This window comes from Chitinophaga sp. Ak27 (assembly GCF_012726295.1).
Lineage (GTDB): Bacteria > Bacteroidota > Bacteroidia > Chitinophagales > Chitinophagaceae > Chitinophaga.
Genome location: NZ_JABAOB010000013.1, coordinates 1 through 115,343, shown reverse-complemented (window position 1 = coordinate 115,343; position 115,343 = coordinate 1). Strand labels below are relative to the sequence as shown.

Annotated in this window: 84 protein-coding genes (1 of these 84 running past the window's edge); 51 read left to right on the top strand and 33 right to left on the bottom strand. The window is 45.5% G+C overall.

What is annotated here, in order from left to right:
- The 10 genes from HGH90_RS30490 to HGH90_RS30445 all read left to right on the top strand — a co-directional run.
- Positions 1–1,828, top strand: the 3' portion of a protein-coding gene (locus tag HGH90_RS30490; RefSeq protein WP_169192696.1) for a sensor histidine kinase. It extends 494 nt beyond the left edge of the window; only the last 1,828 of its 2,322 coding nucleotides appear in the window; its start codon lies off the left edge, out of view; the stop codon is at positions 1,826–1,828.
- 5 nt (positions 1,829–1,833) lie between these two features.
- Positions 1,834–2,931 (top strand): hypothetical protein, encoded by a 1,098-nt coding sequence (locus HGH90_RS30485; RefSeq protein ID WP_169192695.1) that lies wholly within the window; start codon positions 1,834–1,836, stop codon positions 2,929–2,931.
- On the top strand, positions 2,928–3,674 hold the full coding sequence (locus tag HGH90_RS30480) for a hypothetical protein (RefSeq protein WP_169192694.1): 747 nt from the start codon (positions 2,928–2,930) through the stop codon (positions 3,672–3,674). The genes HGH90_RS30485 and HGH90_RS30480 overlap by 4 nt, the downstream gene beginning before the upstream one ends.
- On the top strand, positions 3,656–5,524 hold the full coding sequence (locus HGH90_RS30475) for a class I SAM-dependent DNA methyltransferase (RefSeq protein WP_169192693.1): 1,869 nt from the start codon (positions 3,656–3,658) through the stop codon (positions 5,522–5,524). Before HGH90_RS30480 ends, HGH90_RS30475 begins: the two co-directional genes overlap by 19 nt.
- A 172-nt stretch (positions 5,525–5,696) precedes the next feature.
- On the top strand, positions 5,697–7,364 hold the full coding sequence (locus tag HGH90_RS30470) for a DUF262 domain-containing protein (RefSeq protein ID WP_169192692.1): 1,668 nt from the start codon (positions 5,697–5,699) through the stop codon (positions 7,362–7,364).
- A gap of 523 nt (positions 7,365–7,887) precedes the next feature.
- A complete protein-coding gene (locus HGH90_RS32325) occupies positions 7,888–8,016 on the top strand; it encodes a helix-turn-helix domain-containing protein (RefSeq protein WP_169192691.1) in 129 nt (42 codons plus the stop codon).
- Between the two features lie 491 nt (positions 8,017–8,507).
- Positions 8,508–8,846, top strand: a complete 339-nt coding sequence (locus HGH90_RS30460) for a nucleotide pyrophosphohydrolase (protein ID WP_211172713.1) — start codon at positions 8,508–8,510, stop codon at positions 8,844–8,846.
- Between the two features lie 36 nt (positions 8,847–8,882).
- The gene (locus HGH90_RS30455) at positions 8,883–10,766 is read left to right on the top strand and encodes a DUF2075 domain-containing protein (RefSeq protein WP_169192690.1); all 1,884 of its coding nucleotides are present in this window, start codon (positions 8,883–8,885) and stop codon (positions 10,764–10,766) included.
- A 472-nt stretch (positions 10,767–11,238) separates the two neighbouring features.
- Positions 11,239–11,880, top strand: a complete 642-nt coding sequence (locus HGH90_RS30450; protein ID WP_169192689.1) for a helix-turn-helix domain-containing protein — start codon at positions 11,239–11,241, stop codon at positions 11,878–11,880.
- A gap of 61 nt (positions 11,881–11,941) precedes the next feature.
- A complete protein-coding gene (locus tag HGH90_RS30445) occupies positions 11,942–12,793 on the top strand; it encodes a VOC family protein (RefSeq protein WP_169192688.1) in 852 nt (283 codons plus the stop codon).
- Positions 12,794–12,884: 91 nt separating this feature from the next.
- Here HGH90_RS30445 and HGH90_RS30440 read toward each other — a convergent pair whose 3' ends face one another.
- Positions 12,885–13,748, bottom strand: a complete 864-nt coding sequence (locus HGH90_RS30440) for an isocitrate lyase/phosphoenolpyruvate mutase family protein (protein ID WP_169192687.1) — start codon at positions 13,746–13,748, stop codon at positions 12,885–12,887.
- 1,158 nt (positions 13,749–14,906) lie between these two features.
- Between HGH90_RS30440 and HGH90_RS30435 the strand changes: the two genes are divergently transcribed.
- The 4 genes from HGH90_RS30435 to HGH90_RS30420 all read left to right on the top strand — a co-directional run bounded on the left by HGH90_RS30435 (position 14,907) and on the right by HGH90_RS30420 (position 21,425).
- Positions 14,907–18,242: a SusC/RagA family TonB-linked outer membrane protein gene (locus HGH90_RS30435; protein ID WP_168766153.1), complete on the top strand. Its 3,336-nt coding sequence runs from the start codon at positions 14,907–14,909 to the stop codon at positions 18,240–18,242.
- Positions 18,243–18,253: 11 nt separating this feature from the next.
- Positions 18,254–20,233 carry a SusD/RagB family nutrient-binding outer membrane lipoprotein gene (locus HGH90_RS30430; protein WP_168766152.1) on the top strand — a complete coding sequence of 660 codons (1,980 nt, stop codon included), beginning with the start codon at positions 18,254–18,256 and terminating at the stop codon, positions 20,231–20,233.
- A 135-nt stretch (positions 20,234–20,368) separates the two neighbouring features.
- Positions 20,369–20,938 carry a Crp/Fnr family transcriptional regulator gene (locus HGH90_RS30425; protein WP_168766151.1) on the top strand — a complete coding sequence of 190 codons (570 nt, stop codon included), beginning with the start codon at positions 20,369–20,371 and terminating at the stop codon, positions 20,936–20,938.
- 73 nt (positions 20,939–21,011) lie between these two features.
- Positions 21,012–21,425: an LIC_13387 family protein gene (locus HGH90_RS30420; protein ID WP_168766150.1), complete on the top strand. Its 414-nt coding sequence runs from the start codon at positions 21,012–21,014 to the stop codon at positions 21,423–21,425.
- A 63-nt stretch (positions 21,426–21,488) separates the two neighbouring features.
- Here the strand turns inward: HGH90_RS30420 and HGH90_RS30415 are convergent, their stop codons facing one another.
- Positions 21,489–24,080 (bottom strand): bifunctional YncE family protein/alkaline phosphatase family protein, encoded by a 2,592-nt coding sequence (locus tag HGH90_RS30415; RefSeq protein ID WP_169192686.1) that lies wholly within the window; start codon positions 24,078–24,080, stop codon positions 21,489–21,491.
- A 368-nt stretch (positions 24,081–24,448) separates the two neighbouring features.
- Between HGH90_RS30415 and kynU the strand changes: the two genes are divergently transcribed.
- Complete coding sequence (gene kynU, locus HGH90_RS30410; RefSeq protein WP_169192685.1) at positions 24,449–25,747, top strand: kynureninase; 1,299 nt, start codon at positions 24,449–24,451, stop codon at positions 25,745–25,747.
- Between the two features lie 7 nt (positions 25,748–25,754).
- Positions 25,755–26,714, top strand: coding sequence for a tryptophan 2,3-dioxygenase family protein (locus HGH90_RS30405; RefSeq protein ID WP_168766148.1), 960 nt, complete (start codon positions 25,755–25,757; stop codon positions 26,712–26,714).
- 38 nt (positions 26,715–26,752) lie between these two features.
- On the opposite strand, the gene HGH90_RS30400 is transcribed toward HGH90_RS30405, so the two are convergent.
- The 7 genes from HGH90_RS30400 to HGH90_RS30370 form a co-directional block, all read right to left on the bottom strand.
- Entirely contained in the window at positions 26,753–28,180 is a 1,428-nt protein-coding gene (locus tag HGH90_RS30400; protein ID WP_168766147.1) for an MFS transporter, read from the bottom strand.
- Positions 28,181–28,272: 92 nt separating this feature from the next.
- A complete protein-coding gene (locus HGH90_RS30395) occupies positions 28,273–29,310 on the bottom strand; it encodes a bifunctional transcriptional activator/DNA repair enzyme AdaA (protein WP_168766146.1) in 1,038 nt (345 codons plus the stop codon).
- Positions 29,311–29,388: 78 nt separating this feature from the next.
- Entirely contained in the window at positions 29,389–30,357 is a 969-nt protein-coding gene (locus HGH90_RS30390) for a helix-turn-helix domain-containing protein (protein WP_168766145.1), read from the bottom strand.
- Positions 30,315–31,259, bottom strand: coding sequence for an SDR family NAD(P)-dependent oxidoreductase (locus HGH90_RS30385; RefSeq protein WP_211172712.1), 945 nt, complete (start codon positions 31,257–31,259; stop codon positions 30,315–30,317). The genes HGH90_RS30390 and HGH90_RS30385 overlap by 43 nt, the downstream gene beginning before the upstream one ends.
- Positions 31,260–31,456: 197 nt before the next feature.
- Entirely contained in the window at positions 31,457–32,983 is a 1,527-nt protein-coding gene (locus HGH90_RS30380; RefSeq protein WP_168766144.1) for a RagB/SusD family nutrient uptake outer membrane protein, read from the bottom strand.
- Between the two features lie 14 nt (positions 32,984–32,997).
- Positions 32,998–36,225 (bottom strand): SusC/RagA family TonB-linked outer membrane protein, encoded by a 3,228-nt coding sequence (locus HGH90_RS30375; RefSeq protein WP_168766143.1) that lies wholly within the window; start codon positions 36,223–36,225, stop codon positions 32,998–33,000.
- A 1,097-nt stretch (positions 36,226–37,322) separates the two neighbouring features.
- On the bottom strand, positions 37,323–38,354 hold the full coding sequence (locus HGH90_RS30370) for an aldo/keto reductase (RefSeq protein ID WP_168766142.1): 1,032 nt from the start codon (positions 38,352–38,354) through the stop codon (positions 37,323–37,325).
- A 239-nt stretch (positions 38,355–38,593) separates the two neighbouring features.
- Between HGH90_RS30370 and HGH90_RS31700 the strand changes: the two genes are divergently transcribed.
- Positions 38,594–39,448, top strand: coding sequence for a tetratricopeptide repeat protein (locus HGH90_RS31700; RefSeq protein ID WP_211172711.1), 855 nt, complete (start codon positions 38,594–38,596; stop codon positions 39,446–39,448).
- 33 nt (positions 39,449–39,481) lie between these two features.
- Positions 39,482–40,216, top strand: a complete 735-nt coding sequence (locus tag HGH90_RS30360) for a hypothetical protein (RefSeq protein WP_169192684.1) — start codon at positions 39,482–39,484, stop codon at positions 40,214–40,216.
- 3 nt (positions 40,217–40,219) lie between these two features.
- Here the strand turns inward: HGH90_RS30360 and HGH90_RS30355 are convergent, their stop codons facing one another.
- The 4 genes from HGH90_RS30355 to HGH90_RS30340 form a co-directional block, all read right to left on the bottom strand.
- Entirely contained in the window at positions 40,220–40,858 is a 639-nt protein-coding gene (locus HGH90_RS30355; RefSeq protein ID WP_168766140.1) for a hypothetical protein, read from the bottom strand.
- Between the two features lie 158 nt (positions 40,859–41,016).
- Positions 41,017–41,481, bottom strand: coding sequence for a VOC family protein (locus HGH90_RS30350; RefSeq protein ID WP_168766139.1), 465 nt, complete (start codon positions 41,479–41,481; stop codon positions 41,017–41,019).
- Between the two features lie 37 nt (positions 41,482–41,518).
- Complete coding sequence (locus HGH90_RS30345) at positions 41,519–42,628, bottom strand: hypothetical protein (protein ID WP_169192683.1); 1,110 nt, start codon at positions 42,626–42,628, stop codon at positions 41,519–41,521.
- Positions 42,629–42,814: 186 nt separating this feature from the next.
- On the bottom strand, positions 42,815–43,342 hold the full coding sequence (locus HGH90_RS30340) for a hypothetical protein (RefSeq protein ID WP_169192682.1): 528 nt from the start codon (positions 43,340–43,342) through the stop codon (positions 42,815–42,817).
- A gap of 109 nt (positions 43,343–43,451) precedes the next feature.
- Between HGH90_RS30340 and HGH90_RS30335 the strand changes: the two genes are divergently transcribed.
- Complete coding sequence (locus HGH90_RS30335; RefSeq protein WP_169192681.1) at positions 43,452–45,086, top strand: TPM domain-containing protein; 1,635 nt, start codon at positions 43,452–43,454, stop codon at positions 45,084–45,086.
- A gap of 67 nt (positions 45,087–45,153) precedes the next feature.
- Here the strand turns inward: HGH90_RS30335 and HGH90_RS30330 are convergent, their stop codons facing one another.
- Positions 45,154–46,011: a DUF6515 family protein gene (locus HGH90_RS30330; RefSeq protein WP_168766135.1), complete on the bottom strand. Its 858-nt coding sequence runs from the start codon at positions 46,009–46,011 to the stop codon at positions 45,154–45,156.
- Positions 46,012–46,144: 133 nt separating this feature from the next.
- Complete coding sequence (locus HGH90_RS30325; RefSeq protein ID WP_169192680.1) at positions 46,145–47,098, bottom strand: ADP-ribosylglycohydrolase family protein; 954 nt, start codon at positions 47,096–47,098, stop codon at positions 46,145–46,147.
- Positions 47,099–48,836: 1,738 nt separating this feature from the next.
- Between HGH90_RS30325 and HGH90_RS30320 the strand changes: the two genes are divergently transcribed.
- Complete coding sequence (locus tag HGH90_RS30320; protein ID WP_169192679.1) at positions 48,837–49,733, top strand: aldo/keto reductase; 897 nt, start codon at positions 48,837–48,839, stop codon at positions 49,731–49,733.
- A gap of 140 nt (positions 49,734–49,873) precedes the next feature.
- Positions 49,874–50,581, top strand: a complete 708-nt coding sequence (locus HGH90_RS30315; RefSeq protein ID WP_169192678.1) for a DJ-1/PfpI family protein — start codon at positions 49,874–49,876, stop codon at positions 50,579–50,581.
- Here the strand turns inward: HGH90_RS30315 and HGH90_RS30310 are convergent.
- On the bottom strand, positions 50,529–51,557 hold the full coding sequence (locus HGH90_RS30310; RefSeq protein ID WP_169192677.1) for a fatty acid desaturase family protein: 1,029 nt from the start codon (positions 51,555–51,557) through the stop codon (positions 50,529–50,531). The genes HGH90_RS30315 and HGH90_RS30310 overlap by 53 nt on opposite strands.
- A 40-nt stretch (positions 51,558–51,597) precedes the next feature.
- Positions 51,598–52,488 carry a lysophospholipid acyltransferase family protein gene (locus HGH90_RS30305; protein WP_247679983.1) on the bottom strand — a complete coding sequence of 297 codons (891 nt, stop codon included), beginning with the start codon at positions 52,486–52,488 and terminating at the stop codon, positions 51,598–51,600.
- A 153-nt stretch (positions 52,489–52,641) separates the two neighbouring features.
- Between HGH90_RS30305 and HGH90_RS30300 the strand changes: the two genes are divergently transcribed.
- The 4 genes from HGH90_RS30300 to HGH90_RS30285 all read left to right on the top strand — a co-directional run bounded on the left by HGH90_RS30300 (position 52,642) and on the right by HGH90_RS30285 (position 59,028).
- Positions 52,642–53,475: an N-acetylmuramoyl-L-alanine amidase gene (locus HGH90_RS30300; RefSeq protein ID WP_168766129.1), complete on the top strand. Its 834-nt coding sequence runs from the start codon at positions 52,642–52,644 to the stop codon at positions 53,473–53,475.
- A gap of 182 nt (positions 53,476–53,657) precedes the next feature.
- Positions 53,658–54,047, top strand: coding sequence for a hypothetical protein (locus HGH90_RS30295; RefSeq protein ID WP_168766128.1), 390 nt, complete (start codon positions 53,658–53,660; stop codon positions 54,045–54,047).
- 348 nt (positions 54,048–54,395) lie between these two features.
- Complete coding sequence (locus tag HGH90_RS30290; protein WP_169192676.1) at positions 54,396–57,578, top strand: SusC/RagA family TonB-linked outer membrane protein; 3,183 nt, start codon at positions 54,396–54,398, stop codon at positions 57,576–57,578.
- A gap of 13 nt (positions 57,579–57,591) precedes the next feature.
- Positions 57,592–59,028, top strand: coding sequence for a SusD/RagB family nutrient-binding outer membrane lipoprotein (locus HGH90_RS30285; RefSeq protein WP_169192675.1), 1,437 nt, complete (start codon positions 57,592–57,594; stop codon positions 59,026–59,028).
- Positions 59,029–59,124: 96 nt separating this feature from the next.
- Here the strand turns inward: HGH90_RS30285 and HGH90_RS30280 are convergent, their stop codons facing one another.
- On the bottom strand, positions 59,125–60,366 hold the full coding sequence (locus HGH90_RS30280; protein WP_169192674.1) for a glycoside hydrolase family 105 protein: 1,242 nt from the start codon (positions 60,364–60,366) through the stop codon (positions 59,125–59,127).
- Positions 60,367–60,530: 164 nt separating this feature from the next.
- Between HGH90_RS30280 and HGH90_RS30275 the strand changes: the two genes are divergently transcribed.
- Positions 60,531–61,148, top strand: coding sequence for a hypothetical protein (locus HGH90_RS30275; RefSeq protein ID WP_169192673.1), 618 nt, complete (start codon positions 60,531–60,533; stop codon positions 61,146–61,148).
- Between the two features lie 100 nt (positions 61,149–61,248).
- Here the strand turns inward: HGH90_RS30275 and HGH90_RS30270 are convergent, their stop codons facing one another.
- Positions 61,249–62,034: an SDR family oxidoreductase gene (locus tag HGH90_RS30270; RefSeq protein WP_168766122.1), complete on the bottom strand. Its 786-nt coding sequence runs from the start codon at positions 62,032–62,034 to the stop codon at positions 61,249–61,251.
- A 166-nt stretch (positions 62,035–62,200) separates the two neighbouring features.
- Entirely contained in the window at positions 62,201–63,322 is a 1,122-nt protein-coding gene (locus HGH90_RS30265; protein ID WP_168766120.1) for an acyltransferase family protein, read from the bottom strand.
- Positions 63,323–63,645: 323 nt separating this feature from the next.
- On the opposite strand from HGH90_RS30265, the gene HGH90_RS30260 reads away from it, so the two are divergent.
- Genes HGH90_RS30260 through HGH90_RS30250 form a run of 3 tightly spaced genes read left to right on the top strand, consistent with a single transcriptional unit; the run spans position 63,646 to position 64,678 of the window.
- Positions 63,646–63,921 carry an RNA recognition motif domain-containing protein gene (locus HGH90_RS30260; RefSeq protein ID WP_168766118.1) on the top strand — a complete coding sequence of 92 codons (276 nt, stop codon included), beginning with the start codon at positions 63,646–63,648 and terminating at the stop codon, positions 63,919–63,921.
- Positions 63,922–63,951: 30 nt separating this feature from the next.
- Positions 63,952–64,185, top strand: a complete 234-nt coding sequence (locus HGH90_RS30255) for an RNA recognition motif domain-containing protein (RefSeq protein ID WP_168766116.1) — start codon at positions 63,952–63,954, stop codon at positions 64,183–64,185.
- Between the two features lie 37 nt (positions 64,186–64,222).
- Positions 64,223–64,678 (top strand): cold shock domain-containing protein, encoded by a 456-nt coding sequence (locus HGH90_RS30250; RefSeq protein ID WP_168766115.1) that lies wholly within the window; start codon positions 64,223–64,225, stop codon positions 64,676–64,678.
- Positions 64,679–64,712: 34 nt separating this feature from the next.
- Here HGH90_RS30250 and HGH90_RS30245 read toward each other — a convergent pair whose 3' ends face one another.
- Positions 64,713–65,543, bottom strand: a complete 831-nt coding sequence (locus tag HGH90_RS30245) for a YitT family protein (protein ID WP_169192672.1) — start codon at positions 65,541–65,543, stop codon at positions 64,713–64,715.
- A 947-nt stretch (positions 65,544–66,490) separates the two neighbouring features.
- Here HGH90_RS30245 and HGH90_RS30240 point away from each other — a divergent pair.
- The 6 genes from HGH90_RS30240 to HGH90_RS30215 all read left to right on the top strand — a co-directional run bounded on the left by HGH90_RS30240 (position 66,491) and on the right by HGH90_RS30215 (position 74,872).
- Positions 66,491–67,333, top strand: coding sequence for an energy transducer TonB (locus HGH90_RS30240; protein WP_169192671.1), 843 nt, complete (start codon positions 66,491–66,493; stop codon positions 67,331–67,333).
- Positions 67,334–67,595: 262 nt separating this feature from the next.
- Entirely contained in the window at positions 67,596–70,175 is a 2,580-nt protein-coding gene (locus HGH90_RS30235; RefSeq protein ID WP_169192670.1) for a phosphoenolpyruvate carboxylase, read from the top strand.
- A gap of 154 nt (positions 70,176–70,329) precedes the next feature.
- The gene (gene gndA, locus HGH90_RS30230; RefSeq protein WP_168766107.1) at positions 70,330–71,748 is read left to right on the top strand and encodes an NADP-dependent phosphogluconate dehydrogenase; all 1,419 of its coding nucleotides are present in this window, start codon (positions 70,330–70,332) and stop codon (positions 71,746–71,748) included.
- 25 nt (positions 71,749–71,773) lie between these two features.
- Complete coding sequence (zwf, locus tag HGH90_RS30225; protein ID WP_168766106.1) at positions 71,774–73,279, top strand: glucose-6-phosphate dehydrogenase; 1,506 nt, start codon at positions 71,774–71,776, stop codon at positions 73,277–73,279.
- A 43-nt stretch (positions 73,280–73,322) separates the two neighbouring features.
- Positions 73,323–74,048: a 6-phosphogluconolactonase gene (gene pgl, locus HGH90_RS30220; RefSeq protein WP_169192669.1), complete on the top strand. Its 726-nt coding sequence runs from the start codon at positions 73,323–73,325 to the stop codon at positions 74,046–74,048.
- A gap of 62 nt (positions 74,049–74,110) precedes the next feature.
- The gene (locus tag HGH90_RS30215) at positions 74,111–74,872 is read left to right on the top strand and encodes an amidohydrolase family protein (RefSeq protein ID WP_169192668.1); all 762 of its coding nucleotides are present in this window, start codon (positions 74,111–74,113) and stop codon (positions 74,870–74,872) included.
- A gap of 114 nt (positions 74,873–74,986) precedes the next feature.
- On the opposite strand, the gene HGH90_RS30210 is transcribed toward HGH90_RS30215, so the two are convergent.
- Positions 74,987–76,570, bottom strand: coding sequence for an FMN-binding glutamate synthase family protein (locus tag HGH90_RS30210; protein ID WP_168766100.1), 1,584 nt, complete (start codon positions 76,568–76,570; stop codon positions 74,987–74,989).
- Positions 76,571–76,808: 238 nt separating this feature from the next.
- Between HGH90_RS30210 and HGH90_RS30205 the strand changes: the two genes are divergently transcribed.
- The 5 genes from HGH90_RS30205 (at position 76,809) to HGH90_RS30185 (ending at position 85,010) form a co-directional block, all read left to right on the top strand.
- Positions 76,809–79,424 (top strand): family 20 glycosylhydrolase, encoded by a 2,616-nt coding sequence (locus HGH90_RS30205; protein WP_248277100.1) that lies wholly within the window; start codon positions 76,809–76,811, stop codon positions 79,422–79,424.
- 210 nt (positions 79,425–79,634) lie between these two features.
- Positions 79,635–81,818 carry a DUF5916 domain-containing protein gene (locus tag HGH90_RS30200; RefSeq protein ID WP_169192667.1) on the top strand — a complete coding sequence of 728 codons (2,184 nt, stop codon included), beginning with the start codon at positions 79,635–79,637 and terminating at the stop codon, positions 81,816–81,818.
- Between the two features lie 197 nt (positions 81,819–82,015).
- Positions 82,016–83,383, top strand: a complete 1,368-nt coding sequence (locus tag HGH90_RS30195) for a TlpA family protein disulfide reductase (RefSeq protein WP_169192666.1) — start codon at positions 82,016–82,018, stop codon at positions 83,381–83,383.
- A gap of 221 nt (positions 83,384–83,604) precedes the next feature.
- A complete protein-coding gene (locus HGH90_RS30190) occupies positions 83,605–83,880 on the top strand; it encodes an HTH domain-containing protein (RefSeq protein ID WP_169192665.1) in 276 nt (91 codons plus the stop codon).
- A 437-nt stretch (positions 83,881–84,317) separates the two neighbouring features.
- A complete protein-coding gene (locus HGH90_RS30185; protein WP_169192664.1) occupies positions 84,318–85,010 on the top strand; it encodes a LytR/AlgR family response regulator transcription factor in 693 nt (230 codons plus the stop codon).
- A gap of 10 nt (positions 85,011–85,020) precedes the next feature.
- Here HGH90_RS30185 and HGH90_RS30180 read toward each other — a convergent pair whose 3' ends face one another.
- The 4 genes from HGH90_RS30180 to HGH90_RS30165 all read right to left on the bottom strand — a co-directional run bounded on the left by HGH90_RS30180 (position 85,021) and on the right by HGH90_RS30165 (position 89,683).
- Positions 85,021–85,731, bottom strand: coding sequence for an AcvB/VirJ family lysyl-phosphatidylglycerol hydrolase (locus tag HGH90_RS30180; RefSeq protein ID WP_169192663.1), 711 nt, complete (start codon positions 85,729–85,731; stop codon positions 85,021–85,023).
- Positions 85,732–85,789: 58 nt separating this feature from the next.
- Positions 85,790–88,369 (bottom strand): phosphatidylglycerol lysyltransferase domain-containing protein, encoded by a 2,580-nt coding sequence (locus tag HGH90_RS30175; protein WP_169192662.1) that lies wholly within the window; start codon positions 88,367–88,369, stop codon positions 85,790–85,792.
- 260 nt (positions 88,370–88,629) lie between these two features.
- Positions 88,630–89,070: a universal stress protein gene (locus HGH90_RS30170; RefSeq protein ID WP_169192661.1), complete on the bottom strand. Its 441-nt coding sequence runs from the start codon at positions 89,068–89,070 to the stop codon at positions 88,630–88,632.
- A 40-nt stretch (positions 89,071–89,110) separates the two neighbouring features.
- Positions 89,111–89,683: a TetR/AcrR family transcriptional regulator gene (locus tag HGH90_RS30165; protein ID WP_168766086.1), complete on the bottom strand. Its 573-nt coding sequence runs from the start codon at positions 89,681–89,683 to the stop codon at positions 89,111–89,113.
- 766 nt (positions 89,684–90,449) lie between these two features.
- On the opposite strand from HGH90_RS30165, the gene HGH90_RS30160 reads away from it, so the two are divergent.
- The 5 genes from HGH90_RS30160 to HGH90_RS30140 all read left to right on the top strand — a co-directional run bounded on the left by HGH90_RS30160 (position 90,450) and on the right by HGH90_RS30140 (position 98,362).
- Complete coding sequence (locus tag HGH90_RS30160; protein WP_169192660.1) at positions 90,450–92,243, top strand: alpha-L-fucosidase; 1,794 nt, start codon at positions 90,450–90,452, stop codon at positions 92,241–92,243.
- Between the two features lie 21 nt (positions 92,244–92,264).
- Positions 92,265–94,424, top strand: a complete 2,160-nt coding sequence (locus HGH90_RS30155; RefSeq protein WP_211172710.1) for an alpha-galactosidase — start codon at positions 92,265–92,267, stop codon at positions 94,422–94,424.
- A gap of 36 nt (positions 94,425–94,460) precedes the next feature.
- Positions 94,461–95,804, top strand: coding sequence for an alpha-L-fucosidase (locus HGH90_RS30150; RefSeq protein WP_168766082.1), 1,344 nt, complete (start codon positions 94,461–94,463; stop codon positions 95,802–95,804).
- Between the two features lie 152 nt (positions 95,805–95,956).
- The gene (locus HGH90_RS30145; RefSeq protein WP_169192659.1) at positions 95,957–97,417 is read left to right on the top strand and encodes a sulfatase; all 1,461 of its coding nucleotides are present in this window, start codon (positions 95,957–95,959) and stop codon (positions 97,415–97,417) included.
- 342 nt (positions 97,418–97,759) lie between these two features.
- Entirely contained in the window at positions 97,760–98,362 is a 603-nt protein-coding gene (locus HGH90_RS30140; RefSeq protein ID WP_168766078.1) for a response regulator transcription factor, read from the top strand.
- An 11-nt stretch (positions 98,363–98,373) separates the two neighbouring features.
- Here the strand turns inward: HGH90_RS30140 and HGH90_RS30135 are convergent, their stop codons facing one another.
- Positions 98,374–99,036: a siderophore-interacting protein gene (locus HGH90_RS30135; RefSeq protein WP_169192658.1), complete on the bottom strand. Its 663-nt coding sequence runs from the start codon at positions 99,034–99,036 to the stop codon at positions 98,374–98,376.
- Between the two features lie 105 nt (positions 99,037–99,141).
- Complete coding sequence (locus tag HGH90_RS30130; RefSeq protein WP_168766075.1) at positions 99,142–100,023, bottom strand: AraC family transcriptional regulator; 882 nt, start codon at positions 100,021–100,023, stop codon at positions 99,142–99,144.
- A 239-nt stretch (positions 100,024–100,262) separates the two neighbouring features.
- Here HGH90_RS30130 and HGH90_RS30125 point away from each other — a divergent pair, with 239 nt between their 5' ends.
- The 3 genes from HGH90_RS30125 (at position 100,263) to HGH90_RS30115 (ending at position 104,313) form a co-directional block, all read left to right on the top strand.
- Positions 100,263–102,806: a glycosyl hydrolase family 95 catalytic domain-containing protein gene (locus tag HGH90_RS30125; RefSeq protein ID WP_169192657.1), complete on the top strand. Its 2,544-nt coding sequence runs from the start codon at positions 100,263–100,265 to the stop codon at positions 102,804–102,806.
- A gap of 11 nt (positions 102,807–102,817) precedes the next feature.
- The gene (locus tag HGH90_RS30120) at positions 102,818–103,975 is read left to right on the top strand and encodes an alginate lyase family protein (RefSeq protein WP_168766071.1); all 1,158 of its coding nucleotides are present in this window, start codon (positions 102,818–102,820) and stop codon (positions 103,973–103,975) included.
- Between the two features lie 101 nt (positions 103,976–104,076).
- The gene (locus tag HGH90_RS30115; protein ID WP_168742774.1) at positions 104,077–104,313 is read left to right on the top strand and encodes a hypothetical protein; all 237 of its coding nucleotides are present in this window, start codon (positions 104,077–104,079) and stop codon (positions 104,311–104,313) included.
- Here the strand turns inward: HGH90_RS30115 and HGH90_RS30110 are convergent, their stop codons facing one another.
- A complete protein-coding gene (locus tag HGH90_RS30110) occupies positions 104,314–105,609 on the bottom strand; it encodes a hypothetical protein (protein ID WP_169192656.1) in 1,296 nt (431 codons plus the stop codon).
- 170 nt (positions 105,610–105,779) lie between these two features.
- On the opposite strand from HGH90_RS30110, the gene HGH90_RS30105 reads away from it, so the two are divergent.
- Entirely contained in the window at positions 105,780–106,721 is a 942-nt protein-coding gene (locus tag HGH90_RS30105; RefSeq protein ID WP_168766068.1) for a FecR family protein, read from the top strand.
- A gap of 7 nt (positions 106,722–106,728) precedes the next feature.
- Here HGH90_RS30105 and HGH90_RS30100 read toward each other — a convergent pair whose 3' ends face one another.
- From HGH90_RS30100 to HGH90_RS30085, 4 genes are all read right to left on the bottom strand, one after another.
- On the bottom strand, positions 106,729–107,199 hold the full coding sequence (locus tag HGH90_RS30100) for a MarR family winged helix-turn-helix transcriptional regulator (RefSeq protein ID WP_168766066.1): 471 nt from the start codon (positions 107,197–107,199) through the stop codon (positions 106,729–106,731).
- Positions 107,200–107,508: 309 nt separating this feature from the next.
- Positions 107,509–108,684: a mannonate dehydratase gene (uxuA, locus tag HGH90_RS30095; protein WP_168766064.1), complete on the bottom strand. Its 1,176-nt coding sequence runs from the start codon at positions 108,682–108,684 to the stop codon at positions 107,509–107,511.
- Between the two features lie 85 nt (positions 108,685–108,769).
- Positions 108,770–110,104: a glycerate kinase gene (locus HGH90_RS30090; protein ID WP_169192655.1), complete on the bottom strand. Its 1,335-nt coding sequence runs from the start codon at positions 110,102–110,104 to the stop codon at positions 108,770–108,772.
- A 96-nt stretch (positions 110,105–110,200) separates the two neighbouring features.
- On the bottom strand, positions 110,201–110,635 hold the full coding sequence (locus tag HGH90_RS30085) for a hypothetical protein (protein ID WP_168766061.1): 435 nt from the start codon (positions 110,633–110,635) through the stop codon (positions 110,201–110,203).
- A gap of 196 nt (positions 110,636–110,831) precedes the next feature.
- On the opposite strand from HGH90_RS30085, the gene HGH90_RS30080 reads away from it, so the two are divergent.
- Entirely contained in the window at positions 110,832–113,879 is a 3,048-nt protein-coding gene (locus HGH90_RS30080; RefSeq protein WP_169192654.1) for an amidohydrolase family protein, read from the top strand.
- Positions 113,880–113,917: 38 nt separating this feature from the next.
- Entirely contained in the window at positions 113,918–115,201 is a 1,284-nt protein-coding gene (locus tag HGH90_RS30075; RefSeq protein WP_169192653.1) for an amidohydrolase family protein, read from the top strand.
- Positions 115,202–115,343 lie beyond the last annotated feature (142 nt).

Below are 115,343 nucleotides of genomic sequence, written 5' to 3'. Positions count from 1 at the left end.
GTTAAAATTATCAATTAATTGGAATCAATTTGAAACCGATTCAGATTTATTTTCAATTTCAAATTCTATTACTCTAGTTGATAAAATAAAGGATGAAGGTACAGATTTGATAATTGAGGGGTTGCGCGATTTATGGTCCGATTCGATGATAAAAAGGGTTTATCGGTATACTTCTGAGTTATTGCAACCGTTTCCATTAAGCAAGAGAACAAAAGATGGGAAAAGCAACTCTGTTGATCCTGGATTTAAAAGTGTCTATTTCAGGAGGGAAAAGAGTGGACTAATTAAAATTGCTGATGAACAACAGGCATTCCTTTCCCATGCATTGGCAGAAATTGAAGGTCATGTTAATCACCAGGGAGAAGGAAAATGGTATTTGAAAAGTGAAAAATTGAGTTTCCAGAGAAAAGGGTTCCCAATTGGGAAGGAGAAGGAAAATTCTAAATCTCAATACAAATTTATTAAAGATGTGCGTTTCAAGGCATATTACTTTATATATGATAATTCATTAATTCCCCCGCAGATCATGACCTTTATTAAAAGCGTCGCAAATGATAGGGGAGGAATAAGACTTTATCGGAACGGCTTTAGGGTTTTACCGTATGGAGAAAACGGAAATGATTGGATTAAATTAGACGAATCAACTAGAAGACGCACGTACATCGTTCCTCATCAAAATATAAGCTTTTTTGGTTTTGTTGAAGTTGATGGTGAAACAGCTAACTTATTTGATGAAACATCAAGTAGAGAAGGTGTTGATGAAAACGAAGCATTCCAGGAATTGGTTGATTTTGTATATAGATCAATTACTAGTGCCGTCTTAAAAGTCGCGGAACTTCGCCATAGAAAGGGAATTGCTTCACAAAAGGATTGGAAAAAAAGTGATGATTTGACTCCCAGTGAAAAAGTAGACAGGGCGCTTGTAAGAATAAAGGAGATTTTCAATGAAAAACCAATATCAACTAATACTAAAGATAACAAAGATGGTATAGTGGTTGAAAATGAGAATAAATTTAATTCAGCGTTCGAGGAGTTAATTGAAAATCGGGAAATTGAAAAACAGGAAAAGGATATATTAATTGAAGAAATTAATATGCTTCGTATTTTGGCCGGTTTAGGATTAGTAATTGGAGAATTTGTACATGAGGTAAAGAGATTCTTACCAGGATTTAATACGGATATTTCCTATCTGAAAAGAGTAGTTAAAGAATTTTCAGAAGCTCTATATAGAGTAGAAAGGCTGGAAACCAATATCAAATCATTTACTGCTTATTCATCCTATTTTGATAAAGCAATTTCAAGGAATGTATTTCGTGAATTGGAGCCAATAGAAATTCGAGATGCGGTAAATGACTTTAGAAGTGTCGTTAGTAATGATTTAAACAGGGCTGGTATTGTTTTGGAAAAGCCGTTGTATGAAGGCTATGACCTTTATACTGTTGCCATGCATCCATCGGAATGGGCCTCTATACTTTTTAACTTTTACACCAATTCTAAAAAGGCCATTAGACGAAATGGGAAGCCTGGTAAATTATTTATAAAAGCTGGCAGATATCAGGGTAAGATTTTTCTGGAGTTTTCGGATAACGGCGACGGTATCCCTAAAGGAAATGAAGAAAGAATTTTTAATGCATTTTATACGACTGCTTCTGCATCAGGGCATAATTCTACTGAAATAGAATTTATGACTGGAACTGGATTAGGGCTAAAAATTGTAAAAGATATTGTTGAAAGTTATGGAGGAGATATTTTCGTAACTGAACCAGAGGCCGGATTTAATACCTGCCTGAGGGTAGAAATTCCTGAAAATAAAGAATTGATAAAATGAGCGCAATGAAATATTTATATATAGACGATGAAAATGACACATCAGTTGAATCCGTTAGAGATGGATTTAATGATCAAGAACTAATTAACGTTATTGTGCAGCAGCCTAAAGACTTTAAAACTCAAAAAAATGAGTTGACTAAGATTTTACCTGAGTTTGACGGTCTCATCTTAGATTTGAGATTGGATCAAAATATGACATTAGATGTTTCATATAATGCACCTTCTATTGCACAAGAATTAAGAACAGTAATGTCAGATCCAACAAGTGGTGTAAAAGCTTGTCCAATTATTCTGTGCTCTACAGATGAAAGAATGAGGGCTACATATGACGCGGATGTAACTAGTCATAATCTTTTTGACTATAAGTTTTTAAAAGGAAGTGATCCTAATTGGCCTAAGTTTTCACAGAAGCTCCATTCTCTTGCCACAGGTTATAAATGGTTAAATGAGGGAGGTCGAACGATTCAAGAAATTTTTGGTCGCGATGAATTTAAAGCTGTAGATCCCAGAATCTTTGAAAGATTTGCTATCGGTAAAACTACAGTTTATGAGTATGCTCATTTTATTGAAAAAGAGATGTTTAATCATCCAGGAGCTTTGATTAAGGAACGGGTACTTGCTTCAAGATTAGGTGTTAATATAGAAGATTCGGGAGATGCTTGGGTCAATCTTCGTGATGGAGTGTTTTCTGAAACACTTTATAAAGGTCTTTTTTCAACTGGTTGGACGAGATGGTGGGCGGACAAGGTCGTAGATTTATTCAAGCAAATTTCCAATGGTAAAAGATTGGCTGCTCTAACAGGTCCAGAGCGACTAGCGATTATCGAGAATATGACAGGAATACAGGGTTTGGTACCCGCTCTGCCTATTGCAGATTGTCAGAGCCTGAATTTTTGGACTATATGTGAAGGTAATAAAATGCCTTTAGATCCTTTAGAAGGGTTTAGAGTATATGAGTCTAAAGAGGTTAAGCCTTGGCAAGAACCCAAATATATTTCCCTTAATTCAATCTTATCAAGAGAATATGAATCTAAGGGCTTAAGACCGCATCCATCTGAGAATGAGAGAATTCAGTTAATAAAGGAAAGTTTGACTAAATGATGAAAATAGAACAATTTCGACAGGCAAGGGCTGATGACCTAAGGAATGCTGCAAGAGTTCTGGAAAAAGAATTGGGTGTAAATACATCACCTATATATATAGCTGCTGAAGCCTTGAAAAATGAAACACCTAAACTTAAAGATGGTACAACTAACGGCAATTTTTGGGGCTATGAAATATCTGATTTAATAATTCCGGTTGATACTGTTAAACATGTACGTCCCAAAGGTGTAGATGGAGGAAAGGTAGAGTTGTCTTTAAATATGAAGCTGATTGCAGATTATACAGTATGGGATAACTTAAACGATCCAATGTTGGAGTTGAATTTTAATGTATCAGTTAGAGGGCTTAGTAGTTCTGGATCACATTATTTCTGTCTGCATATTGATCGACATGACCTGTCTTTGCATGCTGATGAGCCGCATCCCGTATATCATCTCCAGTATACCACTAATCCTAAGAGAGATGAAGGTTTTGATTATGGTCATACGTTATTCTTAGATACACCAAGAATCATTCATCATCCCGTAGATTTTATATTAGGTATTGGATTTTTGACTACGAATTTTTTCCCCTTAGCTTTTGATCAGATTATGGACGATGGCTATTTTTTGAGTCTTTATAAACGTTATCAAGAGAAAATTATGCAACCTTATTTTCAGACTCTTGCAAGTCATTGGAACTATAGTGCTCAAAATGTTATTTGGAAAACCTCTACCAGCTTATGTCCAAGCCTACTTTAAAGAATACCGTTTTACGTTTTTTTAAAAAAAATGATTTAAGAGACACTCAGACTGTTGATAAATTGCTGGTATCCTCTTTTCTTCAAGCGAATGGGTTGAAGCTTAAAAATAATAAGCTGATTTTAGATTATACAATTTCCAAAAAAGATAAACATAATTTTGATATCTTAACTAAGCTAAATGAACTGATTGCTAGTGAGCATAAAGTATTTGTGCTTGAGGATTTAATATCAATTTTCGAATCAGTTATCTCTCCTCTTGATAAAATTGTCACCGGTGCCGTTTATACGCCGAAATCAATTCGCGAGTTTATAATTACTAATACATTCAAAACAACAATCATAAAGATTCAGAGTGCAAAGGTCGCTGATATAGCATGTGGTTGTGGAAGCTTTCTTTTGGATGCAGCAAAAGCAATCAGAAAAAAAAGTAAAAAAACATACTCTAATATTTACAAAGACAATATTTTTGGGCTTGATATCCAAGAGTATTCAATCCAAAGAACCAAAATATTATTGTCACTACTTGCACTTATTGATGGAGAGGATGTCATAAAATTTCAATTTAATTTATTTCAAGGGGATGCCCTCAACTTTAAGTGGATTGATGTTATTGATCAGTTTACTGGATTTGATATTATAATTGGAAATCCGCCTTATGTTTGCTCAAAGAATATCCCCGAAATTACAAAACAATATTTGTTTGATTGGGATGTTTGCAAAACCGGAAGGCCTGATCTATATATTCCTTTTTTTCAGATAGGAATCGAAAATTTATGTAAGAAAGGTGTTTTAGGATATATTACTATGAATACCTTCTTTAAAAGTGTTAATGGTCGTGCGTTAAGAGAATATTTTCAGACCAATAAATTTAAATTTCAAATTATTGATTTTGGAAGTCAACAGGTCTTTAATAGCAAGTCTACTTATACATGCATTTGTCTAATTGGAAATTTCAGTTCTCCCTATTTGGAGTATACAATGAATGATCCTAATGCTTTAAATGAAATTGGACAATTTAGTCAATTAAGGTACGATGATTTCGATTATAAGGTAGGCTGGAATCTTCAGGATACTGAGGTCATCAGGAAAATTGAAAATATTGGTAGACCTTTTGGCGAGCTTTATAATACTAAGACAGGCATAGCGACATTAAAGAATGATGTCTATATATTTACTCCTGTCAAAGAATCGAAAGAGTTTTACTATTTTGAGAATGGGAGGACTTTTGAGATTGAAAAGGGAATTTGCTTAGATATTATCAATTCAAATAAGTTAACTCAAGTAGATGATATTAGTCTTGTATTGGAGAAAATAATTTTTCCATATTATTTTAATGGAGGCCATGCAAAGCTTTATACTGAGAGGGAGTTAAAGAACAGGTTCCCCAAAGCATATAAATATCTGAAATCTCAAAAGGACTTTTTGGCAACCCGTGATAGAGGCTTGGGAGACTATGAAAATTGGTTTGCTTATGGGAGAAATCAATCATTGGAAAAAATGAAGAATAAACTTTTATTTCCGCATATCGCATCGCGTACTCCAAATTTTGTAAAAAGTACAGATGAAAATTTGTTGTTTTATAATGGGTTGGCTGTTTTAGCTGAAAATGAAATTGAACTTCTTTTTCTTCAAAAATTGTTGGGATCTGATTTGTTTTGGTACTATATTAATCGCACCAGTAAACCATATGGATCAGGATATTTTTCACTAAGTCGCAACTATATAAAATCTTTTGGGATAGCTCCTTTTACCGAAAATGAAAAGATTAGCCTTATCAATGAGACTGATCCTAAAAAATGGAATAAGTTAATAAATGAAGCTTATGGAGTTTTATTTCCAGCTTTATGAAAACTAATATCTTTGTTTTAGCTAGTAATGACAGAGAAAAGGTGTAGCGCTTTAGGTTGGTATGTTATTAAAGTAATATTTGTAATAACTTAAGGAACGAACAGCTTTACGTCTCGTTTTGAACTGTATAATTTTATTATTGGTATTAAATAGCAATTTACAATAATCCTTCATGACTGATTTTGCAATTAAAACATATTCGTTAAGGACTCTTAAAAGGAAATTTGATAGTAAAGTATTCGCTATTCCTGAAATTCAGAGAAGCTATGTCTGGAATAAAGATTCAATCTGTAAACTAATGGATAGTATTTTCCGAAATTATCCTATTGGTATTGCTCTTGTTTGGGATGTACCGCCTTCAAAAGCCATGAGTATAAGGCCTAATAGCAAAACTATTGTACCTCCTTTTAACAAAAAAAGAGCTAGCGCTGAGTTAATAATTGATGGTCAACAGCGATTATCAACACTATATGGGATATTGAAAGGGTTATCCAGTAAAGAAGAAGCTGGATCTAAAATTAATTTCTCGGAAATTTTTTTTGACTGTAGAAGGGAAAGTGAAAAGAGGTTTGTATTTAATAGATCGTATGATGAGAACACGAAAGGATTTGTCAGATTGACAGATTTAATTAATAATCGTCCTTCGGAGTTGAATAAACAGCTAACATTAAAAAAATGGGAGCTAGAGCAAGTACAGCTTTGTTATGAGGCATTTCATAGTTATAAATTTTATGTTTTAAGTTTTAAAGGATTCGATTTTGAAGATGTAAGAGAAATTTTTATTCGAGTTAATTCTGCTGGAATGACAATTACCAGAGCAGATAATTTATTTGCTTTGGCTACAAATGTTAATCTTAGAGATCATCTCTTGGAGACAAGAAGAGGACTCCAATATGGCTTTAATAATATTTCAATTGATTCCATGCAAAATGCTATAGCATTGATTTATGGAGCAGAGAGAATTGGAGGCTCAGGGTTCAAATCATTTCTTAAAAGTATTGAGGATACCAACGCAGCCGAGAAGAATTTTTTAAGAAAATGGAAGAGTATTGAGTATGGATATACCCAAGCGGTTGATTTCTTAGTTTCCCAGTTTCACATAAAGACTTTAAAGGATCTACCATCGCAAAATATCTTTTCTATGTTGGCTTTCTTCTTTGCGGAAAACGGGAAGCGTGCGAATCCTCTTCAGATTAAACAGATTAAAAAGTGGTTTTGGTACACCTGCTGTGCGGAGAGATATTCAGGAAGAGGGTTCAATAAGAATATTCCAATTGATATCAAATTTTTCAAGTTATTATGCAATGAAGCTTCAGTTAATTATGAAGTTACAGCAAAAGTTAATGTTTATGACTTTTTAAGAGCGGACTATAGGATAAACAGTGGCCCAACGGCGGCATATTATCTTATGCTTTTTAACAAGAAGCCGCTTTATCTGCATAATGGACATGAAATTTTGTTACACAATGTGTCCTCAGTATCAAATAGAAAAGATCGGCATCATATTTTTCCTAGTGCGTTATTGACACGTAATTCTGTAAACGAGAAATGGGCAAATAGTATTACTAATATATGTTTTTTGGAGTCAGACGAAAATCAATCTATTGGGAGTAGCCACCCGAAGAACTATCTTTTGAAATATAAAGGGCAAAGACATTTTTCAAAAGTGATGAACTCTCACCTTTTGAATGTGAGTAAAAATAGCCCGCTTTGGATGAATGATGTAAAAATTGGTTTTGTTAACTTTATAAATCTTAGAGGGAAAGCAATAATTACAGAAATCGAAAAATTAGCAGGAGTGGAGATCTTCGAAAAATTTGAATATATAAAACGTATCTAGATGTTAACTTTTAGTGTCCAATTTAGCTGAGTGAATTCATACGATAAATTCTTAATTCGTTTGTACCTTTTTGTACCTCCTCCTCTCAAACCCAACACCACAGCCAATTTCATCTGCCTGTATCGGGAAATAGGGGCTTTCTTATACTAAATTATTCCCTTACACGCACAAAACTACAGGAATGGTACACCAATGTAGGATTGAGAGACAAAGCCAAGTTCCATAACTGGCGGCGCAAACACCCTACAGACCTTATTGAGAAAGGAGAAGATATATATGTTGTCAGCGAAATGCTGATCATAAACATGTGAAAACCCACCCAAATTTATGCCTAAGTATCTGATGTAATCAGGGTTAAAGCCGCCAACAAGGTTATTTATGATCACTTGAACTGAGGAATATAGCTTTAATTGAACAACGATTATTGTGTATGGAATCTGATATCCGGAAGATCAAATCGTTAAGGATTGAATTGGTGTAAACTGTTCCGAAAAAGCCACGGCCAGCCGGTGGCGGTGAAATCATGTCTGTAAAGGAACTGGCGGATTTTCTCCGGCTGGATGCGAACACTATTTATAACAAGTGTGCGAAGGGGGAGATGCCGCATTTTAGAATGGGAAAGTTGTTGAAGTTTGAAAGTCGGAGATATTAGATTGGGTGAAGGGGCTAGAGAAGGGGTGGGATTGTTCGGTGGATGAATATGTTACTAGGTATATGCAGCAGAAGGTTTTTAAGAGTTAGTTTGAACTGTTCGGAATTTCCGAATGGTTAACTATTTCCAAAATGGAAACAATTCGGGAAGTGATGATACAAGCTACTCAAGTTAAGAAATTCGGAATTTCCGAATATAAAGTCCTTGTTTACGTTTTGGTTAGTGTTTACGATTCGTAAACAATGTAAAAATGTAAACATGGAAGCTGGAATAATCGCTCGAAACGGCTATTGTAGCTTTGGAAAAGCAGACTAACATCAGGATGAAATGGGAGGCAAATGCCCTATGTACTTTCCTCTTCTTCCCATCTACTAGAATATTACATTCTATCTTAAACCAGTAATACTTATATTCGTCTTTGACATTTTTGATAAGAAGCCTGACATGATACATTTACAATCCTCAAATAATTTAATCAAATTACTTTCAATATGTCCGATTTCGATATTATAATGCAAGAGCTGATTAGATTCCGAGATGAACGCAACTGGGAACAATTCCATGGCTCAAAGGATCTCGCACTAGCCATTTCAATTGAAGCAGCAGAGCTGAATGAACTATTTTTGTGGAAAAACGGGGTTGACGCTGAACAAGTTAATGTGGAGCGATTGAAAGAAGAATTGGCTGACGTCTTTTCTTTTTGCTTCCTGTTGGCCAATAAGCATAACCTGGATGTAAAAGAGATGGTGCTTGATAAAATTAAGAAGAATGCAGAAAAGTATCCGATAAGCAAAGCCAAAGGCTCTTCAAAAAAATACAACGACTTTTAAGCTATTTTTATTTCTCACCCTATCTTCCATCCTAAGATGATCGTATACCAGGAAAGCAAGCAGGGTTTTGACAATGATCTATTGACAAACGACATTGAAAATATAATTGCCCGGCAAATAAAACTAAAAACAGGAAAATCTGTAGCGCCTAATGAATTGCAGTCGTATAAAAATTCCCTGGTCTACATGGGAATGGTCCTTAACGATTACACTATACCAGGTGATTGCGGGATATCTATAGAATATCATCTTCCTCAGACTTCTAAGAGGGCAGATTTTATCATTACCGGTTCAGATGAAGATAAAGAAAATGTAATTATTGTTGAGCTGAAACAATGGTCAGCCGCGCACTTAACCGAAAAAGACGGTATTGTTGAAACTCAGTTCAGAGGTAACAGAATACCTACCAGCCATCCTTCTTACCAAGCCTGGTCATATGCGGCTTTGCTTCAATCCTTTAACGGTACTATTGAGGAGGAATCCATTGTCGTTCAGCCTTGTGCTTATCTGCATAATTATGAAGAGGATGATGTAATAACCAATGAATTTTATAAATACTATATTGAGAAAGCACCTGTATTCTTAAAAAAGGATGCTATCAAATTGCGGGAATTCATAAAGAAATTTATGAAGTACGGTGATAAAACAAATATTATAGCCAAAATAGATAATGGAAAGATAAGACCGAGCAAAAGCCTTGCTGACAGCCTCAAGTCATTGATTAAAGGGAATAAGGAATTCATTATGATCGATGACCAAAAAGTAACCTATGAAACGGCACTTTATCTCGCCAGGCATTCTAATAGCAAAAATAAGAACGTATTGATTGTTGAAGGGGGACCCGGTACTGGAAAGTCTGTAGTAGCTATTAATCTATTGGTTGAATTAAACCAAAGGGGCTTGATGACACAATATGTTACAAAAACCCAGGCGCCACGTAGTGTTTATTTTGACAAACTCCGGGATGTTAAAAGAATGACTGAACTTAGAAATTTATTTGTTGGCTCAGGAACTTTCATGAACGCGCCTGAAAACGCAATCTCCACATTGGTTGTAGATGAAGCTCATCGCCTCACAGAAAAAACAGGTTTTCTCCGCCAAGGTGATAACCAGATAAAGGAAATTATCAAAACGGCTACCTGTTCCATATTTTTTATTGATGAAGATCAACGGGTACATTTCGACGATTATGCAGATATTCAATTGATAGAAGCATTTGCCACTGCTGCCGGTGCAAAAGTACACCGGCTTAGCTTGTCTTCACAGTTTCGTTGTAACGGCTCTGATGGTTACCTTGCGTGGCTGGATGATGTTTTGCAAATCCGGGAGACTGCTAACAAATATCTTGGTTCTATTGGATTCGCATATGATTTTAAAGTGGTGGATAGTCCGAACGAGCTATTTAATATAATTGCTGAGAAAAATAGAATTAGCAACAAAGCACGATTAGTTGCAGGATATTGTTGGGATTGGAATAGTCAGCGAAAATCGAGCGAATACGATATTATTATTCCTGAGCATAACTTTAAGATGAAATGGAATTTTAAAGCATATGAATCTGCATGGATTATAGATCCGAGATCAATCGATCAGATTGGCTGTATTCATACATGTCAGGGGCTGGAAGTTGAATACATAGGGGTGATTATAGGAAAAGACCTGATAGCCCGGGAAGGACAGATATTAGTAGATCCTTCAAAAAGGTCCAAAGATGATAAATCTATCACTGGCTATAAGAAGATGCTGAAAGAACAGCCTGAGAGAGCAAAAAAATTAATCAGGGCGATTATTAAGAATACTTACAGAACCTTGATGACAAGAGGATTGAAAGGTTGTTATGTTTATTGTGAAGATAAGGAACTGGAAAGTTATCTGAAAGAGAGATTAAATCTCGCTGTCATTGAAAGAGATATAAAATGAAAATTGAGGCGTTGAGATGTTTTAATTTGTCCCCGATGGTATATGCGGAACAGCATAGTAAATATTTTAAAAATAATTTTGGCTCTTGAAACTCCAGACCTAAATAGAGGCCAGCGTGCATAACTTTTGCAGAGAATATACTTCTAAAATTGTTAGAATGTCCGACAGGAGGATTAGGTTTCTGTCCCGTTAACAAATAAATATAGGAAGTGGATAAAGGTACTATTATTAAAAAGTTGAAAAATATATAATTCGTCATCTATTGGCCTATTTTTAGTTGTCAGGGTATAGATACCAGAGCGAATAAAATGGACATAACGTGTCCGGATTATTAACGGTTATGATTGATTTCTATATGCAACAATGGTATAATAAAATAGACCCGATATTAAAAGATGTTGTTCAAACAGTCTTAATTCTTGAAAGTGCCGATCCCCCTGGGCCGGAGGATTTACCAATATTTACCAACGGCATGTCTGCTTTATTATGTACATCACAGAATAAAGAAAATCGCCTGTCACTGTTTGGAAAGACCGTTCCAACAGAAAGATGGGCAGAATGGGGACGCGCATCGCTGATTGCATTTTTTTTTAAGCCATTTGCCTTAGGGCCTGTTTTCAAGCTATCTGCTCAGCAACTAAAAAATGGAGCTATCGAGCTGAATCGTTGGAATCCGCAAAAGGCAATGGCATTAACTGTTCAACTAGCCTATGCTTCATCAACAGCCGAAAAAGTGGAGGTACTGCATCAGTTTGTTCTTTCCCAGGTTACAGCTAGTCAGCGGGAATGTATGATCATCCGGTATGCTACCGACAAAATACTGGAGAACCCTGAAGCTGATGTGTTGGCACAGATGCTGCAGGAACTTAATCTCACAGAAAGAACCTTTCAACGGATCTTTAAAAAATATGTAGGGATAACGGCCAATGAATACCGGCGGATCTGCCAGTTCCAGTTGGCTTTTTACCAGTTAAAATCTGGCCAGTTTGATAAATTGACCGACGTGGCATATGCTAACGGTTATTTTGATCAGAGCCATTACATCCGTTCTTTTAAGGAATTTACTGCAACTACGCCCAATGACTACCTGCAATTTGGACTAAAGAAAAAATAATGTCGGTTTTATACAATGCCACATTGGGCGGCTGGTTCACCTTTACATAAAATTTAAATGTATGAAAGAACTAATCACGCCTTGCTTATGGTTCGATAACCAGGCAAAAGAAGCTGCCGCTTTGTATTGCAAAATAATTCCCGGCGCGAAAATAGCAATGCAGTCGCCTATTGTCACCGAAATAGAAATAGGTGGACAACATATCACGTTATTAGATGGCGGTCCTATGTACAGACCCAATCCATCCATCTCATTGTATTATATCTGTGAAACAGAAGAAGAATTAAAGAGTATCTGGGAGGAATTATCCAGCGGAGGCTTTATACTGATGCCTTTGGATAAGTATCCGTGGAGCGAAAAATACGGTTGGGTGAGCGACCGGTTTGGTATTTCATGGCAGATTAGTCTGGGGTCAATAGCAGCAGTTGGACAAAAGATCACGCCTTTTTTGATGTTCGTCGGAGATCAGTATGGCCGCGTAAAAGAGGCCATCCAGCACTATACGTCGATATTCCCGGATTCAGCAACAGATGGAATACTCCATTACTCACAAAATGAACAGCCCGACATTGAGGGAAAAGTAAAGCATGCTGTGATAACCCTTGGCGGGCAGAAGTTCATGTTAATGGAGAGTGCGCATGCTCACAAATTTGCATTTAACGAGGGCGTTTCCTTAACGATCCATTGCAACACGCAACAAGAGATAGATCACTATTGGGAAAAATTAACCGAGAGCGGGGCTGAAAGCAGGTGTGGCTGGTTAAAAGATAAATTTGGAGTTTCCTGGCAGGTAGTACCTACTATTCTCGGAAAATTGATGACCGATCCCAATAAGGCCGGTAAGGCTGCCCAGGCATTTATGCAAATGCGAAAATTTGACATTGAACAAATTGTGCAGGCAACGCTTGAGTAAATTTTGGTAAATGCCAGAACAACTAAGGTCCGGCGGCGTTGCTTTAAAGGCATCGCCGCCTGGTTGACTGTCCCTAATTAGGGAATACTTCTCATCTACCTATCGCCATCTTATAAGCCAATGTCGTTTCCGAAACAGGCATCATCGCATCCAATAAAATATCGCTGGTTCCGTAGGTAACTATTTCATCCGCCACTTTTTTAATCAAAGCCAACGTAGCTTTCATTAAGCTGGAACCCAGGCTTAACCTGGCAACACCCATATCCTGTAATTGGCGGATGGAAGGTGGTATGCCTTCTCCAATAGTGGGGTTTAGAAGAATATTAAGGGGAGCATTAATTTCTTTTACCAATGTAGCAATGGTTGCTTTGTCTGATACGGGTTGAACGAATATACAGTCTGCACCCGCTTCCCGGTATTTGTTACCGCGCCTTATAGATTCCGATAACTTTTCTTTCGGCGAACCGGATGAGGTGTAGAAGGAGTCTGTTCTTGCGTTAATCACTAAGTGAAAGCCCAGTGAATTTGATAGCGCGCGGATAGCTGCTATTCTTTCACAGAATGCTATCTCGTCAATTAACACCGGACTTAAATCGATGCTGTCTTCAATGTTTATTCCTGCAATTCCGGTGGCAATTATCTTTTTAACCGAATCAGTTATTTCATCTAAGTTATTTCCATATCCGGCTTCAATATCCACTGTTACGGGAGCTTGTACCCCTTTAACAATGCCAGTTATAATGTTAATCATCTCTGATAACTGCATTACCTGGCAATCGGGATACCCTAAAGCGGCCGCCATTCCCATACTTGTTGTTGCGATTGCTTTATAACCACAGGCCTCTATTAACCTGGAACTGCCAATATCCCATGAATTCAGCAGCACTAAAATTTCTTCGTCATGATGAAATTTCAACAATTTTTCAGCTTTTTCTTTTTGGATAGGTGGAACCATGATCCTGGAATGATTAATGAGAAACTAACTTTTTCTAAAATAGGGGAGAGCATTTCAAATGTATTAAGTTAACGTATTCCAACAGATAGAAAAAATATTGTTGTTGCAGGTACAAGGACGAAAGTGAAGCTCTTGCTCGCGACAGATGTTATTGGAAAACAGCTTTAGGGTATTGCCAGGCAAAAAATTGTGGCGGCAGCTATGGTCGTTGCACCTTGGAGCCGGTACGCCCTATCCTGCTGACCTCACGGGATGAAGTAGCAGCAGGCAGTAAGCATGCCGTTCCTGCAGAACACCGGCAAGCTATCGAAGCAATGTAAAATCCCATTTCCGCTGAATAAATCATTACGGGTAAAAACGAGGTTTAGTGAGCCGCATTTGGCCAGTCGCCATATCCTATAAAATCATGAGAAATGGCTGGTTAACAAGCGTTTTTGATTTTATTTTATTAAATAATGATTTTATTTTAACATTTCTTTAAAAAAGTTTTCAAAAAGTTGGGCGACTAAAAAAACTTTGACTAGGTTTGAGAAGAGGAAAAAAGCATTAGGACCGGAAGACATGCGAGTCATTTCGTCATTTTGGGATAGCTAAAACGTTTTTAAAAAACTGATAGCCTATTTCGTCCAAGGGATATCAACCTACAACAATTTATTTCCTAAACTATAAATTCAATCAGGATCACAACAATTGAAAAGATTAGATTGTTTTTAAGCAGTCAACCAGAATTTTACTAAATCGGGCGTTTTTATCATTCACTTGTCATTCGTAAGCATATGTACGTCAAAATGTTTCTATCGCAAAGTAGCGTTGTTGAGCAATGAGTGATGCCTTGCAGGCAGAATACCTTTATTCCATTTTGGTAAATCAAGCCATCTGAATATTGGCTTGTATGTTATGAATAACGCAATAGCTACTGCTTTGCAGAAAAAAATCAATCAAAAGCATGAGTACTAAACACATAAAACAGTACTCCTATAGATCCGGCCATTATTACCAGCAGCAGGGACTGAATTGCGTAGGCGAGAGGGTAACGACGTTACAGGCTATAGTGCTGAAACCATGAACAAGCTGAGCATCATCGGTGATTTCAGCCAAGTATACTTTTCCACTTATAATCTATACCAAATAAGTTCTATTCAATTTAAAAACAAAAAAATGATGCAGTCAACCAAAAGATGTCTCTTGCTTTTTATGCTCTTTTGCATAGGAAGCATGTTTGCCTATGGGCAAGAAAAAATGACGGTTACAGGTATCGTCAAGGATGCGACGGGAGCGGCTCTGGAAGGAGCTACCGTAGGCGAAAAAGGTACAACCAACGGCGTTTTGACCGGCAAACAAGGAACATTTACCATTAAAGTAAAGCCAGATGCGAAGCTGATCTTTTCTTACATTGGATTTGTGACGCAGGAACTGCCAGCTACCGCTTCTATGCAAATAACATTGGCGTCTAGTATACGAACTACTGATGAGGTGGTAGTGACTGCGCTGGGTATCAAAAAGCAAGCTAAAGCATTAGGTTATGCGGTGTCGAAAATTGATGCCGACCGGATTATGGTCAGCGGTACACCCTCCAATCCTTTACAGGCGCTCTATGGCGCTGCACCTGGCGTGCAGGTGGGAGCTACTGCAGCTGGTCCTACTGCGGGGATGAAAATCAATATCCGTAATGCGGTGTCTTTCGACCAAAATTCCACCACACGTCCGCTGATCGTTGTAGATGGTGTTCCCATTCACGACCAGAATACGCAAATGGGTTACGGCGCTACCGATCGTGATAACGGAACAGGTATCAACGATATCAACCCAGATGACATTGCCTCTATGGAAATTTTGAAGGGAGCTAAAGCATCCGTGTTGTACGGTAGCGAAGGCGCCAACGGTGTGCTGTTGATTACTACCAAAAGCGGCGCTAAAGGCAAAGGACTGGGAGTGGCGGCATCTTTTACCACTTCATGGGATCGCGCAGCTTTCCTGCCTAAATTACAGAATGAATATGGAACAGGTTCCAGCCCCAGCAACTCCAGGAATGATGCACAGGGATATTATTTGGTGGATGGAAAAAGAACATTGGCCACTACATTGGGAGATGGTACTGGTGCACAGGCATTTGGACCAAAATTCGATCCAAGCGTAAAAGTGATGTGGTGGGATGGCGTAGAAAGGCCATGGGTGGCACAAACCAAAAATATCTATAATGATCTTTACCAAACCGGGCATCAAAACTCCACCAACGTGGCTTTAAGTGGCGGTAATGATCAGGGACAGATCCGTTTTTCATACACTAATACCAATATGACCCCCATCAGGCCAGGGTCAAGGTTTGACAAAAATACGTTTAGCCTTAACACCTCTTATAAGGTAAACAATAACGTCACCCTTAAATATACCGGCAACTTTTTTATTTCCAGAAACCTCAACGCTGCCAACCTGAGCACCATGAACGGAGAAGGTCAGCAGGCTGAGATCGGAGCATTTAGTAGCGATATTAATGTAGGTTTGTTAAAGTCGCATTTGCTGACACCCGATGGTTATAATTACTTTGCCAACCCAAGCCTGAGAAACTTAATCTCCAATGGCCGTAAGGGTGTAGTAGGTTTCCTCTGGGATCAGCTCGAGAATCAGTCTATTTTCACAAGATTGCATAATATCCAGTCTTTATCTGCTGATATAAAACTCACCAATATATTTAGTGCCACATTAATGGGTGGTCTGGATTACACTACAGAGCGGAATGAGTATAAAGGTAAATTATTGGATCCCCAGTTATTAGGGCCTAATAGTGGTTTCATGTACAGCGATGTAACGAATACCTACAAGACTACCTACGGACAGGGTATGTTGAACTTCGATACCAAAATAAATTCTGATTTTAATTTATCTGGTTTTGTGGGTGGTGTAATCAGGAAGAATTACACAGAAGGAAAAGGTGCATCAGTAAATGGTTATGGACAACTTGTTATTCCGAACTATTTCTCATTTAATAACTTACCATTAGGCGTACAGCCTCAGTACCAGTTTACAAACGGGCAGGATTTGTTATACAGTTTAATCGGGTCAGCACAGTTGGCGTGGAAAAACCAGGTGTATATCGAAGCGCAGGGAAGGGAAGACTGGTCATCTATTTTGCCTCCGGGATATAATCATTATTTCTATCCTGGTGTAAGTGCTGCGTGGATATTAAGTGAAACCTTTAAATTACCAGCGGCATTTGAATATGCTAAAGTAAGAGGATCATTTGCTACAGTAGGTCGTCCGGGCCCACGCTACTTCAGTAACGTGAACTATACTACCTCCCAAACTGGCGGTGGCTATGTATTAACTCCTCCGTCTGATCTTCCTCCAATGGATGCCAACGGTAAGCCAAACTTAAAACCTGAGCGTAAACGTGAATTTGAATTAGGTTTTGAAACTTACCTGCTCCAGAACAAAAGAATTGGTGTAGACTTCTCTTATTACAGATCTCATATCTACGACCAGATCATGGCGGTAGCTGCACCTCCGGGAATGGGCGTTAAAAATATTCGTATGAACGCTGGTGACGTAATGAGTACTGGATGGGAGCTGGCTATTAAAACAAAACCAGTTTTATCGAAGAATTTTGAGTGGGATGTAAACCTGACATTTGCACGTGGCAAAACTACTGTTGAAAAACTGGATGGTAAACTGCAGTCTCTTACCCTGTGGAATTCCTTCGGTGCAGTGAATACGGTAGCTAACGTGGGTCAGGAGTATGGCCAGATTTACCTGACTAAGTCAACCTACACTTATAACAATCCTAATAATGCAAATGACCCAAGCAATGGAAAAAAAGTAGTGAATGCTGCCGGATCAGCCTATGACTATACCAGCACTGCGAAGCTGATTGGTAAAACAATTCCTGATGTAACAGGAGGCTTTTTCACTTCTTTTGCCTACAAAAATATACGCCTTATTGCCAACCTGGACTACCAGTTTGGAGCTACTTTCCTGTCTGGTTCAGAAACCTATATGATGGCTGCAGGTGCGTTGAAAGAAACATTGAAGTATAGAGATGAGGCACATGGTGGCGTGGCTTATTACTTAGATGCCAGTTCCAAGAAAGTGGCAGGTACAAACCCTAACGGCGGTCCAACCTTCCACGACGGTGTGATATTGGATGGCGTGGGTACTGATGGTAAACCAAACACAAAAGTGGTGTCTGCTGATAACTACTACTACGATTCTTATTTTTCCAATGGCTTCTTCCCTGAAGACAGGATCTTTAAAAGTGACTACGTAGCCCTGCGTAATGTGGCTATCGACTACACTTTGAACTCAAACATTGCCCGCAAGGTACGTATGAGCAACTTGGTGGTATCCGTTTTTGCAAACAATGTGGCTTATCTCTACAAAGCTGCTCCGAATGCAATACCTGAATCAACTAACGGAACAGGCTGGGGTGTAGGTTCATATGGAACAACTGCATTGCCTGCTCAGCGTTCAATAGGTATTTCTATCAAAACTAAATTCTAAAAACAACTAAGATGAAATACAACAAATTAAAATCATTTTTCGTACTTACGTTGTTACTGTCTTCTGTAGCATGTAAGAAGAAGCTGGAGGACTTATACCAGAATCCTGATGGATATTCGAAAGACATGGCTGATAAGTCAGGGGTAAGCGTTATATCCGGATTTTTCACCTCTCAGCTAACCCAGGGATTCTTCCTGAGTGGTGATTATGGTTCTGTTTACCACCAGGTAAGAAGTGGAGGGAGGGTTACTGCAAGTGCCATCCAGATTTATAACACCACTACTGAAGGGGGCGCTTACACGCTCCATGATGTGGAGCATGACTGGGGCACCGGCGGTTTTAACGAGTCTATTTTTAACTTTGTTAATACGCAATGGATTACGCCTATACTCTGGGCGCAACGTGAATACAATAACACACCCCAGGCTAAACGGACCAATTTAGATAGCCTGTACATCACCTTAATGCATGTTTTAAAAGGTTATGCTTACCAGAGAGCAACCGACATGTACGATAAGGTTCCATATATAGAAACAGGATCAGCGGGCGGACTTGATGGTGTTAAAGCGAAATACCTGGGCCAAGCTGATATCTATCCGAAAATAATCAGCGATTTCAAAGCTGCCGACGACGCATTGGCAACGATGACACTGACACCTACCCAGCAGGCGGCATTCAACCAACAGGATATCCTTTTTGGAGGAAATATTCTGAAATGGCGTAAGTATGTTAATTCATTAAGATTGCGTTGTGCAATGAACGTAAGCGAGGTTACCCCTACGCTTACCCGGCAGGTGCTGACCGAGTTGCAGGGCAAGCCTTTAATGAGCGACTATAACGACGTGGCCGGTGTGGCGGACATCGCTGTTATTGCACTGAACCGTATTTGTAATGAATTAGGTATTACACGTTCGTTCAGAGAAAGGGGGCTTGATTTCCGTGCCGGGAAGAAATTCCTACAGGACGTGATGTATTGTCAGCCAACCGTAGGTAGTAAAGTGATAAACGGACAAACGTTATCCTATTTTAGCGGTGATAATTCCGCAACTGGGTTAGTGAATGGTACTGTTGACCCACGTGTTGCTTATATCTTCGCTCCGGACTGGAGTGGCAGATACCTGGGAGCTGATACAAAATGGGATGGTAATACGGATCCAAATAGTTATTTAAATAAAGTTTTGCGTGGCTTTTATATCAACGATCCTATTTTGACCGATATTTCCAAAACAACATTCAACTACGGCGTAAATAAGTCCATCCAATTGGATGCAGCATCAAAGGCAGATCTGAGTAAACGGGAGGCATTCCTGTTAAGTGCACTTCGCAGCGCCGTTGCCAATGGCGATGACAATGATGGAAACGTAGGTACAGCAAGCAACCTGGTGTCCGAGTACAATATTCGCCCGGAATTCAACTTTGCACTAAAATATCCAACCATCCATGCGGTTGAAACCGAGCTTTCACTCGCTGAAGCGGCAGTAAGAGGTTTTGGTCAGCTGAATGGTGCTGCCCGCGATCACTACAAGAATGCGATTATCTTGTCCTGCAAATATTGGTATGATCTGAATAACTCAAATCAATATTCCAAGACAACTTTACCCGCCATGCCAACAACCATGGATGATGCAAGAATCAATGCAAAGCCCGCCATGGAATATAATGCAAGCGTTTATGCAGAGAATGCAGCGCAGAAATTTGATGCCATGTCAAGCACGCAGAAGGTTCAGGCAATTTTCAACCAGCTTCAGCTGCATTACAATATGCTGAACTTTGAAGTGCCCTATACCGCTGCCCGCAGGTTAATTAAATACCTGGGTACCAATCCGGTTGCTATGTATGACGTATACAAATGGAAAGAAAGAATGACTTATCCAAGTAGCGTTCAGGCTGCGGATCCGGAAGGTTGGTCAATTATTAGTCCTTCTAATAATCCAGATCTTCCAGTATGGTTTACCGGCCGTACTACCAAATGGAAGAATGTATTAGAATAGAGCATGGCAATAGTTTAGTAGAAAAGTGAAGACAACAATAAGGCCGCCTTTGGGCGGCTTTATTGTTTTAGCATACCTCCGGAATTAGTTCGTCCAAATTTTAGCGCTTACCTTCACTGTATAATATGGCGTATTATGCAACTCATGCATCAATTCCTGAAAAAACAGGTAGGTATCTCTGACGAAGACTGGATGCTATTTTCTTCCCGTTTTGAGCAGAAAATTTACCCCGCGAAAACCTTCTACCTGAAAGCCGGAGAAACAGAAAACTACCTGACATTTGTTGACCGGGGATTGTTACGCTTTTATATAGAAGACAAAGAAGGCAATGATACTACTATCGGTTTTTCATTTGAAGGCTGGTTTATGACGGTCTTCAGCTCTTTTTATACCCGTAAACCGTCTCTCTACTATGGTGAAATACTGGCTGAAACAACCCTCTGGCGCATTCATTACGACGATTTGCAGGAGATGTACAGCCGGTTAAAGATCGTGGAAAGAATAGGGCGGCTGGCTACTGAACAGCTGCTTTTACTGAAATCAGACAGGGAGCTTTCCTTTCTCTTAAAGTCTGCCGAAGAACGTTACCTCGACCTCTTTCATAAAGCCCCTCACTTATTGCAGCAGGTGCCCCTGAAATACCTGGCTTCCTATATCGGTGTTACCCCTCAGGCACTGAGCCGGATCCGCAAACGCATTTCTTAACCCAGGTTCATTTTTCGGGAGTAGGTTGTCCGTTAATTTTGCAGGAACATACTGACAGAAAATAAGATAATCTATGATAGCTCAATATCTTTGGGAGACAGGTTCGGCCATTATCGGACTGATGGGCCTTTCTCACCTTCGTGCTACGCTGTGGACCAATAAATTGTTTCCCCGCAATGAAAAACTCATAGAAGAAATGAGAGATGCTTCGCTACTAATTTCAGAAAAACTGATGATGTGGAAGTCATGGATAGGATTCAATGCCACACATAGTAGCGGTACAGCTTTTATCGGAATCATGAACTTTTACCTGGCGCTGAACTGCTTTACTTTTTTGAGATCCAGTCAATTTTTACTTTTATTAACAATACTTACGGTAGGGTTTTATGTGTGGGTGGCATGGAAGTACTGGCTCAGGATTGTATTGGTAATGCTTAGTGTGGCATGGGGGGCTTTTATAGTTGCTTATATACTGATGTTTATATAGCAGGTAATGATCCCGCCCTGCAATAGTAAAACCATTTCAGGACGGGATATATTTATCTCAGCATCAATCGTCATCGTCATCCTGCTTAGCATCTACTTTCAGGCCGAGGGCTTTTAAACCTTTTTGATGCGCACCGAAGTATTGTTTCGGAAACGGTTTGTCGCCGTGTATAGTTGACCATACGTATTCACTAAACAGCAGGGCGTCTCTGTCAATTAGATCTGGTTTGGAGAAATCCATTTTCTGCGTCATAGGCGCCAACCTGGCGGTAGTTTTGCTTTTAATCTTGTCCTTGCCGGGATTCATCTCATTGATCGCAATGGTTGGTGTCAGGCTGTTGTACGTGGTATAGTCGGGTACGTCCTGGAAACAGGCGGTCATTAATGGAGCGGCTGCTACCAACTGGTTCATGGGCTGTACGCCAAATATCTGGCAAATAGTGTGCAATACAGACGATTGATTGTAAAAATTACTGATGATAGCATCACGCTTTACAAAAGGGCTCGCAATCAAACAGAATGAACGGTGCCCATCCACATGGTCTGTACCACTTTGAGGATCATCTTCGTTGATGAAGATGGCCATATCCTTCCAGAAAGAACTTTTGGAAAGCGCTTCCACCACCCGGCCGGTGGCCCAGTCGTTATCTGTTACGTAAGCGCGGGGAGTAGGTGTTTCCTCGCTATACCCGCTGGTATGGTCGTTAGGTAGATAGATGATCAGGAATTCAGGGAGACTGCCTGCGGTTTCGTATTCCTTCAGCGCATTGATAAATGCATCGGCCCTGACCTGGTCTGTAATATTCATGTTCCATCCGGGATAACGCAGGTCGCTGTACTTTTCCAGGCTTTTCATGGCATAGGAACATTTGTACTGAGCCGAATCGTTTTTATTTTTCCAGGCACTATATACATCGGTCCAGGTTTTCCCCTTGGTTATTTCAGCGAGGTCTGTTTCGCCAAAGTTCCTGAATGAAATGCCTTTGCGCAGCAGATGATTCCAGATAAACCCGCAGCCAGCATAGGACAGGGGATCTGTTCCAAAATCATAAGCGCAGTGCCCATTGGAGAAATCTTTTTCATGGTAAGGGGTGGTTATTCCCTGTATGGCCCACTGGTGGCCATCGCTGGAGTTAACACCATTGCAATAATAGTTATCCAGCAAGGCAAATTGCTTCGCCAGTGCGTGGGTATTAGGAGTTGTTTCGTTGCCAAATTCAACGAGCTTAGGATCGCAGTTACCCTTGCCAATGTCGCCCAGCACCTGGTCAAATTTTTTATTTTCTTTAATGATATATACGACGTGCCTGATAGAAGATGGTTCACCCGGATTGTCGGGAATGGGTTTAGGCCTTGCATTTGAATTGGCTGCAGCCTGTGCCCTCAGTAAATCTATAAAGTGAAATCCTTTCTTTGCCTCCGCAGTAAAAGCTTCTACTTCGGCTTTATCACCGGGAAGTTCAACTTTCTGTACTTGTCCCTTCAGCGCAGTCACATTGCCAATAAATAAATTATTCCCCGCAGTGCAGATAGTACCAGGAAAGCCGCCGGCAGCAATAAACCCATAAGGAGCTTGCTGCATGTGATGCGGATCAATGAGCGCGATGGAGTTGTTGCCAGCGTTGGATGCCAGTAACGTTTTCCCGTCGGCACTGAATGCCAGCGCCGTTGTCAGGCTACCATAGGGAAGAGAAGGATCAGGCTTGGTGCTAATAGTATGTACGATTTTTAAGGTCTTTACATCTATCACGCTAATGCCATCGCCGCTATCATCTGTTACATACAGGGACTTGCCATCAGGTGATAATACCATCGACTCAGGATGAATGCGGGTGGCGATATCGGTAATCTTTTTCCTTGATTCAATATCAATAACGGTAACAGCGCCGCGCAGCGCTACAGACCGATCGTCTACTGCCACATCTGTTCCGGCCGATTTTTCTGTCTTGTCGCCTTTTTTTGCATGTGGTCCTCCGAAATTACTGACGAAGGCCAACTTTTTATCTTTACTGATAACAATAGCATAAGGACAAACACCCACAGGGATCCTGCTCAATAATTTGCCTTTGGAAAGATCCACTACGGCAACCTCGTTAGTGATGGCCAGCGCCACAAACGCAATGTTATTGGGACATAACCCAACGCCTAAAGGGTTGGTATTTTTATTATTAACGGATAGATCGATGGTGTTTGTCAGGGTAAATGTTCCCGAAGGGCTCACATTTCCTACATATAGATTCTTTTGCAGGCCGGTAAAATAAATAGTAGAGTCGTTTTCACCCACTGCCAGGCCGTTCATAGAGCCCGATTCCTTATTGGGATAGTCGTAATATTTAAGTATGCTATATTCCCTGGCATCAATAAAAGCCAGGCGCCTGTTGGTTTTTGCAATGAGCACATTTTTGTGGTGAGCACACTCCAGGTTTAATACCCGGGTACCCTCTGCTAAATTGAGTCCTTGCCCCGCCGGCGTTAGTATTTGCCCGTTGGGTAGTAGTCTGTCGCCTGCCAAAGACTGATGCCAGGAAGTATCTACCGGCTTCCTGATATCCCTATGTTTCTCCGGAGGATCTGATACCTGCGCCTGTAAACTTTGCGCAGCCAATAAAAGGTAAACAGCAGCCGTTTTTAGCAAAAAATGTGGTCCTGTATTCATATTTCGATAGTTATAAACGCAGTGTAAGATATACTAAACACAGATTAATATATACTAAAAGTACGCTGGGCGGTTTAATCTTTAGATAAACATATCGTTAATTAATGTTGCCTGTTTTATAGCGTCGACTGTTACCCGGTGCCGACATTTTTTTGGCAATTTCCCCAAATTATCCTTGCTTTGTTTACCGTTCAGACCAATGGGAAATATTTTCAAAAATATTATTAACAGGCCGTCCTAGTTGGAGCTCCTCCCATTAGCAGATACTCCTTTCTGCTACTTACCACTCATTTTATTTTTCAATATACCGCAGCCATGATACACCAACATGGAGGTAATCACTGACCATTTAAAATATTTTTTACGTGATGCTTTTTGAAAATCAGCGGGCTTTTGCACAAAGCCTGGATCAGCAAGACCCGTTACATACGTTCAGAAGTGAATTCCTGTTTCCGCAGCAAAATGGCACTCCCTTCATTTATTTATGCGGAAATTCGCTGGGATTACAGCCTAAAACGGCGCGAAGCTATGTAGATCAACAGCTCAGCAACTGGGAAAACATGGCCGTAGAAGGATGGTTTGAAGGAGATACTCCCTGGATGTATTATCATAAAGAGCTGAAACGTTTGATGGGCCATATTGTAGGCGCCAGCGCCGCAGAGGTATGCCCTATGAATACGTTAACGGTTAACCTGCACCTGCTGATGGTAAGTTTTTACCGGCCTACAGCCGGACGATTTAAAATCATCATGGAAGCCGGCGCTTTCCCCTCTGATCAATATGCCATAGAAAGCCAGGTAAGATTTCATGGTTACGATCCGAAGGAAGCGATTATAGAAGTGGCGCCTAGGGCTGGGGAAAACACGTTGAATACCGCGGACATCCTGGCTGCTATCGCCGGTAACGGCGAACAGATCGCACTGGTACTCTTTGGCGGTATCAATTATTTTACCGGCCAATGGTTCGATATGCCCGCCATTACCCGGGCGGGACACGCTGTAGGCGCAGTAGTAGGCTTTGACCTGGCGCATGCTGCGGGCAATGTGCCTTTGAAACTGCACGATTGGGATATTGACTTTGCCTGTTGGTGTTCTTACAAATATCAGAATGCAGGTCCCGGCGGTATCAGCGGGATATTTGTACACGAAAAGCATTTCTCCGATATGTCCCTGCATCGCTTTGCCGGATGGTGGGGCTATAACGAGCAGCAACGGTTTAAGATGGAGAAAGGATTTATCCCGGAAGCTGGCGCCGATGGCTGGCAGGTGAGTTGTACCCAGGTGATTCCAATGGCCCTGTATCATGCCTCCCTGCAAATTTTTGAGAAAGCTGGTTTCATTGAGCCGCTGAGAAAAAAGAGTGAACAACTTACCGCCTACCTGTGCTATATCATCGACGAAGTAAATAAGCAGCTGGGATTTGAACAGTATAAGATCATAACGCCCGCCACCACTGAAGACAGAGGGGCCCAGGTATCTATCGTAGCCAAGCACAACGCCAAAGAGATATTTAATGCTTTAATGGCTCATCATGTTTTGGGCGACTGGCGCGAGCCCAATGTAATCAGGCTCAGTCCCGTACCACTGTACAATAGCTTCGAAGACGTATTCCTGGCAGGAGAGCGCTTAATGGCTATCAGCAAAACAATCATCACCCACCGAAACTAAGCACACGATGGAAATAACACCGGAAATTAAAGATAGATTGCTGAGATTACAGGAGAAGTATGCCGCCATGGGGCAGGATCTCAACGCTTATCTCGACGGGCTGCTCTACGCCGATTACCTTACCTATTGGGATTATATTCACCTCGATACTTTGTTGAGTCTGCAACATCCAAAGACATCCTACCCTGATGAGGAAATCTTTATCATGTATCACCAGATCACAGAGCTGTATTTTAAACTCACCTTACATGAGTGCAAACAAATAGCCGGCAATGCTTCACTGACAGCCGATGTTTTCGCAACAAAGCTGAAGCGGATCAACGCTTACTTCACTGCCCTGGTATCCTCTTTTGATATCATGGTAGATGGTATGGACAAAGAACAGTTCCTGAAGTTCAGGATGTCCCTGCTCCCCGCCAGCGGCTTCCAGTCCGGGCAATACCGTATGATAGAAATTTATGCTACGGATTTCACACAGTTGGTAAGCCTGGCCAAACGGGAAGAGCTGAAATACGCCACCATCAAGGAGAAGTTTGAACATATTTACTGGAAGTCCGGCGCTTCTGAACTATCTACCGGCAAGCAAACCCTCACGCTACAACAGTTTATTGCCAAATATGCGGCACAGTTCCTGCAATTGGCGGAAGACAATGTGCATACCAACTTCTCTGCGTTATACCAGTCGCTGCGCCAACGAGGTGAAAATATGGAAGCCGTAGAAGAAGAGCTCCGGAAACTGGATTTATTTGTCAATGTCGAATGGCCGCTGTCGCACTATAAATCCGCCGTTCGTTACCTGGAGCGCGATCCGGTAGATATTGCCGCTACCGGTGGCACCAATTGGCAGAAATATCTTCCTCCCAGATTCCAGAAAAGGATATTTTTCCCTTATCTGTGGACAGAAGAGCAGGTAGATCAATGGGGTAAATCCTGGGTGATGAATGTGTTGAAGGCATACAGGGTATAGCCTGTTTCGGGTTGGAGTGTAGCTGCTCCAGCCCGATATTACTCCATTGCTATCAGCTCGGGTCTGTCGCTGCTTACTGGTACCGGCAACAGGAAGAGTACAATCGCTACCATGATCAAACAGGCTATATCTGCGGCCATCCCGCTTTTAAAAGCAGTGAGGTAATCAGGATGGGGATGAGTATCAATCACATGATAAAATACGCCCCCAATAATACAGATGCCAAGTGCAGAAGCAGTTTGCTGGAATGTGGAGAATACGCCGGAGGCGGTGCCTGCAAATTTTGCCGGGATGCTTCTTAGTACAATTGTCAGGAGAGATGGTAATACCATGCCATTGCCAAGTCCATATAACCCGATAAGTGCAATAGGCCACCAACGCTGCATTTGAGGCTGATAGATCTTTACCTGTAATAAAAAAGAGAAAAATATAATCACGATTCCTGCCAGCAAAACACGCTTGCCATACCGGGGAATCAATCTCCCTGCCAACATTGAAGTAATCATAAATAAAACAGCATGAAGAAGGAAGTATGTTCCGCATGCCAGTGCGCTGAGGTGAAGGCCATCCTGTAAATAAACGGCTATCATCAACAGATAAGCGGTGTGCATCATGAAATGGAACAACACTGCCAATAAACCGAGATTAAATTCCTTCAAGGTGAAAAGAGAAACGTCGAGCAACGGCATCTTGAGCTGCTTTTTCTTCTTTTTTTGATCTATACTCAGATAAGTGAATATGAATAATGATAACAGGATCAACCATATGCTCCATGCTGGCCAACCAAGCTCGCGGCCTTTAGTCAACGGATAAATTAAACAAATAAGGCCCGTTGTTAGTATTCCGGCTCCAGCATAATCAAAACTGCCCGTGGTTACCCTGTCAGTTTCGGGGAGGAACCGCGCAATGGCCCAGGTAGCAGCAATCCCTACTGGCAGATTAATAAAAAAGATGAGCCGCCAACCCGCTACGATCAGGTGAGTATCCACCAGCCACCCACCCAGGACCTGACCAATAATAGCAGCGATACTGAGCGTAGCTCCATACCAGCCAATTGCTTTAGCTCTTTCTTTGGGATCTGTAAATAATACTTGTATATAGGCAATAGATTGTGGTACCATCAGGGCGGAACTTATACCTTGAAAAAAGCGCATAATATTCAGCTGCATGGCGGTTTGTGATAATCCACAGCAACAGGAGCTGAGTGTAAATAGCATCATCCCCCATAAGAACACCTTCTTTTTTCCCAGGTAATCGCCAGCTCGTCCCCCGATAATTAGCAGAGAGGCGCTTCCCAGCAGGTAGCCGGCTATTACCAGCTGCATTTCTCCGTTGGTGGCATGCACCCCTTGCTGGATGCCAGGTATGGCCATATTGATAATAAAGATGTCAATAACGTACAGTAAAGGCGCTGTCAGCACAATGGCCAGCGCAATCCATTTGTTAGATGTCGGGTTATTTCTCATAATCTTAAGCAGGCGTATTCGGCTTTATCCGCTGTGGGATAAAAGTGTTACGGGGAATAATAGTTGAATAAATAAGGGAGAGATGATAAAGGCTACCTATTTGCTTTTTCCAGGTCCAGCAGCCACTGCTTTCTGTGTAAGCCTCCCCCATAGCCTGTAAGCTGGCCGTTTTCGCCAATAACACGATGGCAGGGAACAAGGATAGAGATGCGGTTCATACCGTTGGCATTGGCTACGGCGCGAATGGCTTCCGGCTTGTCGATAAACAGCGATTGTTGTTTATAAGAGGCTGTCGTTCCATAAGGAATGGTTTGAAGGGCCTGCCATACCAGTTGCTGGAATGCCGTTCCAGGTGTGAAAAGCGGTAGGGAAAATTGTTGCCTGTTTCCCTGGAAATACTCCTGCAGCTCCGTTTTTAATGAATCGAAGTAGCGATGGCTGGCTTGTATGATATCGGCATTTAATCTCCTGGCCAGGTCTTTCAGTTCTGTTTCCAGCATTTTTCGGTCGCTGAATTCCAGCAGGCAAACGCCTTCTTCTGTTGCACAGGCAATCATGGTGCCCAGCGGCGTTTCCAGGCGGTGGAGATTAATCAGCCGCTTATCCCTCCGATGAGATGGCGACATGCCAAAAATGGATTTGAAAGAATCATTGAATCCGCTCAATGATTCATAACCGGCTTCAAATGCTACAGCGGTAATGGTGTCCCCTTCCTGCAGCTTTTTGAAAGCTGCGTTGATACGGCTCATCCGTTGAAAAGCATGAAAGGTAAGGCCATGATTTTTCAGGAACCAGCGCCGGATAGTATGCGGTTCCAATCCTCTTGCCACCAGGTCTTCATCTTTCAGTTTCGTAGATGGATCCTTTTCCAGCGCCTGCAATAGTTGTTTTATATCGTCGGGTGTTTCGCCAATCAACTCCAGTGGCCGGCATACCTTGCAAGGCCTGTATCCCTTGCTGATAGCTTCATTTGCGGTCTTGAAAAACTCTACATTTTCTGCTTTGGGCTTCCTGGCAGTACAGGTGGGCCTGCAAAAGATACCGGTAGTTTTTACGCCGGTGATAAACGTACCCTCAAAAGAAGCGTCCTTGGCGATGATAGCATTATACATCGTTTGATGTGTAAGCATAATCTTTTTTCTACAAAAGTAAAGCACCAGGGCGGGGCCGGACAACCGGAAAATTGACAACTATTTTTTTGAGGGATGCTATTGAGCAGATTTCTCCCGGAAATGATGAGGCGTTTCCCCTGTCATTCTGCGGAAAAAAGCATTAAAGTTGGAGGCATGACCAAATCCCAGGCAATACCCGATCTGTGCCACATCCCAGCGGGTGTTTTGCAGCATTGCCCTGGCTTCTTTGGCCATATGGCGTGCAATCAGTTCGGTGGTGGTGTGGCCGGTAATTGCCTTTACAGACTTGTTCAGGTAATTAACATGGAGAGAGAGCTGTGCTGCAAACTCACCGGCTGTTTTGAGCCGTACTTCTTGATGGGCGTCGCTTAATGGGAATTGACGTGCCAGCAGCTCCAGGAATAGCTCCGTGATCCGTGCCGCAGAAGTCGTCCTCGTATATTCCGAATCAGGAGGCATGATCTTATGTGCTTCATGTATCAGCAGCTGCAGGTGGCTGCGCCATACATCGTGTTTATGCGCATAGTTACCTGCTGCCTCCTGCAGCATCAGGTCAAAGATATGAACGATCCTTTCCCTGGCAGGGGCGTCGGGAAACAGGATATGATCGCCCTGTACCTTAAAGAAGGAAGCGGCCGCGGGAATTTCCCGTTTTAACCGGTTATGCAGGAATGCTTCGGTAAACAGGCAGTAATAGTAACGCTGCTTTTCGGTAATACGTTGCCAGGCATATGGTATCAACGGGTTGCTAAAAATCAGTGTACCGCTTTTTACCTGGATGTTCCTGTCTGCATAGGTAATAATGGCTTCGCCTTCCAGCAGGAGCGCTATTTTATAATAGTCCCTCCGCATTACTGACGAAGGGCGGGGCGGGTGATCGCCTTCTACCAGCTGCACCTGGAATATTTCAGTGGGGCTGTGGAGAACGCCATGCCTTGTGAAAAACTGCGTTATATGCTCGCGGGAATTCATTGTGCTAAGGTATGAAAATAAAAAGGGCATCAGGGCCATGATATACCGGTTGCCGCTTCGCTGAACAGCCATAATTCCCTCGCTTTGCCAGGATCAAGCGCAAAGCCACGAACGCCGCGTCCCGGAGGAGCATCGTTGGGGACAACAGGGGCAATGTTGCAGTTTTCGCAGTAAACGCCGCCTATACCGTCCAGTTGATCGCTCAGCGCACACCAAACCGTGGTAGCAGCCCCTTGTTCCTGACTTTTGAAGTGAGCTATTTGCTGATCCCAGGCCTGCCGCTCATCATCCGTCATATAGCGGAAGATATCCGTCTGTACCGCACCTGGGTGTACGGCAAATGCCCTGATGCTGTGCGGTGCACCCACCCTGTCCAATTCCGTAGTAAAGAGTACATTGGCGGTTTTCGACAGACCATATGCTTTGGCACTGTCGTAGGAATGATGCTCAAATTGAAGGTCGTCGAGTTCGAGTTCACTACGCCGGTGCCCGACAGAAGAGAGTATTACCACCCTCGCGCCGCCGGCATTTTTTAGCGCCGGCCATAACCGGCCGGTGAGCTGAAAATGGCCAAGATGGTTAACACCAAACTGCAGCTCATAGCCCCGTTGATCTTTCAGCAGCTGCGGCGGACGAAAAATCCCCGCATTGTTGATAAGCAAGTGCAGATGAGGGTGAACGGCGAGAAACTGTTCTGCAAATGTATCAACCGACAGCGGGTCAGCCAGGTCTAACCTCATAAAGGATACATTTGGAAGCGCCGAAAGCCGGTCACCGGCTTTGTCGCCATCCCGCCCGGTAGCAACTACCTGGGCACCGGTATTAGCCAGGGCCTTTACGGTTTCATAACCGATCCCGGAATTCCCCCCGGTAACCAAAACGGTTTTTCCTTTGAGGTCATGTCCGGTAGCTATTTCAGCGGCAGTGCTGTTCGCATTAAAGCGGGAGTAAATGGGTTGTTGGATGCTGGTCATAATAAAAGAAGATTTGATCGCACAAAATTAAGCCAGCTGATTTTTCGAAAGTTATGCGAATCAAATCAATCATTATGCGGATCAGGAGTGTTGAGGTGCATACATTTCCTGGAGGGTATTAATCTCTTCTCCAATCTAAAAAAAAGCAGCCAGGCTCGAGCCTGGCTGCTAATCGCAACTACAGATAGAAAGTCGACCTATTCTAACGCACCATTGTAATCTGTTTCTTTCAGTGGTACCTTCCAGGTCCATTTATTATTGCTTTGAGGTGTGATGGTAACTGCCAGCGCAGTAAGGAAATTACCGCCGGCGGCATAGTTATGCCGTACAATAGTATCACCCCAACGCTTCATATCAAACCAGTCGAATCCTTCTCCCCACAGCTCAATGGCGCGGTAGGTTTTAATTTCGGCCAGCAGATCGGCGCCCGTTTTTGTACAGGTATAGTTGGCATCCCGGCCGGAACCCTGGGTAAGATCGGTAAGCACCTGCTGAATTTCAGCGGCAGGCTTGTTTTGGAAGTATTTAGCCTCTGCTTCGATCAGGTACATTTCGGAGGAACGGAAGTGGTTTAAATTGCCCACCCCCGGCTGATCATTGGCTTTGATTTTGAACTGCATGTAGGCGAACACGTTCGATGTGGGATAGATATCCGGGTACAGCTTAAAGGCTCTGGCCTTCAATGCTGCACCAGCCGCACCCGTAGCGGTAGTGTAAGAATCTGTTTTTGGATCCAGGAACAAGTCTTTGCGAATATCGGTATCCGGAATTTTATTGTACAACTCCCGGCTGATGCATTTAGGCGTAGATCTTACGGCTGATGAGCTGGCGTTGTAAGCAATGTAGGCCTGGTAGGAGTAAAAATACAGTGTTTCATCGGAGGCGCCATAACTGCTCCATATCCATTCCTTGTTGGGATTGGAGAACCCTGCTTTATAGTCTGCCGCCGACATCAGCGGATACCCTGTTCTGGCTTTAACGGCATAGCTTTCAGCGGTGGCGTAGTCCTGACGGTTGAGGGCTGCACGGGCGTATATCGCGTAAGCTACATTGACGTTTACTTCAAAGTTCTGTGCCCGGGATTTGCCGGAAGAAGTATACAGCGCGATGGCGTTGTCCAGGTCTTTGTAAATAAACGCGTAGCTTTCTGATAAAGTAGATCTTTTAAGATCGCCATCAGACATATCAGCTCTGAGCACCAGTCCCGGAGCGTTGCCATTGTCGGAGTCGGCCCACCTGTTGCCGTATAGTTGCGCCAGCATCATATAGCAGTAGGCCCGGTAAGTTAATGCCTGTGCCTTGATGAAGCTTTTGTCTGTATCTGTTCCGGACGCGGCGTCAATGAAGGTAATGATGGCATTGGCATTAGCTATGATCTTGTAGTAATAATACCAGGGATAATAGTCATAAATACTGCTCACATTCTCATTCAGCGTTCCATTGATAAGGGTGGCCCATCCTGAAAGGTTTACAAAGAAGTGATTCCCGGGATAGTTACCATAGTACATTTTAATAGTGCCTTCCCCGTTAAATCCCTGGGAAGACAGGTACTGTATGGTCATCATCTTAGCTAATCCATTTACCGCCAATTTTGCATTGGTGGTAGACTCAAAGGTAACGGCCGGATTTGTAGAACTGGTGGGTGTTGTGTTGAGATAGTCTTTTTTGCAGGAGCCGGCGCATAATGCCAATGCCAGCAAGCCTGCCTGATATATTTTATTCATTCTTTTCAATTTAATTATAAGCCAATGTTGATACCAAAGGATAACACACGTGGTGTTACAAAAGCGTTGAGGCTTCTGCCATTGAAAGATTGCTGGGGGTTCATACCCTGCAGTTTGGTGAAGGTGGCCAGGTTCTCAATGCTGGCTGTTAACCGGGCTGATTTGATATCTATTTTCCGCAGTAATGATCCCGGCATCTGGTAAGCCAATGCTATGTTTTTGATAACCAGGTAAGAGCCATCCTGCAGGAACCGGGTAGACATGGTGTTGCTAAAGTTGCTCTTGGAGAAATCCATTACCGGCACTCCTTTGGGATTAATCCGGTCTGCGGAGGTAGCAGTCATGCCTTCCGGTGCTCCATCCCATGATTTCAGCACATCTTTGTGCATTTGACCTACGCTGCCCGACATGGTCATCAGGCTCAGGTAAGAGTCGTCGTATACTTTGCCGCCCAGTGAATAAGTGAAGATACCGGACAGGGTAAAATCCTTGTAGGTAATACCTGTGGAGAAGCTGCCAAATACTTTCGGAATCGCGCTTCCCGACCAGTCGCGCTTAGCGTAGGTGGTATAGGTAGTATAGTTGGTACCATTAATATTTACCAGGTACTTGTAGTGAGCGCCATTGGTATCTTTAGGATCGAAATTTGCGTCATCGGCCAGGTATAGCGCGCTGCCGGTCATTTGATCTACCCCGGCATACTGGTAAGTCCAGAAATCATAGATGCTGTGACCTTCCATGTATTTGTAGTTGCCGCTTACGATACCTTTTTCCCTATTCTGTTCCGGCAGGGTAACGATTTTGTTGGTCAGCCAGGTGGCATTTACACCTACATTCCATTTAAAGTCTCTCTTCCTCAGCACGTCTACATCCAGCGATAGTTCAATCCCCTTATTGGAAACGGTGCCCAGGTTTTTGCTGATGATAGCCTCAGCATTGCTGCTGGAAGTAGCGCCGGCAGACAATGGCAGGTTGAAGTCAAATAAGAGGTTCTGGGAACGTTTATCGAAGTATTCAACGGTTAAATTGGCACGGTTAAATAAACGGGTTTCCAGCGCTGCAGAGATAGAGGAGGAGGTTTCCCATCTCAGGTCTCTGGCCTCGTTTTGTGTTTTATATAATGCAATACGATTGCTGTTCTGATCGAGTGTATAGAGTGTCATGTAGGCGTAGGTACTGGCACTCAGGTCGTTTCCGATCTGGCCATAGGAGGCGCGTAGCTTGGCATAATCTGCATACCTGGAAAGGGGCGCGAAAAATGCTTCCCTGGATATCAGCCAGCTGCCGCCCAGCGACCAGAAATTCCCCCAGCGGTTATCTTTGTAGAATTTGGAAGAACCATCTCTTCTGAAGGAACCATCCAGGAAGTATTTTTCATCATAGCTATAACGTGCACGGGCAAAATAGCCTTCTGACCGGTAGTCTACCTGGTAGTCGGTTAAATTGGTGATCTTAGTGAAGTTCACCAGCTCTGTGGCATTGGCAAATGCTTCCGTTGTTTTATAGCCGTACAGGTAATTGTAATTGTCGTAGTAATTTTCGTGTCCTGCCAGGGCTTCTATGCTATGAAGCCCGTAGGACTTGCTCCAGTTAAGGATTTCCTGGCCGGTATAGTTTTTATAGCGATAGTTGGTACGGGAGGCGCGGCCTTCGTTGCCGGCGCCGTCACCGATAACAGCATTGTTATATACATGTTCGTCGCTGTTGCGAACGTTCAGGTCGCCCTTTACGCTGAACGTAAAGTCTTTCAGGAATTTGAAGTCGAGGAATACTTGTCCGTTTACCGTATTCCGGTATATCATGTCGCGGTTTAATTCATTTTCCCAGATGGTGTGCCTGCCAACATATTGGTTGCGGGAGGTGCTGCCATCGTCATATTGTTGTTGCCCGTTACGATCCAGTTTGAAATCACCGGTGATGGCATCATGCAGATGTACCGGGTAGATTGGGGCAATGCTCCTGGCATACATAAATGGATTCACGAACGAAGCTGCACTGGAAGAGGTTGCAGAAACGTTGCTGGTGATCTGGTGGGTGCCGGAAAGGTTAAAACCGTATTTGAACCAGTCTCTCGCCTGTATGTCGGCATTAATCCTTCCAGTAAACCTTTTATAGCTGGTATTGGTGATATACCCGTTTTCATCCAGGTAGCCAACAGAATAATAGAGACTATTCTTTTTATTGTTGGCGCTGCCATTCAGGGCATAGTCCTGGCGATAGCCGGTTTTTTCAATGTTCCGGAACCAGTTCAGGTCGCCGGCATATCCGGGTAAAATTCTGGCGTCGGCTACCATTTTACCATTGGCATCAAATAGCTGGTTAGCTGGTTTGTCGTAAATGTTGAGGTACAGGTAGTCGGAAATAAGGCTGCTGGTCGCTTTGGCGCCGGCAGCTTCTTTGGTGGGATAGGTAGTAGGATTGGTGGATAACAGGTTGTTACGGTATCCTTTCCACATCGTTTCCATAAATTCATTGGCGCTCAGTACTTCATATTCTTTGATACCACGGGTATACACGCCCTGGTTCATGATGAAGTTAACGCTGGTATTACCTTTGGCGGCTCTTTTGGTGGTCATGATGATGACTCCGTTGGATGCTTTGTTACCATACAATGCACCGGCGGCGGCGTCTTTCAAGACAGATACGGATTCAATATCTGCAGGATTGATATCGGTAACATTGCCCGCAAAGGGTACGCCGTCGATAACATACAGCGGCGAGTTATCTCCATTCACAGACGTAAAGCCACGGATACGTACGCTGGGCGTGGCGCCCGGAGTGCCCGTGGTATTGTTTACCTGGATACCGGCCGCTCCTTCCAATACGCTGATGGCGTTTGATACGGGACGTTTCTCGATATCTTTTGTTTTGATAGCCGCTACTGATCCGGTGAGGGCTTCTTTTTTAGACTGACCGTAGGCGACTACAATTACTTCGCTCAGATCATCGGGCCGCGTGTTCAACGACACGTTGATAACGCTGCTATTACCTACCGTTGCGGTTTTGGAGTTGAATCCGACAGCGCGGAATATTAATACTTTCCCCGGTGGTACCTGGATAGTATAATTACCCTGTGCATCTGTTTGGGTGCCGGAAGAAGTGCCTTGGATGATGACAGAAATGCCCGGTATGGCGCTTCCATCAGTGGTGTTGGTTACTTTGCCGCTGATTTTTTTGCCCTGCGCAATAAGCAGTGTTGGCAGGAGACTCAGAAAGAAAAAAATTAGTGATCTTTTTCCCATGAAGTTCAGATTTAGATGTTAGAGATAAAAAGATAATTGTTGCTATATGCAGGCAACAGTTAGCCATTAAGACCGTAGCCCTTTGCATGTCATGTTGATAGTGGTCTTATTTACCGGGCATAGAAAGTCCCTTAACTATTTGCCGTGTTTGGCGCATATAGTTTTAGTAAGGAATCCATACATTAATGGTCATAGAAAGTCCATCACCATAAAGAAATTATTTCTTTATGGCGGTGAGCACAAACCTCCGTATTGACCTGGAAGTATAGAATGCCCTGCCTGTAAGGCTTTGCGCGCTTACAGCAGCTATGCCGGATGCCGGATTGAAATTTCAGTACATAAAAAAATTCCTGCCATAGGGCTGCATACCTATATGGCTACCAGTTTGAATACAGATTTTAAGCGTTCATCCATAGCAAAATACCTGGCGTAAAAGGGTTGCTTTTACCGCCCTTAGTTCAGATTTTGATCTTTAAATTCCCATCTTAAACACAAAAATATACCAGTATAAAGCAAAGAGCTTTATAGTTAACAGCGCCTATTTTTGTTTTGATACGTAAATGATGCGCAGGCCTATCAGGTATAGGTTTGGGCTATCAGTTCAGATGTTTGTTGTTAAGTAAAAATCTATCGTTTTTTAATTCTACATTTTGGTTTTAGCTCGTTGTAACGTTGTTTCTCATTATAGCAAAAAAGTATGCAGATAAAATGAATATTGGTCGCTCGCTCGGTTTTCTTTTTTCAACGTCACACAGATGTTAGTGCTCTGCAACAAAAATAATAAAAAAGTTAAACTTTTCTAGCCTTTCAAAAAAAATGTATGCAGCGTTTTTTGAAATGGACTATGCATCACATGTTGACACGCCCTTCTCCTTGATTTTTAGCGCTTTTAGGCGACTTGCCTGCTGCTTTACCAAGTTGATAACTGAGGGTAAACACCGCCCGTCTTGTACCAAACCAATGAGAGAGTTGATTGTCGATAATGCTTTTTCACGGAAGATAAATCGCACCCGATAGGTGTCGAAAAGGTCATAGACGTTGATTTTGATACCGGTAGATAAAAAACAGGCGGAGCGCCTGCACTCCGCCTGTTGGAATTAAGCGCCTACCAGTCCGGCGGCCTTGTGCGCAGGATCAGCCAGTTGCTGGTTAAACCACTGCGGATACATAGGCGTAGGTTGGGAAAGGTTGTTTAACATTTCTATTTCAGCTGCCGTTAGGTTAATAGTCGCAGCTTTCAGATTGTCTTCCAGTTGGTGTAGTTTGCTCGCGCCAATAATTACGCTGGATACTACCCGCTTGGTGAGCAGCCATGACAGCGATATTTGAGCGGGAGTAGCATTATGCGTTGCGGCTATTTCTTTTAGCCGATCCAGTAGTACAAATCCTTTTTCTTTATCAAACGGCAGCAAATCGAAACCTGACAACCGGTTATTCTCATCCTTCAGGTTTTCCCGGGTATATTTACCACTGAGGAAACCGCCGGCCAACGGGCCCCATACGGTCATACCGATTCCGGCATGCAACATAAAAGGAGTAATGTCATGTTCAGCATCGCGGCCCACGAGGGTATAATTCATTTGCCCGTTGCAGAAGGTAGCCCATCCGTTATCGCGCTGCATCTGCCATGCGATGGCCGATTTCCATACCGACCAATTAGAAAAACCGATATACCTTACTTTACCGCTTTTTACCAGGGAGTCCAATGTTTCCAATGTTTCTTCCAGCGGGGTAACCGGGTCTTCCCGGTGTACGATATAGAGGTCAATATAATCGGTGCCCAGGCGCTTCAGGCTTTGTTCGCAGGAATACAGGATATGCCGCCGGGAAAGGCCGGATTGGGTAATAGGTGTACCATTGCGAAAGCCTACTTTGGTGGCAATAACAGCTTCCTGCCGGCGATCGGCCAGCAGCCTGCCCAGCATTTCTTCCGATTGTCCTCCGGCATAGCCATCTGCTGTGTCAAAAAAGTTAATGCCTGCCGCCAATGACGTGTCTATCATTTTCCGGGCATCATCCAGCGATACTTTATATACACTGGGAATAGAAGGGTCGCTGCCAAAGGTCATAGCGCCAAAAGAAAGCCTGGATACAACCAGGCCGGTGTTGCCGAGTGTGGTATATTTCATATGAGTAACAAATGGATGTTGAATGTAAAATTTTTATCGCAAAACCATCTATTATTAATATATGTAGTGACAGGTAATAAGTTAAAATCCTGGATTTCTATTACCGCAAAGCAATATCCATCACCTACATGGAATATAAGGGACAAAAATTGCAACAGGAATCCCGTTCCTTTGAATAATCCGTCCTATTTTTGCCAATGTGCAGGCATCCACTGTACATTGACTTTTAATACCGAGATATGCAATTACAGGATCAGAAAATTATTGCGGCACTGGAAACCATGTGGCAGGAAGCAGAAAAGCTTTATGAGCAGCAGGATCCCGCCCGCTACGCACTGAAACTGGAAGAAGCCTGGAATGTATTACCCTGGCCCCGGGAGAGCTACGAAGAAAGTTATGATATTGCCTTTAGCATAGCCGATACGTATTTCGCGCTAAGGGATTACCCCAATATGCTGAAATGGGCCAAAACCTTACAACACTGCGACCGTGACCGTGACGACGAAGGGGAGAGAACTTTTATGCTGGGAAAAGCGTTGTTTGAGAATGGAATGATAACAGAAGCCACCGGATACTTCGCTACTGCTATGCAAGCCTCCGCAGGACGGGTGTTTGAAGGTGAGGATGAAAAATACCTGCATGTATTTGAGGGCGTCAGTTCCGTGGTGAAAGAAGAACTCCCCGAAGCAATTTATCGACAAGTAGAGGTATTATCGGAAGAAGGTAATGAACTGGCAGATGAAGAACAATACGATGCCGCCATCGCGAAGTTCACCGCTGCGTTGCAACTGTTGCCAGCTCCGCGGCATGAGTGGGAAGCCAGTACCTGGTTATATGCCAGCATTGGCGACATGTATTTCTTTAAAGCCGATTATGCGGCCGCAGCGTACCAGTTTTATGAGGCATTAAACGGCCCCGATGCACAGGCCGTAGGATTTGTACACCTGCGCCTGGGTGAATGCCTGTACGAAATCAAACAGGAAGAAAAGGCAGTAGAACATTTACTGAGAGCATATATGCTGGAAGGCCCTGAAATATTTGCGGAAGAAGATAACCGGTATTTCGACTTTCTGAAAGGACGCGTGGAATTGTAGTCGCCTGTCTTATACATCAAAATGACATCCAACATGAAACCGATTCACCTTGTTGCCTGTTTGCTGATGACAGCAGCCTGCGATAACCCCAAAAATGCTTCCAGCCCGAATGAGGCGCCGGGAAAAAAATCTGATAGCACCATCGTAACAACTCCTGTAACAGATACTACCCGGTTTGTATTCCTGAGTAACCTGAGAAATGGGGACACGCTCGTCAAAGGAAAGACCTATATCGACACCCTGTCTTTTATCAACTATAACGAAAACGGGGACGATGGCCTGTTCGTTTGCGCCCGGAACCGCGATACCGCTTTTCTGATCTTTAATACCAACAATCCCCCGGAACTAAATAACGGCGACCAGGTGCTGGTGCAGTGGAATATGGACGTGTATGAACCTGCGGGCGATCCGGAAAATCCGCTTCCAAGGGAGTTTGTAGTCGACTATCGTTTACTGCATCCCGGTAAGGTAACTTTACTGAAGAGCAGGAAGCCCGCACTGGCGGCTATCTACCGGCATAAAGACCTCAGCGATACCGGTAAACAGGAAATAGACGCTGCGGTATGGTACTATGTAGCCAATACTAAGGATACTACCATACGACGTATGATAGATACCGATCCCCAGTTATTGCAATATACTGTAGAGGAAGAAACGGAAGATTCTCGCTTATCGGGCATATTCCCGATTACATTTACCGATGGGACGCAGCAGGTACTGAAGCGCGTTTTTTTCGATGTTGAAAGACCGTATTCGCTGTTTGAATAATCATTAAGCAACAGACGTGCGCTCTGCAAATTCATTGATCAATCTTAGCTGATCGCCCAAGGAATACACGGCGTCTATGATGGGGGCATATTTGAAGGTGAAATGCCGCAATCGCAGTTTACCAGCAGCTTCTTTTTCCACCGGGTGGAAAGTGCTGCCGGCCTCTTCAAACAGGTACCAGTCGTCTTGTATGTGCTGGCAGTGTTCGCAGTGGTTGTACCAGAAGTGCCCCTCTGCCGTGTCGGACCAGCTTTGCTTAAAATGTGGATAATGCTCTTCCAGGAATACCCGTAAATTATCAGAAAGCGCTGATACCTGTTGGAAGAGCGTGAAAAAATCCTGCGCCAGCCACACCGCTTCATCCCGGTCATTTACATCCTTTTCGAAGAAATAATTGCCGGCAAGGGCTATCACGGGGTTATCGCGCTGACATTTAGGACAAGCCGCCACTCCATGTACCGTGGTAATCTCGCTGGGCAGGATGATCGCTGGATATTTCTCCGGAATCCACTGTTCTACTGCTGTTAACCGGTCATATTGCCCTTCCGGCAAATAGCAGGTTTGGGCTACCTGATCCCAAAGGACGCCCAATGAAATGGCATATGCTTTCTCTGCTGGAGGAACATTCAGTAATAATGACATAATGTTTGGGTATGAGTGACGCTCGTTATGGAATTTAAGGAAAAAACGGGGGATTCCGGCATTAACTTTATCACATAGGTCCTGTCTATAACGAAAACGGCATTGGTGGATCGTTCCGCCAATGCCGTGTCAATACTGGCTACCCAGCTGAAATATAGTTAGTATTTATCGTCGTTGATTTCCAGCCAGTAGCCATCCGGATCACGGAGGTATATCTGCTGCACGCCATCTACCCGCTTATTTACTGCGCCGGCCTTGCCTGGCCAGTCCTCCCAGGCAACATGATGCGCCTGTAATACGGCCAGGAACTCCTTCATAGAAGGGACGCTGAAACAGAGATGGGTGTTTTTGTCATGGGTAGTGGCGCCGGCGGCGCCGGAAATAATATGTACCTGGCTATGCGCGCCAACTTTAAACCAGCTGTGCCTGCCATCTTTAAACGGTTCCTCCATGGGTTCCAGTCCTATAATATCGCGGTAAAAAGCTGTGCTTTTATCCAGGTCCACCACGTATAACGCCATATGGTTCAGCGATGGATATTTCTTCGTTTGTGCATTCATGTTAGTGGAAATCCCGGTCAGTGCCAATATCAGGAGGCAGCCGGCAAATATAGCTTGTTTCATACTAACAAGATAATCAGCCGGATTGAAAAGTGCAAGCTTAATTTGCTGCTTTAAACGCAATAGATTCGATAACAACGTCCAGCTTTTTCAGGGCTGGGAGGTCGGAACGTAGTGTTTTATCGCCTGTAACCTGGTCATATTGTTTAGGGTCGCCGGTATTGTTGGCTTTCAGTACCACAATCACGCTTTTGCCTTCCAGGGCGCCGCCGTTCCAGCTGGATACCGTACCGCCATTGGTCCACTCAAAGGCGTTGAACTTAAATGGGCGGCCATTTACCTTAGCCAGTTTGTCGAGCGGGTCGCCGGCTTTAATACCGTAGGGCGACTTCCACTTGGAAGGATAATGGGAAAAAGTGACAATATTTCCATTTTCACCATCAAATTGTACTTCCAGTTCATTGTCCGTATCCGGATAAATAACGTAGGCTTCTCCGTCCTTATCACCTGCCAGGTTGATGGCGTCGTGTTGGGTAACGTTATTGGCGCCATACATTTCTACCAGCTGTTCGGGGGTGCGTACCTGGAATAATGGACGTACTTCCCAGTTACGTGTATCCGTAGCCGGGGTGGCGGGATTCGCAGTATTTTCTGTACCGGTATTGGTATTGCCGGCAGCAGCAGTATTGCTTTCCGAGGCGGCATTGGCATTAGATTCGGCCACTGCGGCAGCCTGGTTGGCCGCAGCTACGTCTGCAATGCTGGCCGGTGGCTTCTTGCCGGTTACCGGGCCGGTATAGGTAGCCAGGAAGTCTTTCTTATCGTCCAGTAATGCTTTGGTATCGTTTTTATATTTATTGGCTGTATAGGTGGCCAATGGGAATACACTGTTGGTTTCCAGGTTCATGCTACGAAGGTTGGCAATAAACCGTTGCCGGTTACAATCGCTGTACTGGTACAGGTATTTCAATGCAGCATCCAGTGCCACGGGGTCTTTCTTCAGGTCAAATACGGTGGAGTCTATGTCCAGTCCGGCATTGCCGCTGCGGGTGAGCTGCTCTGCAATGTATCCTGTAATGGAATCATGCGGGAGCTGGTAGTGTGCCGCTACCCTCGCGGAAAAATCGTTGATAACGGTTTGACTGAGCTTCGCTTGCGCACTCAGCATTACCGGGACGAATAAGGCCGCCAATATGAAAAACCTTTTCATGTGAGCTGTATTGATCATCTTAAAAACTGACAACATTAACTGGTTTGAGATCACTAATTTATGTAATCTTTGTTACAGGCATACTATTACAGCCAATTATAACGGTAATTAGTAAAACGTAACGATACCGGAATATAGTATTTTTTGGGCGCCCGGAAAGCTAAAGAAATAGCGCTCCGCTTTCATTTACGGCTGAACAGGGATGCTGTCGCGGGTTTTCATAAATGTTTCATATTCCTTTTTTATCGCCAGGTAAAGGTCATAATCCGAGACATTTTTAATAAATGCATAGTCGGGCTGGTAATGCTGCATAAACAATTTCAGGCTGTCGCCATCCAGGTGGGTTACCTTGTTGACCAGCGAAGGTGTGTAAACACGGTTTACAAACATCTCCTGTTCCTTATTTAGGAGCATATGTTTGAACGCTATTTTCTTTTTATTTTTCTTAAACTGTGTTACCCGGTACAGGTTATTGATGTTTACACTGAGTCCTCCATATATCTCATACCATTTGAGCCGCCGAAACGTAAGGGATTTTGCATACTCCTCGCGGAAAGCCAGGGAATCCTTAAAAAAATTGTACCGCACAATATGCACGGTTTTTAATTGTACCGGCGGCCTCACTATCGTGTCGGCAGGCGTTTTGGTTTGTGCAAAACTACGGCCGGCAATCCCGCATAACAACAGTATCCATATGCTTAGCAAGGGTTTCATGGGCAATTAAAGTACCTTATTCTGTTTTAAAAAAAAGTTAAATAAACATATCTTGGGGCCAGAAATTATCCCCATGAAAGTTTGTCCGTTTCCATTGAAACGCCTGTTAATGTTGTTACTGTTAGCATTTTTGGCGTCATGTGATCAAAGTACAACAAAAAAATTTACTGTAGCAGACATACCAGATCCCAAGAAGATGGATGGTGGTTATGTCAGTAATCCAGATCATCTGTTGTCAGATGCCGCCGTCAGCTCGCTGAATGAGCAGCTAGGCATCCTCGACCGGGCCGGGAAAGTGCAGGTAGGCGTAGTAGTGGTGCACAGCATAGGAAACAATGATACCCGCGATTTTGTACACCAGTTATTTAACTATTGGAAGATTGGGAGTAAGGAGAAGAACAACGGTTTGTTGATCCTGATGGTAGAAGACGCCCGTAAACTGGAGTTTGAAACGGGAACCGGCATCGAAGCAGATATGCCAGATATTATCTGTTTTCGCATTCAGCAGGAGTACATGATTCCCCGCATCAAGGAGCACGACTACGATGCTGCTTTCCGGGATGGCATCCTGTCGGTGGCTTCATTATTTAATAATGGCAACTATGCCTATAATCAGCTGCCGGAGCCCTCCGTGGTGGACAGTTCACTCTTGGTGGCAGATGCAGCAGTTGCAGACCCGGTTCACGCCGGTTATCCTGGTTTAACCGCGGTAGCCGACAGCGTAGTGGCCGACAACGCTGCGGCGGAAGATCCGGGACTGGTGGAAGCCCCGCCCAGCTATTTCGCTGGCAATACATCTTCGATTAGCTCTTCCTATATCGGGGAACCTTCTATCCCCGGCCTCATTTTCTGGTTTATCGCGTCTTTAGTGATGATACGTGTTTTCTTTAGCCGGAAAATAAAAATCAAAAAGGGAGACGATCAGGCGCCGGTGCGATTGAAAGATGCCCCCAATGAGCTGTTGAGGCCAGGTACCTTGGGGTTTATACTGGTATACGGTTTAGGCCTGGTGGGCGTTGGATATATGGCCTCCGTCCGGCACACAGATGTAGGCTTTCTCAAAACCTTTGTGATATTCTATCTCGCCTGGTGTTTGTTTATGTCCGGTGTAGTCATCATACTATTGCTGCGTGGCGCCGCTGTGCTCCACGAAAAAGACAGACATGAAAAGTGGGCCTGCCTGGCCATGGTAAAACGTGACGTAGGACCGGCCGCCTATGTATTCCCATTGCCATTGCTCGGATTATATGTGTGGGCACTGAAAAAGCGGATGGATCGCTTGCGCAATGAGAGCTACAAGTGTCCCAGTTGTAACCATCCCATGCATAGGCTGAATGACGTAGAAGACAATGATTACCTGGATAAAGCACAGGTGGTGGAAGAGCATCTGGAGTCGGTAGATTATGATATATGGCGGTGCGATAGCTGTAGCACGCAGCTGGTATTAAATTATACCAATATGCGTTCTACTTGTTCAGAATGCCCTTCCTGTCATCATTACACCTTTCGCTGTGATAAAACAGTCACATTGAAACGGGCTACTACTTCTTCACAAGGCATGGGATCACAGCAGTTTTCTTGTGCGGCCTGTAAATTTAAGCACGATTATATGTTTATTATTCCTAAGGTATCTTCTTCCTCTTCTGGTAGTTCTTCTTCTGGATCTTCTTTTTCTTCTTCTTCGTCTTCCTCCAGCTGGGGAGGAGGATCTTCGGGAGGGGGAGGAGCCAGCAGCAGCTGGTAGCTGGTATATGGAAAAAAAGAGCCGGTTTAATAACCGGCTCCTTGTTATAGGGTATAACTGTTGTAAGTTAATTATCGGCATTCATTTTACCAACCACTTTGTATCCCGCTACAGAATTATCACTGTTTAAAACAGGTTGATAATACATGCCGTCTGGTGACAAAAAGTACTGTTGACCGTTGATATTCACGGTGTGGCAGTTGTCCGGCAACTGGGAAATCAGATCGTTGTCTGGATTGTTGTTGCCAGCGTTGTTGTTGGGGGCTGTATTGCTATTATTTCCCTGATCGTTCGTGATTGTCACTGTTTTGTCGCCTATTTTACCATTTTTCCCTACCACCACATAACGTCTGCCGTTGTCTGTCATGGTTTCCTGGTAATAGGTGCCGTTCAGTTCATAATAGGTATTTCCGTCTACCTGTATTTCCTGGGCTCCCTCGGGAAGGTTAGGCACTGCTGCGCCTATTGGAGCTTCCACTACTTTATATCCCCTGTCATCGCCGGTAGATTGATAATAGCTGCCGCCGTAGTAATACATAGGGCCGAAAGCGGCTCCCAGTGAGAAGTAACCAAAAGGCAGTGTAGATACATACAAGCCTAAAGGGGGATAGAACGGGTTATAGTAAGGATACCTATACCTGTAGCGGTAGTAAGGTCTTCCATAGTAATGTCCTCCTACATATACCCGTCCGGTATAGCCGGAACCATGATAATAACCTCTGTTAATAGGAGCTGAAATCCGGGGAGAAGACATGCGTGGAGCGGAATATACCCGTCCACTTCCGCCAAAGCCGGAGCGACCACCCCCAAAATGACTTCCGCCGCCGCCATGGCCGCCGCCAAATCGCTGGGCGTAAGCGCTGCTTACTGAAAATGTGCCTAAGAGGCCTACTAGCACAAACAGTATATAGCATCTGTTTTTCATTTTCTTAACATTAAGTAGTAATCGTCTCATCAATGCTCCTATTTTTCAACCAATTATTAGACTTGAAAACAGGAGGAAAGTTTAACTGGTAAACGATAGTAAGCAAAAATGCGGCCGGTTTCCCCGTTGCCAGCTATTGGGCACTGGCGGTATTAATGGTGGCAGCAAATCGCTGGGCGAGCTGCCCTATTTCCCATGATTTTACCACCTGGTGTACCCATTCTGCCGGAAGCTGGTCAATGCTATAGTACAGCCCGGCGGCAGCTCCGGCCACCGCGGCAGTAGTATCTGTATCTCCGCCCAGGTTGACCGCGGTTAGTACACAGTCGCGGTAATTATCTGTACGTAAAAGGCTCCAGAGTGCGCTTTCCAGCGTATGTACCACATAGCCGGAACTGTACATCCATTCGTCAGACAGGGTAGCTATGTTTTGTTGTAAAACCCGCTCATAGTATTTGATTTCAGACGGGTTAAAGGACTGATTGCTCAGATAGGCATTTACTGTGCGTTGCATCTGTACATAGGCGTCAGGCAGATTTTTACCGGTAATCAGGGCACGGAGGAATTCTACATATATAAAGCAGCCCAGTACGGACCGGAAATGCTGGTGGGTGATGCCGGATACTTCTTTTACCAACAGGTAACGCAGGTGGATGTCATTTTCGTTTAACAGGAAAAAGGCGATCGGCATCATGCGCATCAGGGAACCGTTGCCATTCTCGAATTCTTCAAATCCGCCGCTGATCAACGGATCGGTGCCTGCCGCTACGCGTTGCAGCGCCCTGCGTGTAGTATGGCCAATGTCAAATACTTCATTGTGGGCACCCCAGTATCCATGTTGCGCCCATTGTACAAATGTCCGGGCCATTGCATGGATATCGTAGCCGTTGATCAGGCTTTCCGCGGTACAAAAAGTGAGGGAGGCATCATCAGAAAAAGTGCCGGGTGGCTGGTTCCAGCTGCCATAGCCGGTAAGGGCAGTAATAGGGTTTTCAGAGAGATAACTACGCGTTTTGAATTCTACCGGTACGCCCAGTGCGTCGCCTATAGCGATACCATAAAAGGCGCCTGTTACTTGTTGTTGCATGAGATAGGACTACTAACGTTAAAGTATATGTGAAATGATATCATTGAATATACGGTTGATTTACCAGAACCAGGCATCGCCTTTATACAATTTTTTTTCATACCTGTTATCGCCATTTTATTCAGCATTCTTGAAAATATTCATTCCCGTTCATTGAAATAATAGCACTGATAGGTGATCTCCTGGTGTTATTTCTCCCTACCTTTGCATTATAACGATAATAATCGTTGAAAGATTACCCCGAAATCTATTTTTTAGACTGTCCGTAGCCATTTCCTTTGTTACCGTTACTGGCGGTGTTATTACAGAGGTTAACCAACCAATTTTATAGTAAATAATTGACCATTAAATGCTTTTTACATGCGATATCAACCCCAATGCAGACTTCAATACAAGTGTGTTTTAACAGAAATTTTCCAGGGTACTGTCATTGTAAATACTGGCGATGAACGCTGCAATGATGTATTGTAGCAGTGCTGCGCAGTAATATAGGGATATGCTGGCTAGCAACTCATAAGCATGCACCAGGATAGCACTATAACCATGCACCTGAATAGCATTATAACATGTGCCAGGATGGCATTATGAGCATGTATTCTGGTAGCATTACAGGCATGTACCAGTGTAGTTTTACAGCGACATATCATAATGGTGCATCACACCTGAACAACTGGCCATTTTCTTTTATTCGAAAAACCATAACCCATATGCAGTCTTTTTTATTCAGCAGACGTTTTCAAACGTGCACTTTTCTAGGGTATTATCATCATCAACTTTTCTTTTTTGAACTGAACTGATTTTACCGGAATCTTTATATACAACCGGCTACTGACCGGGGATATACTTTTTTTTACTGTCTGTTAACCGACAGCAACTATATGCTGCTGCCATGCAGTAATCAACATAATCCTCATTGTTTGTTAACCACTAATTTCTTTCAATAATGGGAAATAGTACATACAACTGAAAAGGGGCTGTTTTTCCAGGCAGTCCAACTTTTTCTGAAAATTGAGATAAAGGAAATAGTCTTTGCGACGCTTGCTGACCGGGACCACTTATCCAGGTAGTCCCCCTGTTTTATCATCCCCTCAGAAATAATTATTGGAGTGCAACAATATACAATGGAAGCTTAGCTGATGGACCGTTTTTCCAGGCGGTCCCTATCAGGAAAACATCAATATGCCCTGGCATATTGTCAATTATATAGTCGTAATCGCCATATGTTAACATCCCAGTGTAGATACAAATCACTATTTATACTGCGATTGATTCGGAAGTCAGGGACTGTTTTTCCAGACGGTCCCTTTCTATAGAAAAATCGGACTGCTATAGGGTAGTCTTCTATATAAGAACGAGTTTTCATAAGTGTGAATTTGATTTGGGAATGGAGGGGACCTTCTGTCTAGCTGGTCCCATTTTCCTTACCAAACATACTACTCATGAAGTGAATACGATGGATCGGACATACTAAAAAAGGCGGGCTGTTTTTCCAGACAGCCCAAACTTTTTACCTGGTTGTACAACACAGGTGGTTAGGCGATCATGAACAACTGCTTTTTTGAGGTGGACGTAACAATTAATATGGGGGCTGTTTGTCAAAACAGCCCATTACCTGTTTCTCCTGTCCGGTAAGCACTGCCATCCGGAATCCCGCCGGGCGGCACATTCCGGGGAAGAGGTAACCTTAGCGTGAAAAACTTTACTTTAGCTGAGGTATCAAGATTAAAACGCGGTTATCATGCAATATCATCTCCTCGGAAAATCAACACTCTCTGTCAGCGAAATCGGATTTGGCTGCATGTCGCTTGCAGGCAGCGATGCTGACAATGCCCATCTTATTCACCAGGCAGTTGAACAGGGTATTAATTTTTTTGACACAGCCGATCTTTATGATCACGGACAAAATGAAGTGAGCGTAGGGAAAGCACTACAGGGGCATAGATCCAATGTGGTGATTGCTACCAAAGTAGGGAATCAATGGAGAGCAGATGGGAGTGGCTGGGACTGGAACCCTGGGAAAGCGTATATCATCAGCAGTGTAGAAGCTAGCCTGAAGCGGCTTCAAACAGACTACATAGACCTGTATCAGCTGCATGGAGGCACCCTCGATGATCCGATTGATGACACCATCGCAGCCTTTGAAACATTGTTGCAGCAAGGGAAAATCAGGTATTATGGTATTTCATCCATCCGGCCGAACGTGATTCGCGAATACGTACAATGCTCGCATATCGTGAGCGTAATGATGCAATATAGCCTGCTGGACCGGCGTCCGGAAGAAAGTGCCTTCCCTTTGTTGTTGGAAAATAATATTGGCGTACTGGCGCGGGGCAGCGTTGCCAAGGGTTTACTGGTGAATAAGCCAGCCGCTCCTTATCTCGGCTACTCCGCAGAAGAGGTGGCCAGGGCAGCGGAAGCTATCCGGCAAGAGAGTATCCCGGAAAGAGACGCCGCACAAACCGCACTTCGCTTTGTATTGCAACAACCTGTGGTGAGCAGCGCTGTTGTTGGCATACGCACCCGGTCACAACTGGAAGATGCGATCCGGGCGGTATCAGCGCCGGCGCTATCGGACAGTGAGCTGGCAGCATTACGCCTGGCAGTTCCGATCAATAAATATGAGCAACATCGCTAGAAATGGCCGATGCTGCTGCGATGTATGGATTCCAGGATTTGTCCTTTGTGATGAATAGTACCCATGGTATCTTGCAGCAATGGCTGCTTCCTCTTTACAGCAGACTGCAGTATTATTGTATCGCGTTTAAACTTCCATGTATGCAAAAATTAAAAGTGGGGATGTTACTCTTCCCGGATCTGACTATCCTCGATTTTACAGGCCCTTACGACGTATTTGTGAAGGCGCCGTGTTTTGAAGTTATTACCATCGGAGAAAATACAGCATCGCTCCGGGCGGAAGGTGGATTGACCCTGCAGGCTGAAATAGCGATGGCGGATTGCCCTCAGCTGGATATTATTTTTGTGCCGGGTGGTCGCGGGATCAACGCATTGCTCACCAATACCAATGTATTACAGTTTTTGCAACAGCAGGCCGGAAAAGCAAAATATTTTACGTCGGTATGCACCGGTGCACTGGTGCTGGCGGCGGCAGGCTTGTTGAACGGCTATAAGGCAACGACGCATTGGCGATCGCTGGAACTATTGCGAATGTTTGGCGTGGAAACCGTGGAAGCGCGGGTAGTGCGGGATGGCAACAGGATCACCGGCGGTGGTGTTACCGCCGGCATCGATTTCGGACTGGTGCTCACTGCCCTGGTGGGCGGTGAGGAAATGGCCAGGATAATACAACTGCAGTTGGAATATAACCCTGAACCTCCTTTCAGAGCAGGCTCCCCGCATACAGCAGGATTACCGGTGTTGCAAAAAGCGAAAGAACTGACCCAGCCTATGCTGGAAGCCAGGAAGAAAATTATCAGGCAACTATTGCAGGATCGGGCTTCTGCATCGGCGACACCGACCTCATAGAACGAACCTCCCGTAAACTGATCATCTTGTCCTGCTCCGGATCCCATACTTTGAGCCGAAAGCAGGCAAACACATCCCGAAAGCCGAGCGACGTAACTTTGGCATGCTGTAAGACCGGGATGTTTTGCATCACCTCTGGCAAGCGATAAAAAGGAATGCGGGCATTGAGGTGATGGATATGATGATAGCCAATATTGCCGGTAAACCATTTCATGACCGGGTTCATCACCATATAGCTGGAAGAGAGCAAAGCCGCTTTATCATAGCACCATTCCTGGTTGACATTAAACGTAACACCGGGGAAATTATGCTGGGCATAAAATAGGTAGGCGCCCAGTCCACACGCAATGGTAAATGGCACTACAATAAAAAGCAGCCAGCTTTCCCATCCCCAGAAATAACACACCGCCACGCTACCGCCCAGGTGGATCAGCAGCGCTATTAAGGAGTCGATATGCTTTTTGGGACTGCTCATAAATGACTGTATACACATGCCCAGCATAAACATCGACAGGTAGCCAGCTGCGATAGTAAGCGGATGGCGGCTGAAAAGATAGCTACGCCGCTCTGACGCCGTGATGGACTCAAATTTTTTACGGGTAATAATGGGGTAGGAACCTATACTGGCACTGAATAATTTTGAGTTATGCTTATGGTGATAATCATGCGAGCGTTTCCATATACTGGAAGGTGCCAGCACATAAATGCCGAAAGTCAGCATGATCGCTTCTGCGATGGCAGAGTGGTGTAAAATAGCGTGATGCTGATGATCATGATAAATTACAAACATGCGTACAATCAGCAGCCCAGAAAGAACACTGGCCAATATCCTCAGGATCAGGTAGGGGAGTACCAGCGTACCCGTAAGCGATACTATCAGTATTGCTAATGTAGAGAGCGTCAATAGCCAGCTTTTGGCCCTGTGTTCACATGCATATGGCTTGGTAGCCAGGATCAGTTCTTTCCCTTCCAGCATAACAATATTCGTTGTAGGATAATCGTGTCTAAATAGTTGCTTATGATTCTGTTGTAACGGCTGCCCGTTTATGTTTCCACCTTTTGTGCGACCACAGCCAGGTAGACGGTTGTGCTACAATATCTTCTTCCAGCTTACGTGTATGCGCTATCGTGATAGCACCTTCTTTTTCGTCGGCAGGTGTGGCCGTCAGTATTTCAGCCGATACGGTGTAGTAACCCCTTCTTTCGCGTGTAACAGTCACATACACTACCGGGTAATTCATTTTCTGGGCAATTTTCTCAGTGCCTTTGAATACAGGTGTGTCCTGGTGCAGGAAGGTAAGCCACTGCGCTGTTTTGGGCTGTGGCGCCTGGTCTGCAATAAAGGCGGTCGCATTGACTTCATGGCGGTTTTGCACCATGTCGCGGAAAGTATCCTGCATCGCAATCAGCTTCGTGCCAAAGCGGGTGCGCATGCGGTACATGAGACCGTTGAAATGTTTATTGGCCAGCGGATGATAGATCACATACAACTGTTGCGGGCACAATATACTAAAGGTATTACCGGCCCATTCCCAGTTGCCTTTATGGCCCATCACCAGCACCGCGCTCTTCTTTTCGGCCGCCAGGCGCTTAAACAGCTCCACCGTTGCAGGCGTAAAACTGCAATGCTTCACCATCGCCGTTTTGCTGATGGTTAGCGTTTTGAACGTTTCCAGGAAAAGATCGCAGAGATAATGATAAAAATCCTTGCAGATACGATGAATTTCCTTTTCACTTTTTTCCGGGAACGAATTCCGCAGGTTGGCAAGTACTACCTTTTTACGGTAGCCCAACACATAATATAACAACACGTACACCGTGTCAGCAACCAGGTAAAGTACACGAAATGGCAGTAGCGATAACGCGTAGATCAGTGGTAACAGTAAGTAGTAGGCAATAGCAGACAATATGGCACAGGTTTTTGATACTCCGAAAAGTATTACTGAAAACGTAAATATATGGTTTATAGCACACTTTTCATAGTATCCGTGAAAAAAACGATTCCTCCATTCATTTAGTATCTTTATCCAGGCATGTTTGTTAAACTTTAACGTTAGCATATGAAAACCATCTCTTTCTTTATACGATTTAGCTGCCTCGCAGCAGTAGTTTTTGGCGCTACGTATTGCGCCCGTAACCCTTATGCCGCCACTAATAAGGAATACCGGCATTCGGCTAAATCCTATGCGAAAGTCTTGCGGGAACAACCCGGGGCCCTTGCCGGCGCTAATGGCATAGCCGCTCCCTCCTGGGTAGGAACGGTGAACTTTAATATGCGTAAGCCCAACTTGGTGATCATACATCATACTGCTCAGAATTCATGTGAACAAACACTGAAAACATTTACCCTGCAAAAAACACAGGTAAGTGCGCACTATGTGATATGCCGTAACGGAACCATTCATCACATGCTGAATGATTATCTCCGTGCCTGGCACGGAGGCGTTGCCAAATGGGGCAACCTCACAGATATCAACTCTTCTTCTATAGGAATAGAGCTGGACAATAACGGTAAGGAACCCTTCGATTCCGCCCAGATCAGCAGCCTGCTGGTGTTACTGGATACGCTTCAGCACCGCTATAACATTCCCGCTGCTAATTTTGTAGGTCACGGAGATATTGCTCCCGGCAGGAAAGTGGATCCCAGCGCATTTTTCCCCTGGCAACAATTAGCTGATAAAGGCTTCGGCCTTTGGTATAAAGACACCAGCGCCACGGTAGTACCCGAATCTTTTAACTCCCTGCTGGCCCTTCGCATTATCGGGTATGATGTAAAAGATTCTTCCGCCGCCATCATGGCTTTTAAACGCCATTTTATGCCGACCGACAGCCTGCCTGGCCTCAGCGATGCCGGTAAGAAAATTCTACTTAACCTGCAGCAGCAATATCAATGACCTAAATAAAGACACCCCCGTTTACATTTACCCCTACGCGCTCACACTTTATTTTGTAAAGTGGGATAAATATGTTATTTTAATAATGAGTTAGAACCAGACCAAAATCGGATCAATAGCCTAAATCATCTTCCCGGACTTGTTATATACCTATTTCTACTTGTTATCTTAATCTACTTGTTATGAAATACACACACCTAATCCCGTTATCGCTATTAGCAGCCAGCGCCTTGTTTTTAACCACCCCTAGCCAATACCTCCGCGCAGGTGACCGTCAGCTCCCGGTACAAGACTCTTCCTGTCTCGTGAAAACAGACGTCAGCTTCGACTTTGCAGACAATATGAGAAAGAAGGTGACGGATGTGATTGAAGACAAATTTGCCGGCGGTATTGAAGAAGGCGGCAAAACCACCTGGGAAAATTCTCCCGATGCCCCGGAATATTACCAGGTGATTCTGCGTAAAACGAAAGTCACTATCCATTACAAAGGCACTGTATGCCAGGATAGGCTCATCTGGCAAAACGTAGAGGATTGTAAAGCAGCGCTGAAAAAGCTGTTGAACAACCAGTAAAGAAGCAAACAAAGACGCGAAGGAGCAAAGACGCAAAGTATTTAAAGTAAGATCAGCGCGAATTTTAAGTTGTAGGTAGTTACACTAATCTATCGTTATATAATGACTTAAAATCTGCGCCGGTAAGATACTTTGCGTCTTTGCTCCTTCGCGTCTTTGCGTGCTTTCTCACTTTTCTTAAATATCCATTTAGTCTATAAATTTTGTAGATTAATAATTCTGCCTTACTTTTGCCCCGGAAATACACGCTAATTATGCACCAACAACAATATACCAAAATCAAAACGGGTATAACGGGCTAACCACTCTCCGCGAGATCGGACTCAATTATTAAATCAAGTATTCAGCATGAATTACGTAAAAAGGCTGTTATGCCTGCTGCCAGGATTACTGTGGCTGCAGCAGGGTATTGCCCAGGAAATCAGGATCAATGGGGTAGTTACTGCCCGCTCAGATGCACAGCGTATCCCTGGTGTGATCATCCAGGTGAAAGGAACCAATCGTGGTACCCAGTCGGATCCAGATGGTAAATATGCCATCACTGCACAAGCGAATGATAGTTTGCAGTTTTCTTCTCTCGGTTTCCAGACAGTGGTCGTAGCCGTAGGAAGCAATAAAGTAATTAATATTTCTCTCGAAAACAGCAACCGGAAACTGGAAGAAGTGGTAGTAACCGCACTAGGCATTTCCAGGGAAAAGAAATCGCTCGGATATGCCGTACAAGAGTTGAAATCGAAAGATATTTCGGAAGCGAAAGAAACCAACCTGGTAAACGCGCTCTCCGGGAAGATAGCAGGGGTGCAGGTCACTAATAGCCAGGGTAACCTGGGATCTTCCCGTATCATTATCCGCGGCGAAACTTCTATCGCCGGAAACAACCAGCCACTGTTCGTACTGGATGGTGTGCCGGTAGATAACAGCCAGCTGGGAGTTGGCACAGGGCGCGACTTTGCCAATGCCATCTCTGATATTAACCCGGACGATATTGCCTCTGTTAGCGTGCTGAAAGGTCCCAACGCCGCCGCATTATACGGCTCCAGGGCTTCCAGTGGCGTTATCGTCATCAAAACAAAAACCGGTAAAGACACAAAAGGCGGCATGGGCGTTACTCTTAACTCCGGTGCTACCTTCGATAAAGTACTGATCCTGCCTGACTTTCAAAACTCCTATGGTCAGGGTACCGGCGGACAATTCTCCTATAAAGATGGTAAAGGCGGTGGTATCAACGATGGCGTGGATGAAAGCTGGGGCCCCAAACTGGACGGCCGCCTGATCCCGCAATTCTTTTCCAATGGAGAAGCAGTACCGTTCGTTGCCCATCCCAATAACGTAAGAGATTTCTACGTTACCGGCTATACGCTGAATAACGGCTTGTCTGTCGGTGGTACTACCGATAAAATTGACTATCGCTTCTCTTACAACAATACCAAACAACAAGGCATACTGCCAAATACCGGTATCACACGGAATACTTTTACTGCCAGCAATACTTTCCGTATTACACCCAAACTCACGCTCAGCACGTATGCAGATTATGTACGCAGCGGGGCAGACAACCTGCCAGGCGTAGATGGTAGAAGAGGGAACAGCGTTACACTCCAGTTCATCTGGTTTGGCCGCCAGGTAGATGTGAGCAGACTGAAAAATTATAAGAACCCTGATGGTACCGATTATAACTGGAACCACAGTTATTATAGCAATCCTTATTGGATTCAAAATGAAAATACCGTAGGGATGCAGCGTAACCGTTTTCTCGGTAATGCGCGCCTTTCCTACCAGGTGCTCGACTGGCTCACCGCCAACCTGCGTGTAGGCACAGATTACTACCAGGACAGGCGTAAATACCGTGTAGCTTACTATACCAACGGTACACCGTTTGGTTCCTATACAGAAGACGCATACGCAGTAAGTGAAACCAATGGTGAGTTTACACTGAATGCTAAAAAGAAATTAGGCAGCGATTTTGATATCGATGTGCTGGCGGGCGCTAACCTGCGCACCAACCAGTTTGAGCAAAACTACCAACAGGCGCCGCGCCTGGCCGTAAAAGGTGTGTACACGCTCAATAACTCCCGTGATCCGCTGATTTCTACCAACTTATTGACCCGGCAAAAAGTATATAGCGGGTTTGCAGCCGCACAGGTAGGATATCGCAACTACGCCTTCCTGAACTTGACCGCACGCAACGACTGGTCTTCTACCTTACCACGGGGCAATAATTCTTATTTCTACCCCTCCGCCAATGCCAGCCTTATCCTAACAGAAGCATTACATATACAAAGCCCTGCCTTATCGCTGCTGAAAGTCCGTGGTGGATGGGCCCAGGTAGGTAAAGATACCGACCCTTACCAATTGGTAAATACGTATCCGTTTAACCAGCCCTTCGGTTCATTGCCGCTGCTTACCGTGTCAGATAAGTTCTTAAATGAAAATCTTCGTCCGGAAATCACCACTTCTACAGAAGTAGGTGTGGAAGCCGGGTTCCTGGATAACCGTTTAAGACTGGATCTCACCTATTATAGCTCTCACAGCCGCAACCAGATCCTCCTGGCCGACGTGAGCGCTACCACCGGTTACCTGAAGAAAACATTGAACACTGGTGAGCTCAGTAATCGTGGCGTGGAAGTAATGTTAGGAATAACGCCCGTAAGCACCCGCTCCGGATTTCGTTGGGACGTTAACGTGAATTATGCCCGTAACGTCAGCGAAGTGGTAAAACTGGATGCCGATGGCTTCCTTACCAATTATGTACTCGGTAGTTCCGGTAACATACAGGTATTGGCCAGCCAGGGGCAACGTTATGGGGCGCTGTATGGCACCGCTTATAAGAGAGACGCCGAAAATCGTATCCTCGTAAATACAGATGGTACGCCGATGGTAGATCCGAATAAGAAAATACTGGGCTACTATACTCCGAAATGGACTGGTAGCATCAACAACAACTTTTCTTTCAAAGGCTTTAACCTGAGCTTCCTGGTAGATACTAAACAAGGCGGCTCTATCTGGTCAGGAACCAACGCCACAGGGATGAGTACTGGCGTACTAGCCGCCACCATGCCGGGCCGTGATGAAGACCATGGCGGGTTACCCTACTACAATAACGGTACACAGAATATTCCTTTACCAGATCATAACGCTACCGCACCCGGTGGCGCTACTGTAAAGCACGACGGTATCATCTTCGATGGTTATACTGTTGACGGGAAAAAGAATACTGCTATTCTTTCTGCACAAAACTATTACAAGGCAGTATACAGCAGCAACCTGAACGAAAGCGCGGTGTATGACGCCTCCTTCATCAAGCTGAGAGAAGTAAAACTGGGTTATACCCTGCCGGCATCCCTGGTGAAGAAGTGGGGATTACAGGCGGTGAATGTAGCGCTGGTAGGCCGCAACCTGGCTTATTTGCATAAGAACACGCCTAATATCGATCCGGAAACTGCCTTTAATACCGGCAACGGCCAGGGGCTGGAAACGCTGCAGATACCCACCACCCGCAGCTTTGGCTTTAACCTGAATGTTTCATTTTAACTATTGACCGATCATGAAAAAGTTGCTGATTCCTTTCTATATCATATTTGCTGCTACCTTGCTGGCGGGCTGCCAGAAAGAGCTGGAGCGTGTTAATATCAATCCCAACGAACCCACCGAAGTACAACCGGATTACCTGTTGAGCAACGGTATCAAAGCCAATGTGGACACCTATTGGGGTACCGATGCCACTATGGAAACATCGCTGCTCTATGTGCAGTACTGGGCTAAAATCCAGTACCCCGACCCGGATCGTTACATCCCGGCCACCACCAACATACAAAACGTATGGAATAATTTTTATGCCCAGGGGATAGCCGATTTTACTACCCTGGCGCAGTTGGGGGATAGCCTGCATAACCCGAACTACAAGGCGGTAGGCATTATTATGCGCTCATGGATATTCCAGGTGCTCACTGATTTATACGGTGATATTCCGTATACCCAACCAGCAAATATCCAACGTTACCTGACGCCGGTATATGATAGCCAGGCTACCGTGTATCGTGGGCTGCTGTCGGAGCTGAAAGGCGCTGTACAAATTATTTCTCCTGCTGATAATGCCATACAGGGAGATTCTTTACTGGCCAACAACATGAACGGCTGGAAAAAATTTGCCAATGGCTTGCGTACCCGTATCGCCCTGCGGATCGCTGACCGTGATCCTGCAGCTGCCAAAGCGGTATTTACTGAACTGGCCGCTGAAGGGAATATTTTACTGGGTGCGGGCGACCGGGAAGCGAAGCTGAACTATCTCACCTCTCCTAACCAGAACCCGGTAGGACGTAACCGCGAAACGCGTAATGATTATCGTATCAGTAAAACGATTGTAGATAAATTGAAGGCGTTGAAGGACCCACGGTTAAGCATATACGCTGCATTGCCTACAGAACCGGGTTCCACCGATTACGTAGGTGTAACTAATGGCTTATCGGCCGATTCGGCGTCCAGGCTCGGTTTCAGCAAGACCTCCGATGTAGGAGCCGCTTTTACCGCTTCCCAATCACCTGCCTGGGTATTTACTTATGCGGAACAGCTGTTTATTTTGGCAGAAGCGGCGCAGCGGGGCCTGATCAGCGGCAACGCAGCAGATCTGTATACACAGGCCATCCGTGCTTCCTTTAAGCAGTATGGTATTACCGGCAAGCCGGTAGATGACTACCTGGCACAGCCTGCAGTAACCTACGATCCCACTAATTATAAAAAATCTATTGGTGAACAGAAATGGCTGGCCCTTTTCAGCGAAGGATTGGAAGCGTTTGCAGAATGGAGAAGATTGGATTATCCCAAACTTACACCGGCTTATACCGGCGCGTTGCAAGGTAAGATGCCCTTGCGCCTAACTTATCCTTCCAGCGAACAGGCCCTGAATGGCGCCAACTATAAAGCAGCGGTAGCCCGCCAGGGCGCAGACTTGCTGACGACCAAAGTATGGTTTGATATGTATTGAGCATAAAGCATAAAGCATAAAGCAAAAAGCTATTGTAGTGATTGATTAGGAAGAGTAATTATCTGCCTAAGTCATTCGCTACAATAGCTTTTTGCTTTATGCTTTCTGCTTTTTGCTCTCCCTGTACCGCATGATTTCAATACCGGCTTCTATCATAGGGCCCCATCCATGGAAGTCATTTAGTTCGGCAGGGCGGTTATAGTAAGCCGTAAGATCGGCAGCGGTGTTGGTGCCTATACACACATCTTTCAGTTGACCATGAGGTGTAATTTTTTCTCTTACCAGGCCATTCCATGCCTGTTCTGCGATGGAGATATAGCGCTTGTCCAGCCAGCCTTCGTTGACGGCGCGGGCAATGGAATATACAAACATGGCGGTGCAGGAGGTTTCAGTGTAAGAGTCGGTGTGGTCGAGTACCTGGTGAAACAGGCCGGAGCCGGATTGGTAACGGGCTATTCCCAGTATTTGCTGGGTAAGATCCGCAATCACTTCCTTTCTGCCAGGGTGATTAGCCGGGAGCTCATTGAGCAGCTGTACTTTGGCCAGCATGATCCAGCCATTGGCCCGCCCCCAGTGAGCTACGCCTTGCCGTTGCAAGTCATCGTAATAGTAATGCACATACAGGCCGGCCCCGGGGTCCCAGAGATAATGGGTGAAGTGTTTGATCTGTGCTACAGCATCATCGAAGTAAGTATTGTCGCCGGTCAGTTTTCCCATACGGGCCAGGAAGGGGACACTCATGTAGAGGTCATCGCCCCAGAGTGTCCATTTATAAGGATTTGGGCGGCATAGCGTACCATCCGGCAGCCTTTCCTGCACTTTGCTGATGTGGTTGGCCGCTTTGTCGATATAAGCCTTGTAATCGGCTCTTTTCACCGTTTGATATACGTCCAGTAAGCTGGCGCCCATGGCGCCGCAGTCGTCTAGCACCCGGGTGTGTATTAGCTGGTTGAACGGAAATTCTTTATACTTCACGCCTTTTTTGCTGAGGGCTTCAAAATAGGCCACATTGTCGAAGGCAAACGCTACGTGTTTCTTCGCGAAGGCGCTGTACTTTTCATCTTTGAGATAGTTGCCCAGGTCTATCATGGCAATATTTAAAACCCCGTTAGGATAGTGCCAGGCGCTGAGGTGGTCAGAAATGATGGCATTCACGCCAGCAGGTATTTCTTTGCTGGTAGCATAAGTCTGATTATTACCTTTAAAAGTAAAGGCGGCATGGGCTAATACATAGTCGGCCATCTTTCTTACTACATCGGTATCGGCAGGAAGAGCCTGGGTGTAGCCGGTAAATGGAAGTACCAATCCCAGGGCTAACAGGAAGTTGAGCTTTTTCATATCGAGTACGTGGTTTATTCCAACAATATAGCCATATCCGTTGTGTAATGCAAACGATTGCATAAATTTTCTTGGGAATTAATATAATTTATTTTAACTATGTGTTAGCATGTGATTTAACAACTATCCCTATACGGTATTAGCCATACGAAGCTATACAGCCTATGAAAAATGTCCTTTTAGCGTGTGCAGTAGCCCTGCTCACAGCCTGTCAGCAACAGAAACAAGAGGAGCCGGACACCATCGCGGTAGCGGCGCCCGGTGACATTGTAAAACCACTGATGGAAGATGATGCCCCCCTTCCGGAACTCCGCCGGGATATTAATTGGGATCAGATTGAAGTCTTCCCTTTTTCGCGGGCCCTCATTAATCATAAAGTACCGCTGTTTACTACACGCCAACACCTGGAAGCGGTTATTGGAAAAGCCGATAGCATTGTTGCTACCGCCAATGATGTAAGCGGTTCACAGTTTGCAGGAGACTTTCATTATTTTTATAAAGACGGTGCTACGTTCGAGCTTTGCCGCGATTCGCTCGCCTGCGACGAGTTTGTATTTACTACGGGTAATTCCCTGACGATAGATGATATTACGCTGACCCGGAATACTACCTGGGAAGATATCCGGAAGATATTTCCTCATGCGGCTATCCAGGCAGAGAATGAAGGCAGAACAGACGTGATTAAACTAAGGGACTCTTTCCTGAAAGACGGGGATAGTCAGGTACAATTGTATTTCGAAAACGGCAGACTGGCGCGTGTGGTCAACTTTATACCCTGTTGATCATTACAGAGAAACATTCATTAAATCGGAGGCCTGCTTAAGCAGTATTTTTCTCGCGAAGACGGAAAAAAAATACTGCTTAAGCGGGCCCGGGTAATCATTACATCACCGGTGTTTTCCCTCCGTCTACCGCAGTACTGGTGCCGGTAATATATCCTGCGGCAGGAGAGGCCAGGAACGCGGCTAAAGCGGCTATTTCCCTGGCTTCGCCAAATCGTTGCATAGGAATTTCTTTCAGCCATTCGGCTTCCACTGCTTCCCGTGAAACGTTCCTGGCAGCAGCGCTGCTGTTGAATAGCCCTTCCAGTCGTGCCGTAGAAGTAGAGCCCGGCAATACATTATTGACCGTAATACCATGCGGCGCCAATTCTGTGGCCAGGGTTTTAGACCAGGCAGCTACCGCCCAGCGGGTGGTATTGGAAACGCCCAGATTTTTTATCGGCGTTTTTACGGAAGTTGAAATGATGTTGATAATCCGGCCGAAGCGGGCCTGTATCATACCGGGCACCAGGGCTTGTGCCAACACCTGGTTGCAAAGTAAATGCTGGGAAAAGGCCGCTGTAAAAGCAGTAGTATCGGCTTCGATGACAGGGCCTCCTGCTGGTCCGCCCGTATTATTAATGAGTATATGCACAGGTCCGCTGGCAGCTATTTTTGCAGCAACGGCTGTTACCTGTGCGATGTCTGAAAAGTCGGCTACTTCAAAACGATGCTGTTGTCCTTCCCCGGTGGCCAATGTGGGTAATACTGTTTTTAACCGGTCTTCATTCCTGGCTAATAATATACAGGTGGCGCCCAGCAGGGCCAGCTCTACCGCTATGGCCAGGCCTATGCCCTGGGTACTGCCGCACACTAGTGCCGTTTTCCCTTTGAGTGAAAGGTCCATGCTATTTTTTTGAGGACAAGTTAGGGAAAAAGCAGAAAGCGAAAAGCAGAAAGCAAAAAGCAAAAAGCTATTATGGAGAAGAACTTAGCGGATATTTAGAATTCGCTTTAATCATCCTCCATAATAGCTTTTTGCTTTTTGCTTTCTGCTTTTCGCTTTCTGCTTTTTACACCCTGACGTATATTTTCTTTTTATCGAGGATAAAGCCCACTAACCAGCAGGTAAGCATGAAGGCCAGTGAAAACAACAATGACCCGAATTTTCCTGGCGACAATGCCTGGAACACCGTGTCGTTGATCCATTGATACAGCGATACATTGCCTACCTGGAAAAAATAGAACAAGATGGCGAGTATCTCTGAGAGCAGGTAAAGGAACAGCGGGTTTTTCCCGAATACGGTGAAGAAACCCGTGCCCTTGGTGAAGCCGGTGATGTCGATAACGAAGATGAGCAGTGCTAATAATAGTAAATCTATACCTACGGTTAATAATACATAGGAGCTGGTCCAGAGTTTTTTATTGATAGGGAAAGCAGTATTCCAGGCATAGGCCAGGGCAAAACATACGATGCCGGCCAGCACCATGCGTTGAATACCTTGTTTGGTGCGCCCTTGCTGCTGTACAAACAGCCCGGTGTAATAACCGGCAACTACATTTACTACCGCAGGAATAGTACTGAGAATACCTTCCGGATCAAAGGCAATGCCTTCACCATGATACATATGGTTTTCTCCCATGACTAATTTATCCAGCAGGATGCCTGCATTGCCGGTCATGGTATATTGTTGTCCTGGAACGCCAAACTGCCACATCACCAGCCAATATCCCAGCAGGAACAGGGCGCTGATGCCCCATACCACTTTTTTAGAGCAGTAGTGAATAAGCAGGGACGCTATACAGTAACAGAGTGCAATACGTTGCAATACGCCCAGTATACGCGTATGATCAAAAGGCCTTAGTTCAAGGCCATGGTCAGTATGATTCACAAACGGGAACCAGTACATGAGGAAGCCGAGCAGGAAAATAATCAACGTACGTTTGAAAATTTTTCCCAGTACAGCAGCATTCCCCAACTGTTCATACTTTCTCATGCTGAAGCTCATGGCATTACCCACGGCAAAGAGAAAAGAAGGGAATACCAGGTCGGTGGGGGTCCATCCATGCCAGGCCGCATGGTCCAGGGGCCAATAGGTACCACCTGTGCCGCCTGTATTCACAATGATCATGAAACAGACGGTCATGCCGCGGAGTACATCCAGCGGTAAAAAGCGTTGTGGGCTTTGTGTCATTTCCCTTTAATTATTATTGGTTGATAAGATGGTAAGGAATGAAAGAGCGTTGAGCTGCCTACAATATATACATCTAATATGCAAAATCCAAATATCCTTTGGCGCAATCGTTAAAATAAAAATAATAGTTGACCATTTGAGCTCCCTAACAGAATATTTCCCGGCAATTTTAAGATAATACCGCATTTGTTCGATTTTAAAGCCTACCTTCATCTACACAAGGCTCTGCCTTAGCTTCTTCTGACTTAGTTTGGATTATTCCTTTTCTCCCTCAGTCTTCGCTTTCCCAGCCGCCATATTTCTCACATTTAAAGGTTTATCGAATGAATATTTTTATTGGCAATTTAAGCAGCCAGACCACTGAACAACAGTTAACGACCCTGTTTTCACCATTTGGTATGGTACGGAGTACCAAAGTAATTATAGATAATTATACCGGACGTTCCAAAGGCTTCGGTTTTGTAGAGATGCCGGTTGATGCTGAAGCAGAACGCGCTATCAGGGACCTGAACAGCACTTTGATGGATGCACAGGTAATTGTAGTCAATGAAGCCAGGCCCCGGACAGAAAGAGAGCGTTTCCCAAGACCAAGGTATTAGACCATTCCTTATGTCTCTTTTTTATATACGATGAAAATTTATATTGGAAACTTACATAGTAAGGCTTCTGAAAAAGAACTATATGATCTTTTTGTTGCATTCGGTATGGTGCTATTGATAGAACTATCTACTGATGTTAACGGGAAATCATTGGGATATGCTTATGTATACATGAAAGACAGCAATGAGGGGAGATCTGCCATTACAGGGTTGAATAATCTCAATTTTATGAACCAGTTTCTGAATATATACGAAGTGGAATAACTACGCAATAATGCGATTTAACTAAAATGATGCAATTATGGGAGAATCTTTCTCAAAAAAAGAAAACAGGAACAAGAAAATGAAGGTGAAAGAAAATAAGGCGCAAAAAAAGGAAGAGCGGAAAGTGAATAACAGTAAAGGTAAGAGCCTGGAAGATATGTTGGCGTATGTAGATGAAGACGGTAACCTGAGTAGTGAGCCCCCGAGGCAGACTCAGAGAGCGGAAATAGATCCTAAAGATATCCGGATTGGCGCCACCCCCCGGCCTCCCGAAGATAACACCAGGACCGGAATTATTACGTTCTTCAACACCTTAAAGGGATTTGGATTTATTACGGACGATAAATCTGGGGAAAGTGTATTCTTCCATATTAACCAGTTATCAGAACCTGTTAAAGAGAGAGATAGTGTTTCTTTTGTAAGAGAAAAGAGCGCAAGAGGTTATAACGCGATAGCAGTAACAAAAGCCGGTTCCCGGTCCGGAAAGTCTTAACAGGTGGGCCATTACAGGCCCACCTCTGGCAATATTACATAGAAAAGCCCCGTCCCAGTACTTCATGTACTTCGTGAATCACCACGAAGGCTTCGGGGTCAGTTTCCTGTACCAGCGATTTAAGTCGCATCAATTCCTGTTTACCAATTACCACGTACAGCACTTCCTTGGTGGCTTTGGTATAGGCGCCATGGCCATGTAATACGGTGGCCCCCCGTTTCATTTCCCCGGTAATTTTATCCGCAATGGCGGCGGTATGGTTAGAAATGACGGTAATAGCCCGTTTGGTATTGAGGCCGTCTACGATATAATCTACCGCCCTTGCACCAATGTATACTGCAATAAAGGTGTACATGGTTTTTTCTATACCTATAATAAAGGAAGATGCGAGGATGACAATGATGTCGAAAATAAGCATGGCGTTGCCCAGGGTCCAGCCGAGGTATTTGTTGGCCATACGAGCTACAATGGCTGATCCGCCGGTAGTGCCCCCGGAAAGGAATACCAGGCCAATACCGATACCCACTAATAATCCGGCAAAGATGGCAGCCAGTAGAGGATTGGTTGTTACCGGGGTTAGTTTGTTTTCAGTGAGATACAGGAATAAGGAACAAAAGAATATGCCCAGTAATGTGTAGAGCATGCCTCGTTTATCCAATAGCTTATACCCTGTAACAACCAGGACGGCATTGATAATCAGATTGGTGATGCCTGGCGACCATCCAAAATAGTAATAGGTTACAATGGTAATACCAATCACTCCACCTTCAGATAATTTGTTGGGAATAGCCAGGTAGTTAATGCCCGCTGCAAAGATCAGCGCGCCCGCCATGAGGAGTAAAATGTTTTTCACATGCTCTTTCATGCCGCAAAAATAAGCTTTTGTCCAGCTTCCCGTCACTTCCTACCCCGTAGCCTATATAAAAACAGAAAAAAAGTAGGACGATTATTTGGAATTAATAAAAGTGGATGTATATTTGTCTACCAAATCAGTAGACTAATAAAATCTACCGCCATCAGGGAAGCATCAGGCAAACGCTTCCGGCATCCTTTGATCCACCAGCAAGGTGTTGCAGCCATCATTATTGAAAACGTGTAAATAAACATACACTATGAAAAGGCACACGCTATTAAGTGGAGGGCGTTCCCAAACGCAATTGTCAAGGATATATATCACCTGTTCCCGTTATTATAAAACAGCCATAGGCTGTTGTTGAAAAGATCTTGCGTTCTGTAAGCTGTAAATAGAATGCCTGGTTGGGCCTGCGGGATAGGTGTGTTGCAAAAATTTATTGGTGGTAAATTTATCCGTAACATATCTACCCGCATCCTCCTGGCATTTCAACCAACAACTGCACCAGATACCTTCTCGTTTTAATCTTACAAAAGAATACCAGGCGACTGTTGATAACAGTGCTTAAAATATAACGTAAACGGTTACACGTATACTATCCAATGAAGATGTAAAATCAACTTCAGTTCAAAGGGGCGCTGCTTCAGACAATTCTGGTGGGTTTTGCTGGCCGGTAGCCCCGGCGGCTGAAGTAACATAAAATTAATACCGGCTGATATAGCTGTTACAATAAAAATATTTATCCGGAACGGGTTATACCAACGTACATGTATATACTATTTTCGGAAAGCCTGATTGAAAAAAGGAACCACTTGTTTCCAGGTAAGGTCCCCAGTGCCAGCAAGTCCCGACGTCCAGTCGGGACTTCTATTTTATATACCTCCCTCTCCCCAAAAAATATTTTCCGGAAGCGTATGGAAAATATTTTACAGCTACATCTAATTAAAAAACAAATTGCCATGGACTCAACTAAAATCCAGGGAACCCCGTTCCTTGACATTCTCTTCTCCGGAAGGAATAAAGATTATGGCGCCTATGAATTGCGCAACCGTTACGACAAGCGCGTTCGTAATTCAATCGTCGGCACCGCTTCTGTTATACTGGTAGTAATAGGTGGTTACGTACTGGACAACACCCTGAAAGCCGCTGATAATGTACGTCCACTCGTGCTCACTAAAGAACCGGCCGTATTGAAACCTATCGACATCCCGGAAGAAAAAAAGTTCACACCGCCACCTCCGCCGGTAACTTCTGCGCCGCCACCTATGGCCGCTTCCGTCAGAAATACTACACTGGTAATTGTTGACAAAGATGTACCACCGGATGAAATGCCTCCAAAACAAACCGACATGGAAAACAAAGTGATCGGCTTTAAAACAGCAGATGGTGTGGAAGATGGAGCGCAGGTGGACCTTGGAGCCAGCGGTATTGGCGGCTCCGGTGTGGTAAAACTGGAAGCGCCCGCAGAGGAGGATAAAGGTCCCCGGATCTTCGTAGAAATTATGCCGGAGTTTCCGGGAGGGCCGGATGCATTGGCCAAATATCTCAAGAACCACGTGAGATACCCATCGCAGGCACAGGACAATGATGTACAGGGCATGGTGTTCGTTCAGTTTGTGGTAAACCGCGATGGCAGCATCACTGATGTGAAAACAATAGGTGCTGTCAAAGGCGCTGGTCTGGAAGAAGAGGCAAAGCGGGTGGTAAACGCTATGCCCAAATGGAAACCCGGCCGGCAAAATGGACAAAGCGTCCCTGTATTGTTTAATCTGCCTATCCGGTTTGAATTGGGGCAACAATAATCCATTATTACCCCGTTAAAATTTACCCATGCCTGTTTATCCCCGGCCTGCATCCATTTAACCGCGCATTCTAATCCTGAATACCAGTCCCGGTTCACCAAAAGTGGCTGGGATTGGCTTTTTTATAGCTATTTATTAGATAATATTTAAATTTTATCTATTTATGTAAAACAAAAATCAAAAAACTAAGAAATTAATATAATAATTATTAATTTAACGGCCGCTTAGTCTTCTTCTTTAGCACTATAAACGGATAATTAGTATGGAAGCGCCGGTAAATAACTCGCTGCAACAGTTTAAGAACCTCGTTGGTACCAAGTTTCAGCTATACAACAGCCTCTTCACTTCATTGCCTTTCCACCGGGTGGAAAAGACAGGGGTATTCCTGTCACTGTTCCTGCTTCACTGCGAAGAAGGATATGCCAAAGGCAGCAGCCCCCAGGAAATCATGGATTCCTTCTTTAAACAGTATACTACCTATACAGAAGATAAACAGCGAACGGACCTGCTGTTCCGCTTTGTACAGTATGCAGAAAGGCAGGTGGTATTGTTTGATGCACTCGAAGACGCCGCCTTCCGGAATATCCGCGACCTGCAGGGAAGCGGTACCTTGCGCCACCTCCAGTCGGAAGTTATCCAGGAGCAGGCCCAGGAAGCATTGAAGGAAAAACTGAAGGATTTCTCCGTGCGACTGGTGCTCACCGCGCATCCTACGCAGTTTTATCCCGGCGAGGTGTTAGGTATCATCAACGATTTGTCTAAAGCCCTCATCGATGAAAACACCAGCCAGGTAAACATGTACCTGCAGCAGCTGGGTAAAACACCTTTCTTCAAAAAAGAAAAACCCACCCCGTATGATGAAGCCATCAGCTTGGTGTGGTTCCTCGAAAATATATTTTATCAGTCCGCCGGCCGTATCCTGTCCTTTATCCGGGCGCAGTTCCCCGGCGCCATCAGTAGCGATAATTCCCTGATCCGTATGGGCTTCTGGCCCGGCGGCGACCGCGACGGCAACCCGTTTGTGAAAGCGCCTACCACTATTGAAGTGGCCGCCGCCCTGCGTGCTTCCATAATGAAATGCTATTTCCGCGAAGTACGTAACCTGCGCCGCCGCCTCACCTTTAAAGGTGTGGAAAACGTGGTGGCAGCACTGGAAGCCAAATTATCCCGCAACCTCTTTGTACCCGGCCATAAAGCTGATATCAGCCGTAAGGAAATCCTGGATACGCTGGCGGGTATACGAAAAACAATTCTCGAAGAACACAACGGATTATTTGTACACCTGGTAGAAAACCTGATCAGCAAAGTAGAAATATTCGGCCTCTTCTTCGCATCCCTGGATATCCGCCAGGATAGCTCCGTACATGAAGCCTTGCTCGAAGCGGTGGCGGCTAAAACATCCGCTCTGCCGGATAACTATACCTCGCTCGCCGAGGCTGACAAGATCCAGGCCCTGTTGAACATTCAGCAAGCCATAGATCCACAGCAGCTGGAAAATCCCCTGCACCAGGACGCCCTGCAAACCATCGCAGCAATTAAACAAATACAGGCAGCCAACGGAGAAGAAGGCTGTAACCGTTATATTATCAGTCATAGTACCAGTATACTCAGCGTAATAGAAGTATACGGTATGTTCCTGCTGAGTGGTTGGAAGAAAGAAGAAATGACGGTAGATATTGTGCCACTGTTCGAAACCATCGACGATCTTCGCCACGCAGGGCAGGTGATGAAGCTGTTATATGAAAATGCAGATTATCGCCAGCACCTGCAACGCCGCCAATGCAAACAAACCATCATGCTCGGTTTCTCAGACGGCACTAAAGATGGGGGTTACCTGATGGCGAACTGGAGCATTTATAAAGCCAAAGAAGAACTGACTACCATCTCCGAAGAATATGGTATCAGCGTCGTGTTTTTTGATGGCAGGGGAGGTCCCCCGGCCCGCGGCGGTGGGAAAACGCACCAGTTCTATGCTTCCATGGGAAGGAATATTGCCAACCAGGAAATCCAGCAAACTATCCAGGGACAAACCATCAGTTCCAACTTTGGAACGGTGGATGCTGCACAGTTCAATATGGAACAACTGATTCACGCAGGTATCAGCAACGAACTGTTTTCTTCCCGGGAGGTAACCCTCAGCAAAGCGGAGGAAGACCTGTTACAATCTTTGTCGGACGAAGGGTATACCGCTTATAATAAACTCAAAACACATCCGCACTTCCTGGCTTACCTGGATCACGCCAGCCCGCTGCGCTACTATGCAGAAGCCAATATCGGCAGCCGTCCCAGCAAGCGCAACTCCTCGGCCAAGCTAAACCTGAACGACCTGAGAGCCGTGCCTTATGTGGGCGCCTGGAGCCAGCTGAAACAAAATGTTCCCGGGTATTACGGCGTGGGTAGTGCATTACAGGCACTGGATAAACAAGGCAAATGGGAAGCCGTAGCCGCATTGTACCGGCATTCCCTGTTTTTCAGAACCTTGCTCGACAACTGTGAAATGGCGATGAAGAAAAGCTATTTCCCACTTACTGCCTACCTGGCCAAACATCCACAGTACGGCGAAGTATGGCAGATGATCTATGATGAATTTGAACTGACTAAAAAATACCTGCTCCGCCTCACCAACGAATCGGAACTGATGGCAGGCAGCCCCATTGACCAGCTGTCGATACAAATGAGGGAACGTATGATATTACCATTGCTTACGACACAACAGTATGCACTGACCCGTATCCGCGAACTTGATTCACATCCTGACAATGGCAAAGAGCGCGAAACTTACGAGAAGCTCATCATGCGTTGTTCTTTCGGAATTATCAACGCTGGCAGGAATTCTGCTTAAGATCAAAAATAACTGGAGGCTATATCAGCAACTGATATAGCCTTTTTTTATTGGAGAGTGGATAAACGCCGGTTCCCGACAAAAAACATACTTCAGACAATCTTTTTCCTAATTCTTCCCTACTTTTACACCTCCTTAAGTAACTTCTCTATATATGGCAAACAGCTTATATGACTTTGGAATGATCGGCCTCGGCGTAATGGGCAGAAACCTGTTACTCAACATGGCAGATCATGGCTTTTCCGTTATCGGCTTTGACAAAGACGCTGCCAAGAACAGCGCACTGGAAGCAGCCGCTACCCCCGGTACTACTGTTAAAGGCGTAGCAGAGCTGGCCGCTATGGTTCAGTTGCTCGAACGTCCCCGCAAATTGATGATGCTGGTACCTGCCGGTCAGCCGGTAGATGACGTGATAGCATCCCTGCTGCCGCTGCTGGAGCAGGGCGATGTGGTGATAGATGGTGGCAATTCCCACTACACCGACACTTTACGCCGCGTACAGGAACTCCGTCCGAAAGGTATCCACTTTATGGGTATGGGTGTTTCCGGTGGCGAACAGGGCGCCCGTACAGGCCCCAGTATTATGCCTGGAGGCGACGTGGATGCATATGCCAAGGTGAAACCTATGCTGGAGGCTATTGCCGCTAAAGTAAAGGAAGTACCTTGCGTAGCTTACCTCGGTAAAGAAGGCGCCGGCCACTATGTGAAAATGGTGCACAACGGTATCGAATATGCCATTATGCAGTTGATCAGCGAAAGCTATGCCCTGTTGCAAAAAGGAGCCGGCCTGAACAACGACCAGTTGCACGAAGTGTTTAAAAACTGGAACCAGGGTGCTTTACAGTCTTTCCTCGTAGAAATTACAGCAGATATTTTCCTGCAGAACGACGATAAAACAGACAAGCGCCTGGTAGATGTGATCTCTGATAAAGCAGGTTCCAAAGGCACTGGTAAATGGACTTCCCAGGATGCCATGGAATTGCCGGTGGCAGTACCCGTGATTGATACAGCGGTTGCTATGCGTACGCTCTCCGGTTACAAAGAGCAACGCTTACAGGCAGAAACCTTGTATAAAGCACCGGAAAATGACCTGCATGTTCCCGCAGATATGTGGATCAAACAGGTACATGATGCGTTGTATTTCGCTACCATCCTGAGCTATGCGCAGGGACTGGCCATGCTCCGTGAAGCTTCCAACGACCTGAAAATGGAAATTCCATTACCGGAAGTAGTGAAAGTATGGAGAGGCGGATGTATTATCCGTTCTACCCTCCTGGAAGTATTTACACAGGCTTATCAGAAGAATGCAGACCTGGGCAATATCCTGCTCGATGAAAATATTGCTTACCTCGTAGAATCTGTTATTGCAAACACCCGCAGCGTAGTAGCGCAAGCAGCAGCTGCCGGCGTACCGGTAGCCGGCTTCATGTCAGCACTGTCTTATTTCGATGCTTTCCGTACCGGCCGTATGCCTACTAACCTGATCCAGGCACAACGCGATTACTTCGGCGCACATACCTATCAGCGTATTGATATGCCAGGTACCTTCCATACGGAATGGCAACAGCACTAAAAAATATTCATCTTCAATTAAATATATGCAGATCCATAAACGCCCTCCTGCTTCTATACTCTTCATTTTCGGAGGCAGCGGCGATTTAAACTACCGGAAACTAACGCCTGCGTTATACAATCTTTTCCTGGATGAGTGGATGCCGGAACAATTTGCCATTGCGGGTTTAGGACGTAGTCCTTATACCGACGAGGATTATCATAAACACCTGTTGGAAGGGATCAGTAAATTTTCCCGTCGCAAAGGTGAACAAAATGGTCACTGGAAAGATTTCAGTAACCATGTTTCCTACCTGCAAATGGATGCAGAAGATCCGGCTGCCTATAGCAAAATCACCGATTTTGTAACCAGCAAAGAAAAGGAGTGGGGCGTACATCCTACGGTGATCTTTTACCTCGCAGTAGCACCACAGCTGGTGCCTAATATTGCTACCCGCCTCGGGGAACTGAATCTCTGCAGCGATAAACACTGTACCCGCATTGTAGTAGAAAAGCCATTTGGTCATGACCTGCAAAGTGCCCATGAACTGAATGAGCTGCTGGCAAAGAAATTCACTGAAGAACAGATTTACCGTATTGACCACTACCTTGGTAAAGAAACGATACAGAATATCCTGGCTTTCCGCTTTGCCAACGCATTGTTTGAGCCGGTTTGGAATCGCAACTACATCGATAATATCCAGATTACCGCCGCTGAAAGCGTGGGGCTGGAAGGCCGTGGCGGTTACTATGAAAGAGCCGGCGCACTGCGTGATATGGTGCAGAACCATATCCTGCAGATTATGTGTATCCTGGCCATGGAAGCGCCCGTATCGTTTGATGCCAACGAAGTACGTAATAAAAAGGTAGATGTGCTCAACGCTATCCGCCGTATTACGCCTGAAAAAGTACATGAACATGCCGTGCGTGGCCAGTATTCTTCTGGCTGGATGAAAGGTGATAAGGTAGTAGGTTACCGTGAAGAAAAGGGAGTAGATCCCAAATCCAATATAGAAACTTACGCCGCGGTGAAATTCTTCGTCGACAACTGGCGCTGGCAGGGCGTTCCGATATATGTTCGTACCGGTAAATACCTGCACCAGAAGGCGACCAATATTATCATCACATTCAAAGAAGCACCTCCTTATTCCTTCCCGATAGAGGCGGCACAAACATGGCGCCCTAACAGGCTCACCATCAGTATACAGCCGGAAATGGATATCCGTATCCGCTTCCAGGCAAAACGTCCCGGACAAACCATGACGCTGGACCCGGTAGATATGACCTTCAACTACGATGCCGCCAGCGGCGAGCACGCTCCTGAAGCATATGAAACATTGCTGCTCGACGTGATGGAGGGCGATGCTACCCTGTTTATGCGTGGCGACCAGGTAGATGCTGCGTGGAAAGTGATTATGCCTATCCTGGAAACATGGGAAAACCGCACACCGCAAGACTTCCCGAATTATGCTCCGGATTCATGGGGCCCTGACGATGCAGACGCACTCGTGGCCCGCGATGGTCATACCTGGATTAATTTACCTACTAAATAAAAATTACGGACCATTGCAAGATGGTCCGTAATTCTTTTATCTTATGGAACTACATATCGCCAAAGATCCAGCCCAGCTCAGTGAAAACGTAGCCGCATGGATCAGTAACTACATACAGGAAGTATTACAAACACAGGAACGCTTCACTTTCGTGCTGTCGGGAGGTAATACGCCGAAACAGCTGTATAGCCTGTTGGCCAAAGCACCTTATAATATGATGATTCCCTGGGAGAAAATTCATTTTTTCTGGGGAGATGAAAGAGATGTACCCTTTGAAGATGACCGGAATAATGCCCGCATGGCTTTCGAAGAACTGTTGGATAAAGTAGCCGTAAACCCGGATAATATTCACATAATGCGTACCGACATCAGTCCGGAAGCATCAGCTACAGCTTACGAGCAAACGCTGAAATCCTATTTCGGAAAAGAAGATACCACCTTCGACCTGGTATTACTGGGCATGGGAGATGATGGACATACACTGTCGCTGTTCCCGGGCACACCGGTAGTGCATGAAAAGAAAGCCTGGGTTACTTCTTTCTTCCTGGAAGCACAGAACATGTACCGCATCACCTTAACAGCCCCGGTAGTTAACCGGGCAGCCTGCGTACTGTTCCTGACCACCGGCGCCAATAAAGCGATTACACTCAAGAATGTAATAGAAGGTACTTTCGACGCGGAGAAATTCCCATCTCAACTCATTCGTCCTGAAGAAGGGGAACTGCATTGGTTTGTAGATGAAGCGGCTGCAGGAGCGATGGAAGTGTAAAAAAGAGGGCTTTTTCTCACCTATTTTCAGTAGCTTGTGATAGTAACAACAACGATGAGATTATGTTTGATAAGCCCATATTTGACGCACACCTGCATATTATTGATCACCGGTTTCCACTGCAACCTAACCAGGGATTTCTGCCTTCCGAATTTTCGGTAGCAGATTACCAGCAGCAGGTAGCCCCCCTCCATGTAAGTGGCGGCGCAGTAGTGTCAGGATCATTCCAGGGATTTGACCAGCAATATTTACTGGAGGCATTGAAACAATTAGGCCCGGCATATGTTGGTGTTACGCAGATACCCGCCAGTACAACTGATGAAGAGATTATAGCCCTGCACGAAGCAGGAGTTCGCGCCGTTAGGTTTAATGTACAACGCGGTGGTTCTGAAAGTGTAAAATACCTGGAGCAACTGGGACTTCGCGTTTATGACCTCGTAAAATGGCATGTGGAATTATATGTAGATTCCCGCCAGCTACCAGGATTATCGACCACGTTACGCAAATTGCCGACGGTGGTGATCGATCACCTGGGGCTATCCAAATCAGGATTTAAGCACTTATTGCAGCTGGTAGAGAAAGGCGCGCGCGTAAAAGCCACGGGGTTTAGCCGCTGTGATTTTGATGTGCTCACCGCTATGCGACAGATTACTGCAGTTAATCCGGGCGCCTTGTTATTTGGCACCGATCTGCCCTCTACTCGTGCGCCCAGGCCCTTTGATATAAAAGATTTGCAACTGATCCTGGAAAATTTTCCAGCAGATATAGCTGCTAAAATATGCCGGGAGAATGCCCTGGCATTGTATCAGCCGGGGAAGAGCTAGAGAATAGAGCAAAAAGCAAAAAAGCTATTGTGTAAAATGATTAAAGCGAAATTTAAATACTCGCTAAATTCTTCTACACAATAGCTTTTTTGCTTTATGCTTTTCGCCTTCTGCTCAATTCCAGCTATCAATCGCCACTGTTTCCATTTCTTTTCTCAGGTGCTCCGGCATATGACCGTTCAGCAATATGCCCGGTGCAGCGCTGGGATAGATGTCTTCAAATGTTTTTACCATATTCATAAATACCCGGCGGAAAATATGCCGCCTGGTTACCTCGTGCGGATCTCTTAGCCCCGCCGCTCCAGCCAGCTCTATGGCGCTTTCAATGGTATCGCGATGGTAGTTGGCTACCCTTTGTTTTTTATCATCGACTACCAGGCCGGCTGCCAGCCATTTGTCCTGCGTGGCTACACCTGTTGGGCATTTATTGGTGTTGCACACCAATGCCTGTATACAGCCCAGGGCCATCATCATAGCACGGGCACTGTTGCAGGTATCTGCACCTAAAGCCATGGCCCGTAAAATATGAAACCCCGTCAGCACTTTCCCGGAAGCGATCAACTTCATATGATGCCGGATATTAAAGCCGGTAAGTGTATCATGTGCAAAAGAAAGTCCATCCATTAATGGCATGCCCACAGAATTGGAGAATTCTGGTGGCGCTGCACCGGTACCGCCTTCTCCGCCATCTATGGTGATAAAGTCGGGGTAGATATCTGTTTCCATCATGGCTTTACATAGCGCGTAAAATTCCCTTGGCTGTCCTATGCATAGTTTGAAGCCAACAGGCTTACCTTTACTTAGTTGGCGCAACCGCTGAATGAATAACATCATTTCCCGGGGAGTGCCAAAGGCTTTATGGTAGGGCGGTGAAAATACCGTGGTATGCGGTTTTACATGGCGGATGGCCGCAATTTCCGGTGTATTTTTAGCGGCTGGTAAAATACCGCCATGGCCGGGTTTGGCCCCTTGTGATATTTTCAGCTCTATCATTTTAACAGCAGGTAAGGCACTTTTTTCCGCAAACAGGCTGTCAGAAAAATTTCCATCTTCATCACGGCATCCGAAATAGCCGGTACCTATCTGCCAGATGATATCGCCGCCCTGAGCCAGGTGCGCATCGCTGATACCGCCTTCCCCGGTATTATGTGCAAACCCGCCAATTTTAGCGCCTCCGTTTAAGGCCTGTACAGCATTGTTGCTTAAAGAGCCATAACTCATGGCACTCACATTGAGAATACTGGCAGAATAAGGTTGCTGGCAGTCGCGCCCTCCGAAGGTTACCCTGGGATCCTTATCCAGGTTACCGAAATCCTGGGGCTGGATAGAGTGTGCCATCCATTCATACCCTTCCGCATATACGTTGAACTGCGTACCAAAAGGCTGGGAGTTTAATTCCCGCTTGGCGCGCTGGTAAATGGTGGAGCGGTCTACCCGGTTAATGGGGCTGCCGTCGATATCACTTTCTACAAAATATTGGTAAATCTTGGGCCGCAACGCTTCCATCCAATAGCGCATACGCCCTACAATCGGGTAGTTGCGGATAATGGCATGCCTGGTCTGTAGCATGTCCAGCACACCCATGGCGATAATGGGTACTACGAGGATTAATAACCAGAAAACCCAGGGAAAGAATAAACCTAATACGATGACAATGCCTAAACTAATACATGAAAATCCGATAAATGCTTTAACCATGGCTGTGAGATTTGAGTTTTTTTGATGCTATAGCTTCCTTATCCATTAGTTTATAAATCTACTTAACGTCTGCCAGATAAATTTGTTAAATATCTTTCACCCCGGTAGTTTTTCTCCCTGTGAAATTTTCGCTGCTTCCGTTTATCCTGGAAAAAAAATTAATCATCCCTTTCCTCCGTCAGTTTTTAAATTAATTTATTATCTTTCAAAATCGCCAATTTTCTAACTTATCCACCACATGAAAAGATACAACTATCTTAATAAGATGATTGCAACGGGCATGTTCCTGTTTGGTACGATAGCAGGGGCACAGGCACAACAAACCCCATACGATGCATCCCGTCTTAAAACCAGCTGGGAAGTGGTAGAAAACCACTACCAGGGAAAAGATAACTTCCTGTCTGCCTTCACATTTGTGAATACCTCCAACAAGCCCTTCCCGGCTAAAGGATGGCAGCTGTATTTCAACTTTATACGAATGGTAACTCCGGGTGAATTACCCGGTCATGTGAAAGTGGATCATATTAACGGTGACCTGTACCGCTTTACACCCGCTGAAGGCTTTGCCGGCATTGCACCTGGCGATTCGCTCAAGCTGGCTATCACCGGCGATGCCTGGGCCGTGAACTTTACCGATGCCCCGGCCGGCCTGTACCTGGTATGGGAACAAATGCCGGAAAAAGGTTTCTCGATTAAAGACTATAGTATCCGCCCGTCTACCACGGCTAAACAGCTGATGCGTTACCCGGGCGATAAAACAGCTGTTATAACGCCAACGGATATATTTAAACAGAATGCAGCGGTGAAGGATATTCCGGTATCCCAGTTGCCGCTGGTATTTCCCACACCAATATCTTATGCCGCTACGGGCAACAACCTGCTTTGGACCGATTTACCGATGATCAGCGCAGATCCGCAACTGGCGCCCAGCGCCGATATGCTCAAGGCAGATTTGCAAAGGCTCCTCAGTAAAAAAACAACAGGCAGGACTACCGTGAAATTTGTGTTTGATGCTGCCATGGCGCAGGATAAGCCGGAAGGATATACTTTGAAAGTAAGTCCCGAAGGCGTGGTAATTACCGCAGGAACAGCAGCAGGCGCCTTTTATGGTATCCAGTCTCTGAAAACGCTGATCCCGCCCGCCGCCTGGGGCAGTGCACAGAAATCTGTTACTATTCCCAGTGTGGACGTAACCGATGCACCCCGCTTCGGCTACCGCGCTTTTATGATCGATGTGGCCCGCAACTTCCACAACAAACGCGATATGTTACGCATACTGGACCTCATGGCCCTCTATAAATTAAACGTATTGCATTTCCATTTCAGCGATGATGAAGGCTGGCGCCTGGAAATACCCTCTCTGCCAGAACTCACCAGCGTAGGCGGAAAACGCGGACATAGCACTGACTGGAGAAATATGTTGCCGCCTTCCTATGGCTCCGGACCCGACACCACTAATACCGCTGGTACGGGCTACTTTTCCCGCAACGACTTCATCGAAATATTGCGCTATGCAACGGCCAGGCATATACGTGTATTACCGGAAATTGAATCTCCCGGCCATGCCCGCGCGGCAGTGAAGTCGATGGAATCCCGTTACTACCGGCTGAAAGCAGTTGGTAAAGAGCAGGAAGCAAAAGAATATTTACTCACCGACCTGGATGATAAATCAACCTATAGTTCGGTACAAAACTGGAGCGACAACGTGATGAACGTAGCCTTGCCTTCTACCTATCGCTTCCTGGACAAAGTAGTGGAGGAACTGCAGGCTATGTACAAAGAAGCGGGCGCGCCTTTGGCAGCCGTACACATGGGTGGGGATGAAGTTCCAGGCGGCGTGTTTGAAAAATCGCCTGCCTGCCTGGCACTGATGCAGCAGGATAAATCACTCACCGGGGTTAATGATCTATGGTATTACTACTACCGTAAAGTAAACGATCTGCTCAAAGCCCGAGGCTTATCTGTAGCAGGTTGGGAAGAAACTGGTATGCGTAAAACATCCATCAATGGGGAAGCGCAGAGCATCCCGAATCCCGACTTCGTAAACGACAATTTCCAGCTTAATGTATGGAACAATGTGATTGGCGGAGGACAGGAAGATTTATCCTATCGCCTGGCCAACGCAGGCTACAAAGTGGTATTATCTGGCGTGAGTAACTTTTACTTTGACATGGCCTACATGAAATCGTTCGATGAACCAGGGTTCTACTGGGGCGGTTTCGTAGATGTGGATAAACCATTTTACTTCATTCCTTTCGACTATTACAAAAATCAAAAAGTAGATGGCAGAGGTAATCCGGTAACACCGGAACTGTTTGTAGGCAAGGATCGTTTAACGAGCTTTGGTGCGTCCAATATTCCCGGTATACAGGGCTTGTTGTGGAGCGAAACAGTAACCAGTTCAGATCGTATGGAGTATATGATACTGCCTAAGTTGCTGGGGCTTGCAGAACGCGCCTGGGCGCAGGATCCGGCATGGGCTACGGAAAAGGATGCCACTAAAGCAGATGCCATGTATGCACAGGCCTGGAGCGTTTTCAGCAACGTAATGGGTAAACGCGAAATGCCACGCCTGGACTATTATGATGGAGGATTTAACTGGCGCATCCCTACAGCCGGCGCTGCTGTTGATAACGGTGTGTTGACTGCCAATGTACAGATGCCTGGTTTGATTATCCGGTATACAACTAACGGTGAAGAGCCTACGTTAAAAAGCCCGGTATATAATGGCGCTGTGCAGGCAGGCGGCAAGGTAGTGAAGTTGAAAGTATTCAGCCCGCGCGGCCGCAGCAGCAGAACAACTACTGTGAAAGTACCGGTAGCAGACACGCAGCTGAAGAACAACAAGTTGTAAGAAAGCACAAAGCTGAAAGCATAAAGCAAAAAGCTGTTGTCGGGATTGGTCTGAGCGAACTTTAAATACTCGCTAAACTCTTCTCCACAATAGCTTTTTGCTTTATGCTTTCAGCTTCGTGCTTGTATCACGGGTATTTACCCTTCATCCATTTTTTACTCCTTGCTTTTTTGATTTTTGTATTTTGTTCGTTAAATCCATAAGGACCCGATGTTTCGCAAAATTCCACTATTGCTGTGCGGGCTGCTCATCACTGTAACTGTACTGGCACAAAAGAAAAACGAATCGTATCAGCTGCAAATACGCAAGGCTGCTTCCCCGGTGAAGATAGACGGTGTGATCGATGAAGCTGCGTGGATGCAGGCCGATGCAGCTACCAATTTTTACATGGTACTGCCCATGGATACCAGTACGGCCAGGTTGCGTACGGATGTTCGCATGACTTACGATGATAATAACCTGTACCTGGTAGTGGAAAACTATACCACCGGGGAAGGCCCGTATATGGTGGAATCGCTGAGGAGGGACTTTGCATTTCTCAAAAATGATAACTTCCTCTTGTTCATGGATCCTTTCGATGATCAGACCAACGGCTTTTCTTTCGGCGCCAATGCCGCCGGCGCGCAATGGGACGGGCTGATGTATGATGGCGGAAAAGTGGACCTGAGCTGGGATAATAAATGGGTATCCGTTGTTAAAAATTATCCCGATAAATGGGTATTTGAAGCGGCTATTCCGTTTAAAACCATTCGCTATAAAAAGGGGATTACCAAATGGGGGATTAATTTCAGCCGCAATGATCTGAAAACAACCGAAAAGTCGGCCTGGGCGCCGGTTCCCCGGCAATTTCCTACCGCTTCCCTGGCGTATACCGGCAACCTGGTATGGGATGCTGCGCCCCCGGAAGCGGGTGCCAACGTATCCTTGATTCCTTATGTGCTGGGCGGTATCGCCAAAGATTATGAAAAGGGAACCAATGAAAAATACCGCCGGGATGCAGGGCTGGATGCCAAAGTAGCGGTCACCTCTTCCCTGAACCTCGACCTCACCGTAAATCCTGATTTCTCCCAGGTGGATGTAGATAAGCAGGTAACCAACCTGGATAGATTTGAATTATTTTACCCCGAGAAACGGCAGTTTTTCCTGGAAAACGGGGATCAGATGTCCAATTTCGGGTATGCCACCATCCGGCCTTTTTTCTCCCGCCGTATAGGCCTGGGCGGGGTACCTATCCGCTTCGGCGCCAGGTTGAGCGGCAAGCTGAATAAGGACTGGCGTTTAGGTATTATGAATATGCAAACCGGTAAGCAGGAAGAAACCGGCCTGCCGGCGCAGAACTTTACCGTAGCGGCATTACAGCGCAGGGTGTTTTCACGGTCCAATGTGGGCTTCATTTTTATTAACAAGGAATCCGTCAACTATGATCCCGGTAAGATAACGGATATGCCAGTGTATAATAAATACAACCGGAATATGGGGCTGGAGTACAACCTGGCCTCATCCAACAATTTCTGGACCGGCAAAGCTATGTTCCTGAAGTCGTATACTCCCGGTAAATCGGGGCACGATATTGCTCATGCGGCCAACCTGCAATACACCAGCAAGGTATGGAATGTGAGCTGGCAGCACGAATATGTAGGCCGTAATTACAATGCAGAAGTGGGATATGTGCCCCGGCAGGGCTATGTGAAGGTCGTGCCACAGGTAACCCGCCTGTTTTTCCCCTTGTCGGGCCAGGTATTGAGCCATGGGCCACAAGTAACCAGCACCTGGTTCTTCGATGAAAAAGACCTGCACCGGACCGACAATGAAACCATGCTGAACTATGGTATTGTATTCCGGAAGCGCAATACCCTGAATATATGGGCCTCCAATACCTATATCCAGCTGTTGCAGCCCTTTGATCCTACCAATTCACATAAAGATAGCCTGGCAAATGGCACCCGGCATAACTGGAATACGGTGGGGGTAGATTATGTATCCAAGCCCCAGAGCTTATTTACTTACGCGCTGTCGGCCCGCTATGGAGGCTATTATGCGGATGGTACCCGGCTGATGGCTAATACAGAGCTGGGCTACCGCTTCCAACCCTACGTGAGCATTGCACTCAGCGCCAACTACAACCAGATTGATTTGCCCAAACCCTGGGGTAATACCTCGTTCTGGCTGGTAGGCCCGCGGCTGGATGTTACCATGACCAATACCCTGTTTTTTACCGGTTTTATGCAGTATAATGGTCAGCAGAAGAACATGAACCTAAATACCCGTTTTCAATGGCGTTATAAACCCGCTTCCGACCTTTTTATCGTATATACGGATAACTACCTTCCTGAGCCATTGTATGTAAAAAACAGGGCGCTGGTGCTCAAGTTGGTATACTGGTTTAATATCTGATTATCCGATTTTGTATTAACTGTTAAGAATGCATTAACACTTCCAATATTTATTCCCGGTATCATTGCATTAAATGTGCGTGAAAAAGGACAGTTATAACTGTTATTAAATATTAGGAAGTTTTCATTTACTATCGTTGTGAATTTTATCTCCCTGTGGTGTTTACCATGGGGATTTTACCATTTAAATTATTTTTTATGAACCCTCATCCCTTGAAGCAGCAGCTGGGGCTATGCTGCATATTATTGTTACTGACAAGTGGCGCTGCCGCCCAAACTACGGCAGTTATTACCGGCAAGGTAGCCGACCGCCATGTTCCGCAGGTATCTCTTACTTACTGGACAGACCCCGGTATTTCCCCGGCCATTACGCAGGATACCTCACTGATTCCTGATTCCTTTTATTTCCGGATACCGCTGCCTGTGGGTGCAGCCGTGTTTTTTTATGCAGATGCCGGAACGGGCTATAGTTTTTATGGATTGATCCGTAGTGGCGACAGCATATGTATGAAAATGCGTGCAGATAGCCTGGCTTTAAGCGGCAACGGCGCACAGGTGTGCCGGGCGCTATATAACGCAAAGCGGGAGCAGGAGCGGATACCCGTGCCCGTTATATCTGATGCCGGCAAACTGGCGGCAGCTTTCCGGCAACAACTGGAGGTGGCCGGGCAAGTCCTGAACCATTACCGCGATAGTATGGACATGAAAACCTGGCAAGTAATCCGTGCACATATATATGGAGAAACGGCGGCCAAACTGGCGGGCACGTTCTGGAAGTTATCACCGGATCCCGACAGCACCCTGGAAGACCGGCAGCTGCTATTTTATAAAACAGCCCTGGCGCCGGCGTGGCCTGATATTGTGCCGTCAGATGTAACAGCGACGTCTATACGCTATTTGGGGTATCTGCTGCAAAAAGCAGAAGTAGATTATTTTGTGCAACATCGATATGAGTGTAGTAACCAGGCTATTTATGAATGGATTAAAACTCATTACAGTGGCAGGTTGCGTGATAAACTGCTGGCACATGAACTGATGCTTGGATTTGCGGCAGGCAATCAGCAGGAAGAGCAGGAGAATTGTGTACGCGACTACCTGCAAATAGTACAGGACGATGCCTGTAAACAGGCAGTGGCAAGGCTTTACGGGCGTTCGCGTAAAGGTATCAGCAGGGGAAGCGTAGCACCTCCCTTCACTTTTACAGATCAGCAAGGCAAACAGGTAGGCCTGCAGCAGTTCAGCGGAAAGGTAGTGCTGTTGCATTTCTATAGTGGCAGCGATCCGTTGCTGCATGCCCTTGCAGAAATAAAAAACTGCTTTGATGAAACCACGGTGACGTTTGTTAATATCTGCTGCGATGGCAATACTGTAAAGGATTTGCCGGGGTGGTTGCTGCGTATGGATGAACAACATCGCGATGTACTTACGCAATACAATATCAGTAGATATCCTACCTTAATTGTGGTGGGGAAGAATGGGAAAATATTTGCTACCAGACCGCCGGATCCCGCAGTGGATCACGGTACAGCGTTGGCTAACATTATCTATGAAGCATTATCGCAGTGAGTATTTTTAGGCGGAATATCCAATAAAATGATGATTAAAACGTTTAGTAAAAGTACGCAGCTAAACCGCATCAGCGCCATTGTTCTGCAGCTAAAATTTTAGAAAACCCGTTTAAACCAGAATGTTAATATTTACATTAAAATATATATATGAGAATACTGGTTTAATCAAGGCACATATCGTATATTCAGTAAATAACCGTTAAGACCCCTCTATGCCACATGCCAAAGCGTTATTTTGACAGACTACAGACCATTGATTACCTTATCAGGATCAAAGGGACCGGTAAGCCAGCTCAGTTAGCCAAGCGGCTTCGTATTTCCGAAAGAACACTCTATGAATTCCTCAAAATGATGAAGGAGTTAGGTGCTCCCATTGAGTACGACCGGTACAAGGAAAGTTATTATTACTCAGAAAAAGGTGGTTTCAATGTCAGGTTCTCGAAAAGCCTGATCACCGTGAGTACTATGTTACTTTTACTCCTGTATATTTGGTAAACATGGTCCGCGCACTGACCAGTTAGCCGGCTTTCCTGTTAGCTCCCACTGCGCCATCGTCGCCCACTTCCGGGCCTTAGATCCGTTTGTGCAACTGACAACCGTTGTTACAGGATCTTTTATGTAATCTTCCTGAAAGGGTGGACAGGCAAAGTATTGCTGCTATAGCAACCACTTTACTGTTCACCCTTCTTTTTCCGGAATACTTAACATTCGATTAACTGTTCCCTCCCTAAATAAATCCACCTTTAACGCCAACAGTATTTGTCAACTTTAATAAAGTATTATGCGAATAACCTTTTTTTCATCACGCGGTTTAGATTAGATTTTAGATAATACGCGGGTTTCTGTTCAGTCACCTGCCCTCTTTAATCTTCCATCGCTGTGGGCAACTGATACCGTTGTTTTTTCGTACCCGTAATAAACCTGAAGGCACTATGGTACTAAACTGCATCATAATAGGGGATGATCCTGCCGGATTTGAAAACCTGGAAAGTTACCTGTCCCGGATTCCCTGCGTTTACCTGGCCGGACGGTTTAAGACCATCGAAGAAGCTTCATTCTGGTTGCAAACCCGCACTATCCATGTAATGTTGGTCGGACACTATCCCGATCAGCTCCCAAAAGAACAAGTACAATGGAATGTATTACCCGTCATGCTGATGACGTATGAGGCATCACCGTCGTTCAGCTACGATGTACTGCCTGCAGCATTATTGCATGCTCCCCTTAACCAAACCGACCTGGATAACATATTTGATTACATTTATAATATCATCGACATGAGCGCAACTACGACACCCACTCAGTTACCCGCGTCTTACTTTATGCTTAAAACACAACACCGACACGAAAAAGTGATGTATGATGACCTGCAATATGTAGAGGTACTAGATGACCATATTACCCTGCATATGGTAGATCAGAAGCTGGTAACAACAGAAACACTTGATTGGATTATTGCACAACTACCTGCCAATGCCTTTATGAGAGTACATCGTTGGTTTGTGGTAGGCTTCCGCCATATTACACATCTTGACCAGGATCATGTAATGATAGGAGACGCCAGGATTGCCCTCACAACGGAGATGAGGAATGAACTCGCCAAACGCTATAAACTACCTTATTAAAGGAAAGGGCTCAGGGATGCAGTGAAGTAAGGATCTTGCCTGCCACCCCATTGGCATCTTCATCATAGGCATGCCCTCCGGGAAGTATCAGCTTTTGATACTGTATATTCAGCGCAGAAAAATTAAAATCCTTTTCTTCCGCCCCAAAAACCAAGAGCAATGGTTTGCCGGTCATCTTATTGATTTCAGCAGGCACACTCATGCCCCGGGTACTCGACTTACCCAGCATATCTGATACATGTACTTCCAGGTCGGTATAGAGTGAGGGCGATAAGAGCACTACATGCTTTACCTCTGCAGCGACATTGGCGGGTAAACTGTTGTAAATAAAAGGCAGCACATCGGCGCCCAGCGAGTAGCCTATTAATACTACGCCCTGCTGATGGCCCCATTGCGACTGGTAGTAGCTGATCAAGTTGGCTACATCCCTGGCCGCCTGCTGAGGGGTTTTTTTATTCCAGAAGTATTTGAGCGCATTAAGCGCCACAACCGGGTAGTTTTGTTGATGAAAGGATTCAATGACGTTGGCTGAAAACTTTTTCATACCCCCGTCGCCGGTAATGTAAAGAATTAACGGGGCAGTAGTGGTAGTAGCCGGCGCTTTGGTGACCACGGGCAAATTAACTGCCCCATTTTGTGCACTTGCCTGCAAGGCTATTGTTAGCATTAACAGCAAACAAGTCAATAATTTCCGGAATTCGGATAAACCTGGTAATAACATACGCTAAATTAACACCTGTCTGTAAAACAAATTCCATTCCGTGATTGTTCGCCCGCAATCAGGGTTGCATCACCTTGCTAAGGGCTGCTGGTAATTGTATCAAGTCAAAGTCATGTTCGTACACCAGGTATTTGTTGGTCCACTCAGTGGCGTATTTTTCTTTGAACTCACGTAATCCCTGGTAATGACGGAAAAAACGCAGCTTTTCATAGGCATATTTCACCATTTTTTCCGCAGTATTTGCCGGTTGTACAATGCCGGACATAGGTACCATGCCCAGGTTGAGGAACTGTAATTCCTTCTGTTGCGCATCTTGTATCAATGCAATAATCAACGCGTCCATTACACCTCCCGGAGCGTCGGAACGTTTACGGATCAGGTCATAGGTACATTCTCCCGGGGCATAGTCGGGAATAATATTCAAAAATGCAACGATCTTTCCTTCGGCATCGCTCACGGTAATGATATCCTGGTCCCGAACGCTTGACTCGTCAAATAATCCCTGCGAAAAAGTAAGCTCTTTTACCTCATACTGGTGTAGCCATTCATCACTTACCGCCCGGAGCTCGGCCAGCATGGCTGGCGTTTGCGGCGCCACATGGAAGGCGGTTACATAGCCTTTATTAGCCAGGCTGTTAAGCCCATTACGCAATGATTTCTTGTCCTTGCCGCTCAAAGTGAAATCCCGGATGTCCATGATGGCTTCCTGACCTATCAGCATCTTTTTCTTTTTCAGGTGACTGAAATAATAAGTGCTGTCTTCATCTACCCGGTAAAAAGCAGGCCGCAGGCCCATCTTACGGCATTGTTGTTCAAATTCAATTAATAGCATCAGCTTATTATCTTCGCTGCATACCGGTTCTTCCAGCACAATTGCAAAACTGCCTGCCACGCGATAGGCAATAAAACCTTCATGTTTTTCGGAAATAAATAACAATTTGTCCTGTCCCACTTTGAAATAATCCATAGGAGAATCGCCATACTGGCTCAGGTAAAAACGTGCTTTTTCCAGGTTGGTGTTGGTTTGCTGCGCTACATGCAGGTAAGGACGTATAATGGTATAAAAAAGAAAGGCCCAGGAGCTGACTCCCAATACGCGAATAGCGGACATAAACTCTTTCCCGAAACGGGTAACCGGTTGTAGGCCATCATCTTCCAGCAGCATAAAACAGTGGAAGGCATGCCGGATAGATTGCTGCCAGGTAAAGTCAATTCCAAAATGCCGCACATTCAGAAAATAAAAACCTATGGTGCCAAAAATCAACACCACCACCAATGTTGCCAATGCCGTTACTACCCCGATATTTACCAGCTGGGGATTACTTTTTACCCGGTACTGTTTGGCAGTAACCAGCAATATAATGCTCGTTACCAGTGCCAGCGAGGCTTCTTCGTAGTCGAGTGCTTTCCCGATGTGTCCCAATACCGACAACAACGATACCGACAAAGCCACTATCCATGCACTACGCAGTCCACGGATCAGGAAGGTAGCCGTTACTAACAGTACCAAACCAAGAAAAACTACCAACAGGTTAGTGGCATGTATAGAGGTGCCGGGGATATAAGCCCGTAAGATGTGCATACGATAAGATAACGGCGGCGTAAGCACAGAAAATATATTGACCATTCCCAACAGGAAAATCAAGATGGGGGGAACTAATCTTAATACCAGCTCCCGGCCTTTCAGCGCAAATGCAAATATGCCGGCAACCAGCGGAAGCCAAAATTCAAAAAGGCGGAATAGCAGCGTGATTTCCAGTGCCTGTAATGTGCTGTAGCCATAACTGTTGAGTATATACGCCAGGGATAGCTCTATGGCGCCCAATCCACGCAGGAAGGGAGAAATAATCAGGAAGATAGTAGCCACAATATAGCCTACACAGGCCGCTTCCAGCGAAGGAGTAACTCCTACGGCCAGCATGCTCAGGTATAAATGCGCCACGCCAGCCACTTCTATCAGTACTGAAGACAATACTGTATTCATGAAAGCGGGTACAGACAAATGAAAGGTAAAGATGTCGTCCACCTGGTGAGCAGCGCCCGGAAAATACTTTACCAGCAACTGGTAGGCTTTCCCTTTCGATTGCATAGACCTCACTAGCCAAACTACCAGCGCCAGCAAGGCACAAATGGCCCCCAGGCCCCATGCTGCGTCTTTCATGGTGGCGGCGTGAAACATGGCATATCCTACTACCGGGATGCCTACAAGGAAAACAGACAAGATGCCTACAAAGCCATAGATACCGGAAGCCTGGTGAATTTGTTGTTTATGTAACCCGGTACGGCGCAGGCTCTGGGGTAGATAAGCCAGCGAGCTGATGCCTCCTGCTGGCAGGAATACAGACAATAAATTGCGTTTCAGGAAAAGTTCTGTACTCTTAACTGTGTCCAGTCTCGCTCCCACGGCCCGGAAGCTAAAAACGTACATGCCCGCCTGCAGTAAGATATAAGCAGCCGTTACCAGCACGCCGATCACTACCCATCCCTGGTCGGCCTTTTCAATAGCAGGAATCAGCGAGTATAGTTCGTGGCGTTGGGAACGGAAGAAATAAATAGCTAAAAGTATAAATAGCACTGCTAACAGCTCTTTCAGGTGGAGCTTACGTAAAAATGCTGCAGTAAAAAATTTCGTTCTCAAAAGTCTGTAGGTTTCGTTGTTGATACTTGTTCGCACTAACCAGCTAAGTTACATCAACTTTTTTTAAGCAGATCCGTTACAGAAAAGAGTTTAAGGGTATTTTAATGCGCCGCGTTTCCTTTGCATTACTGCACTGGCAGCATCCCTTTTTCTTGAAGTTGTCTTGTGGTGACTGGGTGGGGCTATAAAACGTCCCGGCTTGTTCAGCCGGGATGTTTTTACAGGTTGAACTGTTTTATTGATTGTTGAGTGTTAATGCGTTAGTGCTCATATTGGTTGTAAGGTATCACGAGCACAGGGATGCGGGAGTGCCGGATAATGTATTCGGCGTTGCTGCCCAGTAGCATATGATCCAGACCGGTTCTGCCGTGGGTGCCTACTACCAGCATGGAAATATTGTTCCCATGTGCCTGATCTAATGTTTCATTCTTCGGGCTACCGGCGGTTACCAGGATTTTTATCCGGTCGCTGTCGGGATAATTTTGTCTGTACGTTTCCAGCCTTTCCTCTACTTCCCGGATACGGGCAGGAATATCATCTGTAAATACAGGACCACTTTCCGGCAAACCTATACCCATCCCTATTTCTACAACAGAAAAAAGGGTTACGTTGGCATCCATTTTACGGGCCCATTCTAATCCGGTGGTGATCAATTGTTCTGAAAAGTTGCCCAGGTCTACTGCGATCATAATGTTTGACATATGCCGATGTATTTATTGTGAACGATTATTCATTTTTAACTCATGCTTTCAGCCCATCCCAGCAAAGGTCGAAAGAGGTATTGATCTTACTCCGGTTAAGGGTAATACCGCTGTAATGCGTTTGCTTTACCAGCTCGTTGATGGTACCGATAATAAAGGTGAGTAACAGCCCGATGTCTGTACTTTTAATGAGTTGTTCCTGTTGTCCTCTGATCATTAATTCATAGAAAGGAGCCGTTAGCTGCAAGGCCTTTTCACGGGTTTCGGCCGTAATAAAAGGGGAGTGATAGCATTGCTCCAGGAAAACGCATTCTTCAAAGTTTTGCAGCTTATAGCGCAGGATATTTAGCCAGATGTGTTTGAAAGCCAGCTTGAAAGGCATTTGCGGCTGATATCCCTTAAAAGACACCTTTACAGAGTTTTCCCTGCAGGCAGCAAACAGGGCGTTAATCAGTTCGTCTTTTCCTTTGAAGTAAACATACACGGTACCTGTGGCGATACCGGCTTCCCGGGAAATGTCTCCCATAGTAATACCAGATAGCCCCTTTTTAGCCACCAGCTTGAGTGCTGCCTGGAATATCTGCACTACTTTTTTGTCATCTTTCAGTTTCACTATACAAATATAAGCGAATAAATATTCATTTTAAAAAATGAAAAAAACCTCCGCAGTAGAAACTGCAAAGGCGCTATAGCTAGATGATGATTAAATCAAAAACCCCTGGTTCGTTAGAACAAAGGGTATCTGTTTAAACAAGCGTCGATGGAAAAAATAGCCTGCCGGCCTGGAAAAACCGACAGGGACTGCTGAGATATTTCTTAGTTGTATGCATGATTAGTTGCCAGAACATGACATGAAACTGATACCGCAATATTAGGCGCCTAAGGTCCAGGGAGAGTTAACAGAATCCAAACAAGAATTGAAATAACGAGAACGGATGGAGCAGAAAGCATAAAGCGCAAAGCATAAAGCTATTGTGGAGAAAAACTTAGCGAGTTTAAATTCGCTTTAATCATTCGCCATAATAGCTTTATGCTTCTGCGCTAATAAAAAACCTCTGCTGATGACATACAGCAGAGGCGAGATAAAACATTCACATGGCATCCGCGACATAGCGTCAGATGCTTTTAACGCATTATAGCCTGTTAATTACTTTATGCAATTTTTGTGGAAGAGAACGCTATTAGTTGTTCTGACACCAAGCTGACCACTTGCATAACTAAATTAGATAATACTGGTCGTAATATTCGTTAACCGTTGGTTAACGGTACGCGTTATTGTACCATTTTCCCTTTCCCTGATACCATTTTTCCAGTCGTTTGTATATCCGGTAGGATATGTATATTTTTTACGGCTAATCATCTATCATAAAGCCTTTTATATGTTCCACCATATATCCCGATTGTTGTTATTGCTATGTTTGTGGATTGCTTTGCCAGCCACTGCACAGGACATGCCCGATATGTGGAATAAATCTGCCGCAGCTAATGCCACCCATCCGGGACTTCAATGGTTTCGCAGCGCCAAATTTGGACTGTTTATCCACTGGGGCCTTTATTCCAAACTGGGTGGACGCTGGAACGACAGCAGCTACTATGGCAGCGGCGAATGGATCATGCACCGGGCAAAAGCGCCGGCAACTACCTACGCAAAAGTGGCCGAAACCTTTAATCCCGTTGGCTTCGATGCCAACGAATGGGCCGAAACAGCCAGGGAAGCAGGTATCAAATACATGGTAATCACCGCCAAGCATCATGAAGGATTCAGCATGTATGATTCTAAAGTAACCGACTTCGATATTGTCGACGCATCCCCTTATAAGAAAGATCCCATGAAAGCGCTGTCGGCAGCCTGCAAAGCTAAAGGCATCCAGTTTGGGTTCTACTATTCCCAGTTCCTCGACTGGCACGAACCAAATGGAGGTGGCAATAACTGGGATTTTAAAGGAGAGAAAGATTATCAGCAATATTACCGCAGTAAATCCATCCCGCAGCTAAAAGAACTATTGACGAACTATGGTCCCCTCGGCATCATCTGGTTCGATATGCCCGGCGGCCTCTCTTCTGCGCAAACAAAGACCATGATCGACAGCCTTCGCCTGCTACAGCCCAATTGCCTGTTCAGCAGCCGCGTGGGCCACGACCTGGGAGACTACCGGGACTTTGGCGACTCTGAAGTGCCACCGGTACCCATTGCCGGCGCATGGGAATCGATTTATACACATAACGACTCCTGGGGCTATATTCAACATGATCTCAACTTTAAATCCCCTACAGAAATTATCCGCCTCCTGGCCAATGTGGCGTCCAAAGGAGGCAACCTGATGCTGAACGTTGGTCCCGATGGTAACGGTAAATGGCCTGCCTATTCTGTCGCCTACCTGAAAGCTACCGGTAAATGGCTGCAAACCTATGGCGAAAGCATTTACGGCACTACCTGGGGCCTCATCCCCGCTCAACCCTGGGGCGTCACCACCAGCAAACCCGGCAAGTTATTCCTGCATGTATGGCAAATGCCTGCCAACAGGCAAATACGGGTACCCGGCATCACCGCCAGGGTGAAGTCAGTGAAAATAATGGGAAGCAACACAGCGCTCTCCTGGAAACAACTACCGGAAGAAACTATTGTACAGCTCCCAGTAACCCTGCCGGATACACGCAATACAGTGTTGCTAATGGAATACAGCGGACAACAACCTGACTTGTCTCAGCTTCGTACACAAACAGTGAGCAGTGAATACCCAACGGCGGAAATCCCCGCAGTATGGGCGGTGTTCAATGGCAACGCCAAAACTAAACTGTTTACCTATTCACATTATTACGGTGACTGGAAACATGATAACTGCGTAGTTGGCATGACTACACCCGATGATGCAGTGGTATTTCCCCTTGATATTCAGGATGCCGGCGACTATAAAGTAATCCTGGACTATGCCTGCGAACCAGGCAACGCATCCCAGCAGGGACTGGTAACAGTGGGAGGGCAACGGTTGCCTTTCCTCACCCTTACTACTGGTACCTATAACAGTCACCTGCCCATGCCCTTTATTCAGCATTCGATTGGCATTATACATATTGACAAAGCAAGTAAACAAAACCTAACGGTGAAGCCGGTATCCGGCAATAAAAATGAGCTATGTTGGTTGAGGAAAGTAATCCTGCAGCCCGTGAAATAATTTTTTAAGCAGTACAAGAACATGAAAAAAAGAATTCTCTTCCTGGGATGGGCATTTAGCCTGCATGCCGGTATGGCTCACGCACAGGTGAAAGCCCCTGCAAAGGACTGGTTGATTGATCATAAGCCCTATGTGGCCACAGTAATGGAAAAAGATAAGACAATTACCCTTAGCAATGGTTTGCTGAGCCGTAGTTTTCGTATAACCCCCAACGTTGTTTGCACCGACTATCGCAACCTGGTAAACGGTGACCAATTGCTGCGCGCGGTGAAACCAGAGGCCCGTATTACAGTTAATGGGCACGACTATATGATTGGTGGGGCATATGGGCAGCCGCAGCAGGCTTACCTGCTACCCGCCTGGCTCGATAAACTGACAGCCGGCGATAAAGATTTTAAATATACCGGCCACCAGGTAACCAATATACAGCCGTACCTGAAATGGAAAGCCGGCGGTTGGAGCAGCAATCCTCATCAGCCTACCGGAAAGGCCCTGGTATTTAGTTACCAATCCGCCGTGCCGGAATTAAAAGGCATCGAAGTAAAAGTGCATTATGAAATATTCGATGGTATTCCCTTATTGGCGAAATGGCTGGAGATTACCAACGGAAGCGGCCAACCTGTTAAGTTACACCAGGTAGTTAACGAAATACTGGCTACACCGGAAGAAGAATCGGCCGTGGTTGGCAGCGTAACTAAAATGCAGGTGCCACACAACATCTATGTTGAAAGTAACTATGCTTTCAACAATGCCATGAAAGCCAATCTCAGTGATCAAACCACGCACTGGAAGGCGGATAGTACCTATACTTCCCAGGTGAATTACGACTATCAGACACCATGTTTACTGGAAGTGTATCCCACTGTGCCTGTAGGAATCAGCATGGCAGCAGGAGAACATTACGAATCTATCCGTACTTACGAATTGTTACTGGATAGCTACGACCGCGAACGCAATGGCCTGAGCAAACGTCGTTTCTATCGCACCGTAGCGCCGTGGACAACCGAAAATCCCATCTTTATGCACCTGGTCAACAGCGACCCGGGGAAGGTGAAAAATATTATCGACCAATGTGCGGCTACCGGTTACGAGGGCGTGATCCTGAGTTTCGGCAGCGGCCTGAATATGGAAGATACCAGTGCTGCCAATATCGCTAAGTTTAAAGCCCTGGCAGATTACGCGCATAGCAAACAGGTGATGCTGGGTGGTTATTCGCTCTTTTCAAGCAGGCGTATCAGTGAGGAGGACGATGTGATCAACCCTGTTACCGGTAAAACCGGCGGCGCCTTTTTCGGCAACGCCCCTTGCCTGGGAAGTAAATGGGGCCTTAGTTACCTGGAGAAGATAAAGTACTTTTTCAGTAGTACCGGCTTCGATATTTTTGAAAATGATGGTCCTTACCCGGGCGATGTATGTGCATCAGTGAAGCACCCCGGGCATACTGGCCTGGACGATTCCCAATGGAAGCAGATGCTGTTGCAGAAAGGATTGTACCATTGGATGAATGAAAGAGGCGTATATGTAAATGCACCTGACTGGTATTTCCTGGATGGTACCAACAAAATAGCATTGGGTTACCGGGAAGTGAACTTTTCATTACCCAGAGCAGAACAGCTCATCCTCAACAGGCAAAATATTTTTGATGGCACCTGGGAAAAAACACCACCTATGGGTTGGGGGTTTGTTCCGCTCAGCGAGTACCAGGGCGGCGGCGCAGCAGCAACACTGGAACCGCTGAAAGATCACCTGGATACCTACGAACAGCTGATGGCGCAATACTACGGCGCTGGGATACAGGCTTGTTACCGCGGACCGCGTTTATACGATACCGATAGTACAAAAGTCCTGGTGAAAAATATGATCGGCTGGTATAAAAAGTACCGCGATATTTTGAACACCGACGTCATTCACCTGCGTAGAGCGGATGGGCGCGACTGGGATGGTATTATGCATGTTAGCCCAACGTTGCCGCAAAAGGCTTTGGCCATGTTGTACAATCCCACCGGAGAGGATATCACCAGGGAAATAGCCCTGCCCCTGTATTACAGCGGCCTGACGAACCAGGTACGCATCCGGGAGAAAGAAGGCGCGTTAAAAACGTATGCGCTCGACCGTACGTACTGCGCTCACGTAAAGGTGAGGATACCGGCAGGCGGATATACCTGGTTGGTAGCAGAATAGACAGTGTATCAAACCAAATCTGTATAAATTATCATTATGAAAAAACTATTAATTTGTGTTGCCATGTTGCTGAGTCTTTTCCTGCAGGGAAAGGCCCAGGAAAAGAAAATTTTTAACGAAACAGACGCACAAAAAGAGGCCAGGCTCGCCTGGTGGGTAAATGACCGTTTCGGTATGTTTATTCACTGGGGACTGTATTCTATGCCGGCACGCCATGAATGGATAAAGAATTACGAGCGTTTAACAGACAGTGCTTATCAAAAGTATTTCGATCTCTATAATCCTGACCTGTATAATCCACGGGAATGGGCCCGTCAGGCAAAAGCTGCCGGGATGAAATATGCAGTGATTACTACCAAGCACCATGAAGGTTTCTGCCTGTTCGATTCAAAATTTACCGACTACAAGGCCACTAATACGGCTGCTAAGAAAGACCTGATAAAAGAATGGGTGGAAGCATTTCGTGCTGAAGGTCTGAAAGTTGGATTCTACTATTCGCTGATCGACTGGCATCATCCTGATTTTACGATTGATCGTGTGCACCCGCAGCGCCCCAACGATCCGAAAGATTACGACAGGCTGAACAAAGGCCGTGATATGGAAAAATATCGCGCCTACCTGAAAAATCAGCTGAAAGAACTGATGACTAATTATGGTAAGATTGACATCCTGTGGACGGACTTCTCTTACCCCGGCGAGCATGGAAAAGATCATAACGACTGGAATTCACTGGAATTGATTAAAATGATCCGCAAACTGCAACCGGGTATTATCATCAACGATCGCCTCGACCTGGGCGAATACGACGATGGTGGCGACTTTGCTACACCGGAACAGTACAAGGTGTCTGAATGGCCTACCCGCAATGGCAAGCGCATTCATTGGGAAACCTGTCAAACTTTTTCCGGATCCTGGGGATATTACCGTGATGAAACCTCCTGGAAAGACAACAAACAATTACTGGTACTCCTGATTGAATCTGTAAGTAAAGGCGGTAACCTGTTACTGAACGTAGGTCCCACCTCCCGTGGCACTTTCGATGTTCGTGCACAGGAAAGACTGAAAGGAATGGGAGAATGGATGCAGGTAAATGGGCGCGCTATATACGGATGTACAGAAGCGCCGGCGGAATTTAAGCGTCCTGATAACAGCCTGTTGACTTACAATCCCACTACAAAAAGGTTGTATGTACACCTGTTGGATTATCCCTTGCAGCGTTTCGAATTACCAGGTTTAAAAGGCAAAGTGAAATATGCACAATTGCTGAGCGATGGGTCGGAAATAAAAATGCGTGGTACGGATAAAGGTGACCTGGCGCTGGATTTGCCGGTGCGCAAGCCTAATGATGAAATACCAGTAATAGAACTCGTATTGCAGTAGAAAGTTTTTTGTTAGCTATCGGGGAGATGGAAAAGGCGTCGGCCATTTCTGTTTCCCCATTTTTTTAAATCCGGCACAGAAAGATTTTTGTAGAAATTATGCGGAAGATGTATATTTTTATGCTCACCATTTTTTATTGTCAAACATCCCGGATGAGAAGAGCTTATTATTGCACGGCTATGTTGCTGTTATTGGCGGTGGTATCCTTTAGTTTTACAAAGCCATCACCAGCCGCTAAGCCTCCGAATATTGTGATCATCTTCATGGATGATATGGGATATGGGGATCTTGAATGTTATGCCGGTACGCCCTGGCATACGCCTAACATTAACCGCATGGCTGCACAAGGCATGCGATTCACTTACTTTTATGTGGCGCAGGCAGTATGTTCTGCTTCCCGGGCAGGTTTGCTGACCGGCTGCTATCCCAACCGGGTGGGGATTAACGGTGCTTTGTGGCCTACAGCGCCTATTGCATTGGACACAGCGGAACAAACTATTGCGACCATCCTGAAACAGCAGGGATATCATACCGGTATGGTGGGTAAATGGCATTTGGGTAGTAAAGTACCCTGGCTACCTTTGCAACATGGGTTTGATGAATACCTGGGATTACCTTATTCCAATGATATGTGGCCGGTGCACTATGATGGAAAGCCTTATGCAGACACATCTGCCAACTCACGAAAAAACTATCCGCCTTTACCTTTAATAGAAGGAAATAAGCCGTTGAAATATATCCGCACTCTCGAAGATCAGGCGCAACTAACGACTATCTATACAGAGCGTGCATGCAAGTTTATTAAAGCCAACAAGCAACAGCCTTTCTTCCTTTACCTGGCGCATAGTATGCCGCATGTTCCCATTGCAGTATCCGATAAGCACAAAGGAAAAAGTAAAGATGGTTTATTTGGAGATGTGATCACAGAAATTGACTGGTCGGTAGGAGAGGTGTTAAAGACCCTCGAAGAAAATGGATTGGCGGACAATACACTGGTGGTGTTTACCAGTGACAACGGTCCCTGGTTATCGTATGGCAACCACGCCGGAAATACCGGCGGATTGCGTGAGGGTAAAGGTACTTCCTGGGAAGGCGGTATCAGGGTGCCCTGCATTATGCGCTGGCCTGGTAAGATTCCAGCAGGAACTGTGTGTAATAAAATGGCGGCTACCATCGATTTGCTGCCTACCATTGCCAACTTGTGTGGTGCAAGTTTACCGGCTAGAAAAATTGATGGGGTAGACGTGAAGTCATTGTTATTTAATGACCCGGATGCAAACCCTCGCGATGAGCTGGCCGTATATTACCAGGTAAATAGCCTGCAGGCTATTCGCAGGGGCCCCTGGAAGCTGGTGTTACCGCACAGGGCCAGAACTTATAAGTTGAACTTGCCAGGCTATGATGGTTTTCCGGGGGCGCAACCAGAGGTAGATGTCCCTTTGGCTTTGTACGATATGCGCCGCGATCCCGGGGAAACACTCGATGTACAGAAACAGTTCCCGGAAGTGGTGAAGTCGATGTTGGCGGTAGCAGAAAAATACCGGCACGATTTAGGTGATGACCTGACAGGTGTGAAAGGAACAGCGCGGAGAGCTGCCGGAAAGGTACAATAGTAATATATGTATTTAAATATAATTTGTTTTTAATGAGGAGAGTGCCAACTTTTAAAGAGTTGATTGAGAAACCTTTACATTCCTGTTAATCCAATAAAAAACTAAGGAGTACCACGTTATACGTTTTGTTTATTCGTAATATAAAACAAATTGTATATTAATATTTATTGAAAAACCATATAGTTATCCGATTGACTGCTGCATGTAATTGTTTCAAATTTGTTACGGGTATGGAAACCGTGTAATCTTTCCATTTTTAATTATCAACCATACCAGCTTCCGAAAACTTGCAGTTATCAATGGGAGATTTCATATGAATATACATAACCCAAAAGGAATATTATGAAAAAAGTGCGGCCTATAAGTCCTGGTAGTTTGGGAGAAGCGCGCGTCTTGGAAGTAGCTGGATTGCACAGCGAATCATCAGAAGTGTTACAACAATTAGCAAAAGATATCTGCAACCTGGTTTTTATGGATATAGAGATACCTGGATTGACTGCGATAGAAGCCGCCAGCATAGTAAAAGCAGCGTACCCTGACATTAATGTATTATTGCTTACATTGAATGAGAAGGAACAGGAATTAACAACGGTGTCAGCAGTTACAAAAGAATTTGAACCGGATTATGTGCCACCGGTTTCCTTGTCAGAGTTTATTTCTCAAGTCTATGAGACGGCTTTGCAGTCGAATTTAGTGGCGGTTAACAAAGTACTGGCTTATTTCCGGAAGGAAAAGCAAGTGCACCTGGACCCGTATGGGTTATCGCCACGGGAAAAAGAAATTCTACGATGCCTGGTAAATGGCGACACCTATAAACAGGTGGCTGATGGATGTCATATCAGCGTGGGGACTGTACGTTCCCATATCATGAATATTTACCGCAAACTGGATGTCAACTCCCGTTCCAATGCCATTGTAAAGGCGATGAAAGAACACCTGGTGTAAGGCCCCAGGCACTAGCCCCAGAAGCCATGCGACTTTACAGAGGCCCCTTGTTCACGTAAGGACGCGCGTACCAACCTGACCAGCTGATGATTGCCAGCCACATAGTAAGTAGTGTTTGTTACGGGAAATTGATAATGAAACAGCCATTCCTGCAAATCCGTAAAATAATGTTCGTTATTAGATAACGGCTGTACCGGCATTTGCAGCACTTGTGAGGTATTCGGCTCGTCCAGCTGCAGAAAGCAATGGAAGTCCTGTTCCGGGCTGATATGTTGATAAAGGGAATGAAAATGGCCTGCTGCACATGCATCGCCAATGCATACCACATGCCTGGTATCTGGTTGTGCGCTGCCACCACCTGGCCCTATATAAAATACTTCTTCTCCCGGTTGCAGGTCCATGGCCCAATAGCTACCGGTCCCTTCATGGTCGCAGTTGATCAGTAAGGTGGCAGTTTGCGTGCCGGCGTTCCAGTTAGCTACTGTATAATCACGATAAGCATGGGTACCCACTTCGCACTTGAGATGTTGTGTACAGCGACAAGGTAAAGGTTGTGGCAACTGCAGATCAAGTTGTAAAAGAAAATTACCAATTCGTTTTGCTGTGGTTACCTGGGCGGTTTTCCGTATACGCGACATTAATAAATGGGTCGCCCTATCTTTAATTGAAAACATGTAAGCTACTTTTTGGATGTTAAATAATTCACCGGCAATGAACGGGCTGGGCCGGCGGGATTAATGGCAGCAAAGCTACCGGACCTGGAGGTGCCTATTATTATACTATTCAGGGTTATAATTATACTTTTCACGGCTCGCAATGCGAAAAGCCATAGGTGTTTGATGGGTATGTTTTTTAAAAAAACGGTTGAAATAAGTGACCTCATTGAATCGCAAATGCCAGGCAATTTCCTTAATACCCAATGCGGAATGCAACAGCATGCGTTTGGCTTCCAAAACACGCCGGGCAGCCAGCAGTGCGGATGCGGTTTGACCAGTTTCCTGCTTCACTACTTCATTCAGGTAACCAGCGCTCACATGCAAGGCATCTGCATAGTCGGCGGGGCTGATCCAGCGACGCAAATGCACCTCCATCAATTCCCGGTAACGGGTGAGCAATGCAGGCGGCGGCATGCTGCTGGTGCTTTGATCGGGTAAGCAGCGCATAAATTTTATCAGCAATACCGCCAGGTAATGTTGCAGGAGCTGTTCCTGTTGCGAACAACGGTTGCTGACTTCCTGGTGCAACACCTCGCATAGATGCCATATTTCATTAAATGCTGATGTGGGTGGAGTGATGGCTTCCTTCATCAAAAACGGTGATATCGATATATCTGCCGGTATAAAGTCAGGCATAAAAGAAATCAGGAAAAGATCTTCTGTTGTTTCGATATCCCCCGGCATGTGCACCTGCCAGGGCGATAAAAGAAACATACTTTCCGGAGGCAGTACTACCTGCTGGAAATCCACCATATGCTGACTACGTTGCCTACGGGCAACAATGAGTGTGTAAAACTCGTGCCGATGGGCCTTGTTTAAGTCGGCATGCGGTGCATGACTTATTTCTCCGGAAGCTTTATAATGAACGTCAATCAACAAACCAGGGTCGATCAGTAAATCCTCAAGCCGGTAAGATGCAATGACGGGTTGTTTGTTTTTTCTCATAGCGATATAATAGGCAGACGAATAAGCGAGCTAATTATTGTGCCTCGCTTGAAAAAGATACCTGAAATAGATAAAATTGCATCTGTTTTAATACAATCGATTGCATATTTTCGGAGAATAATCACCACCAAGCAACTATATACCTGTAGAAGATAAAGTAAACCACGGATGAAAAACGTACACATTTAGCGAACGTTGGTTGAACCGGCATTTCACATAATTAAGAAAATAAGCAGTTAATGATAAAGTATTTATTGGCATCTACCCTGTTGTTGCTCACCGGAAGTGCTTTTGCAGATTTGCGGGAAGACTCCCTGCTGAAACTCTGGTACCGGCAACCAGCGCAGCAATGGGTGGAAGCCCTGCCGGTAGGCAATGGGCGCATCGGCGCTATGGTATTCGGCGGCGTACAACAGGAACAATTACAACTCAACGAAGGGTTCCTCTGGTCGGGTGTACCCCGCAACGGGAACAACCCCCAGGCAAAAGAACTACTGCCGCAGATGCGGCAACTGCTGTTCCAGGAAGATTATCCCGCCGCTACCAAGCTGGCACGCCAGATGATGGGCACTTACAGTGCCCGGTACCTTACCCTCGGCAGCCTGTTGATTGACAACGATATCCCTGGAGAGGCCACACAGTACCACCGGGAGCTGGACCTTAACGATGGCATCGCCCGCGTTAGCTACCAGGTAAACGGGGTCGCCTTTACGAGAGAGGTTTTTTGCAGCTATCCCCAGCAATTGTTGGTAATACGCTATATCTCCTCAAAAGCCGGCCAGCTTAGCTTTCGCGCCGGCTTCAGCAATGGCATGCCGCATACCAACAGCGTAGTGAATAATCATTACCTCGTAATGAAAGGCCGCTGCCCGGAGTATGTAGCCGCCAGGGCCCATGAAACCAAACAAATTGTGTATGGCGATAAAGGCATTAACTATGAAGTACACCTGGAAGCCCGCAATACCGGCGGAAAAATAACAACTGATACCAATGGGATACAGGTATCCGGCGCCACAGAAGCCGTGCTCCTATTATCGGTGGGCACCAGCTTTAAAGATGGTGAACCTAATGGGAAAGACCCGCACCAGGCCGCCGCAGCACCCTTGCAAAAAACAGCCGGATATACACAACTGAAAAATAATCACGTTAAAGACTATACAGAATTATTTAACCGGGTATCGCTACACCTGGGTATCGACAGTATGGCAGCGTATCCTACAGATGAACGCCTGAAAGCATATACAGCACGCGGTGGTAACAGCGATCCCCAATTAACTACCCTGTTGTACCAATATGGCCGCTATTTAATGATTGCAGGTTCCCGTAAAAATGGCCCTGCCATGAACCTGCAAGGGCTTTGGAACAAGGAAATGCAACCACCCTGGGGCTCCAATTACACCACTAACATCAATACGGAAATGAACTATTGGCCATCTGAAACAGCCAATTTATCCGATTGTGGCGCCCCACTGTTTGAATTTATTCACCGCCTGGCTCAAAACGGACACGTAACCGCTTCTATTAATTATGGCGCTAAGGGATGGGTAGCACATCATAATTCAGATATATGGGGAATGACCAATCCGGCCGGAGGCTCCGATTTCGCCGACCCAAACGGCAATCCCACGTGGGCCATCTGGCCCATGGGAGGGGCCTGGCTTAGCCGCCACCTATGGGAACATTACCTGTTTACCGGCGATAAAAAAATGCTGCTGCAAGCGTATCCTGATCTTAAAGATGCTGCGGTATTCATGCTCGACTGGCTCGTGAAAAATGATGCAGGACAATGGGTCACGAATCCCTCTACGTCACCGGAGAATAATTTCCGGATCAACGGTAAACGCACCGGTACGGTGAGCATCGCCTCTACCATGGATCTTTCCATCATCCACGATTTGTTTAATAATGTGATGCAGGCTGCCACCGTGTTACAGCGCGATACTGCTTTGGTAGCCCGTATCCGCCGTACCATGCCAGATATATATCCGTTTCATACGGGACAATATGGTCAATTGCAGGAATGGTACAAAGACTGGGATGATCCGGAAGACAGCCATCGGCACGTATCTCACCTCTATGGCCTGTTTCCCGGCAACTTTATTACACCCAGAAGGGACACGATATTATCGGCAGCTGCCAAACGTAGTTTGCTGTTGCGCGGCGATGGCGGCACCGGATGGTCTAAGTCGTGGAAGATAAACTGGTGGGCGCGCCTCGAAGATGGTAACCACGCTTACACCATGCTGAATAAACAATTATTTCTTGCCGGCGGGCAAACCGTAAGTGTGGCCGACAACAGCGGAGGCTCTTATCCTAATTTATTTGACGCCCATCCGCCTTTCCAGATTGACGGTAACTTCGGGGTAACTTCCGGCATTACAGAAATGTTGCTGCAAAGCCATGATGGCGTAGTATACCTGCTGCCCGCGCTCCCAGATGCATGGCCGTCGGGCAGTGTGAAAGGATTAAAGGCAAGAGGCGGATTTGAAGTGGATATGGAATGGCACAAGGGACAGCTCGCGCATGCTATCATTAAATCGCTGTTGGGAGGTAATTGCCGTATTCGTACACGCGTTCCCATTACCATTAATGGAGAAGCTATCCGTCCCGCAACTGGTCAGAATGCTAATCCATTTTACCAGCTGCAAACGCCCGGAAAAACAGTCGTAAAAGATGCAACGAAATTGCCAGGGTTGCAGTTGGAAAAAGTATTTGAGTATGATGTTCCAACTGCGCCTGGTAAAATTTACCAGGTTTTATACACCGCGCAAAAAGCATATTAAAAAGTAGTGAGATGCGTTATTTCGTATGGTCGTTGCTGTTATATGTTTCAATAGTGGTACAGGGCCAGGTGCCCAATGTACAACAACTATTGAAAGATACCCGCCCTGCTATCATACGCCGGGCGCAATGGGCGCTGCAACAGGCGCCTCAAACTATTACCTCCTTTCGTTGTGAACGCAGCGCTGGCGGATTGCATGACTTTTATTCGGAAGGGGATTACTGGTGGCCCGATCCGGCACATCCGGATAGTCCTTATATTCAGCGCGACGGGCAAACCAATCCCGATAATTTCGTGGCGCACCGACAGGTAATGATCCGGTTTAGCCGTATAATGGGAGCGCTGGCGGCGGGTTACGTCGCTACCCGCGACAATATCTACCTGCAGCATGCCTTATTGCATGCACGGGCATGGCTGGAAGACCCGATTACCCATATGAATCCTTCGCTCTTATACGCACAGGCCATTAAAGGCCGTGCTACCGGGCGTGGAATTGGTATTATTGATACCATTCAGTTGATGGAAGTAGTGCAGGCCCTGCGTATTATGGAAGCGGCCGGAGCTATACCTGACCGGGATCTGCAAGCTTTTAAAAACTGGTTCCGGGAATACCTGCAATGGCTTACTACGCATCCGTATGGTAAAGACGAAATGAATGCGGCTAACAATCATGGTACCTGCTGGGTAATGCAGGTGGCCGCTTTTGCCCGGTTTACGGGCGACCAGCCATTACTCACCTTTTGCAGCGAGCGATATAAAACGGTATTATTACCCATGCAGATGGCGGAGAATGGCAGCTTTCCGAGGGAACTGAAACGTACTAAACCTTACGGCTACTCGTTGTTTAACCTGGATGCTATGTCTACTATCTGTCAACTGCTGAGTACTACTGGTAACAACTTGTGGCAATACACTACTGACAAGGGCTGCAACATAGTAAAAGGCATCGCATTCCTGTTTCCCTATGTAAAAAATAAACAGACCTGGCCTTATGCACAAGATGTAATGTACTGGCACAACTGGCCGGTAGCACAGCCTTTCCTCGTATTTGGTGCGGCGGCATTACACCAGGCGGAGTACTATCGTTTATGGCTTTCCCTCGACCAGGATCCCGCAACGGAAGAGGTGATCCGGAACCTCCCAGTCCGTAATCCAGTGATATGGTTCTGAGTGGTTAAAATTTACAATTATTTAAGATTTAAATGATTTATTTTGTTAATATAAATGATTAACTTTAGGATAACTATACACTATGCTTAAACTTTAGAGATATGAGTTGGATGGATGACTTGTATGTAATTTACCAGAAACTGGATGCCACCGGTTGTGAAGAGGTAAAACATAACATTTTAAAAGCCCAGATAGACGGTTGTAAACGTGGCGAAATTTATTTCCTGGTATTACAACAGCTGGTACAGATTAAAACAGACAAAGCGCCTGTTTACGAGTTGATTAAGGGAGAAGTAGAAAACATTATCCACTGTAGTAAAGGACAATACCTGAGTTAATTATTTTAATTCTTCTATCAGTTTCTGCACTTTAGGGTAATTGGGGGCTTCGGGAGGTATTTTTGATAACCATTCCCGGCATTGCTGCTTGCGGCCCTCTTTTAAATAACTTAAGGCCATATAGAATGCTGCATCATTGCGGAGATCGCGACTGTTGTTAAAAACAGCGAGCAGGTCTTCCCGTGCGTCATTCAGCTGGTTTTGATCGATGCGCGCTACACCCCGGTAAAATCGTGCATACAGGTTGCCCGGATTGGTTGTCAACGCGTTGTTCAGCAAGATAACAGCTTCATTGAAATGGCCGCGGTTGAACTGTCGGATGGCTTCTTCCGGCAAACGCAGGCTGTCAATATCCGGGATCTGCATTTCTGTGGAAGCAAATTGCCGGTAAATATTCTTTCGCCAGGGGCTTATATACAATAAGATGGCCATACCTGCTGCTATCAGCGCTGTCAGGATTACATAATTACGGATAGGTATTGCGGAATTATCTTTCAGTGTATACCAGGCATTGCGATGGGTAAAGAGCAAGTGTTGTATTTCATCGCGGTCGGTATCCGGGCATATCTTCTGGGCGAGCAGCTGCCGGATAATATCGAATCGTTTTACCTGTTGAGAGAAGGCCACATCGTTTTGGAGCCTGGTTGTAAATGCTTTACGTTCTGACTCATTCATTTGCCCGCTGAGGAAACGGTCAGTTTCTTCCAGGTTTTGATCCGACAGGCTATGCGCTTTTAATTTATTATCGATATCCCGGAACAGGCTGCGAAAGCACGAAACTCGCCTTACTGGTAACTCCGCCAGGGGGATGTTGGTCTCTGCAGAAATATCCGCCTGCAGGCAGCCATCGGTAAGCGACCAACGCAGCAATTCTTTACATTCGTCTGGCAATGCGAGGTAGTAGTGGTAGGCCAATCTTCTTTTTTCACCTTCCTTTAATACATCTTCCACATCCTGGATATCGTCCCGGCTCATGGTTGACAATTCTTCTGCTTCCAGCCCCGGAATACGTTGTCCACGTCTTTCCAGTTCCTGTTCCCAGATGCGCTTACACAGCAGTTGAAGAAAGGGTTCGAAGTCTGCCACTTTAAGGGGGTGGCGTCGGGCGAAGAAGTAAATATCCATCAATGCTTCTTCGAAGATGTGGGCGGCATCTTTGACATGGCCGCTTTTCTGCAGGATAAACCGCTTTTCTTTCGTGGCAAATCGCTGATAGATGTTCTCGATTACAGCAGGTTGATGTCGAAGCAATCCCTCAATATATTCCTGGTCGTTAGATATTAGTTCAGGTGACATACATATCGTTTTTGCCGGGTTCCTCTTTACTAAAAATATTAAACCTTGTCGAAGTAGCCTAATTATTTATTGGATAATAGCAGCAAATGCAATGCCTGTGCGGTGAAACTTGCAAGGAAGTTAAGTATCTTGCCAAACATAGCAGCTATAGTTGACAGTACCCAGTGAATATGTATCAACCTGATGAGGATATCAGCGAACTGGTATCAAGTTTTATCGCATCTCCGCAAGATCCGCTTTTACGGGAACAGGTGGCAGCCTTTGTGGCTGCTGATCCTGAGCAGGCTGTTTATGTAGAAAACCGTCTTTTGGCCTGGTTGGAAGAAGGTAGGTTTGTAAGGCCCATGCCACCTGCACCGGTGATGCCGGTAAATCACCATCGGTCTTTTTCCTGGAAATGGCTGGCGGCTGCTACCATAGCGCTGCTGATTATAGCGGGTGCCTGGTTATTGTGGGAAAAACAGCCAGCGGAAATGCTGTTATATACCAATCACACCGGACGCATAGATACCTTGCAATTGGAAAAGGGTAGTAGTAGCGTCATTACCAATAAGGGTACCACGCTTACCTATGCCGCGCAATTTGAGGTTACACCGGAGGTAAGCGTGATTACCGGAGATGCGTATTTTAACATTCACCGGGAACATCGTATCCGGATGAGGTTAGATGAACATACGGTATTATACACTGCCAATGCCGTATTCAATGTACATCGTACTGCTTCCGTTTTCCAGGTATATGTAGTAAAAGGAAGAGTAACGCTGGTGCCGGATAAGGGAAATAAGCTGCAGCTAACCGCCAATATGCAGGCCAAAAGGGAGTTACATCAACCTGTTCAGAAGAAGACCGTAAAAAGCCCTTCTTTACTGGCCTGGAAAACGGGCCGGTTGAAGTTCCGGAATGTCCCACTCGAGGAAGTACTGGATGCCGTAAATGGTTATTATGGCCTTGAAATCCTCGTGCCACCGTCGGCAGATCAGCTGTATAGACGACGGTTGACGGCTGACTTTGAGAATAAGTCAGCCGCTGAAATGCTGGGGCTGTTGCATAAGGCATTAAACGCGCCTATTGTAAAAGACAGTGCCAACAGGTATTATGTTACTATTAAGTAGTGCGGTATCAAGTAAGGTTTAAACCTGCATTTAATTTTTTGAGAATAGTTTTCAGATCGGAAAATGCGTCTGCTCCGATAATTGCTTCATATCCTGCCTGTATTTCATCTACGGCTTCGTATACATTGATCATAAACTCCTTGCCTTTTTCAGTCAGGAAAATGAGGCTGGCGCGGTTGTCGGTATCGTGTTTACGGCTGCTGATATAATTCTCTGCTTCTAGATTTTTTACCACTTTGCTCATGGCTTGCTTGCTGATGCGCGCTTTCCTGGCCAGGTCATTGTTGATGGTACCATGTGGGTCTATGTGTACCAGTAGGACCATGTCGCCCAGTTTAAAATTTTTATAGCCACGTTCCTGTATTCTTTCTGTAATGCGCTGGTCTATGTCTTTTTTGAACAGGTTGATCAGGCGGGCGAGGTTATCAGGTCTTTTGGTCAGGCATGCCTCGTATCTCGCATCTATTGTTGCGCTCATCGTATTGTAGGTTTAGTAAAAATGTGCAGTTGATAAAATCTCGTATCCTGGTACAATGCTACAAAAAAGCAACGGCTTTTTGCTATGCTTTCTGGAAAGCTATTGTTGGCAGGGCTATATAAGAAAGACCCACCACAGCGGCGGGTCTTTTAATATTTTAAATAGAGCAGTGTAAATTGTACGCGTAATCAGCCATTACGGTATGTGTTCAAATACGCTTTCTGCCCTGGTGTAGCATCTCAGTCCGACGATGGTATTGCTTATCCCCACCTTTACTCTTTGTGCAGACCTGATGCTGGTAGATGTCAGTCAATCAGAGCCTAAGGCCCCGGCTATTCCCATTTCCAGGCCTCTCAGTTCTGCCAGTCCGCGTAAACGGCCAATGGCGCTGTAGCCAGGATTGGTTTTTTTATGCAAATCATCCAGCATCTGGTGGCCGTGATCGGGACGCATTGGAATGGATACATTGCGGCGTTTCATGGTCAGCAGGATGTTTTTTACTACAGCAAACATGTCTACATCGCCTTCCAGGTGGTTAGCTTCGTGAAAGTTGCCCAGAGCATCCCGCTGTGTACTGCGGAGGTGAATAAAATGAATATGATCGCCCAATCGCTCTATCATTCCTGGAAGGTCGTTGTCGGCCCGTACGCCGTAAGAGCCGGTGCAGAAGCACAGCCCATTGGCGGCATAGGGAGCGGCAATCAGCAGTTCCCTGGCATCCTGCTCTGTACTTACAATACGGGGCAACCCAAAAATAGGGAAAGGAGGATCATCCGGGTGGATGGCCAGCTTAATACCCACTTCGTCTGCAATAGGTGCTATTTGCTGTAAAAAGTAAAAAAGATGCAGTTTCAGCTGGGTGGCATCTATACCTTTGTAGGTATCCAATGCAGCCTGAAACTGTTGCAAGGTAAAGCTTTCTTCAGATCCGGGTAAACCGGCAATGACATTTTTCTGGAGTAAAACCTTGTCTTCTTCAGTCATGCTGTCGAAATGCTCTTTGGCGCGGGCAATTTCTTCTTCAGTATAGTCCTTTTCCGCATCAGGTCTTTGGAGCATGAACAGATCGAATGCCATAAAAGCCGCTTTTTCAAAGCGCAGGGCTTTGGAGCCATCTTCCACGGTATATGACAGGTCGGTGCGTGTCCAATCCAGTACCGGCATGAAATTATAGGTGACGGTACGTATATCGCAGGCGGCCAGGTTACGCAGGGTTTGCTGGTAGTTGCTGATATAATCCCGGAAAGGGCCACGCTGCGTTTTAATATCCTCATGTACCGGTACACTCTCTACTACCGACCAGGCAAGGCCTGCTGCTTCCACAGCGGCCTTTCGTTTTAAGATCTCCTCCTTTGTCCATACCGCGCCATTGGGTACATGGTGCAATGCTGTTACTACACCTGTAGCTCCTGCCTGTTTAATATCAGACAAGCTAACCGGATCGTTAGGCCCGTACCATCGCCATGTCTGTTCCATTCTCAGCATAATGCAATACGTTTATTGTAAATCCAGAATTTTTAATTCCAAACCCCAAAAATATAATCTATCTACACATATACAAACTTTGATTTTAAATTTTAAGCGGCGCCGGATGGATCAGTAAGATCATGAGATCCATTACGTTGGTTTGCGTGGGCCCTGTAATCATTAACCCGCCTGCTTTTGAGAAGAAGTGCCAGGCATCGTTGTTACGCAGAAAACTATTTGGGTCCAGCTCGTGATTGACCGCATTTTCAATCGTAGATGCGTTTACGATAGCCCCGGCGGCATTGGTAGGACCATCGCCGCCATCGGTACCTCCGCTCAAAAACGTTAGCCTGGGATCTCCGGAAATGGCGATGCCCATCTCCAGCGCAAGCTGTTGGTTGCGGCCTCCCAGACCGGTTCCGGTTATTTTAACGGTGGTTTCGCCACCTGCCAGTAAACAGGCCGGTAAAGGCCCGCGGTAACGTTCCGATGCCTTGGTGAGCATAGCAGCTACCGCGTGTACATCTCCGGTAACGGTATCGGATAAAATCAGGGCATGGTAGCCCAGCGCTTTTGCCTCGGCAGCTGCAGCTTTCAACGCAATGCGGTTGGTTCCGGCCAGGTAGTTATACACATGGCTAAAGTCGGCGTCACCCGGCTTCGGCGTTTCAGCGATGAGGCCCGCGGCGCCTTGTTGCAGGTATTGCCACAGTGATGCAGGTAGCTGGTCCTGCAAATGGTATTGCTTAAGAATAGACAAGGTATCCTGAAATGTAGATGGATCGGCCACTGTAGGACCGGAACCAATAACGCTCAGATCATCGCCCACCACATCGCTTAAGATCAGGGTACATAGCCTGGCAGGACGAATGAGCTGTGCGAGCTGACCGCCTTTCACCGAAGAAAGGTGCTTACGTACGGTATTCATCTCCCCGATATCTGCTCCACTTTTGAGCAAAGCTTCAAATAATTGCTGCACTTCCCGCAGCGTACTACCTGCCGGTACATCGGCCAGCAATGCCGACGCGCCGCCGGATAGGAGGAAAAACACCAGGTCATCCGCCTGCACTTGGCGGGCTATTTCCAGCAGCTTAACGGTGGCGGTTACACTGTTTTCATCCGGTACAGGATGCCCTGCTTCCAGGAGCGACAGTTGCTTTAAAGGCAGTGCATGACCATATTTTGTCACCACCAGCCCCTGCAGGGGGAAGTGTTTACTCAATATCTTTTCCAGCTCCGCGGCCATGGCAGCAGCGGCTTTTCCTGCGCCCAATATCCACACTTTTCCTTCTGCCGCCAATGTATAGATATGGTCGGCCACCCGGATGCGGTGGGCGCCAGGTAACACAGCTACATGTTGCTGCATGAGGTTGGCCGGGTGTACTGCCGCTACCGCATACCGGAAAATCTGTTGAATATCGTGAACGGCTGTATCCATACGATAGGTTTAAAAGCTATTGAAGCGAATGATCTCAGCGTATTTACCAAGATCATTCGCTTCAACGGTGTATATTTTTGCCTCGTATATCAGGCGTTATTGTCCATTTTTCAGTTCTTTTTTCTGCCGCTTTTTTTCCATCCTTGCCTCCAGGTGCTCTTTCTTATTCATTTCCCAGTCATTCCACTTTTTGTATTGCGATGCGGTAAATACTGTTTTGAAACGCTGGCTACGTTCTGAATCGAGTGCTTTAAACTGGGTCATGCGCTCTTTTTTTGAGAGCGATGCGTTCTTTTTTACCGCATCCATCCGGCGAACAATGTCCTCATTTATAACATAGATCTTCTCCGTTTGGGCCCTGTTCAGGTTCAGTTTATGAGAGATTTTATCGGTTATCTTATTGGCACGTCCTTCTATTGTCCAGCGTCCTCTTGAAATAGCTGCTGTATCGTTTGCCTGTGCCTGGACACCGGTAGTTACTGCCACCAGGCAGACCAGCAGTAACAGCGTATAAGCGGAAATAATCTTCATAATCAGCGAGTATTATACGAATTTAAACAAACTTAAGGTGTAATCTTTTGTCAAATTATCCCTTTTTCGTGTGAATCCAAAATTTGGAATCCGGCTTTACCACTCATAAAAAATATGCCGTTTTACTAACAGCCACCTCAATGATTTACTATTTTTAGCCGATCAACGGAATCTGAACCGAAAACTATCGATTTACATGAAAAAAGCTTTTGAGAAACCCGTGCGCGCCCTGCTATCACGGTGTATAACCTATGCGCTGAACCGGCATCGCAGCAAATGGCTGGTGTTGCTGTTACTGTCGACCGGCTCTTATGTGCATGCCCAGGAAACTTTTCCTGTAAATGGCATTGCCGATCCCCGGGAAGGCTGTTTTGCCTTTACACATGCCACCATCATCAGGGATGCCCAAACTACCCTGAATAATGCAACGCTGTTGATCCGGGATGGAAAGATTGTGGAGGCGGGTACTTCCATAACCATCCCGAAAGACGCCGTGGTAGTGGATTGTAAAGGAAAGTATATTTACCCTTCTTTTGTAGATTTATACAGCAACTACGGCTTATCTGAGCCCAAACGCGGCGGCTCCGCCTGGAATGCGGCCCCGCAGTTTCTCTCTAACACCAAAGGGGCATACGGCTGGAACCAGGCAATCAGAAGCGAAATCAATGCGGCCGACCTGTTTGTGGCAGACGATGGAAAGGCAGCCCCCCTGCGGGAAGCAGGATTTGGCACTGTACTAACACAGCAACCTGATGGCATTGCCCGTGGCACTGCCGCCCTGGTAACATTGGCCACCGCGAAAGAAAATAAAGTGATGCTCCGCGAAAGAGCGGCAGCAGCATACTCTTTCGATAAAGGTACTTCCACACAAAATTATCCCAACTCGCTGATGGGCAGCATTGCCCTGCTGCGCCAGACGTATCTGGATGCGCAGTGGTATAAATCACAGCCAGCAAAAGAAGGAATCAACCTTAGCTTGCAGGCATGGAATGCCAACCAGTCCTTACCGCAGCTTTTTGAAGCCGCTGATAAATGGGATGTACTGAGAGCCGATAAAATTGGGGATGAATTTGGCGTACAATATATCATCAAAGCCAGTGGAAATGAATACCAGCGCATCCCTGAAATGGCTGCTACCAAAGCAACGTTTATAGTGCCACTTAATTTTCCCAATGCGATTGATGTAGAAGACCCTAATGACGCACGCTTCGTAGCACTGGCGGATATGAAACACTGGGAAATGGCGCCCACCTCGCCTGCCGCCTTTGAAAAAGCGAACATTCCCTTCTGTCTTACTGCCGCCGATCTGAAGGACGTAAAACAGTTCCTGGCCAATGTGCGCAAAGCCATCGCTTATGGGCTCAGCGAACAAAAAGCACTGGAAGCATTGACCAAAACACCAGCCACCCTGATAAAAGCATATGATAAAGTAGGGAGCCTGGAAGCAGGCAAACTGGCTAATTTCCTCATTACTTCGGGCCCTGTCTTCAACGATAAAACTATTCTTTATCAAAACTGGGTTCAGGGTAATCGCTATATCATCAAAGCTGATGGATGGAATGATGTTCGTGGGGCATACACCGTTAACCTCAGCAATGGCGCCAGTTACACCGTAAATATCAAAGGAACCCCGGTATCGCCCGCCCTGTCAGTATTACAACAGGACACCCTGTCCGGACATATCGATATCAATGGTAAACTCGTTGTCTTGTCGCTGCCACTGAGCAAAAACAGTAAAAGCAGCATACGCCTGAGTGGAATCATCAGTGATAACGGCTGGACAGGCACCGGATCTGATACCAGCGGCAACCTCGTAAAATGGAATGCAGTATTCGTTAAAGCAATATCAGAGAAAGATGATACAACAAAAGCAAAAGCGCCTGTAACGGTTGGCCCCATGTACTATCCATTCAATGGTTACGGCTGGGAAAAACTCCCGCAACAACAGGACCTGCTTATCAAAAATGCTACTGTCTGGACAGGTGAAAAAGATGGCAAACTGGAAAATACTGACGTATTGATCCGAAATGGTAAAATTACTCAGATAGGCAAGGGGCTGTCTGCCGGTGGCGCCCGGGTGATAGATGGTACGGGTAAACATTTATCTGCCGGTATTATCGACGAACATTCCCATATCGCTATCAGCAAAGGCGTCAATGAATCTTCCCAGTCGGTGACATCGGAGGTGAGAATTGCAGATGTGCTGAACCCCGAGGATGTTAATATTTACCGGCAACTCAGCGGTGGGGTCACTGCTTCACACCTACTGCACGGCAGCGCCAATGCTATTGGTGGACAATCCCAGTTAGTTAAACTCCGCTGGGGACAAAATGCAGAACGGCTGAAAGTCACCAACTGGGATCCGTTTATCAAGTTTGCATTGGGTGAAAATGTGAAGCAATCCAACTGGGGAGAGCGGAATACCGTTCGCTTCCCGCAAACCAGGATGGGCGTAGAACAAATATACATGGATGCGTTTACCCGTGCCCGTGACTACGAAAGACAAGGTGCCGGCAAACGTCGTGACCTGGAGCTGGATGCGTTAGTAGAGATATTGCACCAACGGCGGTTTATTACTTGTCACTCTTATGTACAGAGCGAAATCAATATGCTCATGCATGTGGCAGACAGCTTCCACTTCCGGGTTAATACCTTTACCCATATCCTCGAAGGATATAAGGTAGCAGATAAAATGAAGGCGCATGGCGCCGGCGCAGGAACGTTTGCTGACTGGTGGGCTTACAAAATGGAGGTACAGGATGCTATCCCTTATAATGCCGCCATTATGCACAAAGTGGGCGTAGTAACCGCCATCAACTCAGATGATGCAGAAATGGCCCGCCGGCTCAACCAGGAAGCAGCCAAAACCATTAAGTATGGTGGTGTGAGTGAAGAAGATGCACTCAAAATGGTGACCCTGAATCCGGCGAAACTCCTGCACGTAGATAGCCGTATGGGAAGTATCAAGGTAGGTAAAGATGCAGACGTAGTACTGTGGAGTGATGACCCGCTGAGCATTTATGCGAAGGCAGAAAAAACGATTGTAGATGGTATCGTAGAATTTGACCGGGAATACGACTTGCAGCTACGCAGCCGCATTACCGCTGAGCGCAATCGCCTGATACAGCGCATGCTGGCAGAAAAGAAGAAAGGTACGCCTACACAGAAAGCCACTTTTGTGCCAGATGAAATGTACCACTGTGAAGATCTGCAGGGAGGACACCAACAGGCGATCGGCTACTAGCCAGCCATTATTTTGAAACACTTTAAGCAAATTGCTCAATGAATAAAAATATTATTTTGCTGGGATTAGCCATGGGACTACACTCTGCCTATGCACAGGAAACAATTTCCCCAGCGCCGGCGCAACAAAAACCGGTTTACCTCACTCATGCCACCATTCATGTAGGTAATGGACAGGTAATTGAAAATGGTAGCATCGCTTTCAGCCAGGGAAAAATTACAGCGGTTGGCAGTAATATAGCGGCTGCCGGTGATGCTACCGTAATGGATTTGAAAGGACAGCACGTATATCCGGGTATCATAGCGCCGGAAACCAGCCTGGGACTGGTAGAGTTTGAAAGTGTACGTGCCACCATCGATCTCCGGGAAGTAGGTGAAATCAATCCGTCCGTTCGTTCTATTATTGCATATAATGCCGATTCCAAAGTAATTAATACGCTGCGCTCCAATGGTATATTACTGGCACAGATAACGCCGCAGGGAGGCCTTGTTAGCGGCGCCTCTTCCGTGGTGCAGCTGGATGCCTGGAACTGGGAAGATGCAGCCTATAAAACAGATAATGCACTACACTTCTTTATGCCCCGTCTGATACCGGTGGGCAGTGGTAGCGGGCCTGCTACTAACGACAGAACAAAAGCAGCCCTGGAGCAGATAGAAAAGGTAAGGACGTTTTTCCGGGAAGCCAATGCCTGGCTGAAAGAAGGGAAACACAGTGCTACCAATCTCAAATTTGAATCCATGCGCCGCCTGTTTAATAAAGAACAAAAGTTGTTCATTCACTGCGACCTGGTAAAGGAAATGCTGTTGGCCATAGATTTCGCAAAAGAGTTTAGTATAGATGTAGTTATTGTGGGAGGTACTGATGCCTGGCTGATTGCCGATATCCTGCAGAAAAGTAATATCCCGGTAGTGTTAACGCAGCCGCATAGCCTGCCCCTCATGCAAGATGATGATGTGGATCAGTCTTATAAAACAGCTGCGCTGTTACAGAAAGCCGGCGTATTGTATTGCCTGAGCAATGAAGGGTTCTGGCAGCAACGCAACCTGGGCTTTGAAGCAGGTACCGCAGCTACTTACGGACTTAGCAAGGAACAGGCATTGTCGGCCGTTACCCTCAATGCAGCCAGAATACTGGGTATCGATAACATCGCTGGTTCGCTGGAACCAGGTAAAGACGCCAACATTGCGGTGAGCAACGGGGATATGCTAGATATGAAGTCGAGTGTTATTACACAGGCGTTTATCCAGGGAAGAGAAATCAACCTGGATAATAAACAAAAGCAGTTGAATGTGAAGTATGAGCAGAAATATGGTTTGAAATAATTGGGGAGTAAGTATGGGGCTGACCAAAAAGGTCGGCCCTTTTCTTTGCAGAGAAAGGGCCGATTAGTAATTTTAATTACCACATTGAAATTACTATGGCCAAAACTAAGACTAAACAGGTATTTAAACAATATACGCCTAA

Excerpts from the sequence above, each read along its gene's own strand:
- HGH90_RS30485 (WP_169192695.1), top strand. The coding sequence starts at position 1,834 with ATGAAATATTTATATATAGACGATGAAAATGACACATCAGTTGAATCC.
- HGH90_RS30480 (WP_169192694.1), top strand. The coding sequence starts at position 2,928 with ATGATGAAAATAGAACAATTTCGACAGGCAAGGGCTGATGACCTAAGG.
- HGH90_RS30475 (WP_169192693.1), top strand. The coding sequence starts at position 3,656 with ATGTCCAAGCCTACTTTAAAGAATACCGTTTTACGTTTTTTTAAAAAA.
- HGH90_RS30470 (WP_169192692.1), top strand. The coding sequence starts at position 5,697 with ATGACTGATTTTGCAATTAAAACATATTCGTTAAGGACTCTTAAAAGG.
- HGH90_RS32325 (WP_169192691.1), top strand. The coding sequence starts at position 7,888 with ATGTCTGTAAAGGAACTGGCGGATTTTCTCCGGCTGGATGCGAACACT.
- HGH90_RS30460 (WP_211172713.1), top strand. The coding sequence starts at position 8,508 with ATGTCCGATTTCGATATTATAATGCAAGAGCTGATTAGATTCCGAGAT.
- HGH90_RS30455 (WP_169192690.1), top strand. The coding sequence starts at position 8,883 with ATGATCGTATACCAGGAAAGCAAGCAGGGTTTTGACAATGATCTATTG.
- HGH90_RS30450 (WP_169192689.1), top strand. The coding sequence starts at position 11,239 with ATGTCTGCTTTATTATGTACATCACAGAATAAAGAAAATCGCCTGTCA.
- HGH90_RS30445 (WP_169192688.1), top strand. The coding sequence starts at position 11,942 with ATGAAAGAACTAATCACGCCTTGCTTATGGTTCGATAACCAGGCAAAA.
- HGH90_RS30440 (WP_169192687.1), bottom strand. The coding sequence starts at position 13,748 with ATGGTTCCACCTATCCAAAAAGAAAAAGCTGAAAAATTGTTGAAATTT.
- HGH90_RS30435 (WP_168766153.1), top strand. The coding sequence starts at position 14,907 with ATGATGCAGTCAACCAAAAGATGTCTCTTGCTTTTTATGCTCTTTTGC.
- HGH90_RS30430 (WP_168766152.1), top strand. The coding sequence starts at position 18,254 with ATGAAATACAACAAATTAAAATCATTTTTCGTACTTACGTTGTTACTG.
- HGH90_RS30425 (WP_168766151.1), top strand. The coding sequence starts at position 20,369 with ATGCAACTCATGCATCAATTCCTGAAAAAACAGGTAGGTATCTCTGAC.
- HGH90_RS30420 (WP_168766150.1), top strand. The coding sequence starts at position 21,012 with ATGATAGCTCAATATCTTTGGGAGACAGGTTCGGCCATTATCGGACTG.
- HGH90_RS30415 (WP_169192686.1), bottom strand. The coding sequence starts at position 24,080 with ATGAATACAGGACCACATTTTTTGCTAAAAACGGCTGCTGTTTACCTT.
- kynU (WP_169192685.1), top strand. The coding sequence starts at position 24,449 with ATGCTTTTTGAAAATCAGCGGGCTTTTGCACAAAGCCTGGATCAGCAA.
- HGH90_RS30405 (WP_168766148.1), top strand. The coding sequence starts at position 25,755 with ATGGAAATAACACCGGAAATTAAAGATAGATTGCTGAGATTACAGGAG.
- HGH90_RS30400 (WP_168766147.1), bottom strand. The coding sequence starts at position 28,180 with ATGAGAAATAACCCGACATCTAACAAATGGATTGCGCTGGCCATTGTG.
- HGH90_RS30395 (WP_168766146.1), bottom strand. The coding sequence starts at position 29,310 with ATGCTTACACATCAAACGATGTATAATGCTATCATCGCCAAGGACGCT.
- HGH90_RS30390 (WP_168766145.1), bottom strand. The coding sequence starts at position 30,357 with ATGGCTGTTCAGCGAAGCGGCAACCGGTATATCATGGCCCTGATGCCC.
- HGH90_RS30385 (WP_211172712.1), bottom strand. The coding sequence starts at position 31,259 with ATGACCAGCATCCAACAACCCATTTACTCCCGCTTTAATGCGAACAGC.
- HGH90_RS30380 (WP_168766144.1), bottom strand. The coding sequence starts at position 32,983 with ATGAATAAAATATATCAGGCAGGCTTGCTGGCATTGGCATTATGCGCC.
- HGH90_RS30375 (WP_168766143.1), bottom strand. The coding sequence starts at position 36,225 with ATGGGAAAAAGATCACTAATTTTTTTCTTTCTGAGTCTCCTGCCAACA.
- HGH90_RS30370 (WP_168766142.1), bottom strand. The coding sequence starts at position 38,354 with ATGAAATATACCACACTCGGCAACACCGGCCTGGTTGTATCCAGGCTT.
- HGH90_RS31700 (WP_211172711.1), top strand. The coding sequence starts at position 38,594 with ATGCAATTACAGGATCAGAAAATTATTGCGGCACTGGAAACCATGTGG.
- HGH90_RS30360 (WP_169192684.1), top strand. The coding sequence starts at position 39,482 with ATGAAACCGATTCACCTTGTTGCCTGTTTGCTGATGACAGCAGCCTGC.
- HGH90_RS30355 (WP_168766140.1), bottom strand. The coding sequence starts at position 40,858 with ATGTCATTATTACTGAATGTTCCTCCAGCAGAGAAAGCATATGCCATT.
- HGH90_RS30350 (WP_168766139.1), bottom strand. The coding sequence starts at position 41,481 with ATGAAACAAGCTATATTTGCCGGCTGCCTCCTGATATTGGCACTGACC.
- HGH90_RS30345 (WP_169192683.1), bottom strand. The coding sequence starts at position 42,628 with ATGAAAAGGTTTTTCATATTGGCGGCCTTATTCGTCCCGGTAATGCTG.
- HGH90_RS30340 (WP_169192682.1), bottom strand. The coding sequence starts at position 43,342 with ATGAAACCCTTGCTAAGCATATGGATACTGTTGTTATGCGGGATTGCC.
- HGH90_RS30335 (WP_169192681.1), top strand. The coding sequence starts at position 43,452 with ATGTTGTTACTGTTAGCATTTTTGGCGTCATGTGATCAAAGTACAACA.
- HGH90_RS30330 (WP_168766135.1), bottom strand. The coding sequence starts at position 46,011 with ATGAAAAACAGATGCTATATACTGTTTGTGCTAGTAGGCCTCTTAGGC.
- HGH90_RS30325 (WP_169192680.1), bottom strand. The coding sequence starts at position 47,098 with ATGCAACAACAAGTAACAGGCGCCTTTTATGGTATCGCTATAGGCGAC.
- HGH90_RS30320 (WP_169192679.1), top strand. The coding sequence starts at position 48,837 with ATGCAATATCATCTCCTCGGAAAATCAACACTCTCTGTCAGCGAAATC.
- HGH90_RS30315 (WP_169192678.1), top strand. The coding sequence starts at position 49,874 with ATGCAAAAATTAAAAGTGGGGATGTTACTCTTCCCGGATCTGACTATC.
- HGH90_RS30310 (WP_169192677.1), bottom strand. The coding sequence starts at position 51,557 with ATGCTGGAAGGGAAAGAACTGATCCTGGCTACCAAGCCATATGCATGT.
- HGH90_RS30300 (WP_168766129.1), top strand. The coding sequence starts at position 52,642 with ATGAAAACCATCTCTTTCTTTATACGATTTAGCTGCCTCGCAGCAGTA.
- HGH90_RS30295 (WP_168766128.1), top strand. The coding sequence starts at position 53,658 with ATGAAATACACACACCTAATCCCGTTATCGCTATTAGCAGCCAGCGCC.
- HGH90_RS30290 (WP_169192676.1), top strand. The coding sequence starts at position 54,396 with ATGAATTACGTAAAAAGGCTGTTATGCCTGCTGCCAGGATTACTGTGG.
- HGH90_RS30285 (WP_169192675.1), top strand. The coding sequence starts at position 57,592 with ATGAAAAAGTTGCTGATTCCTTTCTATATCATATTTGCTGCTACCTTG.
- HGH90_RS30280 (WP_169192674.1), bottom strand. The coding sequence starts at position 60,366 with ATGAAAAAGCTCAACTTCCTGTTAGCCCTGGGATTGGTACTTCCATTT.
- HGH90_RS30275 (WP_169192673.1), top strand. The coding sequence starts at position 60,531 with ATGAAAAATGTCCTTTTAGCGTGTGCAGTAGCCCTGCTCACAGCCTGT.
- HGH90_RS30270 (WP_168766122.1), bottom strand. The coding sequence starts at position 62,034 with ATGGACCTTTCACTCAAAGGGAAAACGGCACTAGTGTGCGGCAGTACC.
- HGH90_RS30265 (WP_168766120.1), bottom strand. The coding sequence starts at position 63,322 with ATGACACAAAGCCCACAACGCTTTTTACCGCTGGATGTACTCCGCGGC.
- HGH90_RS30260 (WP_168766118.1), top strand. The coding sequence starts at position 63,646 with ATGAATATTTTTATTGGCAATTTAAGCAGCCAGACCACTGAACAACAG.
- HGH90_RS30255 (WP_168766116.1), top strand. The coding sequence starts at position 63,952 with ATGAAAATTTATATTGGAAACTTACATAGTAAGGCTTCTGAAAAAGAA.
- HGH90_RS30250 (WP_168766115.1), top strand. The coding sequence starts at position 64,223 with ATGGGAGAATCTTTCTCAAAAAAAGAAAACAGGAACAAGAAAATGAAG.
- HGH90_RS30245 (WP_169192672.1), bottom strand. The coding sequence starts at position 65,543 with ATGAAAGAGCATGTGAAAAACATTTTACTCCTCATGGCGGGCGCGCTG.
- HGH90_RS30240 (WP_169192671.1), top strand. The coding sequence starts at position 66,491 with ATGGACTCAACTAAAATCCAGGGAACCCCGTTCCTTGACATTCTCTTC.
- HGH90_RS30235 (WP_169192670.1), top strand. The coding sequence starts at position 67,596 with ATGGAAGCGCCGGTAAATAACTCGCTGCAACAGTTTAAGAACCTCGTT.
- gndA (WP_168766107.1), top strand. The coding sequence starts at position 70,330 with ATGGCAAACAGCTTATATGACTTTGGAATGATCGGCCTCGGCGTAATG.
- zwf (WP_168766106.1), top strand. The coding sequence starts at position 71,774 with ATGCAGATCCATAAACGCCCTCCTGCTTCTATACTCTTCATTTTCGGA.
- pgl (WP_169192669.1), top strand. The coding sequence starts at position 73,323 with ATGGAACTACATATCGCCAAAGATCCAGCCCAGCTCAGTGAAAACGTA.
- HGH90_RS30215 (WP_169192668.1), top strand. The coding sequence starts at position 74,111 with ATGTTTGATAAGCCCATATTTGACGCACACCTGCATATTATTGATCAC.
- HGH90_RS30210 (WP_168766100.1), bottom strand. The coding sequence starts at position 76,570 with ATGGTTAAAGCATTTATCGGATTTTCATGTATTAGTTTAGGCATTGTC.
- HGH90_RS30205 (WP_248277100.1), top strand. The coding sequence starts at position 76,809 with ATGAAAAGATACAACTATCTTAATAAGATGATTGCAACGGGCATGTTC.
- HGH90_RS30200 (WP_169192667.1), top strand. The coding sequence starts at position 79,635 with ATGTTTCGCAAAATTCCACTATTGCTGTGCGGGCTGCTCATCACTGTA.
- HGH90_RS30195 (WP_169192666.1), top strand. The coding sequence starts at position 82,016 with ATGAACCCTCATCCCTTGAAGCAGCAGCTGGGGCTATGCTGCATATTA.
- HGH90_RS30190 (WP_169192665.1), top strand. The coding sequence starts at position 83,605 with ATGCCAAAGCGTTATTTTGACAGACTACAGACCATTGATTACCTTATC.
- HGH90_RS30185 (WP_169192664.1), top strand. The coding sequence starts at position 84,318 with ATGGTACTAAACTGCATCATAATAGGGGATGATCCTGCCGGATTTGAA.
- HGH90_RS30180 (WP_169192663.1), bottom strand. The coding sequence starts at position 85,731 with ATGTTATTACCAGGTTTATCCGAATTCCGGAAATTATTGACTTGTTTG.
- HGH90_RS30170 (WP_169192661.1), bottom strand. The coding sequence starts at position 89,070 with ATGTCAAACATTATGATCGCAGTAGACCTGGGCAACTTTTCAGAACAA.
- HGH90_RS30160 (WP_169192660.1), top strand. The coding sequence starts at position 90,450 with ATGTTCCACCATATATCCCGATTGTTGTTATTGCTATGTTTGTGGATT.
- HGH90_RS30155 (WP_211172710.1), top strand. The coding sequence starts at position 92,265 with ATGAAAAAAAGAATTCTCTTCCTGGGATGGGCATTTAGCCTGCATGCC.
- HGH90_RS30150 (WP_168766082.1), top strand. The coding sequence starts at position 94,461 with ATGAAAAAACTATTAATTTGTGTTGCCATGTTGCTGAGTCTTTTCCTG.
- HGH90_RS30145 (WP_169192659.1), top strand. The coding sequence starts at position 95,957 with ATGAGAAGAGCTTATTATTGCACGGCTATGTTGCTGTTATTGGCGGTG.
- HGH90_RS30140 (WP_168766078.1), top strand. The coding sequence starts at position 97,760 with ATGAAAAAAGTGCGGCCTATAAGTCCTGGTAGTTTGGGAGAAGCGCGC.
- HGH90_RS30135 (WP_169192658.1), bottom strand. The coding sequence starts at position 99,036 with ATGTTTTCAATTAAAGATAGGGCGACCCATTTATTAATGTCGCGTATA.
- HGH90_RS30130 (WP_168766075.1), bottom strand. The coding sequence starts at position 100,023 with ATGAGAAAAAACAAACAACCCGTCATTGCATCTTACCGGCTTGAGGAT.
- HGH90_RS30125 (WP_169192657.1), top strand. The coding sequence starts at position 100,263 with ATGATAAAGTATTTATTGGCATCTACCCTGTTGTTGCTCACCGGAAGT.
- HGH90_RS30120 (WP_168766071.1), top strand. The coding sequence starts at position 102,818 with ATGCGTTATTTCGTATGGTCGTTGCTGTTATATGTTTCAATAGTGGTA.
- HGH90_RS30115 (WP_168742774.1), top strand. The coding sequence starts at position 104,077 with ATGAGTTGGATGGATGACTTGTATGTAATTTACCAGAAACTGGATGCC.
- HGH90_RS30110 (WP_169192656.1), bottom strand. The coding sequence starts at position 105,609 with ATGTCACCTGAACTAATATCTAACGACCAGGAATATATTGAGGGATTG.
- HGH90_RS30105 (WP_168766068.1), top strand. The coding sequence starts at position 105,780 with ATGTATCAACCTGATGAGGATATCAGCGAACTGGTATCAAGTTTTATC.
- HGH90_RS30100 (WP_168766066.1), bottom strand. The coding sequence starts at position 107,199 with ATGAGCGCAACAATAGATGCGAGATACGAGGCATGCCTGACCAAAAGA.
- uxuA (WP_168766064.1), bottom strand. The coding sequence starts at position 108,684 with ATGCTGAGAATGGAACAGACATGGCGATGGTACGGGCCTAACGATCCG.
- HGH90_RS30090 (WP_169192655.1), bottom strand. The coding sequence starts at position 110,104 with ATGGATACAGCCGTTCACGATATTCAACAGATTTTCCGGTATGCGGTA.
- HGH90_RS30085 (WP_168766061.1), bottom strand. The coding sequence starts at position 110,635 with ATGAAGATTATTTCCGCTTATACGCTGTTACTGCTGGTCTGCCTGGTG.
- HGH90_RS30080 (WP_169192654.1), top strand. The coding sequence starts at position 110,832 with ATGAAAAAAGCTTTTGAGAAACCCGTGCGCGCCCTGCTATCACGGTGT.
- HGH90_RS30075 (WP_169192653.1), top strand. The coding sequence starts at position 113,918 with ATGAATAAAAATATTATTTTGCTGGGATTAGCCATGGGACTACACTCT.